95 protein-coding genes, 2 pseudogenes, 1 riboswitch and 1 other annotated feature are annotated in these 97,479 nt (G+C 35.2%); of the genes and pseudogenes, 66 read left to right on the top strand and 31 right to left on the bottom strand.

Going from position 1 to position 97,479, the window contains the following annotated elements:
- Positions 1-688: pseudogene (locus MOK21_RS20730) on the top strand (hypothetical protein); the annotation flags it as partial.
- A 382-nt stretch (positions 689-1,070) separates the two neighbouring features.
- Complete coding sequence (locus tag MOK21_RS20725) at positions 1,071-1,364, top strand: glycosyltransferase (RefSeq protein ID WP_249075848.1); 294 nt, start codon at positions 1,071-1,073, stop codon at positions 1,362-1,364.
- A 343-nt stretch (positions 1,365-1,707) separates the two neighbouring features.
- Here MOK21_RS20725 and MOK21_RS20720 read toward each other — a convergent pair whose 3' ends face one another.
- Positions 1,708-2,019 carry an alpha-helical endospore appendage domain-containing protein gene (locus tag MOK21_RS20720; RefSeq protein WP_249075847.1) on the bottom strand — a complete coding sequence of 104 codons (312 nt, stop codon included), beginning with the start codon at positions 2,017-2,019 and terminating at the stop codon, positions 1,708-1,710.
- Between the two features lie 384 nt (positions 2,020-2,403).
- Positions 2,404-3,519: a glycosyltransferase gene (locus tag MOK21_RS20715; protein ID WP_249075846.1), complete on the bottom strand. Its 1,116-nt coding sequence runs from the start codon at positions 3,517-3,519 to the stop codon at positions 2,404-2,406.
- Positions 3,520-3,977: 458 nt separating this feature from the next.
- Here MOK21_RS20715 and MOK21_RS20710 point away from each other — a divergent pair, with 458 nt between their 5' ends.
- Positions 3,978-4,316 (top strand): alpha-helical endospore appendage domain-containing protein, encoded by a 339-nt coding sequence (locus MOK21_RS20710; protein ID WP_249075852.1) that lies wholly within the window; start codon positions 3,978-3,980, stop codon positions 4,314-4,316.
- Between the two features lie 477 nt (positions 4,317-4,793).
- Here the strand turns inward: MOK21_RS20710 and MOK21_RS20705 are convergent, their stop codons facing one another.
- From MOK21_RS20705 to MOK21_RS20695, 3 genes are read right to left on the bottom strand one after another with little or no spacing between them, the layout of a single operon-like run.
- Positions 4,794-5,399: a hypothetical protein gene (locus tag MOK21_RS20705; protein WP_249075845.1), complete on the bottom strand. Its 606-nt coding sequence runs from the start codon at positions 5,397-5,399 to the stop codon at positions 4,794-4,796.
- Complete coding sequence (locus MOK21_RS20700; protein ID WP_249075844.1) at positions 5,396-7,414, bottom strand: tetratricopeptide repeat-containing glycosyltransferase family 2 protein; 2,019 nt, start codon at positions 7,412-7,414, stop codon at positions 5,396-5,398. The genes MOK21_RS20705 and MOK21_RS20700 overlap by 4 nt, the downstream gene beginning before the upstream one ends.
- The gene (locus MOK21_RS20695; RefSeq protein ID WP_249075843.1) at positions 7,401-8,108 is read right to left on the bottom strand and encodes a glycosyltransferase; all 708 of its coding nucleotides are present in this window, start codon (positions 8,106-8,108) and stop codon (positions 7,401-7,403) included. Before MOK21_RS20695 ends, MOK21_RS20700 begins: the two co-directional genes overlap by 14 nt.
- A 79-nt stretch (positions 8,109-8,187) precedes the next feature.
- Between MOK21_RS20695 and MOK21_RS20690 the strand changes: the two genes are divergently transcribed.
- From MOK21_RS20690 to MOK21_RS20670, 4 genes and pseudogenes are all read left to right on the top strand, one after another.
- Positions 8,188-9,288, top strand: coding sequence for a glycosyltransferase family 2 protein (locus tag MOK21_RS20690; RefSeq protein WP_249075842.1), 1,101 nt, complete (start codon positions 8,188-8,190; stop codon positions 9,286-9,288).
- Between the two features lie 262 nt (positions 9,289-9,550).
- Positions 9,551-9,874 carry an alpha-helical endospore appendage domain-containing protein gene (locus MOK21_RS20685; RefSeq protein ID WP_308221949.1) on the top strand — a complete coding sequence of 108 codons (324 nt, stop codon included), beginning with the start codon at positions 9,551-9,553 and terminating at the stop codon, positions 9,872-9,874.
- 854 nt (positions 9,875-10,728) lie between these two features.
- On the top strand, positions 10,729-11,604 hold the full coding sequence (locus MOK21_RS20675) for an alpha/beta fold hydrolase (RefSeq protein WP_249075840.1): 876 nt from the start codon (positions 10,729-10,731) through the stop codon (positions 11,602-11,604).
- A gap of 212 nt (positions 11,605-11,816) precedes the next feature.
- Positions 11,817-12,165, top strand: a pseudogene (locus tag MOK21_RS20670) (YkgJ family cysteine cluster protein).
- Between the two features lie 103 nt (positions 12,166-12,268).
- Here the strand turns inward: MOK21_RS20670 and MOK21_RS20665 are convergent.
- On the bottom strand, positions 12,269-12,730 hold the full coding sequence (locus MOK21_RS20665; protein ID WP_249075839.1) for a GNAT family N-acetyltransferase: 462 nt from the start codon (positions 12,728-12,730) through the stop codon (positions 12,269-12,271).
- 174 nt (positions 12,731-12,904) lie between these two features.
- Between MOK21_RS20665 and MOK21_RS20660 the strand changes: the two genes are divergently transcribed.
- The gene (locus MOK21_RS20660; protein WP_249075838.1) at positions 12,905-13,078 is read left to right on the top strand and encodes a hypothetical protein; all 174 of its coding nucleotides are present in this window, start codon (positions 12,905-12,907) and stop codon (positions 13,076-13,078) included.
- A 256-nt stretch (positions 13,079-13,334) separates the two neighbouring features.
- Here the strand turns inward: MOK21_RS20660 and MOK21_RS20655 are convergent, their stop codons facing one another.
- Entirely contained in the window at positions 13,335-13,955 is a 621-nt protein-coding gene (locus tag MOK21_RS20655; protein WP_249075837.1) for a LysE family translocator, read from the bottom strand.
- Positions 13,956-14,287: 332 nt separating this feature from the next.
- Between MOK21_RS20655 and fabZ the strand changes: the two genes are divergently transcribed.
- The 13 genes from fabZ (at position 14,288) to MOK21_RS20590 (ending at position 26,632) form a co-directional block, all read left to right on the top strand.
- Positions 14,288-14,713, top strand: a complete 426-nt coding sequence (fabZ, locus tag MOK21_RS20650; protein ID WP_249075836.1) for a 3-hydroxyacyl-ACP dehydratase FabZ — start codon at positions 14,288-14,290, stop codon at positions 14,711-14,713.
- A gap of 293 nt (positions 14,714-15,006) precedes the next feature.
- Positions 15,007-15,177, top strand: a complete 171-nt coding sequence (locus MOK21_RS20645; RefSeq protein WP_249075835.1) for a hypothetical protein — start codon at positions 15,007-15,009, stop codon at positions 15,175-15,177.
- Between the two features lie 93 nt (positions 15,178-15,270).
- Complete coding sequence (locus MOK21_RS20640) at positions 15,271-16,032, top strand: glycosyltransferase (protein ID WP_249075834.1); 762 nt, start codon at positions 15,271-15,273, stop codon at positions 16,030-16,032.
- A gap of 232 nt (positions 16,033-16,264) precedes the next feature.
- Positions 16,265-16,960 (top strand): VanR-ABDEGLN family response regulator transcription factor, encoded by a 696-nt coding sequence (gene vanR / locus MOK21_RS20635; protein ID WP_249075833.1) that lies wholly within the window; start codon positions 16,265-16,267, stop codon positions 16,958-16,960.
- A gap of 25 nt (positions 16,961-16,985) precedes the next feature.
- Positions 16,986-18,077: a sensor histidine kinase gene (locus tag MOK21_RS20630; RefSeq protein WP_249075851.1), complete on the top strand. Its 1,092-nt coding sequence runs from the start codon at positions 16,986-16,988 to the stop codon at positions 18,075-18,077.
- Between the two features lie 88 nt (positions 18,078-18,165).
- Positions 18,166-19,089 (top strand): D-alanyl-D-alanine carboxypeptidase family protein, encoded by a 924-nt coding sequence (locus MOK21_RS20625; protein WP_249075832.1) that lies wholly within the window; start codon positions 18,166-18,168, stop codon positions 19,087-19,089.
- Between the two features lie 194 nt (positions 19,090-19,283).
- On the top strand, positions 19,284-19,757 hold the full coding sequence (locus MOK21_RS20620) for a hydroxymyristoyl-ACP dehydratase (RefSeq protein WP_249075831.1): 474 nt from the start codon (positions 19,284-19,286) through the stop codon (positions 19,755-19,757).
- 130 nt (positions 19,758-19,887) lie between these two features.
- Complete coding sequence (locus MOK21_RS20615) at positions 19,888-20,628, top strand: polysaccharide deacetylase family protein (protein ID WP_249075830.1); 741 nt, start codon at positions 19,888-19,890, stop codon at positions 20,626-20,628.
- A gap of 391 nt (positions 20,629-21,019) precedes the next feature.
- Complete coding sequence (locus MOK21_RS20610; protein WP_249075829.1) at positions 21,020-21,784, top strand: GNAT family N-acetyltransferase; 765 nt, start codon at positions 21,020-21,022, stop codon at positions 21,782-21,784.
- 209 nt (positions 21,785-21,993) lie between these two features.
- Positions 21,994-22,728 (top strand): N-acetylmuramoyl-L-alanine amidase, encoded by a 735-nt coding sequence (locus MOK21_RS20605; protein WP_249075828.1) that lies wholly within the window; start codon positions 21,994-21,996, stop codon positions 22,726-22,728.
- Positions 22,729-23,079: 351 nt separating this feature from the next.
- Positions 23,080-24,585 (top strand): lmo1851 family serine protease, encoded by a 1,506-nt coding sequence (locus tag MOK21_RS20600; RefSeq protein WP_249075827.1) that lies wholly within the window; start codon positions 23,080-23,082, stop codon positions 24,583-24,585.
- 80 nt (positions 24,586-24,665) lie between these two features.
- Positions 24,666-25,568, top strand: coding sequence for a CobW family GTP-binding protein (locus MOK21_RS20595; RefSeq protein WP_249075826.1), 903 nt, complete (start codon positions 24,666-24,668; stop codon positions 25,566-25,568).
- A 365-nt stretch (positions 25,569-25,933) separates the two neighbouring features.
- Positions 25,934-26,632, top strand: a complete 699-nt coding sequence (locus MOK21_RS20590; RefSeq protein ID WP_249075825.1) for a CAP domain-containing protein — start codon at positions 25,934-25,936, stop codon at positions 26,630-26,632.
- Between the two features lie 112 nt (positions 26,633-26,744).
- On the opposite strand, the gene MOK21_RS20585 is transcribed toward MOK21_RS20590, so the two are convergent.
- Complete coding sequence (locus MOK21_RS20585; RefSeq protein WP_249075824.1) at positions 26,745-28,115, bottom strand: MATE family efflux transporter; 1,371 nt, start codon at positions 28,113-28,115, stop codon at positions 26,745-26,747.
- A gap of 305 nt (positions 28,116-28,420) precedes the next feature.
- On the opposite strand from MOK21_RS20585, the gene MOK21_RS20580 reads away from it, so the two are divergent.
- A complete protein-coding gene (locus MOK21_RS20580; RefSeq protein WP_249075823.1) occupies positions 28,421-29,497 on the top strand; it encodes an undecaprenyldiphospho-muramoylpentapeptide beta-N-acetylglucosaminyltransferase in 1,077 nt (358 codons plus the stop codon).
- 96 nt (positions 29,498-29,593) lie between these two features.
- Here the strand turns inward: MOK21_RS20580 and MOK21_RS20575 are convergent, their stop codons facing one another.
- Positions 29,594-30,142 carry a GNAT family N-acetyltransferase gene (locus MOK21_RS20575; protein WP_249075822.1) on the bottom strand — a complete coding sequence of 183 codons (549 nt, stop codon included), beginning with the start codon at positions 30,140-30,142 and terminating at the stop codon, positions 29,594-29,596.
- Positions 30,143-30,695: 553 nt separating this feature from the next.
- Between MOK21_RS20575 and MOK21_RS20570 the strand changes: the two genes are divergently transcribed.
- The 9 genes from MOK21_RS20570 (at position 30,696) to MOK21_RS20530 (ending at position 43,184) form a co-directional block, all read left to right on the top strand.
- Positions 30,696-32,723: a diguanylate cyclase domain-containing protein gene (locus tag MOK21_RS20570; RefSeq protein ID WP_249075821.1), complete on the top strand. Its 2,028-nt coding sequence runs from the start codon at positions 30,696-30,698 to the stop codon at positions 32,721-32,723.
- A 233-nt stretch (positions 32,724-32,956) separates the two neighbouring features.
- Positions 32,957-33,631, top strand: a complete 675-nt coding sequence (locus MOK21_RS20565) for a response regulator transcription factor (RefSeq protein WP_249075820.1) — start codon at positions 32,957-32,959, stop codon at positions 33,629-33,631.
- On the top strand, positions 33,628-35,013 hold the full coding sequence (locus MOK21_RS20560) for a sensor histidine kinase (RefSeq protein ID WP_249075819.1): 1,386 nt from the start codon (positions 33,628-33,630) through the stop codon (positions 35,011-35,013). The genes MOK21_RS20565 and MOK21_RS20560 overlap by 4 nt, the downstream gene beginning before the upstream one ends.
- A gap of 230 nt (positions 35,014-35,243) precedes the next feature.
- The gene (locus MOK21_RS20555) at positions 35,244-38,066 is read left to right on the top strand and encodes a 2-oxoglutarate dehydrogenase E1 component (protein ID WP_249075818.1); all 2,823 of its coding nucleotides are present in this window, start codon (positions 35,244-35,246) and stop codon (positions 38,064-38,066) included.
- A 91-nt stretch (positions 38,067-38,157) separates the two neighbouring features.
- The gene (gene odhB / locus MOK21_RS20550; RefSeq protein WP_249075817.1) at positions 38,158-39,393 is read left to right on the top strand and encodes a 2-oxoglutarate dehydrogenase complex dihydrolipoyllysine-residue succinyltransferase; all 1,236 of its coding nucleotides are present in this window, start codon (positions 38,158-38,160) and stop codon (positions 39,391-39,393) included.
- Between the two features lie 511 nt (positions 39,394-39,904).
- Positions 39,905-40,091: riboswitch (Lysine riboswitch) on the top strand.
- 116 nt (positions 40,092-40,207) lie between these two features.
- Positions 40,208-41,074, top strand: a complete 867-nt coding sequence (locus MOK21_RS20545; RefSeq protein WP_249075816.1) for a transporter substrate-binding domain-containing protein — start codon at positions 40,208-40,210, stop codon at positions 41,072-41,074.
- Between the two features lie 136 nt (positions 41,075-41,210).
- The gene (locus tag MOK21_RS20540) at positions 41,211-41,936 is read left to right on the top strand and encodes an amino acid ABC transporter permease (RefSeq protein WP_249075815.1); all 726 of its coding nucleotides are present in this window, start codon (positions 41,211-41,213) and stop codon (positions 41,934-41,936) included.
- A 12-nt stretch (positions 41,937-41,948) separates the two neighbouring features.
- Complete coding sequence (locus MOK21_RS20535; protein ID WP_249075814.1) at positions 41,949-42,680, top strand: amino acid ABC transporter ATP-binding protein; 732 nt, start codon at positions 41,949-41,951, stop codon at positions 42,678-42,680.
- Positions 42,681-42,986: 306 nt separating this feature from the next.
- Complete coding sequence (locus tag MOK21_RS20530; protein WP_053485867.1) at positions 42,987-43,184, top strand: DUF6501 family protein; 198 nt, start codon at positions 42,987-42,989, stop codon at positions 43,182-43,184.
- Between the two features lie 164 nt (positions 43,185-43,348).
- Here the strand turns inward: MOK21_RS20530 and MOK21_RS20525 are convergent, their stop codons facing one another.
- The 4 genes from MOK21_RS20525 to MOK21_RS20510 all read right to left on the bottom strand — a co-directional run bounded on the left by MOK21_RS20525 (position 43,349) and on the right by MOK21_RS20510 (position 46,620).
- Positions 43,349-44,416: a toxic anion resistance protein gene (locus MOK21_RS20525; RefSeq protein ID WP_249075813.1), complete on the bottom strand. Its 1,068-nt coding sequence runs from the start codon at positions 44,414-44,416 to the stop codon at positions 43,349-43,351.
- Positions 44,413-45,063, bottom strand: a complete 651-nt coding sequence (locus MOK21_RS20520) for a 5-bromo-4-chloroindolyl phosphate hydrolysis family protein (RefSeq protein WP_249075812.1) — start codon at positions 45,061-45,063, stop codon at positions 44,413-44,415. Before MOK21_RS20520 ends, MOK21_RS20525 begins: the two co-directional genes overlap by 4 nt.
- Before the next feature lie 386 nt (positions 45,064-45,449).
- Positions 45,450-46,133: a zf-HC2 domain-containing protein gene (locus tag MOK21_RS20515; RefSeq protein WP_249075811.1), complete on the bottom strand. Its 684-nt coding sequence runs from the start codon at positions 46,131-46,133 to the stop codon at positions 45,450-45,452.
- Complete coding sequence (locus tag MOK21_RS20510) at positions 46,123-46,620, bottom strand: RNA polymerase sigma factor (protein ID WP_249075810.1); 498 nt, start codon at positions 46,618-46,620, stop codon at positions 46,123-46,125. The genes MOK21_RS20515 and MOK21_RS20510 overlap by 11 nt, the downstream gene beginning before the upstream one ends.
- 666 nt (positions 46,621-47,286) lie before the next feature.
- Here MOK21_RS20510 and MOK21_RS20505 point away from each other — a divergent pair.
- Positions 47,287-47,643 (top strand): VOC family protein, encoded by a 357-nt coding sequence (locus MOK21_RS20505; RefSeq protein ID WP_249075809.1) that lies wholly within the window; start codon positions 47,287-47,289, stop codon positions 47,641-47,643.
- Between the two features lie 251 nt (positions 47,644-47,894).
- Positions 47,895-48,128: a hypothetical protein gene (locus MOK21_RS20500; RefSeq protein WP_249075808.1), complete on the top strand. Its 234-nt coding sequence runs from the start codon at positions 47,895-47,897 to the stop codon at positions 48,126-48,128.
- Positions 48,129-48,391: 263 nt separating this feature from the next.
- Here the strand turns inward: MOK21_RS20500 and MOK21_RS20495 are convergent, their stop codons facing one another.
- Entirely contained in the window at positions 48,392-48,511 is a 120-nt protein-coding gene (locus MOK21_RS20495) for a YjcZ family sporulation protein (RefSeq protein WP_249075807.1), read from the bottom strand.
- Positions 48,512-48,779: 268 nt separating this feature from the next.
- On the opposite strand from MOK21_RS20495, the gene MOK21_RS20490 reads away from it, so the two are divergent.
- On the top strand, positions 48,780-49,487 hold the full coding sequence (locus MOK21_RS20490) for a DNA alkylation repair protein (RefSeq protein ID WP_249075806.1): 708 nt from the start codon (positions 48,780-48,782) through the stop codon (positions 49,485-49,487).
- Positions 49,488-50,315: 828 nt separating this feature from the next.
- Here MOK21_RS20490 and MOK21_RS20485 read toward each other — a convergent pair.
- Complete coding sequence (locus MOK21_RS20485) at positions 50,316-51,023, bottom strand: coiled-coil domain-containing protein (RefSeq protein ID WP_249075805.1); 708 nt, start codon at positions 51,021-51,023, stop codon at positions 50,316-50,318.
- A gap of 504 nt (positions 51,024-51,527) precedes the next feature.
- A complete protein-coding gene (locus tag MOK21_RS20480; RefSeq protein ID WP_249075804.1) occupies positions 51,528-51,977 on the bottom strand; it encodes a site-specific integrase in 450 nt (149 codons plus the stop codon).
- A 297-nt stretch (positions 51,978-52,274) separates the two neighbouring features.
- Between MOK21_RS20480 and MOK21_RS20475 the strand changes: the two genes are divergently transcribed.
- The 5 genes from MOK21_RS20475 to MOK21_RS20460 all read left to right on the top strand — a co-directional run bounded on the left by MOK21_RS20475 (position 52,275) and on the right by MOK21_RS20460 (position 53,840).
- Entirely contained in the window at positions 52,275-52,595 is a 321-nt protein-coding gene (locus MOK21_RS20475) for an FmdB family zinc ribbon protein (protein WP_249075803.1), read from the top strand.
- A complete protein-coding gene (locus MOK21_RS23940) occupies positions 52,588-52,821 on the top strand; it encodes a hypothetical protein (protein WP_308221948.1) in 234 nt (77 codons plus the stop codon). The genes MOK21_RS20475 and MOK21_RS23940 overlap by 8 nt, the downstream gene beginning before the upstream one ends.
- Positions 52,822-52,968 carry an HNH endonuclease signature motif containing protein gene (locus MOK21_RS23935; RefSeq protein ID WP_308221950.1) on the top strand — a complete coding sequence of 49 codons (147 nt, stop codon included), beginning with the start codon at positions 52,822-52,824 and terminating at the stop codon, positions 52,966-52,968. It abuts the gene before it with no gap.
- Positions 52,969-53,095: 127 nt separating this feature from the next.
- The gene (locus tag MOK21_RS20465; protein ID WP_249075802.1) at positions 53,096-53,608 is read left to right on the top strand and encodes a phage terminase small subunit P27 family; all 513 of its coding nucleotides are present in this window, start codon (positions 53,096-53,098) and stop codon (positions 53,606-53,608) included.
- Between the two features lie 55 nt (positions 53,609-53,663).
- Positions 53,664-53,840: a hypothetical protein gene (locus MOK21_RS20460; protein ID WP_249075801.1), complete on the top strand. Its 177-nt coding sequence runs from the start codon at positions 53,664-53,666 to the stop codon at positions 53,838-53,840.
- A gap of 69 nt (positions 53,841-53,909) precedes the next feature.
- Here the strand turns inward: MOK21_RS20460 and MOK21_RS20455 are convergent, their stop codons facing one another.
- The gene (locus tag MOK21_RS20455; protein WP_249075800.1) at positions 53,910-54,536 is read right to left on the bottom strand and encodes a hypothetical protein; all 627 of its coding nucleotides are present in this window, start codon (positions 54,534-54,536) and stop codon (positions 53,910-53,912) included.
- A gap of 317 nt (positions 54,537-54,853) precedes the next feature.
- Between MOK21_RS20455 and MOK21_RS20450 the strand changes: the two genes are divergently transcribed.
- Entirely contained in the window at positions 54,854-55,585 is a 732-nt protein-coding gene (locus tag MOK21_RS20450; protein WP_249075799.1) for a hypothetical protein, read from the top strand.
- Between the two features lie 706 nt (positions 55,586-56,291).
- Here the strand turns inward: MOK21_RS20450 and MOK21_RS20445 are convergent.
- Both MOK21_RS20445 and MOK21_RS20440 read right to left on the bottom strand, forming a co-directional pair.
- On the bottom strand, positions 56,292-56,573 hold the full coding sequence (locus MOK21_RS20445) for an acylphosphatase (protein ID WP_249075798.1): 282 nt from the start codon (positions 56,571-56,573) through the stop codon (positions 56,292-56,294).
- Positions 56,574-56,618: 45 nt separating this feature from the next.
- Complete coding sequence (locus tag MOK21_RS20440) at positions 56,619-58,346, bottom strand: globin-coupled sensor protein (RefSeq protein ID WP_249075797.1); 1,728 nt, start codon at positions 58,344-58,346, stop codon at positions 56,619-56,621.
- Between the two features lie 126 nt (positions 58,347-58,472).
- Here MOK21_RS20440 and MOK21_RS20435 point away from each other — a divergent pair, with 126 nt between their 5' ends.
- Complete coding sequence (locus MOK21_RS20435; protein ID WP_249075796.1) at positions 58,473-58,760, top strand: DUF1033 family protein; 288 nt, start codon at positions 58,473-58,475, stop codon at positions 58,758-58,760.
- Between the two features lie 217 nt (positions 58,761-58,977).
- A complete protein-coding gene (locus tag MOK21_RS20430) occupies positions 58,978-59,178 on the top strand; it encodes a cold-shock protein (protein WP_004230088.1) in 201 nt (66 codons plus the stop codon).
- 275 nt (positions 59,179-59,453) lie between these two features.
- Here the strand turns inward: MOK21_RS20430 and MOK21_RS20425 are convergent, their stop codons facing one another.
- Positions 59,454-60,263, bottom strand: coding sequence for a S1C family serine protease (locus MOK21_RS20425; protein ID WP_249075795.1), 810 nt, complete (start codon positions 60,261-60,263; stop codon positions 59,454-59,456).
- A 697-nt stretch (positions 60,264-60,960) separates the two neighbouring features.
- Here MOK21_RS20425 and MOK21_RS20420 point away from each other — a divergent pair.
- The 4 genes from MOK21_RS20420 to MOK21_RS20405 all read left to right on the top strand — a co-directional run bounded on the left by MOK21_RS20420 (position 60,961) and on the right by MOK21_RS20405 (position 64,291).
- Positions 60,961-61,638: a class I SAM-dependent methyltransferase gene (locus MOK21_RS20420; RefSeq protein ID WP_249075794.1), complete on the top strand. Its 678-nt coding sequence runs from the start codon at positions 60,961-60,963 to the stop codon at positions 61,636-61,638.
- Positions 61,639-62,127: 489 nt separating this feature from the next.
- Positions 62,128-63,234, top strand: coding sequence for a TolB-like translocation protein (locus tag MOK21_RS20415; protein ID WP_249075793.1), 1,107 nt, complete (start codon positions 62,128-62,130; stop codon positions 63,232-63,234).
- A gap of 337 nt (positions 63,235-63,571) precedes the next feature.
- Positions 63,572-64,045, top strand: coding sequence for a DinB family protein (locus tag MOK21_RS20410; protein WP_249075792.1), 474 nt, complete (start codon positions 63,572-63,574; stop codon positions 64,043-64,045).
- Between the two features lie 108 nt (positions 64,046-64,153).
- On the top strand, positions 64,154-64,291 hold the full coding sequence (locus tag MOK21_RS20405) for a hypothetical protein (RefSeq protein WP_249075791.1): 138 nt from the start codon (positions 64,154-64,156) through the stop codon (positions 64,289-64,291).
- Between the two features lie 287 nt (positions 64,292-64,578).
- On the opposite strand, the gene MOK21_RS20400 is transcribed toward MOK21_RS20405, so the two are convergent.
- The 4 genes from MOK21_RS20400 to MOK21_RS20385 form a co-directional block, all read right to left on the bottom strand.
- Positions 64,579-66,183 carry an ABC-F family ATP-binding cassette domain-containing protein gene (locus MOK21_RS20400; protein WP_249075790.1) on the bottom strand — a complete coding sequence of 535 codons (1,605 nt, stop codon included), beginning with the start codon at positions 66,181-66,183 and terminating at the stop codon, positions 64,579-64,581.
- Positions 66,184-66,743: 560 nt separating this feature from the next.
- Positions 66,744-67,982 carry an FtsW/RodA/SpoVE family cell cycle protein gene (locus MOK21_RS20395; RefSeq protein WP_249075789.1) on the bottom strand — a complete coding sequence of 413 codons (1,239 nt, stop codon included), beginning with the start codon at positions 67,980-67,982 and terminating at the stop codon, positions 66,744-66,746.
- Positions 67,969-68,364 carry a helix-turn-helix transcriptional regulator gene (locus MOK21_RS20390; protein ID WP_249075788.1) on the bottom strand — a complete coding sequence of 132 codons (396 nt, stop codon included), beginning with the start codon at positions 68,362-68,364 and terminating at the stop codon, positions 67,969-67,971. The genes MOK21_RS20395 and MOK21_RS20390 overlap by 14 nt, the downstream gene beginning before the upstream one ends.
- A complete protein-coding gene (locus tag MOK21_RS20385; RefSeq protein ID WP_249075787.1) occupies positions 68,345-68,896 on the bottom strand; it encodes a sigma-70 family RNA polymerase sigma factor in 552 nt (183 codons plus the stop codon). The genes MOK21_RS20390 and MOK21_RS20385 overlap by 20 nt, the downstream gene beginning before the upstream one ends.
- A 186-nt stretch (positions 68,897-69,082) precedes the next feature.
- Positions 69,083-69,302: a binding site (T-box leader), on the top strand.
- A gap of 41 nt (positions 69,303-69,343) precedes the next feature.
- Between MOK21_RS20385 and argS the strand changes: the two genes are divergently transcribed.
- The 6 genes from argS (at position 69,344) to MOK21_RS20355 (ending at position 76,763) form a co-directional block, all read left to right on the top strand.
- A complete protein-coding gene (gene argS / locus MOK21_RS20380; protein WP_283164828.1) occupies positions 69,344-71,017 on the top strand; it encodes an arginine--tRNA ligase in 1,674 nt (557 codons plus the stop codon).
- Positions 71,018-71,189: 172 nt separating this feature from the next.
- Positions 71,190-72,362: an MFS transporter gene (locus MOK21_RS20375; protein ID WP_249075786.1), complete on the top strand. Its 1,173-nt coding sequence runs from the start codon at positions 71,190-71,192 to the stop codon at positions 72,360-72,362.
- 183 nt (positions 72,363-72,545) lie between these two features.
- A complete protein-coding gene (locus MOK21_RS20370) occupies positions 72,546-73,583 on the top strand; it encodes a serine hydrolase domain-containing protein (protein WP_249075785.1) in 1,038 nt (345 codons plus the stop codon).
- Between the two features lie 158 nt (positions 73,584-73,741).
- The gene (locus tag MOK21_RS20365; RefSeq protein WP_374110270.1) at positions 73,742-74,017 is read left to right on the top strand and encodes a GNAT family N-acetyltransferase; all 276 of its coding nucleotides are present in this window, start codon (positions 73,742-73,744) and stop codon (positions 74,015-74,017) included.
- Between the two features lie 780 nt (positions 74,018-74,797).
- Positions 74,798-75,808, top strand: coding sequence for a hypothetical protein (locus tag MOK21_RS20360; RefSeq protein WP_249075783.1), 1,011 nt, complete (start codon positions 74,798-74,800; stop codon positions 75,806-75,808).
- A gap of 55 nt (positions 75,809-75,863) precedes the next feature.
- Complete coding sequence (locus MOK21_RS20355) at positions 75,864-76,763, top strand: cell division site-positioning protein MapZ family protein (RefSeq protein WP_249075782.1); 900 nt, start codon at positions 75,864-75,866, stop codon at positions 76,761-76,763.
- Positions 76,764-76,897: 134 nt separating this feature from the next.
- Here MOK21_RS20355 and MOK21_RS20350 read toward each other — a convergent pair whose 3' ends face one another.
- Both MOK21_RS20350 and MOK21_RS20345 read right to left on the bottom strand, forming a co-directional pair.
- Positions 76,898-77,338 (bottom strand): hypothetical protein, encoded by a 441-nt coding sequence (locus MOK21_RS20350; protein WP_249075781.1) that lies wholly within the window; start codon positions 77,336-77,338, stop codon positions 76,898-76,900.
- 185 nt (positions 77,339-77,523) lie between these two features.
- Entirely contained in the window at positions 77,524-77,868 is a 345-nt protein-coding gene (locus tag MOK21_RS20345; RefSeq protein WP_249075780.1) for a hypothetical protein, read from the bottom strand.
- A 320-nt stretch (positions 77,869-78,188) separates the two neighbouring features.
- Between MOK21_RS20345 and MOK21_RS20340 the strand changes: the two genes are divergently transcribed.
- Both MOK21_RS20340 and recQ read left to right on the top strand, forming a co-directional pair.
- Positions 78,189-79,292, top strand: coding sequence for a TcaA NTF2-like domain-containing protein (locus MOK21_RS20340; RefSeq protein ID WP_249075779.1), 1,104 nt, complete (start codon positions 78,189-78,191; stop codon positions 79,290-79,292).
- An 8-nt stretch (positions 79,293-79,300) separates the two neighbouring features.
- Positions 79,301-81,070: a DNA helicase RecQ gene (recQ, locus tag MOK21_RS20335; protein WP_249075778.1), complete on the top strand. Its 1,770-nt coding sequence runs from the start codon at positions 79,301-79,303 to the stop codon at positions 81,068-81,070.
- A gap of 60 nt (positions 81,071-81,130) precedes the next feature.
- Here recQ and MOK21_RS20330 read toward each other — a convergent pair whose 3' ends face one another.
- From MOK21_RS20330 to msrA, 3 genes are all read right to left on the bottom strand, one after another.
- The gene (locus MOK21_RS20330) at positions 81,131-81,478 is read right to left on the bottom strand and encodes a VOC family protein (RefSeq protein WP_249075777.1); all 348 of its coding nucleotides are present in this window, start codon (positions 81,476-81,478) and stop codon (positions 81,131-81,133) included.
- Between the two features lie 121 nt (positions 81,479-81,599).
- Positions 81,600-82,700: a saccharopine dehydrogenase family protein gene (locus tag MOK21_RS20325; protein WP_249075776.1), complete on the bottom strand. Its 1,101-nt coding sequence runs from the start codon at positions 82,698-82,700 to the stop codon at positions 81,600-81,602.
- Positions 82,701-83,529: 829 nt separating this feature from the next.
- Positions 83,530-84,051, bottom strand: coding sequence for a peptide-methionine (S)-S-oxide reductase MsrA (msrA, locus tag MOK21_RS20320; protein WP_249075775.1), 522 nt, complete (start codon positions 84,049-84,051; stop codon positions 83,530-83,532).
- Positions 84,052-84,226: 175 nt separating this feature from the next.
- Here msrA and MOK21_RS20315 point away from each other — a divergent pair, with 175 nt between their 5' ends.
- The 9 genes from MOK21_RS20315 to MOK21_RS20280 all read left to right on the top strand — a co-directional run bounded on the left by MOK21_RS20315 (position 84,227) and on the right by MOK21_RS20280 (position 92,517).
- Positions 84,227-85,177, top strand: coding sequence for an LCP family protein (locus MOK21_RS20315; protein WP_249075774.1), 951 nt, complete (start codon positions 84,227-84,229; stop codon positions 85,175-85,177).
- A 64-nt stretch (positions 85,178-85,241) separates the two neighbouring features.
- Positions 85,242-86,441: an AI-2E family transporter gene (locus MOK21_RS20310; RefSeq protein ID WP_249075773.1), complete on the top strand. Its 1,200-nt coding sequence runs from the start codon at positions 85,242-85,244 to the stop codon at positions 86,439-86,441.
- 515 nt (positions 86,442-86,956) lie between these two features.
- The gene (locus MOK21_RS23930; RefSeq protein WP_308221946.1) at positions 86,957-87,505 is read left to right on the top strand and encodes a helix-turn-helix transcriptional regulator; all 549 of its coding nucleotides are present in this window, start codon (positions 86,957-86,959) and stop codon (positions 87,503-87,505) included.
- 48 nt (positions 87,506-87,553) lie between these two features.
- A complete protein-coding gene (locus MOK21_RS23925) occupies positions 87,554-87,910 on the top strand; it encodes a WYL domain-containing protein (RefSeq protein ID WP_483869395.1) in 357 nt (118 codons plus the stop codon).
- A 64-nt stretch (positions 87,911-87,974) separates the two neighbouring features.
- Positions 87,975-88,538, top strand: coding sequence for a GyrI-like domain-containing protein (locus MOK21_RS20300; protein ID WP_249075772.1), 564 nt, complete (start codon positions 87,975-87,977; stop codon positions 88,536-88,538).
- Between the two features lie 76 nt (positions 88,539-88,614).
- Complete coding sequence (locus tag MOK21_RS20295; protein WP_249075771.1) at positions 88,615-89,034, top strand: DUF1801 domain-containing protein; 420 nt, start codon at positions 88,615-88,617, stop codon at positions 89,032-89,034.
- 353 nt (positions 89,035-89,387) lie between these two features.
- Positions 89,388-90,038 (top strand): TetR/AcrR family transcriptional regulator, encoded by a 651-nt coding sequence (locus tag MOK21_RS20290; protein WP_249075770.1) that lies wholly within the window; start codon positions 89,388-89,390, stop codon positions 90,036-90,038.
- Positions 90,039-90,110: 72 nt separating this feature from the next.
- A complete protein-coding gene (locus tag MOK21_RS20285) occupies positions 90,111-91,304 on the top strand; it encodes an MFS transporter (protein ID WP_249075769.1) in 1,194 nt (397 codons plus the stop codon).
- 742 nt (positions 91,305-92,046) lie between these two features.
- Positions 92,047-92,517: an NUDIX hydrolase gene (locus MOK21_RS20280; RefSeq protein WP_249075768.1), complete on the top strand. Its 471-nt coding sequence runs from the start codon at positions 92,047-92,049 to the stop codon at positions 92,515-92,517.
- Between the two features lie 30 nt (positions 92,518-92,547).
- Here the strand turns inward: MOK21_RS20280 and MOK21_RS20275 are convergent, their stop codons facing one another.
- On the bottom strand, positions 92,548-93,723 hold the full coding sequence (locus MOK21_RS20275) for an aminotransferase class I/II-fold pyridoxal phosphate-dependent enzyme (protein WP_249075767.1): 1,176 nt from the start codon (positions 93,721-93,723) through the stop codon (positions 92,548-92,550).
- A gap of 221 nt (positions 93,724-93,944) precedes the next feature.
- Between MOK21_RS20275 and MOK21_RS20270 the strand changes: the two genes are divergently transcribed.
- Complete coding sequence (locus MOK21_RS20270) at positions 93,945-94,760, top strand: nucleoside/nucleotide kinase family protein (RefSeq protein ID WP_249075766.1); 816 nt, start codon at positions 93,945-93,947, stop codon at positions 94,758-94,760.
- A 47-nt stretch (positions 94,761-94,807) separates the two neighbouring features.
- Here the strand turns inward: MOK21_RS20270 and MOK21_RS20265 are convergent, their stop codons facing one another.
- On the bottom strand, positions 94,808-95,602 hold the full coding sequence (locus MOK21_RS20265; RefSeq protein WP_249075765.1) for an enoyl-CoA hydratase/isomerase family protein: 795 nt from the start codon (positions 95,600-95,602) through the stop codon (positions 94,808-94,810).
- Between the two features lie 350 nt (positions 95,603-95,952).
- On the opposite strand from MOK21_RS20265, the gene MOK21_RS20260 reads away from it, so the two are divergent.
- Both MOK21_RS20260 and MOK21_RS20255 read left to right on the top strand, forming a co-directional pair.
- Entirely contained in the window at positions 95,953-96,828 is an 876-nt protein-coding gene (locus MOK21_RS20260; RefSeq protein WP_249075764.1) for a tyrosine-type recombinase/integrase, read from the top strand.
- Positions 96,829-97,072: 244 nt separating this feature from the next.
- Entirely contained in the window at positions 97,073-97,231 is a 159-nt protein-coding gene (locus MOK21_RS20255) for a hypothetical protein (protein WP_249075763.1), read from the top strand.
- The last annotated feature ends 248 nt before the right edge of the window (positions 97,232-97,479 follow it).

Below are 97,479 nucleotides of genomic sequence, written 5' to 3'. Positions count from 1 at the left end.
AGCAACGGGTCCAACAGGTCCAACGGGTCCAACGGGTCCAACAGGAGCAACAGGCCCAACGGGTCCAACAGGTCCAACGGGTCCAACAGGAGCCACAGGTCCAACGGGTCCAACAGGGGCCACAGGAGCAACGGGAGCAACGGGTGCCACAGGTCCAACGGGTCCAACAGGAGCAACGGGTCCAACAGGTCCAACAGGAGCCACAGGTACATTAACGACCGTTCATGGCGTATTTAGTAATAACACTGATTTTGGACCGTTCACCGCATCCGGTGTTACTACTTTCGGCACAATTATACCTGTATTTATTGAAAGTCCGACTCCAATCAATACACCTGGTGCGTTTACCCTCAATGCTAACGGCACCATTACCATAAATGTAGCCGGTATCTATCTGGCATCGGCATTTGTTATAACAGCTATTAATAATACGGGAACATTCGCTATTCAAGTGAACTTTGGCGGTTCTGCCGTACCATTTATTAATTCATTCGCAGGAGCACATATCTCACCCGTAAACGGAACATCCGAATCCAGTATTACCACTATTCTTAATCTCAATGTGGGAGATAATGTTTCAATTGGACTAATCGACGGTAATCCTACATCTGTGACACTATCCACTGCACCTAATAATGCTGGTATAGGTGGAAATGCAGTAGTATTAACGTTAGTAAAGATCGGATAATCAGTTCCTTGAGTCTCTCCATTCTCATAGATGGAGAGACTTCTCTTTATATTTTGGTATCTATGTTATAACCTTGAAAGTCGCAAATCCTCCATTTCGGCAAAAAACGATTATTCACCATTACCCTTATCACACCGTTTACAAAGAGATAGGGTATGTCTTATGATTCCATAACTAATTTTCATGCCCTGTGGTACATATTCCTTATTTTTCTTTATATTAGTTGCTTGTACAAACATATTTTTTCGTCTCAAACCTTTGTTAAGTTTGGTTCGTAATCATTGATTCATTTAAGCATAAGATACTTATATACATATATTGGCGCAATCATGTATACATTAGCATATATATCGTAGTGTAGTTCTTACGAGGGGGGAACATTATGATATGGAGAAGATGCTTTCCCTACATGATTGTGAACAGTGAAGAGCCGTTTATCGGGAAATGCTTTGACAGTGTGAAACACATCTTGGATAAAATTATGATTGTCGATAACAGGGTCGATAATTTGAATATTTATATGCAAGTCCTAAGGCCAAAGGTATTTGAGATTCCTTGGAAAGAGAATTTTGCTAATGAAGGGAACTATAGTTTACGTCAAGCAACAGGGGATTGGATATTATGGATGGATGTAGATGAGGAGTTGGATCAAGGAGCATTCGGTGCTCGTTCGTGACATATTGACGGAAGAAGCGATATTGGGCTTTTACCATAAATGAATTATGTCGGTGATGGATTGTCTAACTTAGAGGATGACTATTTTGTTGTACAGCATCGCTTGTTACGCTTTCACATAGGATTTGTCTATAAAGGAGCCATTCGTGAAGCCTAAATGTACAGGAAATCGTAGGCGGCCAGGCACGTTTAATCCCCGATGGTTATGGAGAAATCAGTTAGACTTACTATTAAATGTGAAATATTAGATAGAAGGTTAGCTCTAATATAGCTGTGTCCGTAATAGCTTAAAAGGCGGCTTTTTATGCCGCCTTCGATGAGCTAATATATATTTTATGAATACATTAGGGAATAATATTTAATTCTCTGAGAATATTCTCTAGTTTAAATTGAAGGAGCATTTCATTCTTAACGACATTTTGCAATGTACTATTGATACTTGAATTTATTAGCAATAAATCAGAAATCGTAGGAGTAAAAGGTGGCGTTACTCCGGGCAATGTTCCCAAAGCAAATTGTAATTTTTCACCTTCTGCATTAATAATATGTGCTAAGCCAAGTTCCTCAAGTGCGATTGAGCTAAGCAATAGATTAATGGCAGTATCTCTCGAAATGGTAATTGATGGAGTTATGTTGGGTATATTTGGAACACTCAAAAGATTACCTCCTAAATAATTTTTTTATTTCGTTTACCTATGCATACTGGCAGTCTTGATTTGCTACAGTCCAGCGTTAATCCTAGTGAGGCTAATCATGAAATAGACTCTTGATATAATATGCAAAATTAATGAAAGTTGCTTGGGCTTGTAAGTACCAGTGAAAGGGGAATTTTCTTAAGGTTGTCAATTGATGATCGTATTTTGTCAGCAAATCAGAGCATCGGGATTATGGCGTTTTTGGCTCTGCTATTAAAATTAGAGTGTAGAAACATAAATACCAAAAGTACAGCTTTATCGTCAGATCGGATAATGGTTGCCCCAATTAAACTCCCTAAAAAAATGTTTCTTTTTCTCCGAAGAATGAATTGGCTTTCTGATGAATCAAGAAGACTTTTGGAGTTTTTCGAGTGCTTCTTTGGCAAGGGTATGAGAATGTGATTGCTGAATACATGCTTTTAGAGCATAAACTGCTTTTTCCATTTGACCTAATTTCATATAACAGTGTCCAATATAGTACCATGCTTGAAAGCTTCCTAATCCTTTTAAAGTAATATGCTGAAGATTTTTTTCGCCTAACATAAGACAATGTTGAAATACTTCAATGGCTTCTTCGTATTTTTCCATTCCCACAAAGATTAACCCCTTATAAAAATGAAGATCAACATAATCAGGATATAAAGCAATGGCATTATCAATAGCGGGCCATGCACCCTCAAAACTATTTGCTAATATTAGAATTTCATATTTTAATCTATATATTGGGGAAGGGGGGATTTGTTGCTGGAGAAGAAAATTATGAATAGCTTCGTTAAGATGATGAAATGCTTTGTTATACATTGATACACGAAAATATTCAGTAGCTAAATGATAATCGAGCCACGGATTGGAACTCATATCCTCTTGCATTTTTTCTAATAACCGGATATTTCGATTATGCTTGTTTTTCTCGGCGTTGATCTCATCCAAGTAACCATAATGATAGACTTTTACTGATAAGGTTTTAAGATGATCAACCTCGCCTACAACCTCATCAACATTTAACTGTTCATGAACGCGATTTTTAAATTGAAACCCCATTCCATTACGAAATAAGCGATGATGATTAATCAAATAAGCGTTGTCAGGATGTATTGGATACGAACCATAGTAATTAACTAATTGAATACCGACAATGGAATCTTCGGTTTCGGTAAGTACATCGCGCAATTTTGCTGCATCCTTTTTCTCGACTTCTTCGTCTGCATCTAGCCAAAAAATCCAATCTCCTTTCGCATATTCAAGACCCAAATTTCTTGCAGCTGCAAAATCATCATTCCATTCAAAGTCTAAAACTGTCGCGCCTATGGATTTACAGATTTCTTTGGTGGCGTCAGTAGATCCAGTATCGACAATAATGATTTCATCAACAACATCCTTCACACTGTTAAGACAGTTGCCGATAAATCTTTCTTCGTTGCAGACAATCATACAAAGGGATAATTGTTTATGATCACTCATTTATCTTTTCCTCTCTTTCCGTGGTTTAGTGCATATAGGGGGGATGATACAAATTTGAAACCCTCTATGTTTCTAACTTTTATAATATATGTAGAAAAAGAGTGATTGCTTTGATTTTCATTTCATTTTTAAATGCATATGCGTCACTATTAAAAGTGTGTACCAAACTACATAAGGACTTGGCTTTAACTCGCCCAATTATTTTGTCCAATAGCACTTTTAATGCTGAAAGGAGGTTTCCTTCCTTAGAAAAGCAACTCAGAGCCGTTACCACATTCTTTGTTAATTTATTTTGGTAATTAACACCAAGTTCGTACAACATTGTTACAATAAAACGTAATAAATATAGTCTATTAAAGAATAATGCTTGGACAATAAGAGTATACTGCTTTATAAAATTATTTTTTCAATAATTGCATTAGAGAAAATGGAGAGAATTGAGGTGATTATTCTTGTCAATGCCCAATATTCCTGATATCACTCCAAATATTAATCTATGTAAAAAGGACGTTACGAATTTATTACTTTCATCCATCGCTATGGAAGAAATAGGATTGGCTGAGATTATTAAAGCACAGGGGAGACAGCTAGATAAAATAACTAAAGAAACCTGTGATGTCAATACTTTGTTGGATGCAAATAATAATGTAAATCAATTATTAAGAACAATAGTAAAAAAAGAATTGATTTTATTAATGAAATTAGAAAGTGTTGTTGATTTCACGGAGAAACATAAAGTAGAATATCATTGTGAGTGTGGATGTGAGTGTGAATGTGGATGCGAAGATGATAAGTGAACAACAAGGCACCTCCGGTATGATGAAAAGCACCCTGTCAAATAGACAGGGAAAATAATAAAAGTGTTGTAAGCGACTTAAGCTCCACTGTATTCTAGGGGGCTTACTTTTTTTTATGCGTTTTTTAAAATATTCCATTTAAATAAAAAGGTGCTTTAATACATTAAGCAAAACCGAAACGATCAAAACTTTAAAAAAAATTAATGAATTAAGCAAACGAAATACTTCATTTTGATTGATCTTTTTTTCAAAATGGAGTATTTTTATTTTTTTAATCCAGCTTTAAAATGGATTCTTCATATTTATCGAAAAATATAGGTTAATGAGGTGTTTTTAAACAAAAAGCAACACCAAGCGGCGTGATAAATCGGCACGAATCTAACGCAAAAAAAGCCTCTGGTCCGATTTTGAATCACAGCAAAAAAGAGCTTCGATTAAAAATCAATCCAAAGACCTCTATTAATTGTCACCAAAAAGTTAGTCATCTATATTTTTCCTTAATTTATTGTGATTTAGCCAAATTTTATTGGTATCATTCTTATATTTCTTTTTCCTCTTCCTCCTATTCTTCCTATTAGATGGTAAATTTTTATCTTTTGAGCGAGCAATGCTCTCATTTGCATTGATCATATTAATTAAATTAATTGATTTAGGATCCAATTCAATTAAAAAAGAACTATAGGTATGTTGCATTCCTAATAAAAGAAAAATGAGATATGGACATTTTAAATCCTTGTGTACTTGATAGTGTTCTATTTTTTGCTTTAGAAGTTGTAGTAATTTATAGCCGATCACCAGCTGTTTAATTAGATTTTTCGTAATAGAAATGTCTATAACATCATTAAATTTGCCCATTATTTCTTTGTAAATATAATATTTTTGTATATCCGTTATTTGTTGAGCATGAATTTTTTGAAACCATAAAGCTAAATTTTTTACAATCAAATCATGTTGTACTTCATCTTCAATGGTAGTTTCGAGTATTTTTTTTGCTGTCCTATAAAGATAATGCCTTGAAATTTCCTTTTCGATACAAAATGAAATATCTATTTTTTTTGAAATGGCGTCATTTAATTGGCTCATTGGCATTCCCCTTTTTCATGTTGGAGTGAATTTTTGGATTTCCATTGCTCTAATTCTTTTAAATTTTCTCTTCTGTAAATATGAAAAGCAGGGTAAGTAGTCTCAACATACAAAGAAAAGCCGAGGACAGCTGCTCTTATGCAAAAATGACGATCCTCACCAGCATAAGAAATATTATCGATTTTGTTGAAGTTCACATCGGCATGAATGGCTTTCTTACCTATAAGTGTGCATGCACCTAGTCCCCCGACTTTATATATCCCTGGAGCTCTCATTTTTAAAATAAACTCTAAGGTTTTAAGTTGCATCTCATTTTCAGAAAGAGGACGATCTACTTCCTTAGTGAATAGCTGATATTCGTCTTGCAACCAAACTTGTGGCATTTCAATCGAGTCAGGGGTCCATTTGGTCCAGAATATATTTGATATAATATCCTTGTTTGCATTAATCAAAGTAGTTAGAGTTTTAGGATGCAAAATTAAATCTGAATCGATTAAAAATACATAGTCAAAGTTGTTTTCTTTAGAATAATTAAGGATATGATTTTTCATATATGACACATGCTGTACATTATTAGACGTCCAATGATGTGTTATATCGTCCTTAATATATTCATATTGATTCGTTGTTTCAATAATCGTAACGTCTCGGTTATTAGAGAAATCTTTAAGTAACTTCTTGGATGCCTTATCATCATTGTCGTCAAAGAAAAAGTAATGCAGCTGAATGTCACTGTTCTTTTCTAGATCATTCAATGATTGGAGGAAGTGAGTCAAAATATCACTATCTTGTTTAATGGGGCTTCCAATCAGTATTTTAAGTTTCCTTTTTTGATGGATTTTAGTAGTTTCTTTTTCCATTACATTCTCCAGTTCATTTTCTGCAGATACATTGTCAACATTAAATAGTTGATTCGCCAATATGTTTTCCACTGGTAATTCATTTTTTTCTTGTTGTGGGTTAAAAAGTCGATCATTAAAAATAACACTCGGATGTTCTGGTGCATAATATTTTGCAATTTCATTATGCAGTTTCGCTCTTTTAATATTTCCGAGCCTATAATATAAAACACATAGTTGTAGATGAGGGTACCATGTCCAATACTGTGGTTCTAAAACGGAATATTCCCCATTTGGTTTACCCATTTGAATAGATGTTAAATACCAGTATAAGGAAGCATCGATATCTCCTTTTTCTTCTAAAATATCTCCCAAAAAGCAACAGAATTTTGGAATAGGTTTAGTAAATTCTAAAGTACGTAATAAGGCTTTTAGCTGTGAATTTTTATCATTAAGTTGGCCATAACATTTGGATAAATTGATGCAGGCATTAATATTATCTTCAACCCATCCTTGATTGGAATCTAAGAATGCTTGATATTGTTTAATAGCTTTTTCATATTTTTTATGGTCTAATAACTCATTCCCAAAATAAAAGATATCTCTAGGTGAAAAATATTCTCCCCGTTCATAGCAATCCATATAAATTTGTAAATTTCGATCCGTGTATACTTTTTCTTTTTTATGTTGGATTGCTACATCGCTGTGTACGATGTTTCCGTAAACGGCTAAGTATTCATGTACCTTACCTATCCATGTAAATTTTTGCTTTCGTTTAACTAATCTGTGTCTACTAATCTGATAGGTGGCATCGCCAGATTCATTAACAGATAATATATAGGGCATACTGACGGCATCTACCTCTTCAGATAGGATTTCTTTTAGTTTAAGTAATTTCAATTGTTCCGTTTCTTCAATTACATCATCTGCATCTAGCCACAGAATATAATCTTTCTTAGCTAAATTAAATGAATAGTTACGAGCTTTAGAAAAGTCATTACACCATTCAAAGTCATCTATGTGAGCATCGAATTTTTTGGCGATCTCCTTCGTATTATCTGTTGATCCAGTATCTACAATAATTATTTCATCTACAATGTCTTTTACGGATTGGAGACATCGTCCTAAAACATCTTCTTCATTTTTTACTATCATACACAAACTAATTGTAATCACTATTCCCACTCCATTTAATTAAATTAGGGTTACTATCTAAAATTGACTGATATTGCTCAAGACATCCGAAAATTCCTTTACTATCTAGTTTCATATATCTCTCATACTTTTCTTTTCTATCTTTCTCTGTTGACCAACCGAAATGCTGAATTTTCACGGTGCTATAAAAGTGATGATATTGAGCAATAGTTAAAGGGAACCTTCCGCAATGCTGTGCGGTTTCTTTCCAGACGTAATTATCCGATGGTTTGAAACGAACCAGAAAAGGTCTATATGTTTTATGAGCATACCAATATTGATCGTCACGATAGTGCGTGTTATTCCACATATCATATAGACGGAAATATACGGCATCATACATTTGTTGATTTGTAATGATTTCTAATTGTGTAAGAAATGAAGATTCGAGTAGTTCATCACTATCTAGATTTAAGATCCAACTAGGATTTGTTTTTATTGTCTCATTCCATTGTTGCTTTCTAAGTGTTATTTCGTTAACAAAGCGTGATTCTTTGTTTTCAACAATCTTCAATGGAATGTCAGAGAGTACTTCTTTACAAACAGTAATCGTATCATCAGTACTGGCATCATCTATAATGACAGCAGCGTCTATAAAAGGTTTATGGTGCAACAATGCTCTTCTTAGATAGCGTTCTCCTTCATTTTTCACTACCATTGATAAAGTAATACTCAATAGAAATGCCCCTTTTTTATCTTTTGTGTATTCATATTCATAATGCTTTAAAAGTATACTTTTAGAGGAGGAGAATAAATTGGATAATTGTTTTATATCTTTGTGTATGATTGTAAAAAACGAGGAAGAATTTTTACCGGAGTGCCTTAGGTGTGTGCAGGAAATTGTAGATGAAATAATTATTGTGGATACGGGCTCTACGGATGCTTCCATTGAAATTGGGAAGAATTTTGGAGGAAAAGTAATCTCACATAAATGGGATAATAATTTTGCAAAGGCAAGAAATATCAGTCTTGAAAATGCAACAGGTGATTGGATATTAATACTCGATGCAGATGAATTTCTTGATAGTATTGATAGAGATGATTTTCATAAATATATCAAAGAATCAAATGCAGATATCTTATCTTTAGAACTAGTTAATTATTACGGTGATAAAAGAGATGAAAGTAGAACTTATACCATGGCTCAGTCCAGGCTTTTTAAAAATCACCTAGGTTTAAAATTTGAAAATAGTATTCATGAAACAATAAATTTAAATGATGTGAATACGGATGTTTATAAAACGAAACATTTCCCTATAAAGATTCACCATTTAGGATACCTAACATCTGTAACAGAGAAAAAGAAAAAAAATGAACGGAATATGAACTTGCTTCATGCAGAAATTAAAAACGAGAAACATAGCCCATGGATGGAATATCATCTTGCTAGTGAATATTACCGACAAAAAAACTTCGATAGGGCTTTTATATATTGTAATGAGTCTATTAAAAGATTTTTGATTGCTGGTTTAATGCCGCCGTCGCTTATATATAATCTTAAATATTCTATATTAATAACTACCGAATCCTTTAAAGAAGTATTAAAAGGGATTGATAAAGCAATTCTTCTATATCCAGACTATGTGGATTTATACTTTTATAAAGCCGTCGCTCTTTATCATGAAGGTATGGTTAATGAGTGTATTTTAACCCTAGAACATTGTCTTTCATTAGGAGAGAATAACCTAGCATATTTAACGATGTCTGGTACAGGGTCATACCAAGCTTTATTTTATCAAGCGTTATGTTTTAAAAGAAAAGGGAATCATGAAATGTATGAAAAACTACTTCTAAAAGCACTTGAAATATATCCTAATTATAAGGAAGCAACTGATGAATTAATGGGTTTGAATTAAAAGAAAATCGTTTTAGAAGTTCCATAGGAGAATTTGATTTAGATAAATAGGGGGTATGCTAATTAGAATGTTTCGATCGATTTTAGAAAGTATCGAAACGAAATGATGATGTTTTTCTTGCAATTTAATCGGTATCTAATTCCAATATGCCGAGGTAATTATCAAGTTTTCGACCTGATTTGACAATTTATATAACATAAATCGAAATACACGTCATACAATGAACAGTAATTATAAAATTGATAAGTGAAAGGGGTTTTTTATGAGCTTTCCGAATATACCGAATATCACAGCTTCAATTACAATTACCAGGGATAATGTTTTAAATTTATTATTAGCGTCTATTGCTTTTGAAGAGCTAGGATTAAGCCATATTATTAATGCAGAAGGTGAAAAGATTCAATATGCATTAGGCTTGATTCCAGGTTTAAAACATCCATCTTCTATTACGGATTTATTAAATGTTAATGATAGTGTACGTAGAACACTAGACTCTGTTACTAAAAAGGAACTGGTTTTACAATCAAAATTGCAAAATATCATAGATCTTTTAATGGATGAAAAAAAAAAAACCATTTGTAATTAAAGCTAAAGATAACAGCGAACCTCAAAATAATATCGATTTAGAAAAATAAATGTAAAAATTTTTCTTTTATATTCTTGTGTGAATAGTACACTGTGAAAGTTTTGCAAAGATGCAGCGGAACTTGGGATTGGGGAGCGCGATATTTTTTTGATCGTGACATTACGAGTGAAGTTCTCGTCGGCTCAAATGTGCTAACCGTTAATACAACAGTCGTACGAGTTGTCTAACTCGATTTGGATAAACAGAAAGGACCGGTTATTTTTCATAAGGCGAAACATAGTCGGTTGCCAAAAGGTCGCTTACCTATTTTGTTTAGGGGCGACTATCTCGTTTGCTGAAGAGATTGATGTATGGGAAAGAGTTGATAGGACCTTGGATTGCAGATTTTGATTTCAGAACATAGTATATTGGGAAAGCATGATGTCAAAAAAATTACGATAGAAGATTTATTAAGTGCTACATATGACAATTCGTTTGTCACTAGTAACGAGAACTATTTATTGAAAAATGAGAGCGCAAGAACATTTAGAATGGAAATAAAAAGATGAATGACAAGATTATTTCGATCTTTCCACCTATGAAATAGATGGAGATTCTAGGTGGTGCAAAATGAAGATACGATTCGAGAAGCAGCGCAAATGCTAAACACTAGATTCCAAAGCAGTTATCATTGGTTTTTAAAACAATATGGAAGCGGTCAATCATAGGACATTATCAAAGTTGATTTAAGAAGCTTTATTAATGAAAAAGGAATTGCTGCACATATATTCGTGCAGGAAGTGAAGAGCACACATTTTAAAGAAAGTGGTATGAAAATTAGCTAAATCCTGTAAAATTAATGCAGGAGGGATCTAATGAAGCATTCAATTTATAATAGTGATAAAGGTAGATTGGAAATTTTAAGTCATTATGAACAGTATTTAAATTCTTTTGATTTTGAAGTTGAAAGAGCTTTTGTGGATACAGACATTGGAAAAACACATGTGCTAATAGCGGGTCCAAAAGAAGGAAAGCCATTGTTTATCTTCCAAGGTGGGAATTGCATTAATCCGATGACATTATCTTGGTTTAAGCCGTTAATACAAAAATATAGAGTATATGCACCTGATACGATTGGTCATCCGGGATATAGTGAGCAAAAGAGAATTTCAGCTAAGGATAATAGCTTTGCACAGTGGATAGCTGAATTGATGGATTATTTTAACGTTGCAAAATGTGCTTTCGTAGGGCCATCGTATGGAGCGGGTATCATTTTAAGGCTAGCTACTTATATGCCAGATAGAATTGATTGTGCTGCACTTGTTTCGCCAGCTGGATTAAAACTGGGCTCTAAAATGGAGATGATTCAACATATCTTAATCCCATTACTGCTTTTTAAAAAAACCTTGTCATCTAAGTATCTTGAGAAAATTGCCGATAAAATGTCTGCTCGTTGCATGAAGGAAGTGGATCGGCAGATTATTGGAGATATTTTTCGTTACGTAAAATTAGAACAAGAAATGCCAAAACTAACTGATAGAAAAGAATTAACAAATTACATTTCTCCTACATTAATTATCGCTGGAGAAAAGGATATTTTCTTTCCAGAAAAGATAATCAAAAAAAGAGCTGAACAAGTCATACCAAATTTGACTATTTTTCACGCATTTAATATGGGACATTTCCCTTCAGATGATTATTTAGAAAAAATAAATAACGTTATCATTGGTTTTTTAAATAAATATTATTGAATATGTTGCTAGCTACTTGTAATTGTGTAAATTTCCCTATTGACAAAATAATTTGTATATTTTATAATTTACAATTATTAATTATAAGTGTAAATTAGGATTCTCCTGGCCGGGAGAGTCCTATTTTTTTGACTAAGTTGAGTTACTGAACTAGAGAATCCAAATCAAAGAACGAATTATAACACTTGCTTTTTCTAGGAGATGATTGTCTTATGGAAGAATTACCTTGTAAAGGCTGTAGAGGGTTGTGTTGTGGGCCTGTTCCAATTACAGAACAAGAGTTAAAGAAAATTCAAAAGAAAATCAAAGAGATGCCTAAAAAGTTGAGCCTAGATTTAAAAAAATCAACAACGTTTTTATGGAACCTGTATTTTTTATGACGAAATAAAGGATCGATGTGGAATCCATTCGGCTCGTCCGTCTATTTGCAGAGCTTTTGGTTATTATAATAATCTTGTATGTTTCCGTAACCCGAAAGTAGCCTTTGGAAAAAACTATATAGCTAGCGAGCTTCCAATTGGTATATTAAGTATTGATTTTACGTGGAAAGATTTTAATTAACGGAGTTTAGAGGTTATAAGTAAACATAATCAGGCGAAATATTAACATTCTAATATAAAAGAGCCTGCTTTTTTCAATGCAGGCTCTAATTTCATACATAATTTTAAAGTTCTAATCGCATAGTACGGCTCGTTTCATTAAATCCATGTTTGTCATACAAGTTAATAGCGCCAATATTTTCTGCTAAAACGCTTAACTCCAAGTAATCTAATTTACGCTCTTCTGCCCATTTTTTTGCCTCTTGTAGCAATAGGGAACCGATGCCTTTACTTTGGTATTGGTTACCAACTATTATATCCATAATATATGCATAATTATGCTGTACGATACAAGAATATGGAGGGGTAGCTAATTCTTGAATTAATAAAAATCCGGCAATGTTGTTATCTAATTCAGCAACAAAAATGTCTGATTTTTCTCCCAAAATTATGTTTTTAAGAAACTCTACATCTTGTTTTGCAGGTGCTATGTATTGAGGTTGAAGTTTTGACATTTCTAAAAACAGTTCTTCATATAATATTTCTATTTGTGGCATTTCTTCTAATGTTGCAAATTTAATATTCATGTTCTACCTCCGATTCAAATTTTATACCATTTTATTCTACTATATTCTGTTATTATTGCAAATAATCTGTAAATTTTATAAAAACTCGTATAGTTAACACAGTATAAACCGCATAGAATTTCCAATACTAAAGCTGTTTTAAAAAATTCGATTTGAGAAAGGAGGCTTTCATCGGTGAGATTTTTAGCATGGGGCATTATAGGAGGCGCGGCTATTTTTGGTGTAATGAAACGCTTTGGGCTAATGGATAATGCACAACAAATGGCACAGTCTTCTCAACAAGGTACGACACCAGTACAATTGGTAGCAAACAGTAATCCACTTACCGCGAATACACCAAAACAGTAAAAAGCAATAATCAACAATGCAGCTTATAGACCTTAGACTAGCTAAAGGTCTATAAGCTTGTACATAATAACTGCACTGTTAGGATTTTATGCAAATACATTACTTGAAAGACTTATTTAATTTTTTACAAAAGTAATCAGAAATATGTATCTGACGATAAAAAGCATGTTTTAGTTGCACCCTTACAATATGCTTGTCCATAGTGCTAATTTAAAAGGGAGATCACGTTTATCGTGTTCTCCCTTAAAAAAATAAATTATCTACTTTGAGTTTGAAGTGCTAATTTAACGCCTAGACCTATATAAACGAAACCAACAGCTTTTTCAATCCAACGCGAACCATTGTTTGATGTCTTCGTAAAGATTTTTTCGCCAATAAAGCTTGTAATAATAGCTAACAATATAGTATACAAAGCACTCATCACAACAAAAGTAATGCCTAAAATTAATAATTGTATAGTGATGGATTGGCCATTATGCTGAACAAACTGTGGTAAAAATGCTAAGAAAAATAATGCAGTTTTTGGATTTAATATTTCTGCTAAAAAACCTTGTCGGAACGAAGTATTTGCTGGACTCTGTTCAACAGTTGGCTTTTCTATTTTTTGTGGTTTTGTTAGTAGCATTTGAATACCTAAATAAACAAGGTATGCAACACCGATATATTTCACTACCTCAAATGCAGTGGCAGATTTCATCAAAATTGCTGATAAACCTAAAACTGCTGCTAACGTATGAACTAAGTCACCAAGCCCAATGCCTAGTGCAGTGAAAATACCGTTCTTTTTTCCACCTTTTAGCGTTTGTGTAATCGTAATAATCACAGCAGGACCAGGAATTAAAAATAAGAGAAGAACTATTGCAATAAAAGATAACATGTTTATCCATCCTATTCTAATAAACTAAACATTCAGTTAAGAGAATAATAAAATTAACTTAATGAATGCAAAAAATATTATATGCTATCTTTTATATACCTGTCGATAATGAAATACCGAAAAGAATGAAAATATCTATTTGTAAAAATCAGAAAATGATATGGTTATATTTGTATAATGTTATATTGTTGAAATATTATATTAAATGCAGGATGTGCTATATGTCTCATCTAAAGGGAAGTGTCCTTTATTTTATTATTTAACTTAAATATAGTATCAACTACTAAGAATTAATGATAGAATTAGGTGATAATATTTTTGGAGGTTTTTAGATGCTCGAAATTCAACAAATACAAGAAGTTTTAAGACATAGGTATCCTTTTCTGTTAGTAGATAGAGTATTAGAATTAGAAGAAGGAAAGAGAGCAGTTGCCATTAAAAATGTAACAATCAACGAAGAATTTTTTAATGGACATTTTCCTAATTATCCAGTGATGCCAGGTGTGTTAATTGTTGAAGCTTTAGCTCAAGTAAGTGCCATTATTATGCTTACAAAAGAGGGGAATCAAGGGAGACTTGGATTACTAGCTGGTATTGATAATTGCCGCTTTAAAAAACAGGTTAAACCTGGTGATCAACTGCGTCTTGAAGTAGAAATTACCCGCTTAAAAGGTGCCGTTGGTAAGGGACGTGGTATTGCAACGGTTGACGGAGAAATAGTTTGTGAGACAGAGCTAATCTTTGCATTTGGAAGCTAAACCGATACCATTTAAGAGCACTGCAATCATATATTGCAGTGTTTTTGTTATGTGGATATTTCATATATTTGTTGAATATACATGATAAATGGATTGCTTTTTGAGTGGAGGTGTTGACATGAACCATTCCTTAGTTCTTTATATAGCAACTTGTCTCATGCAGCTTATAATCCTCACGAACATCACATTATTAAACGGTCAATGGGATGGCATAGCATTATGGCTATGTACAGGTATATTTATTTTTTCATCCGCGATTTTCGCCTTAAGTAGATTAGATAAGAAGATTTCTAATGACTCATGAAGGGTATCCGAAATTAGAATCAAGAGTTGGTCATCATAAACCAACTCTTTTTTTGACCATTTATCTTCAAACAGCAGATGTTTTCGAAAACATAGCAACAGAAACAGCGAGCCCCACTCCTAATGATGGTGGCATCAGTGTGATAATGGATGCAAAATAGACATAAAAAACCAAAAATAAAAAATTAAAGTAAATCTCTACAATGTATACTTAATTTAAAATAACGAGACTAATTATAAAGGGGAGATTTTATATGTCGGAAAATACACTATTTATAAAAGATGTTCCTGATAGAGATGTGAAATTTTCTATTATAATACCTGCTCATAATGAAGAAAATTATATTGGTGGGTGTTTAGAGTCAATAGCAAAGTCTGCACAACCTTATAAAAATCAAGTAGAAGTTATTGTCGTGCTAAATCGTTGTACGGATAAAACGAAAGAGATAGCACTGTCCTATAATTGCGTGACATTGGAAAATAACGATAAAAATTTATCCAAAATTAGAAATGCTGGAGCTGCGCTAGCAAAAGGTGAAATTCTAATTACAATTGATGCTGATACTCGAATGACAGAACACATGCTAACTGAGGTTGAAAAGCACTTAGCATCCAATCAATATATAGGAGGAGGTGTGAACGGACATTTTGAAAGAATGTCCTTGGGTATAGTAGTGTCTTCCATGTTATTAATTTTCCCCTTACTATTAAAGTATGGTTTTATCTCTGTAGGGATCTTTTGGTGCTATAAAAAAGACTTTCAAGCAATCAAAGGGTTTAACGAGAATATGCTAATGGCTGAAGATGCTGATTTTGCAAAGCGTTTAAAACAATGGGGCAAGAAGAACATGAAAAAATACGGAACAATTAAAAATGGAATGATTACTTCATGCAGACGATTTGACCATTACGGTGATTGGTTGTTACTGAAACGTCCTGATATGATTTTAGCTTATTTAAAAGGCACTAATGAGAAGGCTGCTAATGAAGCCTATTATGATGATCAAGCAAGGTAATGAAACCACCTTAATGACGTATATGTCAGCATACTAATTCTTTAAACCACTTCGTTATCAAACGAGTGGTTTTTTGTAATTCTTTAGATTTTCTTAAATAATAAGACTTTGCATGACAGTAAGTTTAACGGAATGATATGATGTTGGATGATTAGTAGAACCCTCTGGGAATATTGTTAAATCTAGGTTTTGAAGAAAAATGAATATTTGAATAAGGGTGGTGGTTATGAGTATGGATATAAATATTCTTGTAGTTGATGACGAAAAGGAAATTGCAGATTTAATTGAGCTTTATTTAAAAAATGAAAATTTTAATGTTTATAAATTCTATGATGCTCAGGAAGCGTTAGCGTGTATACACTCGATCAAATTGGATCTTGCTATTCTTGATGTAATGATGCCTGAAATCGATGGTTTTGAAATTTGCCGAAGAATTCGGGAACAATATCATTATCCGGTGATTATGTTAACAGCGAAAGAAGAGGAAATAGATAAAATAACGGGGCTTACTTTAGGAGCTGATGACTACATAACAAAACCATTTCGTCCATTGGAGGTTATTGCAAGGGTTAAGGCTCAAATTCGCAGATTTACCAAGTACAATCATCAGGGGATATTACAAAATGAAGCGATTATTGATTTTTCAGGCTTAATTTTAGAGCAAAAAACTCGAAAATGTATGTTAAATGAAAAACAACTGTCTCTTACTCCTACTGAGTTCTCCATATTGTGGTTTTTATGTGTAAATCGAGGGCGTGTCGTTTCATCAGAAGAACTATTTCAGGAAATATGGGGCGAGAAGTATTATAGCAGTAACAATACGGTAATGGTTCATATTAGGCATTTACGAGAAAAGATGAATGATTCCGCAGAGAACCCTAAATTCATTAAAACTGTCTGGGGAGTTGGATATACCATTGAAAAATGACTTTGGAAAGCTAAAAAGAACTATAATGCTTCAGATTTTGCTGATTTTAGTAATAGCATTGTTGGTTGGCTATTTTATAAGCTATGTGTTTATTGATGGTGTCTTACAAGCCCCTTTCGCAGATTGGTTTATTAGATTTTGTGAAAACGTGCTACAGCTTGACTATTATTCGGCACAGAGAGCCTATGGGATTTTATTTCAACAAAATAAGTCTTTTTGGTTAGCAATAGGCTTAATTATTTTGCTGTTAGTAATTTTTTATTTTGCACTTTCTCGATTTACGAAGTATTTTAACCAAATTGCCATAGGTGTTAATATGCTTTCAGAGGAATCGAATCAGGAAATAAGTCTTCCTTCTGAGTTAGATTTTATGGAGAAAAAATTAAATGATGCTAAAAATAAATTAGAAAAAAGGGCAAAGGATGCACAGGAGGCTGAGCAACGTAAAAATGATCTTGTAGTTTACTTAGCACATGATATTAAAACACCACTAACATCTATGATTGGTTACTTAAGTTTGTTGGATGAGGCAAAGGACATGCCTATAGAGCAAAAAGAAAAGTATGTGAAGATTTCATTAGAAAAATCATATAAGCTAGAACAATTGATTAATGAATTTTTTGAAATCACTAGATTTAACTTACAGACCATTATTCTAGATAAAGAATCCATTCATTTAAATTACATGTTAATGCAATTGGCAGATGAATTTTATCCCTTATTGGCCCCTAAAGGACAGCAAGCAATTGTGAATATCGAGGGAGAAATAAAGGTTTTCGCGGATGCTAATAAAATAGCGAGGGTATTTAATAATATTTTAAAAAATGCCATAGCATATAGCGATGATAACAGTATAATTCATATTAGCGCACACCTTCAAAATGACCAGACAATTATTTCATTTACCAATAAGGGGAAAATAATTCCACCAGAAAAATTAAAGATGATTTTTGAAAAATTTTATCGTTTAGATTCCGCTAGGTCGACTCATTCAGGTGGTGCTGGGCTTGGTCTTGCAATTGCCAATGAAATAGTCCATGCTCATGGAGGAACAATATCAGCTTCAAGTAATGATGAAAAAACAGTTTTCACTGTTATGCTTCCAACAATTTCTTAAGAAACCTTAAGAATTCTATAATAGATTATTAAAAAAGAGCTCCTTCTTTTATGTTTCAATAGAGGCATAGAAAGAAGGAGTTGTTTTTATGTTTAAAATAAAAGGATTTTATAGCTTAATTTTACTGATGATTATTTTTCTGGTGTACATGTTTGTAAAAGAATATCCATTTCAACATTCTAAGCTAGAAATAGATAATACTCAGCTGGAAATGCCAAAGAAAAGTGAAATAAATGTTGATGTAAATTTACATAGCTCCAATGCTATATTAGTGAACTTAGACACAAATAAGATTTTACTGGACAAAGATAGTGACGAAATCATTTATCCTGCTTCTTTGACGAAGATCATGACGGTTTTAGTTGCCATTGAAAATATCCCGAATTTACAGGAAAAGATTTTACTTCCTAAAAGTATATTTAAGAATTTATATGAAGAAAATGCTTCTATGGCAGGCTTTCTTCCTAATGAGGAGGTAACAGCAGAGGATTTACTTTATGGTTCAATGCTACCTTCAGGTGCGGATGCTTCTATTGGCTTAGCCGATTACATAACTGGGTCGGAGAGTAAATTTGTAAAGTTAATGAACGAAAAAGCTAAACAGTTAGGGATGAAAAACACACATTTTACGAATGCAACAGGACTCCATCATCCTAATCATTATACGAGTGTGAAAGATATTTCGATACTTTTACAATATGCTTTAACCAATAACACCTTTCGAGATATCTATACAGCGGAAAGATACTCAATAAAGTCAACAAATCTTCATCCAGAGGGAATGACGGTGACGAGTCGAATGTTTAAAAATTTGAATGCTATTGAAAATACGAGAGGTGAAATAATTGGCGGCAAAACTGGCTACACAGAGCAAGCAGGATTATGTTTAGCAAGTTTAGCAACAATTAAAGGCGAGGAGTATATTCTAGTAACAGTAGGTGCTCAAGGTGATTCACGAACAGAGCAGTTTAATATTACGGATGCATTAGCTGTGTATCAACAACTTTACTAAGGAACTTTATGTATGTTTCCTGCAGTTATTAAACTTACAATAAAATTTCACCCAAAATAACATACTACCTTTCCATCCCTTCATATAATTTAAATATCTGAAAAATTTGGGTGACTATGTTTTGACTATAAAAGAGTTTTCTATTCTTAATAAGGTCATTAAATCAGGTAAACCAGTATGAGAGGATGAGGGGTTTGAAGCATCCCGGCACAAATGTTTTTGAAAATAAAGAGGAACTATTCATACCTGAAAAAGCATTAGATAAAGATTTTTGTGATCGATTAGTGAGAAAAATTCATAAAAATATACTGAATGAAAATATAACAAACGATGTTTATATGTCATATTTCGTGATTTTTGATCAACAATATAAATTGAAAGAAATTCGATATTTACTAGATGTTTTGAAATTGCAAGCAAATGAAATTATTCGATCTAAGCCGATTTATATTACATTGTGTGGTGTAATTTTATCATTGATCACAATAATTGCCTCAGCAATCAATATTAAATTGATGACTGGAATCTCACTTGTCCAAATCGTTGCTATAGCAGTTTTGAGTTTTAATTTAGCTGTATTGTTTATTTCTTATAAAATAGAAAAAGAATATAAAAAAATATACGAAGTCATTAAATTAATTGACTATTATTTAAGTTTTTATAAGTAGGTAAAAGGACAACCTTTAATGACAATTTGATTTAAAGAACTCACCGTAACAAAAAAATCAAAAAAGAGCATTTTTTTTAGCATTCCTCAAATAATAAGGTACTAAATATTTTATTTGAGGAAGTGAAAATTTGAAAAAACTCCTGTTTTTATTACCTATTTGCCTTTTAGCTGTCTCCTTTTTTAATGTGAAAGTCGGTGCAGAGAAATATGAAAATAAAGGAAGGAAGTATTATGAAGAAGCGGGGCAAATTGTCTGGGAGATCAATACGGATGAAAAAATTGTTGCCCTTACTTTCGATGATGGACCACATCGGAAGTACACATCTCAGATTTTAGATTTATTAGCCAAATATAATGCGAAAGCTACTTTTTTTATTGTTGGTCAAAATGCGCAAAAGAATCCAGAGGTAATATCAAGAATGTATAAGGAAGGTCATGAACTAGCCAACCATACATTTTCGCATCCTTTAAGGACGAATGTTCCGAATTTACTAAAGGAAATAAATCAAACGAATGACGTCATTCAGAACATCACAGGATTTAAGCCTACTTTATTTCGCCCAGTAGAAGGGCAGTATTCAGATGCAATGATTGAAGCGATTGCTAAAGAAGGCTATAAAGTTGTTATGTGGTCATGGCATTTAGATACTTTAGATTGGAGAAGTCCAGGAACTACTAGAATTGTTAACACTGTGCTAAACGGTGTCAAAGAAGGAAATATCGTTCTTTTTCATGATGGAGGCGGAAACCGTCATCAAACTGTGCAAGCGATGGAAAAAATAATTCCTGAACTTGAAAGGCAAGGATATCGATTTGTCACAGTTTCTGAATTACTCGAAGCGCAGAGGAAAAAAGTCAAAAACAAATAAATTTCCATATTATTTAAAATAAAAAAATTTGTACTTTTACATTGTTTTTTTGTGCTATATTTCAAAATTTCAAAAAAATAATTGTTAAAAATTTATAAATTATTTTTCATATTGAAATCAGGCTAAAGATGTAAATAGCCTGATTTTTTTGTTTTCTAGGAATGATTTTTAATAGTACAAATACTATGAAGATTTGTTGATTGTAGTGGAGACTGACGCCCCCAGGAAGCTTTGCTCTGTAGCGAAAGCTAAGCTGCAGGGGGCAATGTTCTATCTGTGCGAAAGCGAAGCGTCAGCTACGAAGCGCTCAGTCGGAACGGAAATCAACCATACGTTATATTTATAATTCAAAAAGGGGTATAATCACCCTAATGAATAGGGGGGGATAGTATTGTCGTGTAATGTTGAATTAGTAGAATATAATAATGAACTTATAGAGGGAATGGGGAGTTTTTGTCTTAGGAGTAAGAAGAAATCAAGCGGATATTTAAATAAGAACAAATGGCTGAACAATAGATTTGAAGAGGGCTTGAAATATGTGCAAGTAATCGACAATAAAAAACAAGTAGGGTTTATTGAATATACAGAAGCTGAATTTTCATCTAGAGTGGTTCATGCGGATGGTTATTTAGTGATTCATTGTTTATGGGTAAGTGAAGTTGGGAAAGGGTACGGCACACGATTATTGAGTAAATGTATAGAGGATGCAAAAAAAACAAGCAAAAAAGGTATTGTTGTCATTACAAATTCAAAAACGTCTTGGGCGCCAAGTAAAGAGATTTTTTTGAATAATGGTTTTCAACTTATTGATACAGCACCATATGATTTTGAATTACTTGTTTACTCTTTAAGCAGCGAAGCCGAACAACCATATTTTCCGAATGATTGGGAAGAAAGATTAAAAAAATTTAACGGCTTAACGGTTTTACGTTCATTCCAATGTCCATATGTTGAAATTGCAACTGAAAATATTATAGCTGCTGCAAATAAATTGACTATACCAGTTGAACTTATTGAACTTAAAGATAGAGAAGAGTTGATGGAACTATCACCAACCCCTTACGGTATTTTTTCTGTTATTTATAAGGGGCAACTTCTTACTTTTCATCGACTAACAATACACTCTGTATTTAAAAAAATAAAAGCAATTATGTAAAAATACACCGTATAAAGTAAACAAACTTATATGGATTTTGTTAGAAAACTGTGGGGATTAATGCTTATAAAGACATAGAAAGAAGTTACCAAAGGGTCATATTATAGAGAGAAATAAATATTTATCTTTGATTCTTGTATGAAAAAATCGTTTGATTACAAGGTCAATGATAGGTTTTTTTATATGACAAAAGGAAGGAGGGTAAACCTTTGGTAACAATTCGCCAAAAACTAGTGCCAACTTCGCAAGCATTAAAAATGACAAATGGTAAAAATAATGCAAAAAAATATCTTGTCGTTCATGAAACGGATAATACTAGCGTTGGAGCTGATGCTGACGCTCATGCTCGTCTACAGATAAACGGCAACAGTAGGGAAGCTAGCTGGCATTGGCAAGTAGATGATCAGGAAGCTGTACAATCATTTGAACATTTTTGGGAGTGTTGGGCGACAGGGACTTATGTCGGAAATAGCCAAGGTATTCAAGTGGAAATTTGCGTAAATAGTGATGGGAATTATTTAAAAGCTGTCGAAAATGCGGCTAGTCTTATCGCAAAAATTATAAAAGATGAAAAAATTACAGTTCAAAATATTGTGCAACACAATCATTTTAGTGGGAAAAATTGCCCCCGTAATATACGGGCTGGAAAAGTATCTTGGACTCAATTCATGGACATGGTTAAAAAAGCTGGAGATGTTCAAATTCCTCCAGTAGAAACGCGCAAGTATCGTATTTTAACCGGAACGTATAGTACGCTTAAAGCAGCGGAAAGTGCAGCGCAGGTGATGAAAAAATCATTTGGCTGGCTTGTTTATATTGAGAAGGATGATCCATATTATCGAATAAAAACAGGCACTTTTACAGGGATTAATGCAGCAAAAAATGCAGAGATTAAAATAAAAAATGCTAAATTGGCGCAAGTTACGTATATTAAAGATGCATAAGAAGTTAATTTCTAATATACTTGAGGATTTTAGTTGACTGCATGGATGAAACGGGTAAAATAGAAAAGCAGTACCATTATATACCTTCAACTTAGCAGATCATAAAGGTGCCTTTAGAAAAGTGCTTCAAAGGTACCTTTACTTTTACAAAATCTAAGGCAATCACATCTACATAGAATAATGTACTTAACAATAAAATGTTTAAGAAATGCTGGATTTTAGGAAGATTGTTGTAGGACAAGATTTGTCGTGAAATTTTGACAGTCTTTTTCTTTTCGTCTTCCCTATAACCTGTTAAGATGGTAATAGTGTGACAACAAGTTAGTGTATATGAGAGTGGTGACAATCAAGATGGATGAACAGAAAAAAGATAGTATCGAACAGCAGCCAGAACAAACACCACCTGCTGGGGTCAAACCAGCAGGACGTTTTATACAAATGAAACCGTTTAAATTTATCATGCTGATGTTCTTTACAATCCTTATTACGGCAGGCTTAACGATATTTGCGTTAACATTCGGAGATAAGAAAGCAGTTGAAGTGAAAGTACCGAAAGGACGTCCGGAATTTTCAAAATTGTACGAAGCCTATGATTTGCTTAAAAAAAACTATTACAAAGATATCGACGATGCGAAAGTGGTCGATGGTGCTATTAATGGTATGTTTGACGCTTTAGGTGATCCGTATTCTGATTTCTTAGTGAAGGAAGAAGCAGATCAATTAAATTCTACTTTATCTTCTAGTTTCCAAGGAATTGGTGCGGAAATACAAGAGCGTAACGGTGCTATTACAGTTGTGTCACCTATTAAAAATTCACCCGCTGAAAAGGCTGGGCTATTACCGAAAGATATTATCTTAACTGTTGATGGGAAAAGTATCCATGGGTTAAGTGCATCTGAAGCGGTTGCACGTATTCGTGGTGAAAAGGGAACACCTGTAAAATTAACCGTGAAACGAGAAGGAAATGCTGAACCTCTTAATATGACGATTGTCCGTGATGAAATTCCGGTTGAAACGGTTTACGGGGAAATGCTTAAAGACGGTATCGCCCATATCCAAATTACGTCATTTAGTGAAAATACAGCAAAAGAATTTGAAAAAATTCTTTCTGACTACGAAGGTAAAGACTTAAAAGGTATCGTATTAGATGTACGACAAAATCCGGGTGGCTTCTTAACTGACGCAATCGAAATTTCGAATTTATTTGTTCCGGAAGGTAAACCGATTGTACAAGTGCAACAAAAAAACGGAGAGCCGGAAATTACAAAAGCTACTGCTGGTAAAAAATATAATGTTCCAGTGACAGTGCTAGTCGATAGTGGTAGTGCTTCTGCTTCTGAAATATTAGCAGGTGCACTAAAAGAATCTGCCGGTGCTAAAATTGTGGGTGAAACTTCGTTTGGTAAAGGTACAGTGCAAAATATCACGCCATTAAAAGATGGCTCTAACCTTAAATTTACAACAGCTAAATGGCTAACACCAAATGGTAACTGGATTCATGAAAAAGGTATAGCTCCAGATGTTAAAGTGTCATACCCATCTTATGCATCATTACCTTATTTAGATCCATCAATTGAAATGAAAACGGGCGTGCAGTCAAACTCTGTAAAAGCGGCACAAGAGATGCTAGAAGTTCTAGGATATGAGCCTGGGAAGGTAGACGGTATTTTTGATCAAAATACAGAACGTGCAGTGAAAAAACTGCAAGCTGCAAATAAACTAGAAGAAACTGGTGTTTTAACTGGCGATACAACGTATGCTTTAATGGAAGCATTACGTGCTAAAATAAAAGCAGAGGATCCTCAATTGTTAAAAGCAAAAGAACTGCTTACGAGTACACCAGCAAAAACAGAGTAAACTCAAACTAACAAAGTAGCTGTTGCATCAGGCGTCTCTAATGGCCTTTTGCGACAGCTTTTTATATGGAGGTAATAAATATGAAGGACGTATACTTATTTAGTGGCTTTTTAGGTAGCGGGAAAACATCCATGCTAACAGATGTTATTCGACAATTAAAAGAAAAAAATTTAAAGCCTGCAGTCATTATGAATGAGCTTGGCAAGCTACCATTTGACTCACAGGCTGTGGAAAAGGATATTCCACTCAAGGAAATGCTAGAGGGTTGCATTTGCTGTTCTGGCGCCGAAAAAACAGAGGCACAAATTCAATCTCTTCTATTAGATAGTGACTTTGATGTCCTAATTATTGAAACAACAGGTGCTGCACATCCTGTTGAAGCATTAGATGCCGTGTATTCACCGTTATTTGCGGAAAAGCTAAATGTCAAAGGAATTATCACGGTTGCCGACTCAAAGCTGTGGTTAAATCGAGAGACGTTAACACCGCAAGTACGCTCTTTATTTATGGAACAAATCCGTCACGCGCATTTATTGCTAGCTAACAAAACGGATTTATTAACAGAGGCAGAGCAGGCAAGGGTTGTTTATGAGCTACAAGGCTTTAATCCTCATGCCTTTATTTTGCAAACGACGAATGGGCGAGTACCGTTACATTTATTAGAAGGGTTGAAGGCAACAGCTCAGGTGGATCAACAAGATGTTATAAAGGCTCCAATCGCATCAATGAATCTCGGTTCACGATTAGTTGAATTTAAGGACGTTGATTTTACACAGGAGCAATTTGAGGATTGGGTATGTACATTGCCTGAAACTGTATATCGAATGAAAGGCTATGTGCCCATTGAAGGTATCAAAAATCCCATGCTGTTTCAATATGCGTATGGCATGGTCCAATGGCTTCCAGAGTACGTAAAAATGCCCGCAAAACTCGTTATCATTGGTGAAAATGTAAGTAACTTAAACATAATAGGTCTTCATTAAAAAATAGGCTTCTCTATATGGACATATAAATCTGCAGATTTCTACTTGTAAGACACGAATGTTTCTGTCGTCTTATAAAAGTTGTAATCAATGCAGATTTTTTTTGATAAGTGAAATAGAGGGAACTTGTTTTTGTATGAAACTTTCTATGAGAATGTTGAAAATAGTTGCTAGTTTTTTAGAGGTGTCAACCCTATTTGTAACGTAAGTATTTCATAGGCTGGTGAAACTTGCTAAAAATTATTGTTAACAATCCTCTATTTGATGCGAATTTATTTCTCTGATGGTGTTGTTAGCAAATGCTGGCAAGAAATTTATTAAATTTGTACTTTACGATTGGTTGCAGAGAAGGAGGAATTGCAAAAATGAAAAAAACACTAACTGCAATTTGTGCAACATTTTTATTAGCAGCTCCAATTCAAATGGCTTCCGCTGCAGCAAATACTACAGAGGGGAACACAACTACAGACTGTAATAAAGTTTATAATTATAAATGGTCAAATCAATGGTCAAACCAATGGCCAAATCATAAGTGGTTTGTAAATCAACCACAAACACAAGCACCATCAAAAGAAACACAAGCACCAGAAAATAATCAAGCAACAAATAACAATACACAAACAACTCAAAAAGATAATACAACAACTGCACCAACTCAATCTACACCATCAACAACTACTTCAGATGTGAATGCTTTTGAGCAAGAGGTAGTAAAATTAACGAATGCTGAACGTACAAAAGCTGGTTTAGCACCTTTTAAAACGGATGCTCAATTGATGGCAGCTGCTCGTGAAAAATCACAAGATATGCAATCTAAAAACTATTTTTCACACACAAGCCCAACTTTCGGTTCACCATTTGATCGAATGAAAGCTTTAGGTATTACGTATAAGAGTGCAGGTGAAAATATTGCACAGGGTCAACGTACACCTCAAGAAGTAGTACAAGGTTGGATGAATTCACCTGGTCACCGTGCGAATATTTTAAATGAGAAATTTACGCATATTGGTGTCGGCTATGTGAAATCAGGCAACTACTGGACACAACAATTTATCCAAAAATAATAATAGCTTCATTGAAGATAGGATGTCTACTAAGTTGTAAAAAACTTAGTGGGCATCTTTTTTTATGTAAAAAAGTTTACTTCTATAATAAAAAAGCAAACTAGAACGAAGTCTAGTTTGCTATTGTTGTTTTGGTTGTCCTAGAATATCTTTTTTGAACAAGTAATAAACGTATTAATAAAGTAATCGCTCCGGTTGTCAGACCTGCTACAAGCCCAATCCAGTAACCAAAAGGTCCCAAGTTTGTATGAGTGGCAATTACATACCCGACAGGCAAGCCGATCACCCAATACGAAATGATGGCCATAATAAAGGTTATTGTAACATCCTTATAACCTCGCAAAGCTCCTTGTACAGGTGCTTGGATAGCATCAGAAAGCTGGAAAATGGCGGCGTAAATTAAAAAATGAACGGCGTATTCTAGCACTTTACCATCGTTCGTATACATATTTGCAACAGGCTCACGAAGGATAAACAGGATACAAGCTGAAATAAAGCTAAATAAAATCGCGGTGCCAACACATAAATTGCTATAGAGTTTTGCATCGTGCATTCTGCCAGCGCCTATTTCAAAACCTACTAATATCGTAACGCCCATCGAAATACTAAGAGGTACCATATATAGGAGGGAAGTAAAATTTAAAGCAATTTGATGAGCTGCGATAATTGCTGTACTAAAGTTACTCATCATCATCGTCACAGCAGAAAAAATACTTGTTTCTGCAAATAAGGATATGCCAATCGGAACACCAATGATTAAAATTTCCTTCCAACGAAGCCACTCTAATTTTGGCCAGTCATGGAATAGGCGGAAGCGTTCAAAGGGCACGCGTTTAGCAATAATCCAAACTGTGATAAAGAAAACTAGCCAGTATGTAATCGCTGTTGCAACGCCTGCACCGATTCCGCCAAGCTCGGGTGCACCAAACTTGCCAAAAATAAAAATATAATTCAGCACAATATTAATGGGCGTTGTTAGTAAAGTAATAATCATCGTTACGCGAGTTTGTCCTAGTGCATCGATAAAACAGCGCATGACAAAAAATAAAAAGAGTGGTAAAAGACCGGCGCACATTGCGTGAATATATGATTTAGCAATAGTATGTACAGATGCTTCTAAATTCATTTTTCCAAGAATCCAATCCATTCCGACTAGTAATACTATAAAAATAAGTACCGCTAGTAAAATGGCTACATAGATTCCTTGCTGAACAGCCTTCTTTGCTTCTATCTCTTTTTTAGCTCCAACAAGTTGTGAGACAATCGGTGTGATCGCAAGAAGAATTCCAGATAACCCTATATAAATAGGCATCCAAATAGATGAGCCTATTGACACTCCGGCTAAGTCTGCGGTACCGTAGCGACTCGACATTAAAATATCAAAGAAAGAAATAAGATAAATTGCGACTTGCGTGACTAAAATGGGAACGATAATTTTCAATATCAATGCATATTTTTCTTTTAAACTAGTGGTTTGTTTCATAGTGTATATCTTCCTTCATTAACATAATTAATTAGTATATCATACAAAATGGAGGGAAATTGAAAAATAATTGCGTCCGAAGGTATTATACCAACAAATGTTTACTGTGCGAAAGCGAAGCGACAGCAACTGCACATTGTTAGTCACGCAGGATGTGAAGTTCTTAGCATGAGTTCCTTAATTTCAGCAGATGTTTAGAGGCCTACTGAAGAAAGTTAAAAGCTTCATCTATATCTTTTCGTTCGCATATAGTAAAATAAAAGACTGTAAACAAAAAGTAGTATGGTAGGAATAGGAGAATTAATGTGAAACAACAAACAATCATTTTAACCGGTGGAGGGACAGCTGGTCATGTATCGCTCAATCAAGCGATAATCCCGTCTTTACAAGAACTAGGTTATGATGTCCACTATATTGGCTCAGAACAGGGCATTGAAAAAGAATTAATAGGCGAGGCGTTTCCTGATATTCCGTTTTACGGTATTTCAAGTGGGAAATTGCGTCGTTATTTCTCAATGAAAAATTTTACAGATCCTTTTAAAGTGCTTGCTGGAATTATGCAGGCTTTTCGTATTATCAAAAAAGTGAAGCCACAAGTGATTTTTTCAAAGGGTGGCTTTGTTTCAGTACCAGTAGTTATGGCTGCAAAACTTGCAGGTGTTCCAGTAGTCATTCATGAGTCAGATGTTACACCGGGCTTGGCCAATAAAATTGCGCTACCTTTTGCCTCACACATCTTTACGATTTTTGAAGAAACATTGCAGCACTTACCGAAAGAAAAGGCCACATGCACAGGCTCCATTATTCGCCAAGAGCTATTTATGGGAAATCGTGCCGAAGGGTTATCGGTATGTGGCTTTACAACATTAAAGCCTGTTCTTCTTGTTATGGGAGGGAGTCTAGGTTCAGTTGTCTTGAATGATGCACTTCGTCAAAATTTACCTGAGCTTGTAAAACAATTTCAGATCATTCATTTGTGTGGTAAAGGGAATTATGACGAATCACTTGAATCGATGCACGGTTATAAGCAGTTTGAATATGTGACAACAGAATTACCGGATTTATTGCATGCGGCAGACTTTGTCGTGTCACGTGCAGGCTCTAATTCCATTTTTGAATTCCTAGCACTTCATAAACCGATGTTATTAGTGCCATTATCTGCACAAAAAAGTCGTGGTGATCAAATTTTAAATGCCAACTTATTTAAACGCCAAGGGTACGCGGAAGTCTTACAAGAGGAAGAGTTAACGAAGGAATCCTTTAAAAAATCGGTTCATGTGCTAACAGAGCGCAAAGTAGAAATGGTTGCAACGATGGAAAAAACACAAAGACCGAAAACACCAGATGAAATGGCGAAATTGATTTTACAATATAAAAAATAGACTCTTTTTAGCTAAAAAATCTAGGGAAGTCCAAAAATAAAAGCTATGTGCCTGTCATGACGACAGAACACATAGCTTATTTTTATGAAATAACAGTTACATCGCTTGTTCTTCGCCTTCTGCCATTTGATTGGCTGTTGTAAGATAGAACAAGTCTTTTGGAATTTTATATAAATTAAATTGTGCTTCGCCTTTATTAACTTGTGCTAATAATGTTGGGTGACTTTCATTCGCACTTATCACATAGGGTAGTTTTAAGGCTGCACGTTGTGATTTTATATTTTCAATACGAATACGGAGAAATACCGTATGGAAGTTATAATCAAAGAATAGTTCATTCAGAAAAAGCATTTTAGCTTTTTGGTTATAGCCCTGACCTTGGTAAGGGAGTCCAATCCACGTTCCTAAAAAGCCTGCACCATCCTCCACATCATGAATGCTAATGGTGCCGATTGGTTGACCCCAGTCATCAGTAATTGTTCTAGAAATAGCGAGTCCCTTCGATTCTTCTTCAATCAGTTGTTTTGTCATAAACCAATATTCATCAGCTGATGTGGCTTTTTGACGGACAAAAGGGAAAACAGAAGGGTGTGATAATAGCTCATAAAGCTCTGTACATTCATGTAGGTCTCGATGTTTAAGCATACGAAACGCCTCCTTTACTAGGGTAGTTAAAACAATTCCTTTAAAGCATAAAGAAGAAAACTAAAATTCGTACTGGAATTAAAACCCAAAGAACTAGACGTTAAAACTATGATATCCATAATCTCCCGCTGTCTTACTGATTTTTCGACCATACCGAAAAATGGCTAGTTTTTTTAATATAATATAACAATCATCCTGCTTTATGCAATCATTTTCCTCGCTCAAACAAAAAATAAGTTTATTAGTCAGCAAATTCCGAAAAATCAATAATTTTATCAATTGTTAAATTATGTTTATTTGTAATATTTAGGAGAAATAAGACTAAAATATCAATTTTGAATGTAAAAACATTTGAATTTTGTTTCTTTAGCATTATGTTATTTCTTTCATAAAGGTAAATTATCAAAAAATAGCCTTAAAAGGATAAAATTTTTCCAATTTTAGGAGGGCGGTTTTAAAAAATTATGTTATAATAGTAGTATTGATTTTTTTGTATAAACAAAAACTATATAAAAATTCTATATTAATATTAACGACTTAAGGGGGTGACAGCATGAAAGATCTTTTAAGCGAAGATTTATTTAATGAATTGTTTATTGGCAAAGATTTTGTCTTTTTAATGAAAAAAGTGGGAGACGATTATCAATATATTCGCTTAAATAAAGCAGCTCGAGATTTGTTATCACATGAGGCGATTGGGAAGATGCTTTCGACCCTTCCTTTAAGTCGTGAAAATATTTCTGTAATTCAAGAAAATTACAATCAAGCAATTACTAAGCATAGTCAAGTTGATTATGTGGATTATGCCTATTATCAATCAGAAGTTCGAAAATACGAAACGTCTGTTCGTCCCTTTGAATATAATGAAGAAAACTATGTCTTAGCCATCACTAAAGAAATTCTCTATGACCGAAGTATCGAGGATAAGTTTTTGTTTCTACGCTCCATGTTTGATCATGCTTTTTTTTCTACGGTCATCTTATCAGCTGATGGGGCTATTTATGAAGTAAATTCCAGCTTCACGGAAGACTTTGCATTAGATACCGAAACGGTTAAACAGCAATTATTCGTTGATCTACCGATTGTTCCTAAAGAGGAAGTAGAGAACATACAAAAGTATTTACAAAAAGCCGCTATGGGCGAAAACATTGGTGAAAAACTTATCAAGCTTCATACACTGGATAAAAAAGAGCGTGTGTATTTAATATCACTATCTCCAGTTATGCAAGGGGATAACTCTTTAGCTATTTTTCTACTTATGAAGGATTGCACACAATTCACTGAACAAAAAGCAGAGTTACGTTCAAAATCTCATGGTTTAGAGGTTTTTAAGGCTGCTCTTAATTCTGCAGCGTCCATTGCTGTGTTGGACAGTAATGCTAATATTCTAGAAGTAAATGATCTATTTTTAAATGCGACTGGTTTTAAGGCAGAAGAGCTAATAGGTCAATCGTATAAATTAATCGAGCCTCGTTACAATACGGAGGTTTTAATACAAATAATTCGTAAAACACTGCAAGCGGGGAAAGTTTGGCGAGGAGAGCTGTGCTACCGTACAAAATTCCATGCTGATTTATGGGTAGAAGCAGCGATCGTTCCATTAAAAGATGAGTTTGGAAAGACAGAACAATATTTATCCATTAACTATGATATTACGGACAAGAAAAGAATGTTAACGGAATTGAAAAATATTGAGCGTACATTTCGTCTTATTACAGAAAATACAAATGATTTGATTGTCATTACAAATGAAGATGGCATCATTATTTATGCCTCGCCGTCCTATCAGATTTTCTTAGGCTACGAAAACGTAGAATTACAAGGTCAGTTTTACAGCACCATTGTTGATGAACAAAGTAAGAATTCATGGCAAACGTTTCTAAATAATTATTCAGGTCAAACGGAAACCCAGTTTGAGTTGCTTTTAAGGGCAAAAGATGGAACGCCTGTTTGGACTGAAGGAAATGTAACGGTTGTTCATGATCCAAAGCGTGAAAAAGTTTCACAAATCATGATGGTATCTCGTGAAATAACACATCGTAAAGAACGTGAGAACGATTTATTATATTTAGCTTATCACGATACGTTAACACAACTACCAAATCGTCGTTTTTTACAAAAGGAATTTCCAAAACTATTGGCAGAAGCGCAAGAACGGAATGAGTGCTTAGCTATGCTCTATATCGATGGGGATGACTTTAAGCATGTTAATGATCAGTACGGCCATGACACGGGGGATGATTTTATCCGAAAGTTTGGCCAAGTTTTAATTACTGCTGTACGTAATCACGATTTAGTTATACGAATGGGTGGCGATGAATTTATTGTCGTCTTAACAGGTTTAACCCGTGATGAAAAAAAGAGAGACACACAGATGATGGATATTATTAATCGCATTCGAAATGAACTAAAAAAAGGTTGGACGATTGAAAGACATCACTTTGCACCAACAGCTTCCATTGGAATAGCTTATTATCCGGATCACGCTCAAACATTAAATGAATTGCTAGAATTAGCAGATCAAGCATTATATAAAGCGAAGGAATTCGGTAAAAATAATTACTATATTACTGACAACTAATTATTTATGTTTCGGCATCATTGCGTCCGTAATTCGATAGGTCAGTTAGCCGTTATCGCACAGTTGTAGCTGACGTTTCGCTTTCGCTACCAAAAACATTGCTTCTAGCAGTTAAAAAAGTCTGTACAAACAAGTATGTGCTTGTAGTACAGACTTTTTGTTTGATGTTATGCTATAACTGTATTTAAGAGGAAACTTCCTCTCATCGTTAATTTAGAATAGAAGGTGAAGAAATGCCTAAAAGAATACTTTTGGTGGAAGATGAGAAGCATATCGCTCGCTTTGTGGAGCTAGAATTAAAACATGAAGGTTACGAAGTATTCGTCGCTTTTGATGGACGCGAAGGACTTGAGCTAGCATCATCTGATAATTTTGACGTGCTGTTATTAGATGTTATGCTTCCAGGAATAAATGGAATTGAAATTTGTCGTCGAATACGCACGCAGTCAAAGGTACCTATTATATTGTTAACGGCACGAGATGCTGTAATGGATCGTGTAGCTGGCTTAGATGCTGGTGCAGATGACTACATAGTAAAACCATTCGCTATCGAGGAACTGCTAGCTAGAATTCGAACTATATTGCGTCGGATCACGCCTGATGAAAAAAAGGGTGAATCATTCCATTTTCGTGATATTGAAATCGATGTAGCGGCCTATGAAGTAATGGTACAAGGAAACAAGCTTGATTTAACGAAAACAGAATATGATTTACTGAAACTATTGATCGAACATAAAAATAAAGTATGTACACGAGAGCTAATTTTAACCTCTGTTTGGGGGTATGATACGGATATAGAGACAAATGTAGTAGATGTATATATTCGGCATTTACGAAATAAACTACCGGGTGATATGAATGCCTATATCGAAACTGTTCGTGGTGTTGGGTACGTGATGCGAGAATGAAAAAACTAAGAGATTATTTAGTCAATCAGTCCTTACAAAGAAAATGGATGCTAACATCTAGTGCTGTTATATTTTTTAGCTATACTATTATTTGTATTGTCGTATATATTTCGCTGCATACATGGCTAATAAATGATGAGCAGAGTAAGATTACACTTACGAGGAATGATTTGGTGTCCTTTTTAGAGTCGGAAGGACCTAGTCTTTCTATACAGCAAATTCAACATAACACGGGTCTTTTAAAGTCCATTGTAGATCGAGATCAAACCGTCCGAATGTTTAATGCAGATGGTATTGAAATTTTAAGCATTAATGAAACTTCGAAAGCAGCGCCGCTAACCGAAGTGCGTGAAATTATAGAAATGAAAATTGATAATAAGGATGCCTTTGTTATTAACGAACCGATAATGCTTGGCTTCTTCAAAGGGTATATTCAAGTTATTCATCCATTATCTAAGTTTCAGTCGCTAATGCATTATTTATTGACGGCCATGCTCATAGCGGGGATTGGGGGATTAGTGTTATCAGCCTCAATTGGCTATTATCTTGCTAATTATTTGACGAAACCGTTGCATGAGTTACGTTCATCTATGAAAACCGTTATGGATAAAGGATTTAATGAACCCATTCAATTATCTTACACGTCTCAAGATGAGATTGGTGATTTATTGAAAATGTACAATGCGATGATGAATGAACTGCAAATCTCATTTACACAGCAACAACAATTTGTAGCGGATGCTTCTCATGAGTTACGGACGCCTATTCAGGCAATTGAAGGACATCTATCCCTTTTAAAAAGATGGGGGAAGGATGATCCGGAAATTCTAGAGGAATCTATTGAAACCTCATTAACGGAAATTGCACGGATGCGTAAAATGATTGAAGAATTACTTGAATTAGCACGTCGTGAAGAAAAGGACATCAAATGTGAGGCTGATGCAGTAGCTGTTATAGAAGCGGTTATAGAGGAAACAAGAATTCTTCATCCAGAAGCTCGAATGACGCTGTCGAAAGATGAAGAAATAGGGCGATTATTTATAACAGAAAATGCACTTAGCCAAATTGTTCGTAATATAATAGAGAATGCAATTCGTTATTGTGAAAAAATTCCTGAGATTCAAATTTCACTATCTGAATTAGGGAAGGAAGTTTTGATTAAAATAGAAGATAATGGAATTGGTATAGCTGAAGAAAACATTCCATTTATCTTTGATCGCTTTTATCGGGTTGATGAGGCGAGAAATCGTCAAATAGGCGGTACAGGCTTAGGGCTAAGTATTACAAAAATGTTACTTGAAAAATACAATAGTTCAGTGGAAGTCAAGAGTGATAAAAATGTTGGAACCGTTTTCTTGATGAAATTCCCGCTGAAAAATTGAGAAAATTACATGCTTTATTTAATTATTTCATCCTTTGAGAATAAAATTGCTTAATTTGCTAAAAAGAGTTGTATTTTTTGTGAAGAGTAGTAAGATTGAGATGGAAAAAACGTTCTTTAAATATTGGATAAGATGTCAAACATCCTTTAAAAGAACGAAGAAATATTATATAATTAATTGTATTTTAATTAATGGAACTGCCGAAAGGCAAAATTTGGAGGTCATTTTTCATGTCGAACAACGTTACAACTGTAAGTTCTCCATGGTCAGCTTTCTCTGGTCCTAACCTAGGATATGTGATGGAGCAATACGACTTATTCTTACAGTCTCCTGAAGAAGTAGAACCGGAGTTAGTATTATTATTCCAACAATTTGGTGCACCAGTAGTAGTAGAAGGTGAAGTAGCTGTAGCTAGTAATGCAGCAGCTCCTGCTGGCGATTACAAGAAAGTGTTAGCAGCTGTGAAATTAGCAGATGCAATCCGTTCAAACGGTCATTTAGCGGCAGATATTTATCCTTTGAAAAACCGTGAACTACAAACAGCTCAAATTGAAGAAAGCGCGTTCAACCTAAGCGCTGCAGATTTAGCTGAAATTCCTGCAGCTGTCTTCTTCAAAGATGTGCCAGCAAACGTGAAAAATGGTAAAGATGCAATCAATTACTTAAAATCTGTTTATACAGGTAAAGTAGCGTTTGAATATAATCACGTAGGAACTACAGAAGAACGTGATTGGATTCAAGCACAAATTGAAACAGGTTCATTTAAACAATCATTAACTTCTAATGAGAAAAAAGCTTTATTAGACCGTTTAACTCGTGTTGAAAACTTCGAGAAGTTTATTCATAAAACTTTTGTAGGTCAAAAACGTTTCTCTGGTGAAGGTTTAGATACTCAAATCGTTCTATTTGATGAAATTTTGAAAACAGTTGAAGCAAATAACGTGGAAAAAGTACGTATTGGTATGGCTCACCGTGGTCGTTTAAACGTGTTAACACACATTTTAAATAAACCATACGATATGATGTTCTCTGACTTTGCACATGTATCTAATGATTTATTTATCCCAGAAGACGGCCGCCTTGAAATTACAAAAGGCTGGACTGGTGATGTTAAGTACCATATGGGTGCTTCATATATGCGTGAATCTGGTATGAATGTAAAGCTAGCTTACAACCCATCCCACTTAGAAGTAGGGAATCCTGTTGTTTTAGGTACTGCACGTGCAGCACAAGATGACACTTCTAAACCAGGGCAAGCTATTCATGACCGCACAAAAGGATTAGGTATTCTTGTGCATGGTGACGCTGCATTCCCAGGTCAAGGGATCGTAACAGAAGTATTAAACTTTGCAAAAACTGAAGGGTTCACTACTGGTGGTACAATTCACATCATTGCTAATAACATGATTGGATTTACAACTGAATTACAAGACTCTCGCTCTTCTGTTTACTCTTCTGACCCTGCAAAAGGTTATGAAGTACCAGTTGTGCATGTAAATGCAGATAGCCCTGAGTCTGTAGCTTTAGTAGGACGCTTTGCAGCTAACTACCGTCAAAAATTCGGTAAAGATATCATCGTTGACCTTATCGGTTACCGTCGTCATGGTCATAATGAAACGGATGATCCAACTGTAACAAACCCAGAAACATATAAATTAGTTTCTAAACATGAACCAGTTCGCGCTTTATACGGTGCTCAATTAGCAGCTGAAGGCGTAGTTTCTGCTGAAGAAGTAGCAGCTTTAGATAAAGCTATTTATGCAGAGATGCAAGCAGCTTATGATCATGTGAAAGAAATGGCAGACAAAGATGAGCATAAGCATCCAGAAATGCCTGAAGAATTAAAAGTAGAATTCCCACAAATTGATACAGCAGTTGGTGCGGAACGTCTAGAAAAAATTAATGAAGAGCTTTTAGTGTTTGAAGAAAACTTCGAACCACAGAAAAAACTTGGTAAAATTTTAGAAAAACGCCGTGATGCATTTGCTTCTGCAAAAATCGACTGGGGTCATGCAGAAACTTTAGCATATGCAACGATTATTCAAGATGGCACTCCAGTACGTTTTACAGGTCAAGATGCACAACGTGGTACGTTCTCTCAACGTCACTTAGTGTTACATGACAAAAACAATGGTAAGTTATTCACACCACTTCACCATATTTCAGGTGCAAATGCATCATTTACAGTACACAACTCTCCACTTACAGAAGCTGGGGTAGTAGGCTTTGAATATGGTTACAATTTAGAAAATGATCATGTGCTATCAGTTTGGGAAGCTCAATTTGGTGACTTTGCTAACATGGCACAAGTTATGTTCGATAACTTTATTTCAGGTGCACGTGCTAAATGGGGTCAAAAATCTGGTTTAGTTATTCTTTTACCACATGGCTATGAAGGTCAAGGACCAGAACACTCTTCAAGCCGTATGGAACGTTACTTACAAATGTCAGCTGAAAATAACTGGTTCGTTGCGAACTGCTCAAACGCAGGTAACTACTACCACTTATTACGTCGTCAAGCAGCATTATTAGGAACTGAAGGTGTTCGTCCACTTGTAGTGGTTTCACCTAAGTACTTACTTCGTCACCCATTAGCTGCAGCGAACGCTGAACAATTGGCAAATGGCTCATTCCAAGAAGTAATTGAGCAACCAGGTCTAGGTTCGAAACCAGAAGCTGTAGAACGTATTGTATTAGGTACAGGTAAAGTAATGATCGACATTGCAGACCGCATTAAAGACGGTGAAGGCTTCGATCACTTACACATTATTCGTGTAGAACAACTTTACCCATTCCCAAAAGAGCAAGTAGCTGATATCATTGCTAAGTATCCTAATGTAAAAGAAATCGTTTGGGTACAAGAAGAACCTAAAAACCAAGGTTCTTGGAATTATGCATTAGAAACATTACACGAACTTTCAGAAGGTAAAAAACTACGTTATGTAGGTCGACCTGCAATGAGTTCGACTTCTGAAGGTGATGCAGATTCTCATAAAGCAGCTCAAGCAGCACTTGTAGAAGAAGCAGTTGCTGAGCCTGTAAAGGTTAAATAATCACATATTAATTAATGAGAGCCGGGCTACTTGCTAAGGCGGTAGCCCTTCTAATGTGCACAATGCACGTTTATTAAAGGAGGAAATGAAAGTGGCTGAAATTAAAGTCCCTGAATTAGCAGAATCGATTACAGAAGGTAGTATCGCACAGTGGGTAAAAAAAGTGGGCGATCGCGTTGAAAAAGGTGAATTCATCGTTGAACTTGAAACAGATAAAGTAAACGCTGAAATCATTTCTGAAGAAGCGGGAGTTTTAACTCAAATTTTAGCTGAAGAAGGCGATACTGTACTAGTAGGTCAAGTAATCGCAGTTGTAGAAGCTGGCGAAGGCGCAGCACCTGCTCCGGCAGCTCCAGTTGAGGCAGCACCAGCTCCAGCAGCACCACAAGCGGCACCTGCACCTGTTGCAGCAGCACCAGTTGTAGAAGAAACTACTGGTGAGCGTGTAATCGCATCTCCAGCAGCTCGTAAACTTGCTCGTGAAAAAGGTATTGACCTTGCTGCTGTATCTCCAGTAGATCCACAAGGCCGCGTTCGTGTACAAGACGTAGCAGCTCATGGTACAGCTCCAGTTGCAGCATCACAAGCAGCTCCAGCAGCACCGAAAGCAGTTGCAGCAGTTGATGAATCACGTGTGACAGTTGAAAAAATGAGCCGTCGCCGTCAAACAATTGCAAAACGCTTACTTGAAGTAAAACAATCTACAGCAATGTTAACAACATTTAACGAAGTAGATATGACAAACGTAATGGCTTTACGTTCTCGTAAAAAAGACCAATTCTTCGAGTCAACTGGCTCAAAACTTGGTTTCATGTCATTCTTCACAAAAGCTGTAGTTGCAGCACTTAAAAAATACCCATATGTTAACGCACAAATCGTGGGTGATGAAATTCACTTAAACAACTTCTTTGATATCGGTGTAGCTGTATCAACAGAAGAAGGTTTAGTAGTACCAGTTGTACGTGATGCTGACCGTAAAAACTTTGCAGAAATTGAAGATTCAATTGCAGACCTAGCGAAAAAAGCACGCGATAAAAAATTAGGTTTAGCAGATCTTTCAGGTGGCTCATTCACAATTACAAATGGTGGGGTATTCGGTTCATTAATGTCTACACCTATCATGAATGGTACACAAGCTGCTATCCTTGGTATGCACACTATCAAAAAACGTCCAGTTGAAGTGAATGGTGAAGTAGAAATTCGCCCAATGATGTACTTAGCACTTTCTTATGACCACCGTATTATCGATGGTAAAGATTCTGTAGGCTTCCTTAAAACTGTTAAAGAATTACTTGAAAACCCAGAAGATTTATTATTAAATTCTTAATTCCTGGGCTTATAAAAACCTTGCGAACATTGTTTCGCAGGGTTTTTTATCTTTTTATGGATCAATTTATAAAGAAGTGATGGATAAAAGAACCGAAGCGACGGAAACAGCACTTAAAACGAAGGAAAGAAGAGTCAAAGTGACGGATAAAACAATCGAAGCGACGGAAAGATTGACCGGAACGACGAAACGGACACAAAGCGACGGAAACAGCAGCAAGAACGACGGAAAAAAGAGTCAAAGCGACGGATAAAACGGCCGAAGTGACGGAAAGATTGGCCGGAACGACTTGAACAGGCACGAAGCGACGACATACGCTTTTATCGAAATCTCATGGCTAAGCGGAGTTATCATTTTCAACATTGTAAGAGTGTATATTTGGCTATAAAATAGATAAAAAACCCTAATATTGTAATTAGTCTGAAAAGTAATAAAATTATCTTGACGAATAAGTTACTTTTATAGTAGTATCTTAATATCAATTAAATAAACAAACCTCACATTTATCCTATTGTGAGGTAGAGGCGCGGTATTTATTAGTTCATTGTTGAGTACAAGCAAGCGAAGACGCAATGAAGAAGGAACTATCGCCGAAGTATAAAAGGAGCTCGTACTTTTATGCTGGGTCTGCAGTGAATAAGTGCAGGACTGTCCTAGAGAATTATTTTCCAGGTTTACTAGGTTGTGCTATCTCGGAATGATGGAATTATAGTGAGGATTTGGGCAACTGTTAAAAAAAGTAAGACCTAAGTTCAGTACTTAGGTCTTTTTTTGTACAGTTGTCTTATTTTTTTATAGAAAAGGGGAATATTTGATGAAAAGAAAATTGTTAGTATTTATGTTGGCCGTAATGACCGCAATTTTGCTCGCAGCTTGTGGTACGAGTGACAAGAAGGATACGACATCATCTAGTAAAGGTACTGCAAGTACTGATACAAAAGAGGGTGGCGGTCAATTCCGTATTGGGATGGAAGCAGGTTATGCTCCGTTTAACTGGACGCAGCAAGATGATGCAAATGGCGCAGTAAAAATTGCCGATAATGCAGAATATGCAGGTGGCTATGATGTACAAATGGCAAAAAAAATAGCGGAAGGTTTAGGAAAAGAATTAGTGATCGTAAAATTAGAATGGGATGGTTTAGTACCAGCTCTACAATCAAATAAAATCGATGCAATCATTGCTGGTATGTCACCTACCGATAAGCGTAAGCAAACAATCGACTTTACAGAAAACTACTATACATCTGATTTTGTCATGGTTATTAAAAAAGGAAGCAAATATGAAAAAGCAACATCCATCCAAGATTTCTCTGGAGCTAAAATCACATCACAATTAAATACTTCTAACTACACAGTTATTGATCAAATCAAAGGTGTAAAAAAACAAACTGCAATGGATAACTTCCCAGCTATGCGTGTAGCTTTAGAAGCTGGAAAAATTGACGGCTATGTAGCAGAACGTCCAGAAGGTATTTCGGCTGCTGCTGCAAATGATAAATTTACGTATGTAAAGTTTGAAAAAGGCTTCAAGACAGATATTTCAAATACATCAATCGCAGTTGGTGTACGCAAAGGTGATGCAGATCTTGAAAAAATCAATGACATCTTAAAAGGTATTTCAGAAGATGAGCGCCAAAAAATTATGGAAGAAGCCATTAGCCAACAACCAGCAGCTCAATAACATAAACTTACATGCACGGGCTATTTGCTAGTCCGTGCAATCACAAAATCTCTCAAAATATTTAATAATGTCTTAGCTAAAAGTTTCATAAGATACTGTAACAAACAAGCAACACGACGTGGTTAGGAGGAACATCATGAGTCTTGAATGGATTATTTCTATTGTTGAGAACAACTGGCAAATGTTTTTACGAGGTACTTATTATACATTACTTATTTCAATTAGTAGTACAATTATTGGTGCACTTATCGGATTTTTCATTGGAATTATGCATACCATCAAAGTTCGTAAAAAGGGTGTAAAATTTTATTGCTTAAAACTCATTAATTTTATACTTACTTGCTATGTCGAATTCTTCCGTGGTACACCAATGATTGTACAAGCAATGGTTGTATTTTTCGGATTAGATATAGCATTTGGTATTGATATGCATTTTATTACAGCGGGTATTTTAGTGGTTTCACTCAATACGGGTGCTTATATGGCAGAAATCGTGCGTGGCGGTATTGTTTCCATTGATCAAGGGCAGTACGAGGCTGCATCGGCCATTGGTATGAATCATGTTCAAATCATGCTACATGTTGTTTTACCACAAGTTGCCCGAAATATATTGCCGGCAACTGGTAACCAATTAATTATGAACATTAAAGATACAGCCGTTTTAAACGTTATTGGAGTTACAGAATTATTTTTCCAAACAAAGTCAATTGCAGGGAATAACTTTCGTTATTTTGAATCCTTCTTTATAGCTTGTGTTCTTTATTTCATCATGACATTCACAGCATCAAGAATTTTACTGTATATTGAAAAACGACTGGATGGACCAGATGCCTATCAAAAAGAACAGAGAGAAGCAATATAGGGGGACGAGTAAATGACAGTTATTAAAATAGAGCACTTAAGTAAATCATTTGGTCGTAACGAAGTGTTAAAGGATGTAAATTTTCAAGTAGAAAAAGGCGAGGTTGTGTGCTTGATCGGTTCTTCAGGATCTGGTAAATCAACATTATTACGCTGCATTAATTTACTGGAAACCCCAAGTGGCGGCCAAATTATATATAAAGGTGAAAACATTTTAGATGAAAAGCATAATATCCAGGAATATCGTACACATTTAGGTATGGTATTTCAACAATTTAACTTATTCAACAATCATAATGTGCTTAAAAATTGCACAGTTGGTCAAATGAAAGTTTTAAAGCGTTCGAAGGTTGAAGCAGAGGAAGTTGCTTTAAAATATTTGCAAATTGTAGGTATGGATCAATACGTTAGTGCAAAGCCACGACAACTTTCTGGTGGTCAAAAACAGCGGGTAGCGATTGCGCGAGCATTGTCCATGAGCCCGGAAGTCATGCTGTTTGATGAACCGACGTCAGCCCTTGATCCAGAAATGGTAGGTGAAGTGTTGAAAGTAATGCGTCAGCTAGCTGATGCCGGGAATACAATGTTAATTGTTACACATGAAATGGAATTTGCTAAAGAAGTAGCAGATCGTGTCGTCTTTATGGATAAAGGTGTTATTGTAGAGGAAGGGTCACCTGCACAGGTTTTAATCACCCCTCAACATGAACGGACAAAAGAGTTTTTAAAACGAACATTAAAATAACTTGCAACTAGCAATCAAAAAAAGTGAGTCCAAATTAATGGGCTCACTTATTTTCTAGAATTCCATTCTGCGTATAAAATAAAGCAAATTGCAAAGGCAACGGCCAGTATAAAAAACCATTGCGGTACACCACCAAAGCTCATATATTAACACCTCTAGTAATTTTTTATGAAGGATATGGGTATAAAACGGATAGTTCTGGAGAAAATATGGTCTTCTATGGTTTTTTTCTCCACAAGCGTACAAAAATATTATAAAATAAGTTGTAGACATTACATAGTGCTAGTAAAGAGAGGTAGAGAGATTATGTTACATTTAAAATGGAAAGATGCACCGACAGTACGCACAGTTACTTGCAAGCATACAAATGCATCAAAATATTTAGTTTCAAACGTATTAACAGTAGGGAAACAATATGATGTAAAAAATGAAACAGAAGAATTCATTTTTATTATCGATAACACTGGTAATATTGGTGGCTACTATAAAGATTATTTCGAATGACTAGATCGATTTCACCATGGCGTCATGAATGCTATCATGTACATAAACAATACGTCCTGGTGTTAAATAGTGCTAGCACCATTCATTCCTTTAGTCGGTATGAATAAAAATAAAGGGTGGTTCAGATGATTTCTGAGCCACCCTTAATTGTTGGAAAAACAGAATCATGATTGCTTTGTATTCTTTAATTCAGCTACTTCTTGCAGATGCTGTTTTTCTTGTTCGGTAGCTGTATGAAGAGCAAAGACGTCTTTAATTGCTGTTTTAAGCTCATGCTGTGTTTCTCTAAATTTTGATACTTGTTGTTCAAAGGAAGGGCTTGTGAAACGATCGTTTGTACGAGATAATCGTTCTTCAAGTTGCGCGTAGTGATGATCCATGTGCATAGATAACATCATAGCTAATTGATTTTTCCAAAGTGGAATAAGGGTGACGATAGAAAATTCAATTTTTTCAGCTAGTGTTTGGTTGGACTGCTGAATCATGCGTATTTGTGGCGCGGTTTGTAAGGCAACCTGTTGCGATACTTGTAAGTCATAAATACGTTGATCTAGACGTTCAATTTGAGCGGCAAAGTCATTAAGCTGTTGGATAGCTAGTGGCTGTTTGTTTGCCTGTACATGCATCACTTTTTCAGGAAGCTCCACCTCAATAGCTTGTTGCTTCTTCATTTGACCTGCTGCAATGGCAGTCGCTAACTCTTCAAAAAATCCTCTATTATGTCCATAAAGTCCTTCTAGCATTTCTATATCTTTTATCATTTGCAGCTGGGCACGTTCAAGCTGAACACCAATTCGCTCTACTTGGATACTAATACGTTCAAACTCCGTTAATGTTTGCTTCACAGTAGGTTCAATTTTTCCAAACATTTTTTTAAAAAAGGACTGTTTTTTTGGCTCTAATGCGTTAGGATCTACACGATCTAACGTTTGCATTAAAGAGTCTAGCATTTGACCGATTTTTGAGACGTCTTTCTGTTTTACTTGTGCAAGCATTCGATCGGCAAATTGAGATACTGATCGTTGTGAATCTTGCCCTAAAGACAGGATTGACTCGAAGTTTGTCAGGTCGAGCTGACTGGCAAATAGAAGTGCACGACTTTGTGCAAGAGGCGATAGCGTTTCATACGTCGCCATCGCCTCATTATTTGTAGTTGTTTCTAAATAAGATTGCACAAGGGGGGAAACACCTTGTAGTGTATTTAATTGAAATGCGTGTTCATTTGCTGTCACTTATCATCGCCTCGCCATTCCAATCGTTCTTTTCGTCTACTATTGGAGCGATTCGCAAATTCGATTTCCATTTGAAGATGGTCGATATCGTTGGAAAGCGCATCCTTTAAATCAACCTGAATCGTATCATTTAAATCAGTAAGTGTTTCTCGTGTCTGTGATAATGTAATTTGAATTTCCTTATCCTTCACAGGCTGCCTCGATAACATCGTATATTTATCTGTTAATTCTACAGCAGAAGGGAGGTGTGCATAAAAAAACTGTTCTACATTATAAAATTTTTGCGGATCTGTTTTAACAATTTTTACGATATTTTTTGAAATTCGTGTCATTTCGAGCAATTGCTTAAATGCAGAAACAGAACGTACACGTAAGTAGTTTTGACTTAATGTTTGTATGTGTTTATTGGCTGCTTTTAGTTGTGTTTCAATATGTTTGTATTCTTCTTTTGTTATACCTACTAATTGCATGAATTTCTTTTTCTGTCTATATTTCAACACTGCAGTACTCGCAGCGTATGTTCCAGCAAACAATAATCCACCAAGGAAGAATCCTGGATTTGCTGCTATGGCTGTAATAGAAACAGTAGAGAGAGAAATTAAGAAGCTAGCGGTATGTCTAGAGAAAAACTTTCCGACACTAAGCATGTTTCTTCCTCCTAGCATTTAAATATGTCTATATTCTTATACGAAATAATCGACATAAAGTTTCAATGAAAAATGAAACCTTACATAAATTTTACTGCTATTTGTAAAGTTTCTCAATGATATTACATTAGAACAAGAAATTCCTTTGCTTTTATTTAGGAAGAAAAGAAGTCAGATCTTGCTATTACATCTATAATGGCCAATTGCCGATCTTCACAATGTGATTAGCGCATTCTTCACAAGTGGTAGGTCAAACATTAGTATTGTTTTTTCATCTGTTGTTGATTCCTCGCCATCAGTTTTCTTGCTAAAAATAATAAGCGTATTCGAGAGTTTATTCTCAAAATACGCTTACATAATTAATCGTTAATGATCCTAATGCTTCCTTAATCGACGTTCTTGAATTTATAGAGATCTTTTAATTTTATTTCTTCGGTATTATTTTTAAATTGAATTGTTATCTTGTCCGCATCCGTTAATTGTTTTTTTTCGCCGTTGTTGAGTAATAAAGTATTTTCATCTAAGAAAGTGTAAGTGATGTTAACACCGTCTTTATAGGACATTGCTACTTCAGAAAATAAATTCAGTTTTTTATCGGCTAAAATATTCCAATTTTCATAAATGATAATATCATCTGTATAATTATTATTCCTTGAATTTTTCACAGCTAAAAGGTATCGGTTGTTACTTTTCGTTTGGTATGTCAAGGTAACTGTTGTTCCATTTTGTTGAATGTTTTTTTCCACATTATTTTCATCTGCTATCCACATATGGACAAAAAGAAAATAATAACTCATAGATAAAATAATAAAGAAAGCAAGTAAGGATCCTGCGACCATAAAAATTTTTCTTCTATTTTTAGAACGCACCTTTTTAAAATAATCAATATTTTCCTTTTCCTTATTATGTACATGTGTATTATCTACAAAAAGACCTTCTTGCATTTCCGTTACATATTTTTTGCATTCTTCACATTCCATCATATGTTTTTCCATCTGTCTAGTAGTTTCTTCGCTAGTCAACTTTTCTATATAGCTGGGTACTAAATCTTTAAAAATATTATGGTTCATATCTGATAACATCCTTTCTTAATTCTTGTTTTGCACGATAAAAAGTAACTCTTGCCCAATTTTCAGTTTCTCCAACAATGGAGCCGATTTCCTTAAAAGAAAGATCACCTAATAACCGTAAGTAGAGTATTTCACGCTTTTTTTCACTAAGTTGATGAGCTTGCTTAAAAAAATTTACCTTATCTTCATTTCTAAAAAACTCTTCTTCTAAGTTGGAGGTTAATGTTTTCATATCATTTAATGACTCTGTTAGTTGATGTCTTTTTTTATCATGATTCAATTCTTGTAACCAAACATTTTTTGCGATAGAACATAGCCATGTAGAAAATTTCACAGTTCCATCATCATGAAATTTGTGTATAGACTTAATCGCTTGATAGAATGTCTCCTGAGTTAACTCTTCAGCAATTTGATGTTTATTAGTTAAAGTCAATAAATATCTAAAAACAAAATCCCCGTATTCTTGGTATATATTATTTTTATTCACAGTTTACCTCCCTTCAAATGAAATTAGATTACTTTAAATAGCTTGAAAAACCCCAAATAAAGTTCGGTCGGTTGATCAATATAAGAAAACGGCATGTTTTTAAGTCAAGCTACTTAAAAAGTTAATCATTCATATATCCAAAATTTCATTGATTCGTTACAGTTTTTATAAAAATTCTTTACCTTTTTGTCTCTATCAAGTCTACTTAATTTTTTCCTACGAATAATCATTCGGTTCATTGAAATAAAATACCCATCTATCAGCATAATAGATAGATGGGTATTAACAACTAAAGATTCTACTTATTGAATTTAAGTTTCAGTAATAAAAACGGCCTTAAGCATTTTGGTAATTTGCTAACATAATCATTGGGCGGCAAACCCCAACTCTTCTGATTTTAAATTCATCCTGTCTATCATCATTTTAGTATTATTTAAAATGTATTCCATCTAGAATATATATAAATCAAATAGTAATACCTTTTGTTATATTTTTCAAATGGTGACACATCATCCCGTTAACATAATGATTGGTATAGGAGTGCGTACGATCTTTAATTTTGATAAGTACCTTTGACTTTTATTTACCTTCGTAGTTGAAAGATAATTTTGAACATTCTATAATTGTGAATAACAGGTATTTAAACGAATTATAGGGGGATGAATTATGACTCAAGTTTGTGTTATCAGCATTTATGTACCTAACATCGAAAAAGCAATTGATTTTTACACTACTGTTCTAGGTTTTGAAGTTAACAAACAATACGGACCTAAAATCGTAACACTCGTTCATGGTGATTTACCATTAGTTCTAGAGGAATCAAAAGAATCTAATTCTATTTCTAAAGATTTCTTAGGCGTGGTTTTAGCTTTAAAAACAGATGACATTCATCAAACAGTTAATAAGTTAAGAGAACATAATGTTGAGTTCATTGTAGATGAGCCGATGGATTGCCCTCCAGGAAAAGTAATTAGCTTCAGAGATCCTTTCGGGAATGTTTTAGAGTATTTACAATTTATGTAGATAGATATATGTTACAGAAAGTCACATCTAACAAGGTGTGACTTTTTTTAACTTCGATTAATTGAAAATAAGATTGTTAAATAAGTTAAACAACATTATAATGGTGTTAATTAAATCCAATTCTTTAAAAACTTACATGTGCAAAGGTGATTTTCAATATCTCATGTAACTAAAAATTTAGCCATAAAGATGACTTTGTAAGTAGAAAGGATGAGTTAGTCATAAAACATACAAACAATAAAATTGAGATATTGGATACTAAAATTGTTTTAGAGAAATACAAGGAAAATATAGAAGATATTCAAAAATCACTAAAACAGCTTGAATTGGAAATTAGTCATTTACAAAGGGAAGGATTAGTTGAATTAGATAAGTTGGCTAACGAATTAAGTACGTTGCAGATGCTTTCAATGAGTATAAAATTTAAAGCAAATAGTCTTAGCTGTAAAAGCAGTAAAACGATTGGGATATTAACGACTGAATAAATATGGTAGGTTGTCTCATCCATTTCTGCAATGTTAATTTGGGCAATAATAGAAAAAGTAAAGTAACGTGCAAAGTCATATCCAATTGGGTATGGCCTTTTCTTTTTCTTGTAAAGTCCAGTGGATGTTTTGAGTGGATTATAGTACTTTGTGTAATGAATAATAAAAGGGTCACCTGAGAAAAGTGACCCTTAGAAAAGAAATAGAGGTATAGGATTATTTGTATTGTTATGGATTAATAGATATGATTTATGATAGAAATATTAATATGAATTATAGAAGAAAGCAGCACCAACAATAATTAGAAGAATGAATAGTACAACAAGTAGCGCGAACGCTGAACCACCGCCGTAGCCACCACGGTTACCACAATATTGAGACATATTAATTCTCCTCCTTTCTTTCCTGTATAATATGTATAGTTTTCAAAAGTGAGTGCGATATATATCCTATATCGGCATAGAAAAATTAATTTTTTTATACGATGAAAATAATATGTGCAAATATGCAGCTTAATTTCGTATAGTACGACTTTACAGGGAGTGGCGTCGTTAATTAGACCAAATTGACAGGGCTTTTCAGTAGGCAGCAGAAGTGAATAGCAAGTTAATTAAAATTATAAAGGTAATGATAGAAAGGAAGTACAGGACTATGGATTTCGAAACAATTATGAGGGAGCTTGAATCTCTAGGTAAAGAACGAACTAAAAAAATGTATATATCCAATGGTGCGCACGAGCCTCTTTTTGGTGTTGCAACAGGAGTGATGAAACCTATTGCAAAGAAGATAAAAATAAATCAACTTTTAGCTGAAGAGCTTTACGCTACAGGTAATTATGATGCAATGTATTTTGCAGGCATTATTGCAGATCCAAATGCTATGACTGAATCCGATTTTGATCGATGGATGGATGCAGCGTATTTTTATATGCTGTCTGATTATGTAGTGGCGGTAACATTATCAGAGTCAGCTATTGCACAAGACGTTGCTGATAAATGGATTGCAAGCGGCGACGAGCTAAAAATGTCAGCGGGTTGGAGTTGCTACTGCTGGCTTTTAGGGAATCGAAAAGACCATGAATTTTCCGAAAGTAAGATTTCTAATATGCTGGAAATTGTGAAAAGTTCTATTCATGATGCCCCAGAAAGAACGAAGTCTGCTATGAATAATTTTCTATACACAGTGAGGATTTCATATGTACCATTACATGAAAAGGCTGTTGAGACCGCAAAGGAAATAGGAATAGTAGAAGTCAAACGGGACAAGAAAAAACCTAGTCTTCTAAATGCTTTTGAAAGTATTCAAAAAGAAGTAGATAAAGGGAGAATCGGTTTCAAACGTAAGTATGTAAGGTGTTAAAACGGATCGATGTATGGATCCAGACGAATACTATCCAAAGTCACATCTAACAAGGTGTGGCTTTTTATTGTACATAGGGAAATGAATTTTGAGCAGTAGAGGACAAAAGCATAGAGAATGTCCAGTCGTTTTATTGGCTAGAAGGGTAAATGTGAATAAAATAGAAAAATTAATAAGAATATGGAATGATTATCGGTTCTATTGAATATAAGAAAAAGTTGAACAAAATTTTATCAATGTAAATGTCAAATAACAATGTACATTTTTGCTCGTTTAAGCATGTACACTTTCGATGATGGTTAACTACTTTTCTATATAAGTGTGTGAATAATTGCGACTTGACAAGGAGCCTTTACACATATGATTCGATAAAAACTAGAATTCATTTGTAGGAAGGGTTGGCTAACCGGACAAGGCAATCATGCCCGCCGTAAAGGCTAGACTACTTTTTTAATAAAAAATAGACACGCATTGTTATTAATCAATGCGGAGGTGTTTTACATTCGCTAACGATTGCATACAGTGTTTAGGAGCATACATTTGAAAGGAAGTGGAGGCAAATGAAAGTAACGGTTAAAGAATGGCGTATAATGTCTGATCGCAACAAACAATTACTTTTAAATGCGGTAGCAACTAAATAAAACATAGATGAAAAGAGAAATGAGACCAAGCAGTAACAACTACAACAAGTAGAAAAAGGAAGCAGTACTAGGAAAAAATAACAATATTTTAGTTCAAATTATGAGTTGTCCCACAGGCAACATCTCATTTAATAGATAAAATTAAATTGTCCAATAAAATGAAAAAAGGCAAGCAAAAAAACAAAGCTTATGCTTTGTTTTTTTGTCGATTGCATATGAGAAGAGGAATAATACATAACAATCCAAGGAAAATGAACAGAATGAAGTTGTTGATTGGATTATCTTTTAAAATAGTATCTTCTTGGTGTTTTTTTTCAAATTCTCTTACCTCGTCTGTTGCACTTACTTTATTATTTGGAACAAATTCTTTTTTAGTTACATCATAGTAATAAAACTTGTGTTTCTTAAAGGTGAAAAAGTCATCCATAACCGTTTTATATGAACTTGAAATCATCGCTAAGTTTACTTTTTCCGTATCAATCACTTTTTTTACATATTGTTCGCTTTCTTCTTTAAACAATTCTTTTTCTTTATTTAATAAGTTAGCTGCTTCACTTTTTACTTTTTCTACATCTTGCAGCGTTGTTGCTTTTTTCAATCCTTCTTCAATAAAGGCTTTTTGCTCGATTTTCATTTTTTCTTCAAATTCTTTTGATTTTTGCTCTAATAATGATTTATCATCTCTTTCAGTTTTAATCATCACCGTTTTTGTTTCTTGTGCTACTATTTTGGCGGAATCGCTTTTGTAATTAGGAACTTCATTTTTGATTTTTTGATTGACTGAATTCAGATACTCTTCTGTATCGATTTTTGTTGCCATGCTGGTAGATGAAAAAACGATACTCAATATACATAATGACAGTCCGATCACACTTAATTTTTGTATAAATTTCATTTGAATCACCCCCGTTTTTTTATTTAAACAGACAATTCTTTTTTCCATTTTCTTCATTTAGTCAAATTTTTTCTATTTTATGATTAAACAAGGAAATATAGAATAATCATAAACAGTATTTAAAAGTGGCAGAGAACTATTGGAAAATCAAATTATGGATAAAGTCCTCCCATTCATTTTTTGATTGAAACTTCCAAAATGGGTTATACAATTAAAAATTGGGTAATAGGGAGGTAAAGGGATACTAATTTTTCAATAGAGGGAATATAGAGGAAAAGACGATAGGAGTTTATTTATGGAAGGGAAAATAAAAAGGACTGGGCTTATTCCCAATCCTCATTAACCAAAAAGGAGGAGCCAGACTAAACAATGTCTGACAACACTGTTTCATCTAGGCTCAATGAGTGTCAAAATCCCTTTAAATCAATGAACTTTCACTTTTACAGCTTGCATGAAACTTCACTAAGTCGTATTCAACCGTATTCAAAATCGTATTCAAACTAACTAGATATTAATGTAGTTGGCGAATTTTTGAATTGCTTCACCTTTTGCTTTTTTGGTAACATGAGTGAAAATATTTAAAGTTGTATTGATATTGCTATGTCCTAAACGTTCTTTTTGGACCGACAGCATCCATTTTTGTGGAATGGCGAGCTGCAAATATTCGTTGTACTTATTACTAAATACAAGTTGGTCTGGTTTTAATGTGTTATAGCCTAATTTAAAGTAATCATGTTTTTGTCTTTTTTTCCATTCATTTAAAATATCTATTGTTTTTTGATCCATCTCGATTGTACGGATGGATTTTTTTGTTTTTGGCGGTTTTACTAAAAGGCGGCCTTTTAAACCTCGTGACAAAGTTTTATTAATACGAATTTCGTTTGTTTTGAAATTTATATCATTCCATGCAGCTGAAACATTATTAAAACAGTTTAATGAAGTAGCTGATAACATAACTCGAAATCAATGTGCTGTATCACTTGAAAGTCTCGTGAAGAAAGTAGTTGCAATGTATATTATAGAGAACGATGATAAACTACCAACTCGATTAGAAGGCAGCGAATAACTAAATAGGTTTTCGATTGTACTTTACAAATCCAAAAATCAAATTCAAAAACTGAATTACGATTAGCAATCAACTTATCAGTATTCAATATCGATTTAACCAACGCAAAAGTTAAACCGCAAGAACATAAGCAGAGGTTGAATATTTACCTAAGATAGAAGCGAAAGTGGAAAGGGATGAGTAACATGGAACCAATCTACGCAAGGTGTGACAAGTCATGTGGTCACAATTTCTATGTCCAACACTTCAAGGAAGATAAACTGCATAACACTATCGAAAAGACATACTTCAACTGTCCTAATTGCGGACAAGAGTATGTCTGTTTTTATACCGATGAAGAAGTGAGGAAGCTACTGAAGAGGCAACGTGAACTACAGCGTAAGCTAAAGTGGATGACTGATGACGCTGAAGTAAAGGCGCTACTGATAGAGCTGGAAGGGATACGTGCAGCTACGAAGGAACGTATGGATGCAATTAAACAAGAGGCTGAAAAGCAACATGAATAGTAAACCTCTACGTCCATGCAACAAGCCTGGATGTCCTAACTTAACGCGCAGTGGTTATTGCGAACAGCATAAGGAAACGAAATCAGAAAACAATCGTTACTACGACAAATATCAACGCAACAAGAAACATGATCGCTTCTATCATTCAGCTTCTTGGATTAAATGCCGAGACTACATTAAGATTCGTGACAACGGATTATGTCAGCATTGCAAAACGGAAAAGTGAATTACAATTGGAGTTTTAGTTGACCATATCATTCGATTATCTGTGGATTGGAACAAAAGATTAGACGAAGACAACTTACAATTGCTTTGCCAATCTTGTCACAACAAAAAAACAAACGAAGATGTACAAAAGTACGGAAGAAAATAGGATAGCCCCCCTCCTTTTCACTTTAGTGAGCGAAAGCGTCCTACACCGACTGCCCGTTTTCTGCGCAAAAACCCGTTTTTGAATATTTGTTTGGAGGACCTAGATTAATTGAAAGTGAGGTGATAGTATGGCAGGTCGAAATAAGCAGCCATTGCAAGTGATTATAGGAAATGGACGCTCTAAGCATTTGACAAAAGATGAGATGAAAAAGCGTCAAAAACATGAAGAAAAGATGCGTGGACCGACTGAAAACATTGAAATTCCATCGTATTTAACAGCTGCACAAAAGAAGGAATTTACAGAGATTGCTGAAAAGCTAGTAGCACTTGAAATTTTCAGCGAGCTTGATGTGGATTTAGCGAGGTATTTGGACTCGAAACATCAGTATCTACAACTGGTAAAAGATATACGAAAAATCAAACCAACAGAGACAGTTGAGCAGGAAAACGGCAAAAAAATCACAATTGTCAATGACGATTATCCAAAGTTACAACGTACAAAAAATACATTGTTTAACGAATGTCGTTCTGCAGCTGCTGATCTTGGTCTTACTATTACATCACGTTTGAAATTAGTCATTCCTTCCCCCTCAACTGTGGAAGGCAAAAGCGAGGCACAGAAGCGGTTCAAATGCATCTGACTTCATAAAGGCTAAGAACGTTCTATTCATAATTGCTATGGACATTAAAGAAGGTGTGCTTACAGTTACAAGTACATTAAGAGCTGTATTTGTAGGTGCACATAACAAGGCTGTAGAGAGATTAAATAATAAGTCGACTAAATCATCATCTGTGGAGGGCGAACCGCATAAAGAACGTCCTGTACCTTTCTATAATTGGTTAGAGGAAAGAATATTCATAAACAATAAATAAGCGCATGACTCAATTTAACCTTTTTTAAATCATACACTTATTTATTGTATTAATAGTAGATGGAATTCTTTATACAATATTAATACCCGCGCTCGCAGTACCTTCAACTGAAAAATTTAATGCAGGAGGATTTATTATTGATGAAATGTAAAATACCATTAATAAACGATCCCCAACCGATACTGGTACAGGCTCAACATTTGCTGAACCAAAAGTTATTCCTGCTGGAACTCCAGCGACAGGTGGAGCTAAATCAACACGTACATTTGTAGCAGTGAAGATGTTACTTCCTACAGGCGCACGATAGATTTGAGCTGTTATAGTAGTAAGCCCTCCTCGGTTAAGATCTAAAAAGTAATTAAATGCTGCGGAAATAGCAGTAATATTACCATTGCGTGGAACTGAGAAGGCTTCGCTTAAAAGTCCAGATAAGTCTATAGTATTGTTTAAGATAGGCACACCATTAATAGCAGTACCGAATCCTATAAGGCTAGACGTTAATCCAAAGTCAGGTCCTATAGTAACTACAGAAGTTGAAATTCCCGAGGTAAAAGGGATTATTGAACCGCTGTCGTTTTCTTTGCCACTTTCAATTTCCGAGTTTATACAGTTTATATTTTTTGCCACAAAAGGTCCAACATTTTTGCATTCTACTCGCGGTGATAAACAATTACAACTTCCATTATTTATACACATAATTTACCCTCCCTTCATCTTATGTTATGTAAAAAAAAGTGAGAGAGAAGGGCTATTAACTATATGAATATTTTTTATTTGTAAAGATCCAGTGCCTTTTTATAACTGGTTAAATGAGCGTGATAGCCATCCACAATCAATGAGTAATAGTCCATATAATTTAGATAATTTGGTAGAATGGTAGATGGATGAGATAATGATATGGAAAAACACTCTACTTGTTGTATTTTTAACATTTGTTGGTAGAATATAAGATTTCAGGTATATAATACAAAGATAATATGTTCTTTAAAATAAAACTGAGTAGGAGGAGAATGATGAAAAAATTATTTATTGTGTTACTAGCAGCATTTGTATTTGCGATAGTACATCCAACAAAATCAGAAGCAAAAGTGATGTATGATGGAGCAGAAGTTGTAAAAGGGCAAACAGGGAAAATGACCTTTAAAAAAGATATCAAGGTGTACAAGAAAAATCCAAATGGCACATTTGATTCGTTAATGGTTAAGCGAAATAAATTCTTTAGAACGTATGATATCGAAAAATATGATGGCAAAATATTTTACCAGATGGGGGAATACCGCGTTCAAGCAACGGATTTGGTAGTTTTCAAAGAAGTACCAATAAAAATTCGTTCATCTTTCTATAACGATCCAATTTACATTCATATAAATCGTGATAATGGTATGGGTTCGTATGGATATTATTTTCTTAGACATCAACTTACTTTCCTAGATAATGGTCGCGTTGACCATTGTTTTAGTGATGGTGATGAGGGAACATATTGTGACAGGTATCTTAGTACAGATTTTAAAATAACTGAGAAGATAGAAAGAGAATACGGAACGCGTTACGAGATAACAAAAAATGCAGAAGGTAAAGGCGTTCCATTAAAAGAATCTAAAACTGAAAAAATTATGGAAAAGGGAAGCATTGTTTATGTAAAGGGTCTTGAAATGAATGGGTATCTATATGTAGGCTTAGAAGGAAATGACGCTCCAAATATTTGGCTTCCAGTGAATGTATTAAAGCCAGTTGTAGATAAGTGATAGATTAAGAATTTATAAAGCCCTCTTTTTTATTTGATAAGGGGGCTATTTTTTATGGTTGATTGACATGCGGATAGGATGTTTGTCGATGGTCTTGGGCTTAGATGAAGAAAATATATAAAGACCACTCCGTGATGGGTGGTCTTAATGTTTTTTGCCACCGTCATCCTCCGATTAGCTGAACTATCTAAGTCGAATCCAGAAAAAGCACTGGAACTTTTGCAAGCTTGGGGTGAGGGTACAAAAACCATAAAAAAACTGTTGGATGAGGTCACTCAAATATGTGGGTGATACTATCTGCACTTCATAGCTAGATAGAGACAAAGAATAGAGAGATAGGAGGGAATGTACTGAAAACCATACCATCTATTGAAACGCAACAACGTATGCATGCTTTCTTTATGAAAACATCAGCACCACGTATTTATAAAAAACGTTTGGAAGAAGAGCAAAGACGAAAAGAAGTTGAATCCCAACAATATGCGAATAAAGATAAGTAATAAAATAAGCACTTGCTACGGCAGTTGCTTTTTTGGAAGGCAAAATAAAAAGGACTGTGGAATTTATCCCAATCCTAATTAAACTTGCCCCCAGCAACGTCTTTTTTTATAAACCGTATTCAAAACCGTATTCATTCAATAATGTAAAGAGCCGAAAAGCTTGATAAACCTTGGTATTACTGCACTATAAAAATAATGAAGCCAGACTAAACAATGTCTGACTCCATGCGTGCATAACCTTTTAAATTGTCAAAAAGCTCTAATGTAAATGAATTGGAATCTGCTTGAGGGCTTACACCCTTTTGAACAAATATTAAAAATTCATCTATCGCTTTTTGAGATCCTTCAATTTCAACCTCAATTTGATCTTGATCATTTAGTTTACAGTATCCTTTTAATCCTAGCTCAATCGCTTTTTGTTTTATGAAAAAACGGTAGCCAGTTCCATAAATATCTCCGAAAAATTGAATTCGCGCTCGTTTGTTCAAGCTAACACCTCCTACTAGTGAAGGGGGAAAGAGCCCCCTTTGTGCTTAGTGCATCACACGTTCTTTTTCTAAAGACGCAATTAAATTATTGATATAATAGAGAACCTGCTGAGAAGCTTGATCTACTTCTTTTAAATGAACCTCAGCCTGTTGAATATTGCCCAACTTGTACGCCTCTGCTGCTAACTTCGCCGATTCATGAACACGTAAATGATAGGCATCTAAATCACGATACTCCTGCAAGTGTCCGAAACGTTCTACTGCGCGAGCAGATGTATACCATTTACCGAGACGACAATCAGTATGCGAAGAAACGTCACTTGGTTCAACGTTTTCAAGACCTAAGAACATATTATAAATTCGCCATTTCCATAAAATATGATCGGCCTTTGATAATTGTAAAAGTGCTATAGATGATAGTTGAACATTATTATTCGAAATAATGTCATTTCGGAAACGATTAATTTCTTTTCCTAAAGCGTGAATATCTCTTGATGTATTATGGCTATAGTCGCGAATATCATCTTGAAGATTAGAAATTTCAATCATTCTTGCAGAGACTTCATCAATAGCTGCTGCCTGCTCCTCAGATATCGCAGCAGTATTTGTCACATCTAGGTTTATATCTTCAATGGCATTAACAATCGCATTTAATAATGGTAACGATTCTTTAGCTTCCACTGTCGCTTCTTTAATAATTCCTGTCGTTTCTGTAATCGAGTTTGACACATCATTTGAATAGCTCTTTAAATGATGAACATTTGTAGTGACTTCACTAAGCGCTGATACCGTTCCCTCAGCAAGCTTTCGTACCTCCTGTGCAACTACGGCGAAGCCTTTTCCATGTTCACCTGCACGTGCTGCCTCTATAGATGCGTTCAAAGCAAGTAAATTTGTTTGATCGGCAATTTGGTTTATTAACGTTACAACATTTTCGATATCATTTACCCGTTTTTGTAATTCTGAAAAGGACTCAACAATCGATGTAAATGTCTCTTCAGTTTTAAAGATTTCAGAAAGGGCATGCTCAATTGCATTTTTCCCTTGAACAGCATGATCAACAGATTCAGTTGTTTTTTCAGAAATACGGGAAGACATTCGAGCAACTTCGTTAATAGAAGCGGCAATTTCTTCAGTTGCTGCGGTAGAGGACTGGATTTCTTCGTTTTGTTGATCTAAGCTATATACTAAATCTTTCATATACATGATTTTTGCGTTGACATCCATTAAAGAGGAAATTTCAGCGACTACATTTTCAATCGTGCGTTCTGTTAATACTTCGATGAGTAATTCCTGATCAACATTGACAGCAGATTGGAAAGATTTCATGTATTCAAAAGCTTTATTAGGTTTTAAACCAAAGTTATGTAGAATGTATGTAGTAATATAAAATGCAAATTGATTGAAGACGACGATTAGTTTACCAGGCTCATATTGATTCTTTCTGAATAAATTGAAAAATTTAACGGTTTCTTCCACATATTCATCATCTCGATTAGCTAAGAAAAATTGCGTTAAGTATCGATTAATATTTTCTTCACTAATTGTTAGTTGAGAGGAGAGAGAGAGTTCACTTAAATAATTATTAAAAATCGCGTTCATTGAAGGCGTGATATCTTTTAATTTAGTGTAGAGAGTTTTTAAATTCTCTTCATCTTGAGAATTGAAATGGTTAAATGCTAATGTTTTATTAAATCGCCCAGTAGCATTTAAATTTGTACCACGCTTTAATAATTCCTCGAGTTCGGCCTTAGGTCGAATACTTGAAAACATAAAAAAATACCTCCCAAAAATAATGAATAATAAGGTAATAATAGCATATTACAGGGTGTTTTAATAGACATTTCAAATGTCTTTGCTAAAATGAAAATATCTAATACAGCAGGGAATGTGGCAAATATGTATACAATTATTTACATGAAAGCTGATTATGAGCCTTGGTGGAAGTTTGAAGGCTGGGAGGCTTTTATACAAACAAATGAAACATATGAAACGGAGGAGCAATTTAATGCAGCATTGCAAACAAAGTTACAGCACTTCCGATTAACATATGACAATGAGGTAACGAAAGAAGGAGGATTTTGGGCCTTCTGGTCAGAAGATGAAAGTGTTTTTTGTGATGCTTGTGATGATGATGTCCAAATATATCACGGTATTATCGTTATAAAACCTGAAAAACAGAAATAAAATTTAAAAATTTGAAAAAAAACATTTTTCTTTATTTGACAAAATTATGAATGACGGTTATACTTAGTTTAACAATTTAATTGCTTCACCGGAAACATGAATTCACATATTACAAAAAGTGATCGCGTTAGTTCGGTACTCTTTGTAATATGTGAATTTTTTCATTCGTTGAAGAAATTACATATTGTTCACTTTTATTTTTTGGAGGTTTTCTTAAATGAAACAAGGTACAGTAAAATGGTTTAACTCAGAAAAAGGTTTTGGATTCATCGAAGTTGAAGGTGAAAACGACGTATTCGTACACTTCTCAGCTATCCAAGGCGAAGGTTTCAAAACTCTTGACGAAGGTCAAAAAGTGGAATTCGAAGTTGTAGATGGCAACCGCGGACCACAAGCTGCTAACGTAACTAAACTTTAATTCTCAGTAATTAAAATTACTTCCGTTAAACTAAGACATCCTATTGATATAGGATGTCTTTTTTTACGTGCTTTGAATTTCAAGAGTTGCAATAGGAACAACAATAGTATGAAAGAGTATAGATACTACTATTATTACAATACAAAAGTTAAAAAAGAATTGGACATGGAGACAATAAGCCTTTCAATACATAATAAAATAAATTTATTATGTAAACTGAACCTAAATGAATTGCTTGTCTCGATTACATTCGGGACAAGCACCTTGACGTATAATTATTTACTTACTAAATGCTGTAACAACTTAACGGGAATAAACAAACCGACACGACCATACGGATCTACATTCGCCGTTGCAAAGACGATTCCTATAACCTCACCATCCAAATTTAAAACAGGACTCCCACTATTTCCGCGATAAACAGGGGCCTTCATCATCATAACTGGTTCCTGCCAATCTTCAAGGTGTGTTGATTCAAGTAGAGTCCCTTCATTTGCAATGCCCGTAAAGGCTAGTGGATTACCGATAAAATAGACATGCTCATTTTTGGTATAGCTAGGATTTTCAGCAAGTGAAAGGGAAGGAAGCTTTTTACCAGTTACTTGCAATAATGCTAAATCTATATCTGGGTAACTTTGCACTAAGTTAGCGCCCATTAATCCTTCCTCAGGAAAAACGACGAATATAGATTGGGCATCTTCTACAACGTGTGCATTAGTTACGATCAGCCCATCTGAAGAAATCGAAAAGCCTGTGCCTTTACTAGAACCTGTAGAGATCTCTACAACTGCTTTTTTATAGGTTTTTATATCCTCTTGCGCTGATAGCCGAGCAGACACCTTCAAAAATTCAAGAGCTGGGATGGAGTAAATTTGAAAGATAAGGGCAAATGTATTCAAAAATAACACAAATGCCATACTCCAGACAATCCATTTGACAATTGGTTTTCGTTTTTTAGGTTTTTTACCTTGCAGTTGTTCTTCTTGTTCCTGCGCTAACGCTTTTTGCTGTTCAGCGAGAACAAGCTCGATCAATTCTTCTTCCGTCAGTTCTTCATCTGTTGTTGATCTATGTAAAACATTCATCAAAACTTCCTCCTTACTCAAAATGAAAGCGCCCAATCTGGACGACTGAATAACTAAATTTCATTCAATTTTCTGTGGCAAGTTTGGCACTTTCAGTTGTTTGATGTTCAACAGGACTAATTTGACTACTGGTGTTTTGCCCTCTGTCCCAGTATGGTTTACCCCAACAAGTAGTTCCAAAGAAAGACATAGTGAAGCTCCTTCAGCTATTTTTTTCATTATACTTGAAGTTCCTAGGTTATACGACTGTTTGGGAAATCGAGTTTCTAGACAATTAATGTTGCATCGATAGATAAACTTAAGTGGAATGTTATAGAAATATATACCAACTATTGATTTTTGGAAACGGAACATTCATCAATTTATTAAAGCTACATTGACTAATATGGATATTCCGCTTAAAATGGATAATTATTACTTATTGTATTTTTTTACCTATAAATACATTTGAATAATATGTAGTGTTTTGAGAGTACAGATAGTTTCTAAATATATCGAATACCTCCTAACCCTTTTGTATCAATGTTTCATGAAATTTTTACTAAACTAATATAGAGAACAGTTACATACAATCGATAAAGGCTTTATAAGAATACAAAGGTATTAAAGTTAATATGAAAATATAAAAAATCATATAAATCACAATGTTGCGTTTTACAAATGCAGGGGAGGAAAGGTAGAAAGGCGGTCAAGATAAATGAAAATTACCATGCGGTATGGGGTTGACGCTCCATTTTGGGTTGCTCTTTTAACTATTATCGGGCTAGTATTTACGTTATTGGGTATGTTTGGTTCAACAAATGGATTTGTATTGGGCTATGGTTTGATTTGTCTTGTGACGGGCCTATGGATGTTTATATACTCAACAACTATTAAAATCGCACACAGAGAGGTGATTTTGAACCTTGCACAAGTTAAAGCAGGTGATGAACTTCTTGATGTGGGAACAGGTCGTGGACTTTTGGCTATTTCGGCATCTCAAAGGGGTTGTAAGGTGACAGCCACTGATATTTGCTCAAAATGGGACTTGGGGGGGAATGGAAAAGCTAAACTGCAAGCTAATATAGTTGCTGAAAATGTAGCGGCAATCGACATCGTGGATGCTGACGCTCGGGAACTTCCATTTTCGGACGGGAGTTTCGACGTTGTGGTTTCAAACTTCGTAGTCCATAACATTAAAAGTATAGAAGGAAGACGGAAGGCGATTCTTGAAATGTGGCGAGTTTTAAGCCCAAATGGACGATTAGTCATTTCTGACTTCAGTAAAACTTCAGAATACATTCAAATATTAAATACAGTTTCCAATTGCGTAGAAATAAAGCAATTTTTTTATACATTTCCGTTTTCAAAAGCTATTGTTGTGAAAAAGATTTAAGAAATCAGTAAACAGCAAAGATGTAAATCTAGAATGTACTTCTATCAGGGGGGCAGAAAAGGGGAAATGATGATTTTAAGTTTTCTTTTAACTGGTTGGATAGTCAGTTGGTTTAAGTTTGACGAATTGTTTATTCTAGCGCTAAAGGAACTATTTAACAAAAGGGTGACAATCGCAAGTTATTATTTTACATTTTTTCGTATTGGAGCAATTGGAGACTTAATCTTATTTTTCAACGGAAATTACATATCCAATTTATTCAGCTAACGACCAGATGGCGGAATAAAGTAAGCAGCTTATAACAATAAAAGCATAGAACTTTGTGCTTTTTTTCTTCCTTCAATCTAATGATAATGAAGACCTTCTGGTTAATTTGAACCGACCTGAACCATAAAGTATTTGTAAACGTTGGTATATCAATCCTATTAACGTTTTGAGTGTTATTGGAATTTAATAATCGAAAATAACTTAGCAAAGGAAAATCATATAATGTATATATTTAATTGTAAATGCAAAAAATCATCGTTTTTTACAGCAATAATTTTATTATCTTTATTGGTTCTATTGTTTGGATGTCAAGAGAAAGAAGACGACAGTACACTTATGAAAAAAAAGGAAGAGAACAGTACGATTAGTAACGAAAACGAAAAACTCATTGTTTCTATATTTAATAACGAAGGCAAAAGTAGCGTAGTGGAACTAGATGCTGAAAAAATTGTAGAGGAAGAGTTAGTGACTAATGAAACGGTTTGGTTGCATGCAACACTTTCAGGCAATAAACGATACCTTGCCTATACAAGTGCAAAAGGTGATGGACCTTGGGAGATTTATTTATTAGACAGAAATGATAAAAAAACTCATCAAGTCACAAATGATACTTTAGGACAACTTATGCCTAGATTTGGTGATAAGGAAGGTAAAACAATCTATAGTGAAATATTAGGGGAAAAATACCCTGTTTCAAAGATTGCAAAAGTAGATGTGGAAAAGAAAGATTCTATTGTATTTGATACTGAACAAGCTGATCGTGCTGTAGAAATGTATGACATTTCTACTAACAAAATCATTGGTGCATTTGTTTCTGAGGAAGAAAACAAGGCAAGATTTAAAGCAAGTAATGAGACTGGAGAAACTCTAGAGCAAATTATGTATTCAATATATGAAATGAATTTAGATGGATCCGACATGAAGTTGATCACAAGTATAAAAGCTATCAATATTGATTCTATTGCTTATGGACCTGATGAGAAGTCTATAATTCTTGGAGGTGAGAATGTAAATGAAGATGAAGGAAGTGGTATATATAAACTATCTCTTACAAGCAAGACATTAACAACCATATTAACGGATCAAATGATTAAAGAAAGTCCGAGTCCTGTACTAGCAGAGATTGGCCAAAGAAGGTTAGCGGTACTTTCCAAAAATGAACGGTTCATTTATTTTGCAGGTATACCTAAAAATGAAGAAGTTAATTTTAACGGTATAACTACTAAAATACAGTGTATCTATAAGTATGACTTAGATAATAAAGAAATAACAAAAGTATATGAGTATAAAAAACCTGCTTTTGTTACGGATATGACGGTTACATATTAGAATATGCTAATTGATTATTTAATGTCTCTTTGAATCGAACCCTGAATAGAGGACACACTTTATAAAAAAGTGTCTCTGTTCGGGGTTCTGTGTTTATGGACAATAGCTTGGTAAAATACTAGGTATAAGTCGAAAAATCCAGTGAAACATGAGACATGCGAACAACACTATGCTGCATTAGCTCAATGGCTAAATCTGTAACTAGTATACAATTTTATGATTCGCATACTAATTTTTATGAAATAATTATATTATGTAAACTTATAGGTGGAAACTTGTAAGAAAGTTTCATATTTAATATGATAGAAGTGAACTTACGAAAATGGGAGGCGTTTAGATGTATCGACAAGTAGATGATTTTTTAAGTGAGTGGGCAGCATCAGCACATGGCACTATTCAAGTATTAAAAGCCGTAACGGATGAAAAGCTTGAGCAAAGTATCGTAGAAGATCACAGCACACTAGGCTGGCTAGGCTGGCATTTAGTTGGTGCGGCTGGTTATTTCAGTTATTTAGCAGGTTTACAGGTTCCTATGATTCGTCAAGAAGACTCAATTCCTTCTACAGCAGCTGAGATTGTAGCTGCTTACGAAAAGGTAGCAAATGATGTGAAAGAGGAAGCGGCAAAGCTATCAAATGAAGATTTGCTAGAGGAAGTAAAAGGCTTCAATGGACCAGTTAAAAGAGGTGCATTATTGCGTGTCCTAATCGATCATCAAACACATCACCGTGGACAAATGACAGTGCTCTTACGTCAAGCAGGCTTACCAGTTCCGGGTGTATTAGGTCCAACGAAAGAAATGCAAAAATAACCGTAAACGGCAGATACTCGGTGTATCTGTCTTTTTTTACTGAATATAATGACAGAATATGGGACATCACCCTATTTATTTGGTGTATTAATGATAACGGGGCTACTGATGTCACTGCTACTGGCAGTATTTTCCCCTGATACACGGACGATCACTGAATATGAGGAAATTGTCGAGAAAGTACAAGAAAGTGAACAGATGTCAGATGCTCAAGTAGAAATAGCAATGACCTCGACTAAATCGTAGTAATGGCAAGAGAAGTGGGAATCATAACTGGGGCTGCAAATGGTATTGGTTAAGCAATTGCGATAGCTTTATCTCACAAGGGGAGACTGAAACATGTATAACAAAAGGCGTCAATTACGAAAGTTGCAATCAGCCAATTCAACGTATGGGGCTACCAAGTGAAATAGCTGCTGACTTTGCTTTTTTAGCAGTGAAGAAGTAAGTTATAATACAGGACAAGTACATTGAAGATATCCTTCATCAAAGAAACAGGGTTCTCCTTTTGAATAGGAGAACCCTGTTTGTTATTAGTTTAAACCTTGGCTATCTTTCCACTCTAGGAATTCATCATAAGTTAATAGTTTATCTAAAATTGTGCCGTCTTCACGGATTTCAATGACACGGTTCGCAATTGTTTGGATGAACTGATGGTCATGAGATGTGAAGAGCATAGCACCTTTGAAGCGCATAAGTCCTTCATTTAGTGCTTGAATAGATTCAAGGTCAAGGTGGTTCGTTGGTTCATCTAGTAAAATAACGTTTGCAGTTGCAAGCATCATTTTAGAAAGCATACAACGAACTTTTTCGCCTCCTGATAAAACTGAAGGAGATTTTTTCACTTCTTCACCAGAGAATAGCATACGTCCTAAGAAGCCGCGTAAGAAGCTTTCTGTTTCATCATCAGGAGAATATTGGCGTAACCATTCTACTAATGATTTCTCAGTACCTTCGAAGTATTTATCGTGATCATTTTCAAAGTAGCTTTGAGATGTTGTTACGCCCCATTTGAATGTACCAGCATCTGCTTTTCTTTCATCCATTAGAATATCAAGAAGAGCCGTTTTTGCCATTGGATTACCAAGTAAAATGATTTTATCCTCTTTGTTCATTGAAAAGCGAATATCTTTAAATAGTATTTCGCCTTCATTGCTTGCTGTAAGGCCTTCCACTGTTAACACATCGTTACCGATTTCACGTCCAGTTTGGAAGTTGATGAATGGGTATTTTCGGCTAGAAGGTTTAATGTCGTCAAGCTCGATTTTATCCAACATTTTCTTACGAGAAGTCGCTTGGCTTGATTTCGAAGCGTTCGCAGAGAAACGAGCAACGAATGCTTGTAGCTCTTTAATCTTTTCTTCTTTCTTCTTGTTTTGGTCTGCCATCATTTTTTGTGCTAATTGGCTAGACTCATACCAGAAGTCATAGTTACCAACATATAATTGGATTTTAGAGAAGTCTAAATCCGCAATATGCGTACACACTTTATTTAAGAAGTGACGGTCATGGGATACGACAATAACTGTATTTTCAAAGTTAATTAAAAATTCCTCTAACCATTGAATTGCTTTTAAGTCAAGGTGGTTGGTAGGCTCATCGAGTAATAGAACATCTGGTTTACCAAATAGAGCTTGTGCTAATAATACTTTGACTTTGTCAGAACCTTCAAGGTCGGCCATTAGCATATAGTGAAGCTCGTCGCCAATCCCTAACCCGTTTAATAATGTTGCTGCTTCTGAGTCAGCTTCCCAACCATTTAGGTCAGCGAATTCACCCTCTAATTCAGCAGCACGCATGCCATCCTCATCAGAAAAGTCTTCTTTTGCGTAGATAGCGTCTTTTTCAGCTTTTACTTCCCAAAGACGTTTGTTCCCCATAACAACTGTATCTAATACATTGAATTCATCGTATTCAAAGTGGTTCTGTTTAAGGACAGATAAACGTTCGTCCTTACCCATTGATACGTGACCTTCCTGTGCTTCAATTTCACCAGAAAGAATTTTTAAAAATGTTGATTTACCAGCACCATTAGCTCCGATTAAACCGTAGCAATTCCCCGGTGTGAATTTTATATTTACGTCTTCAAATAGTTTACGATCGCCATAGCGAAGACCTACATTACTTACTTGAATCATGCAAGTTCCTCCTTTTTTCACAATGGCACTAGTATATCATGAAATATGTACCATAGTCTATAAACATTATTAAATCAACGTTTAGCGTTATTTAAATTTTTATAAAACATGAGTTCTTCGTCGCTTAATACAGATTTTCCTTACGAGAAAGCTAATACACTTTTAGATATCGGATGAAAAAGAGGTCAGACAATAGGGAAAAAAGTCTTTAAATACACTAAAACACATTGATTTGCTTTGGTAACAGTTGGACTGCGAACGCTTAGTTACTCAGAAATTCCACATACAAAAAATAAATTGTTGGTAAAATGAGAGAAAAATTCTTAACAATATTTATTTCTACATAAAAAAAGCAACCTTAATTGGCTGCTTTTATATCGTTTTGTTCTAATCCTAAAGCATCTTTAAGTCTTGTAGAATATGAGAAAAGTTTAATTCAGCATCCCTTATCCAGCATGGAGAGTAGTATCAACTAAAGTAGCGGTTCCTAGGAAGTAGCGGATTAACGGATGTATCCAATTAGTCCTAAACAGTTTTCAAAGCCATTTAATATCAAACTATTAAATATATGATTTCCTGCGATAAATACTAAGTGTTAAGCCAATTGGAACGCTTCCTATAAGCATTGGGAAAACACCATGGCTAATGAATGGGAGTGGCATTGATATAAAGGGTACAAGTCCGAAAAGCATAAGTATTTGATAGGCAATTTGCGTTGTAACATAAGCAAGACCACCAGTAATTAATAACCGACCGTATTCGTTATGAATGTAACCAAGTGTATGTGCTAAACGATAAATGATGAAGCCAAGAATGCATATAATGATAACACCTGCAAGTATCCCATACGTTTGTAAAATTGTGAGTAATGCAAAATCAGTATGCGCTGCATTAGCAAAAGGTTGAGAGCTAGTGCCAAACCAAGTGAGGTGCTTCATCACAGTTGAACTAAGTGCAACAATAGAATTCTCATCTAAGTCTGTTCTAAAGATGGTCTGCATTCTTTCAAGTTGATACGATTTTAAAGGTGCAAACATTAAGTAGCAGATGAATGCTACAAACAGGAGACTAAATGCTATAGTAATTGCTAGCTTTTGCTTGCGAGAAAAGCTGCTCGCATAAAATAATGTGGCAACAATCGCTGAATATGAACAAAATAATGAAATATCTGGTAATCGCAAGTAGCAATATGAACCGATTAAATAAAGAGTGAGCAGCAACCATAATGGTTTTTTTTGTTTAGCGAAAAGCCCTGCAAACGCAATTAAAAAGAGGGGCATCGTCATCCAACCTTTAAGTTCTAGGGGGCCAACTCTAAAAAAAACAACCCCATTAATTGTTTCATTACCATTTAAAATAATAAGAAATAAGAGACATCCCAGTATATACATCTGCGTGGAATAGCGCTCTAGCTTGCGAAAATCGAGTCGCATTAAGAAGATTGTCAAAACAATTCCACCAATAACAATCACGATATTACGGATGATAGAATCTCGTAACGAGAGCTCAGCTGGTAGAAGTGGTAAGAAACTACACATTACTGCAAGCATAAATGGAATAACGAGTAGCCAATCGATTTTCGGCTGATGAATCTGATTAAGTGAGACGCCGAGGTTTGTAGCATTGCCCATTTCACGTACAGCCCGTAATTCCGCATCTGTAGCTTTATAGCCCTTTTCTTGCCAAGCATGCTTTGACTTCGCTAAATGATAAGTTAGCTCTTTTTCAACAGCATCATGTGCCTCCTTATTACGAATATGTCCCTTTACGTGTTGAGTAAATTCTTTAATCGTTCGCATAGCGTACCTCCTTCAGTAATTGCTCAAAAACAGGGCGTTTGTCCGTTTCTTTGTGAAGCTTTGTTAACAGCTTAACGCCCTTACGTGAAAGAACATAGCGCTTTTCATTCCCATACCACTCACTTACGACGAGTTGTTGCTGTTCAAGGCGATGTAAGGAAGAATAGATCATTCCTTCATTTAAATGAATGACCTCTTTGTTTTTTGCATAAAGAAGTTGCGTAATTTCAAAACCTGAGCGCTTCGTTTGTAGCATCGTTAGTAGCGACTGATCTGAAAGTTCCTCTTGAATCCCTTTACGTACAGCTTCCTTATGCATTTCTGTAAACTGCATCTTTTTAAATTGATTTTTCATAGCTTGTTTAAAACGTGTTTCCGTCAAATGGATTCCCTCCTAACGCTTTTTGCAACAAAGAACGGGCCTTACGAAGTCTTGTTTTCACCGTATTGTTATTCAATGATAAAATGTTGGCAATCTCTTGGATCGAATAGTCTTCAAAATAATAAAAATAAATAAGTTCACGATACTTAACGGGGAGAGTCATCACTATGTCAAACAATGCCTCGTCCTCACTATTCTGCACAACTTGCTCAAGCAAATCTCCCGTTTCTAATGCTTCCGCTAACACCTTCGTTTCCGTTACATCGACGTTTTTCTTATACCAGCTTTTTATATAGTCCTTTGAATGATTAATAGCAATACGCCACAACCATGTTTTCAAGCTGGAATGACCTTGATATGTTGAGAGAGCCTTATAACACTTGATAAAAATCTCTTGCGTCAAATCCTCAGCAAGAGGGGCATCATGTACATATGTATAAACAAGCTGCAGTACCTCTTGACCATAATTTGTCATTAGCTCCTCAACCACCTGATCTCGTGATAAGCTACTTGCTGTTATTGTTTCCTCCATATCGTCCCTCCTAACGTGTTCATTCATTAGACGATTGCCAAATAGTACAGGTTTTCCTTGTATGATCAAAAATATCAATCATTTAAAAATAATGGTAACACACCGTTCACAACCGTTTTTTTATTACATTGCAAAAGCACTATTGACTTTAATCGAGGTGTTGTGTAGAATATTTCGAAATTACAGTTAAATTCAATGAAAAAGAGAGTAATTTATGGATCTACTGGAAAGCGAATTAGGGATGGTGTGAGCCTAATGCAGGGGCCATAAATGAAACGCACTTTGGAGAAGGTTCTCGAATTAGTAGTAGAGAATAACGGGGAGTCACCTCGTTAACAACAGAAAGTGGTCATATTATATGGCAACTAGAGTGGTACCACGGGATAACTATGCTCTCGTCTCTATTTTTTAGAGACGGGGGCTTTTATTATGGAAAGGAGAATGAACATGCATACACAAATTGCGAAAAGCATCGCTATGGCATTAAATAATGAGTTAACTGTCAATGACATTCAAAATTTACTAGAGAAACCGAAAAATTTGGGCTTAGGGGATGTAGCATTGCCGTGCTTTACACTGGCAAAAAAATTAAGAAAATCTCCAAATAGTATCGCATCGGACATAAAAAACAATTTAAGTTGTGATGTAATACAAGAGATTCAAGTAGTAGGCGGGTATGTCAATATATTTTACCATCAACCAACGATTACACAGCAGGTGCTTAGTCAAATAGTAAAAGAAGAAAATTTATACGGGACTCAGCAGGAATCGAAGGGGAATGTTGTGTTGGATTTTTCTTCACCTAATATAGCGAAGCCTTTTTCCATGGGTCATTTACGTTCTACAGTGATCGGCAATGCATTGGCAAACATAGCAGAGAAAAATGGCTACCAAGCAATCCGAATTAATCATTTAGGAGATTGGGGAACACAGTTTGGGAAATTAATCGTGGCCTATCGAAAATGGGGAGATCAAAAAACAATTGAAGCTGCTCCAATCGAGGAACTTTTAAAAATCTATGTGAAGTTCCATGAAGAAGCGGAGCAGGATGAAACACTCAATGAACAGGCACGTGCTGCATTTAAAGCATTAGAAGATGGCGATAAAGAAGCGTTAGCGTTATGGCAATGGTTTAGAGATGCATCACTAGAAGAATTCAAGACTATTTATCAACTGCTTGGAATTAACTTTGACTCTTTCGTTGGAGAAGCGTTCTACAACGACAAAATGGCTGCTGTTGTGAAAGAGTTGGAAGATAAAGACTTACTTGTGAAATCCGACGGTGCTTATGTCGTTGAAATAGATAATATGCCACCTTGCTTAATAACTAAAACAGACGGGGCTACACTCTATGCTACCCGTGATTTAGCAGCTGCTTTTTATCGTCAACAACAATATGACCCGAAAAAAATATTTTACGTTGTAGGGAATGAACAGTCACTTCATTTTAACCAGTTATTTAAAGTCATTGAAAAGATGGGGTATGATTGGGCAAAAGACTTACGACATGTACCTTTTGGCATGATTCTAAAAGAAGGTAAAAAAATGTCGACGCGTAAAGGTAAAATCGTTTTATTAGCAGATGTACTTACAGAAGCGATTGCTACTGCAAAGCGAAATATCGAGGAAAAAAATCCAAATCTAATGGATAAAGAGAACATTGCACGTCAGATTGGTGTAGGAGCGGTTATTTTTAACGATTTGAAAAATGATCGTCTTCATGATATTGAGTTTTCGATTGAGCAAATGATGCATTTCGAAGGCGAAACAGGGCCATATATTCAATATACGTATGCACGTATTTCATCACTTTTGGAAAAAGCCGATGAACAAAGTTACGAAGTATCGTTTGAAGCATTAGGGGAGCAAGCATGGCCAGTTATTTTATTACTGGAACAATTTCCGAAAGTAATTGCTAACGCTTTAGAGCAAGCAGATCCATCACAAATTGCTAAATATGCTTTACAATTAGCCCGCCAATTTAATAAATATTATGCGCACAATAAAGTATTGGTCGATGACAGCCAAAGAACATCTAGATTAGCATTTTGTCATTGTGTAGCCGTTGTTCTAAAAGAATCGTTAGCACTGTTAGGAATTGCAGCGCCAAAAAAAATGTAAGTATCGTAAGCTGCAGCTATTTCTTGATACTAGCTATATCTTTTCATCAATAATTGCCATTAAATTGACCGATACTAGAAAAAATGGTAAAAGGATATAGTGAGAATTCAAAGATCTAACAAATTTAGTTGAATTTTTAACTGTATCAATAGAGAGAAGGTTTTTTGAAAGTATGCAGAAAAAACAATGGCGTCTTTCCATGGTACTTGTGGTTGTTTGTATTTTCTTGGTTGCGCTCAATATGCGACCAGCAGTCACAGCAATCGGACCACTATTTAATGTACTTTTGGAATCACTCCATATATCAAATACAAAAATGAGCTTTTTAACATCTATTCCGGTGTTTTGTATGGGGCTCTTTGCCCCATTTGCAGTGCCATTACAAAGAAAACTCGGAACAAAAACAGCCATTACGCTCTTAATCATGATCCTGGCATTAGCAAATGGGCTACGCTTTTTACAAGAAAGTTATGTTCTACTTGTAGTCACAAGCTTTGCTGCAGGATTTGCAATTGCACTGATTGGTCCCATATTAAATGCCTATATAAAGAAAAAATTCCCAAAGCGTTTTACGACTGTTGTAGGCATTTATTCATTTGGAATCGGAACAGGGGCAACATTGAGTGCGGCACTAACAATCCCATTTTATAATCATTTTCATGAGAGCTGGACAATGGCGATTGGCAGTTGGGGAATACTTGCTATTATTGCCATTTGTATATGGTTACTTGTCATACAAAATCAAAACCTGCCAGAAACAGGTGCATTGGCTGAAAATGCTGCACGAAATCCGTGGAAAAATGTCCGTGCGTGGATCATTTTAATTTACTTTGGCATCCAAACATCTTTGTTCTTCTCCATAATGTCTTGGCTAGCACCGATCTTGCAGGATAAGGGCTTTTCTCTTGTCGCGGCAAGTTCGATGCTAACATTTATGTCTATTATACAAATGATTGGTAATATTTTGGTGCCCATACTAATGGAAAAATGGTCAAATCGAATCGGTTGGCTATTTTCTTTAGGGTTTTTAGGGGTGATTGGCTTTGTGATGCTTTGGTTAGGCTCAGGGTCATTGTTATGGATTGCTGTATTCATCATAGGTTTCGTATTAAGTGGCTTATTTCCAATTGGCTTATTGTTACCATTGGATGAGGCAAGAAATGATGAGGAGGCAAATAGCTGGTCATCTATGGTTCTTTCAGGTGGCTTTATGATAAGTTCCGTGATCCCTATACTTATTGGCTATTGCTATGATAAGACTGGTAACCATACATTTACCTATATGATTTTTATACTATTAATGTTGGGCATTTTAGCTACAACAATGATGTTAAAGAAGAAATAATGGTAAGACATGCGCGAAATGACGTGCATGTTTTTTTATCTTTTTTTAAGGCTGTTTTCGTAAAGATTGTTGCTCTTCAACTAACGAAGTAGGTTAATTGAAGATAAATATATTACAAACAGATAAAAGGGAGCGTACGTTCGTGTTATAATTTATTTGATAATACTGATAAAGGGGATAATTGTGAAATTGGAGAACATTCGCATTGTAGAACGAATGAAACATTATAATGTACAAGGTCTAAGTATAACATTGCTTGAGGGTGGTGAAATTAGTGGAACAGAAAATTACGGCTTATTAGAAGCGAAAAGCAATAGAAAAGTAAATGAAGATTCTATTTTTAGTGCGTGTTCAATTAGCAAGTTCTTAACAGGAATACTTGCTATGAAGCTAGTAGAGGAAGGACTTCTTGATTTAGATGATGATGTGAATGAAAGTCTTGTATCGTGGAAAGTACCAGAAAATGATTTTACTAAAAATAAAAAAGTGACATTGAGGAACTTACTAAGTCATCAATCTGGAATTAAAGACCCTGAGGGTAGTTATCCTGAACTAAATTCGGAAATAGGGTTTCCTTCGATGGTTGAATTATTAGAGGGGCAAACTCCATATTGTAACACTCCTATTGACGTCAAGTGTGAACCAGAAAGTGAATTCCATTATTCCGATGCAGGTTTTTGTATCATTCAACAACTAATAGAAGATGTTACTGAAAAACCGTTTCATAAAGTTATGAATGAGCAAATATTTGAACCATTAGGAATTGCAAATAGCCAATTCATTACAACAATGTTGGAAGTAGATAGACAAAACTTTTCTTGCGGTCACAATAAAAACGGTGAGTTAGTAGATGGGAAATATCCTATATATCCTTATCCAGCGGCGGCCGGATTATGGACAACTTCTTTGAATTTAGCTGAATTAGTTCTTGAGTTAATGAATGCTGTAAAGGGAGAAAGCAAGGTTGGCATTTCGGAAAGGTTAGCAAAAGAAATGATAACCTCCCAAAGAGATAAAAGTTGGACTGGATTAGGTGTGTTTCTTGAAGGCTCAGAAAAAGAACTAGAAATCACATCACTCGGTTGGGGAGTGGGTTTTCAATGTATGATGGTGGTGTTTCCGTATTTAGAGAAAGGTGCGGTCATAATGACCAATGCAGAATTGGGTGTTCATCAAATGGAAGGTATTATAGGAGAAATATATAAATCTCTTTTATTTTAAAAAGTGTTAAGGGAGGAGAAACATGCAGATAGCCTTAGCAAATCCAACTCATATATCTGAAGTTGTAACGTTCTTCAACAAAAATATAGAACGCAATAACAGTGCGATCTATTCTGAAGAGTTTTTATGGAGTTAAAGCAGCTATAAGAAGAAAGCAAATGATAGTGGCAACAGTAGAAGGCCAAGTAGTGGGGGCATTTCGGTTTTACCGAAAAAAAACACAAAACAAAATTTCTTTGTATCAATTTGCGATAAGCGAGGTTTATCGTGGTCAAGGGTTGTTAAAAAAGATGTTTAAAACGATAAATGATTTACCTATTGTCGCACTATGTCCGACTGATTCCGATTTTAATGAATATTATTATAAATCGGGTTGGATTTTACAAGAACTAAGTGACGAGTTTAAAATCTGGGTTTTTAGTAACCCTAATTAAGTTTTGTAAACTTCTTCACTTAAAGTAACGGGGTGCTTTAGTTAAATATTCGATTTACAAAATATCAAACATAAAAACAGAGTTGATTCTACACATTTTGTAGATTAACTCTGTTTTTATGTTTTAACAGCAACAATCTTTTAGAAAACAGCCTTTGCTAAAGACCCTGTTAGTCTAATAAAAACATATTTAATCAATCAAATGGATCTTTGCGATTTTCTTTTCATATTGGAATCTGTAATTAATATCAACACTAAGATTATAAGGCATATTCCAAGTAAAATTGCACCTAGCATACTTACTCCCATTCCTTCAAATCCCCTAATTACCTTCAAACCAACAAAATGCGTTATGATACTTAGATTTACAAGAATCAATGGAGGAACATATATATTTCTCTTGTTCTTGATTGCCCAAAACAATCCCCAAATACTTAGTAATGAAATAGAAATAGGCAAATAGATAAACAGAACGGAAGCAAACAAATCTAACCCCCCTGACATTTATGTTTTATCTTATAATATGTACCTTAACACAAATTCCCTTAATTTAACTATCTTGCTCCGTTAGCCTAAGAACGTTCCTAAATTGAGACAAATTTTTCGGTCCGTATTAAGTCACTTAAGTATATTACCAAAACTAGGTATAACTTCATACAAGTTTTTTGAAAATAGCCTTATGTTTTTATAGCAACAACAACATTTTCAAGGAATCACAAATATTACTCTGCAAAAAAATCAATTTTTATAGTAGAATTTTCATATAGAGGAGAGGTAGTTAATGGAAAAGTATATTTTTAACTGGAAAACAGCGTTGTTAATAGGGGTTTTACTCCTTATAGGAGGATGCAGTTCCAAGAGCAACGCAGTATATGAAGAATCCATTCAAAAAGGGTTGGACGCCATCGCTGAAGATAACTTTAGTAAAGCTGAAGGACTTTTTGAAATGGCAACAAAGGCGAAAGAAAAGGATCCAAAGGCAAAAGCTTTATTAAATCAAGTGCAATTGATATTAAAATCAGATGATTTAATGAAAGAGAATAAAATAGACGAAGCCTTAAAATCGCTTGAGCAGTCGATAGAAGTCGAAGAAGGCTCTAAGGTAATTGTATCTAAAGCACGAGACAAAAAAGAAGTATTGCTCTCACATCAGAAAGGCCAAACTCACTACAATACGTTATTAACAGATGCCAAGAATTTAACCCAATCTGGCGACTATCAAAAAGCCAATGGAAAGCTAGATGAATTATTGAAAGCTGATTTATCTCAATTCGCATCGATCAAGGATGAAGCTACAAAATTAAAAGAGTCTAACAATACGATTATTAGAAATGCCGAAGTTGCACAAGCACAAAAGAATGCACAGGCACAACAGAATGCTCAAGCACAAAAGAATGCACAGGCACAGAATGCTCAAGCACAAAAGGTGGCACAGGCACAAAAGGAAGCTCAAGCGAAGGTTGCTGCAGCCGAAAAAGAGGCTAAGAAAGACATTCAACCGAATACACTTTCAGCGGACGATGTAGTTGTCCATTATTCCATTCTGGCGAATGGAGAATTGGAACTTCTTTCTCAATCCATAATACTGAAAGTCGGACAAAGATTAGTCCTTACAAGGGATGATCATAACAAGATATCCGAACGGACGATGTTTAGTAGTGACGGCGTAATTGATACATTTCATAATACAAATGGATTTATAGCAATAGCACCAGGCACTACAGATATATCGATATTACCTGGCGATGATTGGGATAGATCTAAGGTGATAACTGTAACTGTAATTAATTAAAATGCCATCATTCACTTTTTGCTATTAAAAATTACGATATAAGGAGATTTACAGGATGAAGATTTATAACTTCAAAGCGGTAACGATGGTTCTCATAGCTTCACTATTGATCCTTGGAGGGTGCAGTTCAAAAACAGACGAATTATATCAAGAGTCCATCCAAAAAGGGCTGGATGCAATCGCAGATGATCAATTCAGCAAAGCCGAAGGACTGTTCGAGGTAGCATTAGAAACGAAGGAAGACGATGTTTCAGCGAAGGCTTATTTAAACCAGGTACAATTGATTTTAAAAGCAGATAAATCAGTGGAACAAAATAATATAGCTGAAGCTGTTAAATTACTTGATGAATCAATAAAAATCGAAGAAGGATCGAAAGTAATTTCCTCCAAATCGCAAGATAAAAAAGATACACTAATCGCATTTCAGGAAAATGAAAAGAAGTACAATGCTCTGTTAACAGAAGCGAAGAATTTATCTCAATCAGGCAACTATCAAAATTCTAACGGGAAACTTGATGAACTTTCGAAAGCGGATTTAACCCATTTCGCTTCTATCAAAGATGAATCTTCTAATTTAAGAACTTCTAACGATGAAGCCATAAAGAATGCCGAAATTGCACAAGCAAAAAAAGAAGCTGAGATCGCACAAGCAAAAAAAGAGTCTGAAATTACACGAGCAAAACAAGAAGCTGAAATAGCACGAGTAAAACAAGAAGCTGAAAAAAAGGTCGCTGCAGCCAAAGCATCAGCTCCGTTTGAATGGGCTCCAGGCGTAAAAGACACCTTCGAAAAAGCAATGGTTGAAGCGGAATACGTGGATTCGCGCGACAACATTATCTACAAAAAAGAGGGCGTTACTGATAACGAAGGTTTTTACAGCGTATACACTATGCGCGATGGCGAAGAAGCATATGTCGTGGTTGTTAACGTAAAAACAGGTTGGTACCACGGATGAGTAATTTCATATTCTAAAACATCCTAACAGCCAAAAACAAAAAGAGAGTCGGTTCCATAACTAGGACCTGCTCTCTTTTTTATGTAAATCGTCAGAGCAAGGACCTTGTATAAGAAAACGTTCAATAACACTTCTCATTCAGTTTTTTGAAGTGTTATACTCTCCTCATTGCCATCTACGACAACCACAAAAGCAAGTTCAGAATCATCGAACGCTGAATAGGAACATCCATTACCGCAACTTTTCTTAAACGCATTCCCTTCTAAAACGCCATTATCTGATAAATATGTACTTCCACCAGAAGATGAGGATTTATAGTGTACCTGGTTTCCAATTTCCTTCTTCAATAGATTCTCCATATTGTTCCCTTTGTATTTTGCAACATAAGAGCCTTCAGCTAGTTTCCCATTTTCATTTACATTTACTGTTACAGCCCAACTGTTATTTTCTCCTATGAATGTTGCTGAAGTTTCCTTATTGCCAGCCCAAAATGCATCAACTGAATAATAAGAAATTAAGACCAATGCCAATATAAGTACAATTGTAGAAAGTAATTTTGTTTTTCTCGATTTCATAAATACCTCTCCCAAAACTAGTTTCCTTGTTATTTCTATAGGGGAGATGACAATCCCTTCTTTTACCAAAAATACTCGTTAGATTAATAAACAATCTTTTAGAAAGGCTGTTTTCTCAAAGATTGCTGCCTCTGGCTTGGATATCTTCTTCAACTAGAGCACCCGTTAGCACAATGATAGTTGAACTATATAATATTTACGGAAATTATTATTGATAATACAATAAGTATTAACATAATCCTGATTTTACTTTCCTTCGACGTAGTTAACGCTGAAAAGATTCCTCCTAAAATCATTAAAGGAATACCAATTATTCTAATTATGCTTACGGCAAATAACATACCTAAATGTGTAAAGAAAAACCCTATTACTATAAATCCAATTGTAAAAATAAAATGGCGCGACCTAAAATCATTAATTGCGGATTTTTTATCGTCGGTATTCATTTTTAAATAACCTCTAACAACCATAAACGCTGGTATTCCCCAAACAATCATAAAGATCACTACGGACATTGTACCTATAATCAATAGTTCCACCCCTATACAGCAATACAATATTACCATAAAAAATCATACACTTCCTCGACTATTCTGCACCGTTAGTTGAATAGTAACAATCTTTTCGAAAACAGCCTTTTTTAAATAACATTTTAACCGCAAATCACAAGTCATTTTTTATAGCAAAGCCAACATAGAGCCTTTTATTATAGGTATAACGAAGTGTTTAAAAATGAGAGCAGTATTTAAATAACATACATAAATTAATAATAATATTATGTAAACTTGAAACGAATGGTAACGTTGTTTATGATAGTAAGGGAAGATCTAAAGAAAGTTTTGGTGAATGTATGCGGAAAAAGATGCTCATTATTGGAGCAACAGCTTTATTATTAACGGGCTGTAAAAATGAAACATCGGCAGAGGTGTTTGATACGAAAAAGACCGATGTGAAATCGGAAAAGGCTGTGACGAAGCAGCAAGAAAAAGTGGTACCGGAAGTTAAAGTAGTTGGTGAGAATGGAATCGGTGCAGGGATTATTGTAAAAAAAGAGGACGCTAAGCTTTATATTTTGACAAATGGTGCGCTTGTAGCATCAAAGCCGGCTGCACTTGTACAATTTAATAATGATAAATTAATGGAAGCCGAAGTGCATTATATTTCAACAGCTTATAATATCGCCATTTTAGAAGTAGCATATGACGCATCGGTAAAGTTGCCGACCGTCTATAATGGTGAATTAAATCAGTTAGCTGTTTATGTTAATAGCTTACCGCACATCATTAAAAAATATAGTGACAAGGTAGCAGCTTATTACATAGATGCAGAACAAAATACACTTATTGGGAGCCCCGTCCTAGAAGCAGAGAATGGTAAACTTGCGGGCATCTATTTTAAACGCAAGCAAAACGGGACTTCACAGCCGTTTATATTGCCATATAAAGATATTGCGCAGTTATTGGATGAATGGGTCGCAGGTAATATGAAGACAAGTGATCGATTATCTCAATCAAAAAACCTATACCCGTATATAGAACAGCGTGATCAAGAAGCAGTACAGCAAGCGGTTGATCAATTCGGAAAGAATATTTTTGCCTATAATGTCGATGAGATCAAACTGTTTTTAGATACTTTTTTTAAGCATTTAAAAGCGGCAGTTGATATTCAAGATGCTAGCGTTATGAAGCCTTATGTAGGAGGAGACGATTTACAAAGCACATTGGATAATATGGTGGCGTATTATGCATCCAAACAAGCGAAAATACGTTTTAACAATACGTCAATTAAAAACATTAGCATGGATGGGCAAAATATTGTTGTTCGTGCCAAAATAGAATATGTATTAACAAATTCTGCTGGTCAAGAGGCACTTGCTAACTCTATGATGGTATATGAAATAAATAAAAATGAACAGGGCGAATATCAGCTTATTCGTCTAATAACTGAGGAGTGAAAAGTTGGATGGAGCAAGCAAGACAAATGCTACAACATCATTTTGGCTATGATTCATTTCGCAATGGACAAGAACCAATTATTGAACAAACATTACGAGGTCAATCAAGTCTTTGTGTGATGCCAACTGGCGGAGGTAAATCAATTTGCTATCAAATTCCGGCGCTCATGCTAGATGGCCTAACAGTCGTCATCTCTCCTTTAATTTCTCTTATGCAAGATCAGGTAGAAGCATTACGTGCTGCAAATATCCCGGCTGCGTATATAAATAGTACCTTAACCGTGCAAGAAGTGAATGAAACGATGCAGTTAGCGAGTGCAGGTTATTTAAAGCTGCTTTATATAGCGCCAGAGCGATTAGAGAGTGCAACATTTTTACAGGTATTATCGAATTTATCAGTACCGTTGCTTGCTGTAGACGAAGCGCACTGTATATCCCAATGGGGGCATGATTTTAGACCAAGCTACCGTGCAATTCAAAAATTATTTACATTGTGGCCGCAAAAGCCAACTGTCTTAGCACTTACAGCAACAGCTACACCAGCTGTGTGCGATGATATTAGACAATTATTGGGGATTGATGAGCATTCAACAGTAATTACAGGGTTTTCACGTGATAATTTAGCATTCTCTGTGTTAATCGGTGAAAACAAAGAGCGCTACATTAAAAATTATTTAATGAAAAATAAAAATGAAGCGGGCATTATTTATGCGGCGACCCGAAAGGCTGTAGACGCAATCTATGAGCTATTAAGTCGTTCGGGCGAAGCGGTGGCCAAATACCATGCGGGATTGTCAGAGGACATGCGTATGACAGAGCAGGAACGCTTTTTAAAAGACGAGGCGCGCATTATGGTAGCTACCAATGCATTTGGCATGGGTATTGATAAAAGTAATGTACGCTTTGTTATCCATTATCAAATGCCGCGCAATATGGAGAGCTATTATCAGGAAGCGGGGCGTGCAGGACGGGATGGCTTGCCAAGTGCCTGTATTTTGCTTTATGCATCAGGTGATGTTCAAACACAGCGCTTTTTAATTGAACAGACGCAGGATGAAACAAGAATTGCCCAGGAATTGGCAAAGCTACAAACGATGGTTGATTATTGTCATACAGAAGGCTGCCTACAAAATGCGATCTTAACGTATTTTGCTGACGAAGCAGGGGAGCCTTGTAGTCGTTGTAGTAATTGTAATGATGGCCGAGAAGTTAAAGATGTGACCGTAGATGCACAAAAGGTATTAGCTTGTGTTGTAAGGATGGGGCAAAAATTCGGTAAGACGATGGTGGCCCAAGTGTTGATTGGTTCCAAAAATCAAAAGGTCACTGAATTTGGTTTTACAAGGCTGTCGACTTACGGCATTTTAAAAGGTCAATATTCTTCAAAGGATGTTTCAACCTTTATTGAATTTTTAATTGCAGAGGGCGTACTTGCCGTTAAACATGGCACGTTTCCGACCATTTATGTCTCAGAGGAAGGCAAAGAAGTATTAATGGGGAATCGACAGGTCATGAGAAAAGAAGCTGTTACTGTACGTAAGCTTGTAGACAATGATCCGTTATTCGAGCATTTACGATTATTACGTAAAGAGATTGCAGATGAAGAAAAGGTACCACCATTTGTTGTGTTCTCTGATAAAACATTACGTGATTTATGTGATAAAAAACCGACTGAGCTTGAAGAATTAAGACATGTTAGTGGAATTGGTGAAGTAAAATTCGAAAAATATGGGTATCGTTTCTTCGATGCTCTTCAGTCTTTTTTGAAAGCAACATGATATAGGAGAAAAGGGAAGTGCTACATTCACAAGAATTAGGCACTTCCTTTTTACAACCCACTATTTTTCCCAAAGCTCGATCAATCGACCTTCAGGATCCTTAATCCAAATAAACTTTCCGAATTCGCTGACTTCTTTTTCTCTTTCAAGAGGTACGCCAATATGTTCAAGATGGTTAATAGTCTCGTTTAGATCATATACTTGGAAATTTAACATCACTTGTTGTTGTGTTGGAAAATAACTGTCATTTCCGCTAAAGAATGAAAAGATCGTCTCATTTCCTAATTGCGGTTTAATTACAGTCCCATTCCAATCTTCTATGTCCATCTTCAACACTTCACCGTACCACTTTTTGATAACATCAAGATTGTTAGTTCTCCAAAATATTCCTCCAAAACCTTTTATCATCGTATTTAACCCCTGTCTGCTTTAAATTTTTTACTTCCTTCTTGAACGATAGCGCTCGAATAGTTCTAGTACAATTTTTCACATCGACTATTTGGGTGGGCTACTTCATGTAAAACGATCGTTAGTTGAAGGATTTGATTTCATACTTATAAGATATACTATTATCTAGAATTGATAATATATCGTCTAAGTCAAAAAGCTGTTCTATGTAGTGTACACCTGCTGAATAGTTATTTTCGATTAACTTATTCCCTAATATCGAGGCAACATTACCTGTTATCTCGGTATTATTTGAGCCAAATAAAACAGATTCAATAGTTCCTTCTTTTCCCTCGATTTCCCCATGTACTTCCGCTTTTATTAAATAATCATTTGAGCCAATGTTTAATTTATCAAAAATATGCAAAGCTCCCACAAATATATTTTTTAAAATATTTATAAAGAATTTATATTTTAATAGCTTAAAAGCTCCCAACTTTTTCAGTATCGCTATCTCTTTTGTTGTAAAGGCCGAGTCATAAAAGAAGCGAGAAGATACATTTTCTAAATGAAGCGTTTTAGTGAGAATATGTTGGTCGGCCAGATTAAATCTATAAGCAATCCTTTTCCCATATTTATTAGGTAACTCTACATATTTTCCATCGGTAAAACTACTTACATACTTATTTTGACCATTTTCAAATATTGAATAATTATTATTTATATTATTTAGCAACCATTGAACTCCGTCATTTCCGTGCTTTTCACCAATCCCAAGCATTAGATAAGTGTCCGTACTGTTAACTTTAGTAACCTGATTGACTAATTTTTTGACCATCAAATTTGATAAACCTGGAGCTAAACCTACACCCAATACTAAAGTTGATCCCTCTTCAAGTGCTTTACTATGTAAACTTTCAATTTTTGATAAGATAGAATAGGAAGGAGAAATATCTATATAATGAACTTTATTTTGTATACACATTTCAACGAAATTAGTGTCTTTTTGGTCAAGGCACATTATTACTAACTGGGTGTGTGTAAATACTTCATGGGATGCCTCCAAATTATAAATGTCTAGTTTCAACGGCAGAACTTTGTCATTCATAGACAAAGAAAATCTTTTTGCCTTTTCAAAATTTCTACCAGCCGCGATAACTTTTCCAGGATAAATTTGGGATAAATTTTTACAGATCACGCTACCAACTTGACCATAACCGCCGACTACTAAAATATTTTTCACTAGAAAACCCACTTTCTCATAGTTAAATAAAAAATACCGTATCACGATACTATCAATAATTGTTCTTCAACTCTTCGAACGTTAAGTAAATTTTTCTTTCTTTATCTTAACATAAATATCCATTTATCCTTTGTGATGGGCACCGAAAACGGAACCATTAAAAAAAACCATTTGGGCTTATCAAGATCCAAACATACTGTCATTTTTTAGTTGCTATTTAGGGGGAACTATGTTTTTGGCTTTTTTTGTGTTTAAAGATTTTTCTGAAGGTATTCCCAGTAGAACCAAAACAAAAGAACCCGGAATTAATATTCCGGGTTTGATTCTCACTTACTTAAAGTGCTCCATGACACACTGCCTCGCTTCCGCATTTACGCTTTAGCTTCATTCAGTTTTGATGGTCCTTCTGAGTTACCGGTCAGCCCCACTCATCGGGTTAACCCTCCTTGTCATTGGATTTGAAGTGAAATCTTTAATAGTATAGGTCATTTATTATTTTTTATACACGACTATTGCAAAGTAGTGAATTTGTAGGACAATGCAAAAAAAGAACCCGGAATATGAATATTCCGGGCATGATTCTCACTTACTCAAAGTGCTCCATGACACACTGCCTCGCTTCCGCATTATGCTTTAGCTTCATTCAGTTTTGATGGTCCTTCTGAGTTACCGGTCAGCCCCACTCATCGGGTTAACCCTCCTTGTCATTGGATTTGAAGTGAAATCTTAAATAGTATAGACCGTTCATTGTTTTTTATACACGTTCATTAAAAAAAGAAAAAAACCATTTTGAAAAGCATTCGTCAATCAAAATAGAATTTTCTATAAGTTATTTCTCCCAATGTTCAGTAATGAACTGATCTCTGCCAGAAAGCGCTCGGTCTTTCTGATAATGCTCCGACTCTTTTTTATAAAAGTCTTGATGATAATCTTCTGCAGGGTAGAAGGGCTTGGCATCGCGAATTGTGGTTACAATAGGTTTATCAAAGCGACCACTGTTTGCTAGCTTTTCCTTGGAAGCTTCTGCAATGCGCTTTTGTTCATCAGAATAGGTGAAGATTGCTGTCGTATAAGATTCACCACGGTCATGAAATTGACCATAAGCATCCGTTGGGTCGATTTGCATCCAGTAAATATCAAGCAGCTGCTCATAACTAAAAATGCTAGGGTCGAATTCTATTTCGACTACTTCTAAATGGCCAGAAGTCCCTTTTTTTACATCCTCATAAGTAGGATTGTCTAAATGGCCACCCATGTAGCCTGAAGTAACCTTATGTATACCGTCCCACTCAACAAATGGCTTTACCATACACCAAAAACAACCGCCAGCAAACGTAGCTTTCTCGATCATGTTCATCATCCTTTCTTTCGTGAAAATATTATAGCATTATTTTGTTCATTACTGGCAAATTAGGTGTAAAATAACCTATAAGTAGTTGTTGATAGGATTCGTAACATCATATAAAATGAACCTTTCGTTATGTGAAATCGTTACATTACTATAAAAAATAGAGGAGTAAACAGGTATGGAAGAGCAAGATTATTCAAGACGCTCGCAACGTCCAAAAAAACGTCGCTTGCGTAAAGGGAGAGCATTCTTCACATTGCTATTACTTTGTGTCATTGTCATTGCAGGTTATTCTGTTATGCAATATCGCAGTGGACTAGAATTGGCAAGTGATACAAAAGTAGTCCAAGAAAATTTCAAAGGTGATCCTGTAAAAGGTGATGTTGAAAACTATTTATTATTAGGAATCGATACTCGTGGTGAAGAAAAATCACGTACAGATACAATGATGGTATTATCTTGGAATAAGAAAACAAATGATATTAAGCTCGTGTCATTAATGCGAGATATTTATGCAGATATTCCAGGTTATAAATCCTATAAGCTTAATACGGCTTACTATTTAGATGGTGTTCAATTATTAAAAGATACGATTGGCAATATGTTTGGCCTACCAATTCATCATTATGCCATTATCGATTTTAAAAATTTTGAATCTCTTGTAGATATTTTAGCGCCAAATGGAGTTGAAATTAATGTAGATAAGGATATGTCCGAAAAAATTGGTGTTTCATTAAAACAAGGTGTTCATAACTTAAATGGTAAAGAATTACTTGGTTTTGCCCGATTCCGACACGATGAAAAAGGAGATTTTGGTCGAGTAGAACGTCAGCAAAAGGTGATTGAAGCGTTAAAAAATGAAGTTTTATCACCCCAAAATATTTTGAACTTACCAAAATTCGTCGGTGCAGCACAAGGCTATGTAACAACGGACTATTCATCAGCAGGTGAGATTCAACAAGTGCTGAAAATGGTGTCGAAAGGTAAAGTTAAAATAGAAAAAGCAACGATTCCAATCGAAGGTAGTTATAGGTTCCAAAGCATTAGTGGTGTTGGTGATTCAATTATTGTTGATGTAGAGAAAAACAAAGAATTTTTACGTAATTTTTTAGGCATTTCCCTAGAGTGATTTTTCGCAAAATCCAACATTATCCTGTACTATAGGGATATAGGATTTGTATTGAGGTGAGTAGATGGAAAAAGAGAGGCCAAGAGAGCGTTCGAATTTCTTTTCAACGAAATTCATTCGCTTTTTAGGTGGTAAAAACTTATTTTTTACACTGATTATTTTATTATTACTAGCGTGCGTTATTTTTATGTTCCAAAAAGTTTCCTTTATATTTACCCCGCTAAAAGTTTTATTTGAGGTAGTTATTCTACCAGGGGTACTTGCCAGTATTGGTTATTATTTATTACGTCCAATAGTAGGGCTTTTTGAAAGATGGCGGATCTCAAGAGTTTGGGGTATCTTCCTTCTATATATCATTCTGATTGGCATAATAACGTTATTAGTAGTATTAGTCTATCCGTTTTTGCGAGACCAATTTACTAATTTAGCACAGGAATTTCCGGGATATTTTATGGCGTTAACGCAAAATATTGCTGATTATCTCAATAATTCACGCTTTAATGAATACCTAGATAAAATAAATTTAAACTACGATGCAATGGTGAAGAATTTTACTACGGATATCGTGGAGACAGTTAAAAACACAGCTGCGAATTTAGCTCAAGGCGTGGCATCTGGTATTACTGGCTTCGTTTCAACGTTAACAGGAATTGTTTTATCATTAGTTACAGTACCGTTTATTTTATTTTACTTACTTAAAGATGGTGAAAAACTACCGAGCTTTATTTTAAAAATGTGCCCACCACGTATGCGTAAAGAAGTGCACGAAATTTTCCATGACATGGACAAGCAAATTAGTTCTTATATTCAAGGACAAATTTTAGTGTCAATGTGCATAGGTGCCATGGTGACAATTGGCTTTTTAATTATCGGTATGAAATATGCTTTATTGCTTGGATTCCTTGCCATGATTACGAGTGTTGTTCCTTACTTAGGGCCAGTTATCGCCATTACACCAGCGGTTATTATCGCACTTGTCACATCGCCATTCATGCTTATTAAGCTAGCCATTGTATGGACGGTCGTTCAGTTAATTGAAGGGAAATTCATTTCTCCACAAATTATGGGTAAATCACTAAGTATCCATCCAATTACAATAATTTTCGTTTTATTGACGGCAGGTTCTTTATTTGGCGTTCCAGGTGTCATTTTAGGGATTCCGGGCTATGCCATTATTAAAGTGCTTGTGACACATTTATTTAAGTTATTTAAACAGCGTTATAATCGTTACGAGGATGAGAGTCATCAAAAATATGATGTGTAATGAAGAGACAGCTACTGCGAATGTGCAGTAGCTGTTTTTTATTAAAATTGCACAATACCGATAAGAATGAGGTCTCAATATGTTAACTTTGGGTCGCAAGGAGGGAACAGAAACTGAATTTCGTGCCGATTAATTTACAAGAGAGAAATTAGCTAAATTCCAAGATCACTGGTCTCCAAAGGTACTTGCGGAAATGAATGATCATCAATTTTAGCTAGTCAAATTACAAGGGGATTTTGTTTCGCATTAACATGATGATACAGAAGTTTGGAAAAGTAATTTTGAAGGAAAGGGAAATGTTTGTTGAGCCTAAAGGTGTTAAGATACTGGAAACAGCAGAAATGATGTTTGGATTTAACTTTTCATTATGATAAATTAATATACGCAACATAAACCCTTCCAACCGTTAAAGTTAGAAGGGTTTATGTTGTTTATATGATTTTTTTTGTGGCGTAACATCATCTGATCAAATAGTTTCAAAGAATTACTTAACATTGAAATGGAGGCTACATATTTTGAAACTGGAAAGGTTATTATCTATTATTATTATTCTGCTGAACCGTCGAAAGGTACAGGCTAAGGACCTAGCAGAGCAATTTGAGGTATCCATTCGGACGATATACCGAGATATTGACTCCCTTAATGCAGCTGGCATCCCAATCGTCACCTATCAAGGAACAAACGGTGGCATTGGTTTGTCAGAAGGTTACCGTTTGGATCGAAATTTGCTAACAAATGACGAGCTTGCTACCATTGTTACCGCTCTTCGCAGTATCTCCACTTCATACGGCAAAGAGCAAAACCAACGACTTGTGGAAAAAATAAATAGTGTCGTACTACCTGCACATGAAGAAGAATTTCAACATAAGACAAATCGCGTACTAATCGATTACTCTCCTTGGGAAGGTATTGAACGTCTCCGTCCGAAATTACAACTATTAGACGAAGCAATAGATAGTTGTGTATTAGTGTACTTCACCTATTCGAATGCAGAAGGTGAAGTTTCCAAGCGAATAGTAGAGCCGCATATGCTCAGGCTTAAAGGAAGACAATGGTATTTATAAGCTTTTTGTCTAGAGAAAAAAGAGTTTCGCCTTTTTAAACTAAAAAGAATGAAAGGACTCGAGGTAGATCGTGAAAGAAACTTCATTCGTCGAGATCCTGCTACTGAGAAGCAGGTCGAAAGCAAACGCAAATTAATGCCATCCGATGTACCAGAAGTTGTCCTTCGATTCCGAGATGAAGCTCGGTATTTAGCAGAAGAATGGTTTGGAATTGAAGAACTTTTGCCAGCTGAGGATGGTAGTTGGCTAGTGAAAAAGGCGTATCCAGAAAATGAATGGCTCTATAGCTTCATTCTTAGCCTGGGACATCATGTAGAGGTGCTTGAGCCTCAACATTTGCGGGAAATCATAGCTAATCGCGCGAAAAAAATAGCGATCATTTACAAAAATGACAAAGCAACCTGACAATCAGTTGTCAGGTTTATTGTTTTATACTGGTTTTATTCTATAATAAGGAGAATGATTTAGGATGAAACAGAACGAAGAAAAAAGTATGACTGAATGGACTCAAGTATCGTCTGAAGACAACATTACTACGGAACGAATCGAACCTAGCAGATTTGAGGTATTATCCCCCTTCACGTTAGCTGGAATTAGTGCAGTTACAACAAATGAAGCCGAACAAACGCAAGATGGCAAAATTGGTCAGTTATTTGAAAAGTTCCATTCTCTAAATATTGGTAAAAAGTTAGGTGTTGATATACAAGAAGATGGTCATTATAGCTGTTACTTCAACTATGAACAGGGGTATGCAGGACTTTATGAAGTAATGGTCAGCGTTCATATTAAGGAAGAATTACAACTTCAAAACCTAGAAATGATAAACACATTTACTGTACCTGCTGCAAAATACGCTGTATTCGTCACAGAACGTGGACCAATTATAGAGATGGTTCAGCGTACTTGGGCTGATATTTGGCAATGGTCTCAACAGCCAGGCAATAACCGAGCATTCACAGGTGATTTTGAATATTATAGCAAGGATATTAATCCAGAGGACGGACAAGCAGAAATTTATATTTCAATAAAATAGGTATCATGTTGAATCGCTAAATCTGTCCGAGTTAGCATCTAGAGATATTTATTATTTTAAAAAAGGAATGAATACTATGAGTGCAATTGAAAATAGTAAGGTTGAGGAAGTATTCAAACAGTATCCAAAACACATTCAGTCGAAACTTTTGATTCTTCGCCAGTTAATTTTGGATACGGCATTAGAGACAGAAAGTGTAGATCATATGGAAGAAACGTTAAAATGGGGAGAGCCTAGTTATATCACAAAAAAAGGGAGTACAATTAGAATAGGATGGAAACAATCACGTCCAGATCAATACGCCATGTATTTTAACTGTAATACGAAGCTAATAGATACGTTTAAAGAGGTATATAGAGATGTATTCAACTATGAAGGTAATCGAGCGATTGTATTTGATGAAAATGACGAAATACCAGTAAATGAAATAAAACAGTGTATTGCATTGGCACTTACATATCATACTCGAAAGCATCTTCCAATGCTTGGTTTATAATGAATAGATGTTTAACATTTTATATGAAATTAATTTACTTAACCCCTTCCGACCATAAAAGTTAGAAGGGGTTGCATGTTGTTTAGATAATTATTTTTGTGGTGCTACTTGCACTTGTGCTAAACGATATCAACAGTTGCCTGTAAAAAATTCTTTCGATTGTACGAAAGAGCTGCATCTCATCCTAATTCACGTATGCCGTTCAATATGGCGTTCTGAGAATGGCTGCAAAAAGGTAAGCAGGAAAGAATAAAAAATACAACGACAATTACATAAAATACTAAAATGAAGGGTAGAAGCTTACCACATATTTGTCGATAAGGTAACCGGAGAAGATTTTATCCTCCGTAGTATTGAGTAGAAAAAATAATACTGGACTATTCGTTCCGGAAATAGTATATTATTCATATTCAAAGGAGGAATTTACCATCGGACGTTCAAAAGAGTTTGACAAGGAGCACGTACTCCATAAGGCAATGTTAGTATTTTGGGAAAAAGGCTACGATGCAACAAGTATTCCGGATTTGTTAGAAGCTATGGAGTTAAGCAGATCAAGTTTGTACGAAACTTTTACGGACAAACAGACACTTTATGTTGAGGCAATACACCAATACAAAAAATTCAATCAAAATAAACGCAATTTTTTGGTAAATGCGCCATCTGCAAAAGTTGGAATACGACAGTATTTTGATAAGCATATAACTCAAGCATTTGATGATGAATTGCCCAAGGGATGCTTGATTACAAACGCAAGCATTGGCTTGGATTCACCGGATGAACAACTACGTAAATTGATACGAGATAGTTTTGAGGAATTAGAACAGTCTTTCTATGAACTATTAAGTAAAGGACAGCAAATGGGAGAAATTGACCCAAAGAAAGATATAAAGGCTCTATCACATCTATTGCTTAACCTTAATCATAGTATCAAAGTAGTATCCAAGGTGAAAAACAATAAAAAAATTATTTATGACATGATGAATACTGTCATAGAGATGATATAGACAAATTTTTTTACGTTTTCCGGAACGATCATTCCGGAAAATGCGACCTAAAAAAAGTGAGGGAGAATTTCTATGAGTTCAATCGCAAAACCGAAAATGGAGAAACCAGTTTCATCGTGGATTATGCTTGTTCTGGCTATAGCTTGTGGCGTGATTGTTGCTAATCTCTATTATGCGCAGCCTTTAGTAGGACCCATCAGTTCTACACTAGAATTATCTTCCGGAGCAGCGGGCCTTATCGTGACGCTGACTCAAATTGGGTACGGAATCGGATTGTTATTGATCGTTCCTTTGGGAGATATCCTTGAAAACCGGAAACTTGTTGTTACTTTATTGCTCTTCACTGCAGTCGTGTTGGCGATTGCTGCAGTAGTCAAAAGCGCTACGCTACTCCTTGCAGCTTCACTGTTTATCGGGTTAGGCTCAGTAGCAGCTCAGGTACTTGTACCGTATGCAGCTCATCTTTCACCCGATGCCACACGCGGCCGAAATGTTGGTAATGTTATGAGTGGTTTGTTACTTGGTATTATGCTCGCCCGTCCTATTTCAAGTATTGCGGCGGAGTATATGGGCTGGCGCGCTATATTTGTCTTTTCGGCTGCAATAATTTTTGTTCTGGCTCTTGTATTAGGTAAGTTATTGCCTCCAAGGCAGCCAATGACAACAACACAATATCCAATACTGCTGAAATCTATGCTTCATTTACTTAAAACGACACCAGTCTTACAACGTAGAGCAATTTATCACTTTTGTGTGTTTGGAACTTTTAGTTTGTTCTGGACAACTGTTCCTATGTTATTGACCGGTCCAATTTTTAATTTTTCCCAAAAGGAAGTGGCACTGTACGCATTGGTTGGGGTGTCTGGGGCGGTAGCTGCACCTGTGGCAGGCCGTTTTGCTGATAAAGGTTGGGTTCGACCAGCAACCGGATTCGCTTTAGCTTTAGTTATTATTTCTGTAATTTTTCCCCTTATGATCCAAAGTGGCTCGACGTTATCATTAGTAATCTTGGTTATTTCCGCCATTCTTTTAGATATGGGGGTTTCTGCTAATCTGGTGCTTGGTCAACGTGCTATTTTCTCATTAGGAGCAGAATTTCGAAGCAGACTTAATGGTTTATACATGGCCATATTTTTTGCTGGCGGTGCTATAGGTTCTGCGACAGGAGGATGGGCATATGCCGTGTTTGGCTGGAAAGCGGCATTAGTGATTGGAATAGCTTTACCGACCATGGCGATGATTTATTATGCGACGGAGAAAAAGTAATGGAACTACTGGTGTTGATAGTTGAAAAATGATGCTACACAATAATAATGGGTCGTAGATGAAAAAAAGACCAGTTTATGATAATGGGTTCTGTTTTTGAGTACAAAACATAAAAACACAATAAAAAGGATTTCAAAACGAAATAATTTGGATATCCTTTTTTATTGATTTGTAGCGGCTTTTTAACAATTTTCATACGAATTAAAATAGGTACATAATTTTCGCTTTCTAAGACATTTACCATCCAAAATTATATAATATAGTAAATGAAATTTTTGGTATTAAGCACCTCTCAACATTAAAAGATAAAGTGGTAGTTGTTATGAAGGAATGTTTACGAGCCTTGAGGGATTTCAAATCGTATTACTAGCATTGATTTTACGCGTAAGTTTTCTAGTCTTTAGTACCAGGATCCATGAAGGAACCATTAAAGAGAAATAAACAAAAATGAATATGTTTTAAGGTGGTGTATCAATGAGAAATGTAAAAGACGCTGCGGCCATAGCTTTGACTATCATGATTATCAAGTTAGTATTCAGACTGATTCCACCTTATACGAGGCTCGATAGACTCGAAAACGGCATCTGGGTTGAACTTGGAATTATTTTAATTGCTTACATAGTTTTATTTGTGATCGTTTACCTAATACTTATAGTAAAAAGAAGGAATAAGTAAAAAGATGTAGAACGTTAACTTTTGATTATTTTGACTATAAATGAACCTATTTATAAAGGAGATTTTTATGGGATATATAAAAGATATACGTAAAGAAGTTGGAACTAGACCATTAATTATGTGCGGTGCTTGTGTTTTAGTCATTAATAATCATCAACAGGTTTTATTACAGCTTCGAATAGATAATGAGTGTTGGGGGTTAATTGGGGGCTCAATGGAACTAGGTGAAACATTAGAGCAAGTTGCACATCGAGAATTATTGGAGGAAACAGGACTTACAGCTAAAAATCTAACATTAATCAATACGTATTCGGGACAAAAATTTTATTATCAATATCCGCACGGTGATGAAGTATATAACGTTGTTACAGCGTTTGAATGTAAAGAATATAATGGCTTACTTATTCATGATCAAGAAGAGGCAACAATGCTACAGTTTTTCTCATTAAATGATTTACCTAAAAATATTAGTCCGCCTGATATACCCATACTTGAAGATTACATAGTCAACTATAGCAAAAACCCTTCTAACCATTAAAGGTAGAAGGGTTTCATATTGTTCACATAATTATTTTTGTGGTGTCACTTGTACTTGTGCTAAACGTTCAACAGCTTCTTGTAACAATTCTTTCGGTTGTACTAAAGCTAAACGTAAGTATCCTTGTCCAGCTGAACCAAATACAGTACCAGGGACTGTCACGATACCAGCTTGTTCAATTATTTTAAAGGCAAGCTCTACGCAGTCAATATCGTATGGATATTTTGCCCAGACAAACATACCACCGTCAGAAGGGGCTGCATCCCATCCTAAATCACGTAAGCCGTTCATTAATGTTTTATGGCGTTCTGAGAATGTTGCACGTAGGCCTGCTGTAATTTCCTCTGCGTTATCAAGCGCTACGACCGCAGCGTCTTGAATTGGCTCGAAAATACCGAAATCTAAATTTGATTTTAATTGTTTCAAGATTGCAATCATCTCGGCGTTACCAGCGATATAAGCGATACGTGTACCTGCTAGGCTAAAGCTTTTCGATAAAGAGTTAATTTCCATTCCAACTTCTTTTGCGCCAGGCGTAGATAGGAAGCTAATCGGGCCATCACCTGTAAAGTAGAACTCAGAGTATGCCGCATCATGTAGCACGATGATGTTATATTTTTTCGCAAACGCAATGACTTTTTCAAAATAGGCTAATGAAGGCATTGCAGGAACAGGATTACCTGGTAAGTTTAAAATTAGTAGTTTTGCTTTTTGTGCAATATCTTCAGGAACAGCATCTAAGTCTGGTAAATAATCGTTGTCGGCTGTTTGAGGCATATAGTAAGGAGTTGCCCCTGCTAAATGAATTCCTGCATCATAGGCAACGTACGCTGGGTTTGTGGATAAGACGATATCGCCTGGATCGCAAAAGGCGATTGGTAAATGTACTAACCCTTCTTGGGAGCCGATTGTTTGAATGATTTCAGAAGCGGGATCTAAATCAACATTGCTACGACGTTTATAATAGCGACTAACGGCTTCATAAAAACGTTGTGTGCCGGTTAATGTATATCCGTAAGATTCAGCTAAACCCGCTCTATGCGATAAATGCTCGCGAATTTTAGCGTCTGGGGGAAGGTCTGGGCTACCTAGGCTCAAATCAATCATTTTCATGCCTTTCGCTTCTTGTTGTTTAGCATGATTTTTTAAATCTCCGAAAATTGCTGGTTTAAATAATGACATTTTTTTAGATGGTACGATTTTCAAAACTAGTACACTCCTTATAGTTGTATAACAGAATAGTAGTTCACATTTTATCATACTAAAGAACATAAAGGGAAAGTTATTCTGAAAAAAGAATATATTTCTATATTAAAGAAGATGTGTGCGTAGGCTAGCGGAAATGATTTACCTATTGCTAGAAATAATAATATTAACAGAAAAAATGTTATGATTCTGCTATCATAAAAGGAAAGGAGCTGGAAGTCATGAATGTTTATTCTTTAAGTGGTCCAAGTGGAACAGGGAAAAGTACAAGTGCCCTTGTTTTCGCTCATAAAATCGGGGTAGACGCTCTTATTGATGATGGTCTTCTTATTGTCAATGGTGTGAAAGTAGCGGGTATCTCCGCAAAATTTGAGAAAAATACGATTACTGCTGTTCGTCGAGCTATTTTTACAGACGATGCACACCGTGAGGAAGTAAAAAAAGCACTTGATACATATAAGGTACAGTCGATTTTACTAATCGGCACATCCGATAAGATGACAAAAACGATCGCTCGTCAGTTAGAGCTTGGCGCAATCGATCAATATTACTATGTCGAGGATGTACGTTCTCAAAAAGAGATTGCAAAAGCGCGCTTTATTCGACAGACACAAGGTAAGCATGTAATGCCAATACCGTACCGTCAAGTCGAGCAAAATTTTTTTAAACGTCTTGTTCAAAAGGGGATGGAGATTTTCTCTCCAAAGCGTGAAAAAATAGGGGAGACGACGATAGTTCGCCCTGATTTTCAACAGGAGTATATAGATATTAGTCGGCATGTTTATGTGCAGCTTTTAACGTTTTGCTGTGCAAAGCAAGATATTGTACAGAAAGTAGAGCACGTACAATTCATATTAGGGGATATGGCGCAAGCAACGATTACATTACAGCTAAAGCTACCTATTAATTATTCTTTACCAGATCGCTTATACACATTACAAAAAACGATACAAATGGAATTTCTACAGCATTTTGGTTATGAATTAGATGCAATCCATCTCCACATTAAGTCAGTTGTGTTAAAGCGAAAATCCTAAAAAACAGGTACTCCATTCGCGAGAGGGGCGAGCAGAGTACCTGTTTTCTATTTTGATTGGCGGGTAAATTGTGGTTGACGCTTTTCTACAAAGGCACGGCAACCTTCTGCAAAATCCTTTCCGACAAACGGTGTTGAACCTTGCCATAATGTTGGAACACTGTCCACGCATTCTTGAACAGATTGCTTCACAGCTAATAAAGATTCAGGTGACATTCCTGCAACAAGCTTACCCATGCGAATCATGTATTTATTTAAGTCTTTTTCTGTTACTAAATAGTTAAGCATGCCTAACTTGAAGGCTTCTTCAGCTTTAAACATACGCCCCGTAAATACTAAATCCTTCGTAGTAGAAGGGCCAACAAGTTGAACTAAACGCTGTGCAAATTTGTTATTTAAAGTGATACCTAATTTACCAACAGGGATACCGAGCTTTGCTTTTTCAGAGCCAATGCGGATATCACAAGCTAATGCAAGCTCTAAACCAGCACCCATTGCAGGGCCATTAATGACGCCAATCGTTGGTATTGGTAAACGTTCAATGGTGGAAATCGTTTTTTCCATATGTACAAATGCTTCTTCGGCTTTTTCAAGAGAGATAGCGTTGAATTCTTTAATATCAGAACCTGCCGTAAAGTTTTCGCCAGAGCCACGTAAAATCAACACTTTATTTTTCGGATTATCCAATACTTGTAGAGCAATTTTAGCTAATTGATCCCACATATTTGCTGTTAATGCGTTTTTAGCCTGTGGGCGATGGATTGTAATAATTGCTAGCCCAGCTGTTTCCTGATAAATAATTTTTGCGTCTTCTGCTTCAAGTCGAGTTGTTTTTACTTGCATACTTGAAAAGCCCCCTACATTTTATAGTTGATACACTTATTATATAACACAAACAACAATAAACACTAAATTATACGAATTTTCATGTAAATCAGCTTTGTTATACAAGAATTCAGTCATTTTAAAGAAATTGTACTACAACAGGAAAAAGGGATATTACTATTGTAAGAAAACAAAAGGTATGAGACACTGCTACAGAAACATTTGTTTCGATCACTGAAAGCCGTGAAGTGTATGAATACTACAGATTAACCGACATTATAATTTATAAAATTATTTATAAACGTACGCGCCCAAAATATAGTAAACTAAAGATACAACACGCACAGTTATATAAGGGGGGTAGCCAGATGGTCGCATTAAAAGAAGCATGGAATAGCTATGTATTATTTTTAAATTCTTTAAAGAAAAGCGCTGCTACTAAAAAGCAATACAATATAGATGGGCAGCAATTACTAACATTTGCTCATGAAAATAACTTCTTAAATGTAGATCATCAATTGAAAGAATTATTATTTGTGTATAGTAATTATTTGAAAGAGACCTATGCCAATGTCAACACGTTTAATCATAAAATTGCAACATTACGAGGCTTTGTAGACTTTGTCTTTTTAAGAGAGTGGGTTGAGCCTTTTGACTATGAGACCATTTTACAGCCAAAAAAGAGGCAAAAAGAGGCTTTGACATTACTGACAACTAAACAATTGATGCAAATTGCAAATGTTTGGCCAACCTATTTTCAATACGCTAAAACCTTGGAGCATGCATGGCTAGCTAGACGTAATGGCTGTATCGTCCAAATGCTTATGGAAACTGGATGTAAACCAGCAGAGCTTGTACGTATGAAATGGTCTCATATTAACTTCGACTCAGCGATGATATATATTTCTAACCAAAATGGGCGTAGAGAAATAAAACTTTCTCCGCTGTTAAAGGGTATGCTAATGAATTATAAAGAAGCGACAGAGGAATTACACAAAGAAAAAATGGGAGAGTGGATTTGGGTTAGCGAAGCTAGTCAATCAAAATCAATCTCAACGAAAACAATTGAGCGAATTTTCCAAACGTTGTCAAAGGAGATAGGCACAAATGTTAGAGCTACGGATTTGCGCTACACCGTTATGCAAAAGGCATTCCAAAGTGAAAAAACAATTGAAAATATTCAAGAAAAAATGGGCTATGTCCGAAAGTGGGTGCTAACAGAAAGACAGGGGCGTTTTGAATAAAATTGTTGTTTATAAAAAAGATTAGAATAGTTTTTCTCCTTTATTGAATTGTTATCGAGAGTATCAATAATTTCTTAGATTCTTAATCAGAACAGTCAATTTATTTTCTAATAATGAACAAATAAAAGCGTTTCTACAATAGTAACGCTTTTTTCTAATGGAACATGTTACATACAAAAGAGACATTGTGTTTTTTATGACTTTTGCAGAAATACAATTATACCTTCTGATCAGGTGGGATTAATTGTTAAAAAGAGTAGGTAGGAACAAAAAACCTATATTTACTAAAGAAAGACTAAATCAATATAGATTGAACAAGGTAACAGAAAAAATACATGCAAAATATAAAATAAAATTTGAAGGGGGTTGCCAAACCAAAGTGGAAAGCACACAAGCAAATTGATTTATCAAATACCTTTTTTGAAATCAAATTATCGTCTTTGTCTTGTTATAAATGGGCGGGATTAATAGTCTGAATTATAGAAATTTAAAAGATTTCTATAATTAAAAGACTTAGAAAATTCCTATATCTCACTTGATAATCTAAAATTTTTTATGCTTACAATATGTTATTTTGACGTCTCTATTAACAAATTTAATAGGAGTTCATTCTATTATTAATATAAAAAAAACCTGAATGTATTATTATTC

The sequence above is a fragment of the Lysinibacillus sp. BPa_S21 genome (assembly GCF_023337795.1).
Classification (GTDB): Bacteria; Bacillota; Bacilli; order Bacillales_A; family Planococcaceae; genus Lysinibacillus.
Note: the sequence above shows the minus strand (reverse complement) of the source record. Positions and strands in the feature narration are given on the sequence as shown.

Coding starts and splice junctions, on each gene's coding strand:
- MOK21_RS20350 (WP_249075781.1), bottom strand. CDS start 77,338: ATGAAATCGAGAAAAACAAAATTACTTTCTACAATTGTACTTATATTG.
- MOK21_RS20285 (WP_249075769.1), top strand. CDS start 90,111: ATGAGTTCAATCGCAAAACCGAAAATGGAGAAACCAGTTTCATCGTGG.
- MOK21_RS20270 (WP_249075766.1), top strand. CDS start 93,945: ATGAATGTTTATTCTTTAAGTGGTCCAAGTGGAACAGGGAAAAGTACA.
- fabZ (WP_249075836.1), top strand. CDS start 14,288: ATGCTCGAAATTCAACAAATACAAGAAGTTTTAAGACATAGGTATCCT.
- MOK21_RS20565 (WP_249075820.1), top strand. CDS start 32,957: ATGCCTAAAAGAATACTTTTGGTGGAAGATGAGAAGCATATCGCTCGC.
- MOK21_RS20515 (WP_249075811.1), bottom strand. CDS start 46,133: ATGAACCATAATATTTTTAAAGATTTAGTACCCAGCTATATAGAAAAG.
- MOK21_RS20520 (WP_249075812.1), bottom strand. CDS start 45,063: ATGCTTAGTGTCGGAAAGTTTTTCTCTAGACATACCGCTAGCTTCTTA.
- MOK21_RS20705 (WP_249075845.1), bottom strand. CDS start 5,399: ATGAGCCAATTAAATGACGCCATTTCAAAAAAAATAGATATTTCATTT.
- MOK21_RS20410 (WP_249075792.1), top strand. CDS start 63,572: ATGTATCGACAAGTAGATGATTTTTTAAGTGAGTGGGCAGCATCAGCA.
- MOK21_RS20675 (WP_249075840.1), top strand. CDS start 10,729: ATGAAGCATTCAATTTATAATAGTGATAAAGGTAGATTGGAAATTTTA.
- MOK21_RS20480 (WP_249075804.1), bottom strand. CDS start 51,977: ATGTTATCAGCTACTTCATTAAACTGTTTTAATAATGTTTCAGCTGCA.
- MOK21_RS20625 (WP_249075832.1), top strand. CDS start 18,166: ATGTTTAAAATAAAAGGATTTTATAGCTTAATTTTACTGATGATTATT.
- MOK21_RS20685 (WP_308221949.1), top strand. CDS start 9,551: ATGAGCTTTCCGAATATACCGAATATCACAGCTTCAATTACAATTACC.
- MOK21_RS20475 (WP_249075803.1), top strand. CDS start 52,275: ATGGAACCAATCTACGCAAGGTGTGACAAGTCATGTGGTCACAATTTC.
- MOK21_RS20600 (WP_249075827.1), top strand. CDS start 23,080: ATGGATGAACAGAAAAAAGATAGTATCGAACAGCAGCCAGAACAAACA.
- MOK21_RS20715 (WP_249075846.1), bottom strand. CDS start 3,519: ATGAGTGATCATAAACAATTATCCCTTTGTATGATTGTCTGCAACGAA.
- MOK21_RS20265 (WP_249075765.1), bottom strand. CDS start 95,602: ATGCAAGTAAAAACAACTCGACTTGAAGCAGAAGACGCAAAAATTATT.
- MOK21_RS20425 (WP_249075795.1), bottom strand. CDS start 60,263: ATGAATGTTTTACATAGATCAACAACAGATGAAGAACTGACGGAAGAA.
- MOK21_RS20585 (WP_249075824.1), bottom strand. CDS start 28,115: ATGAAACAAACCACTAGTTTAAAAGAAAAATATGCATTGATATTGAAA.
- MOK21_RS20310 (WP_249075773.1), top strand. CDS start 85,242: ATGGAAAAAGAGAGGCCAAGAGAGCGTTCGAATTTCTTTTCAACGAAA.
- MOK21_RS20575 (WP_249075822.1), bottom strand. CDS start 30,142: ATGCTTAAACATCGAGACCTACATGAATGTACAGAGCTTTATGAGCTA.
- MOK21_RS20595 (WP_249075826.1), top strand. CDS start 24,666: ATGAAGGACGTATACTTATTTAGTGGCTTTTTAGGTAGCGGGAAAACA.
- MOK21_RS20405 (WP_249075791.1), top strand. CDS start 64,154: ATGTCACTGCTACTGGCAGTATTTTCCCCTGATACACGGACGATCACT.
- MOK21_RS20640 (WP_249075834.1), top strand. CDS start 15,271: ATGTCGGAAAATACACTATTTATAAAAGATGTTCCTGATAGAGATGTG.
- vanR (WP_249075833.1), top strand. CDS start 16,265: ATGGATATAAATATTCTTGTAGTTGATGACGAAAAGGAAATTGCAGAT.
- recQ (WP_249075778.1), top strand. CDS start 79,301: ATGGAGCAAGCAAGACAAATGCTACAACATCATTTTGGCTATGATTCA.
- MOK21_RS20440 (WP_249075797.1), bottom strand. CDS start 58,346: ATGTTTTCAAGTATTCGACCTAAGGCCGAACTCGAGGAATTATTAAAG.
- MOK21_RS20355 (WP_249075782.1), top strand. CDS start 75,864: ATGAAGATTTATAACTTCAAAGCGGTAACGATGGTTCTCATAGCTTCA.
- MOK21_RS20415 (WP_249075793.1), top strand. CDS start 62,128: ATGTATATATTTAATTGTAAATGCAAAAAATCATCGTTTTTTACAGCA.
- MOK21_RS20365 (WP_374110270.1), top strand. CDS start 73,742: ATGATAGTGGCAACAGTAGAAGGCCAAGTAGTGGGGGCATTTCGGTTT.
- MOK21_RS20400 (WP_249075790.1), bottom strand. CDS start 66,183: ATGATTCAAGTAAGTAATGTAGGTCTTCGCTATGGCGATCGTAAACTA.
- MOK21_RS20315 (WP_249075774.1), top strand. CDS start 84,227: ATGGAAGAGCAAGATTATTCAAGACGCTCGCAACGTCCAAAAAAACGT.
- MOK21_RS23925 (WP_483869395.1), top strand. CDS start 87,554: ATGAAAGGACTCGAGGTAGATCGTGAAAGAAACTTCATTCGTCGAGAT.
- MOK21_RS20360 (WP_249075783.1), top strand. CDS start 74,798: ATGGAAAAGTATATTTTTAACTGGAAAACAGCGTTGTTAATAGGGGTT.
- MOK21_RS20260 (WP_249075764.1), top strand. CDS start 95,953: ATGGTCGCATTAAAAGAAGCATGGAATAGCTATGTATTATTTTTAAAT.
- MOK21_RS20540 (WP_249075815.1), top strand. CDS start 41,211: ATGAGTCTTGAATGGATTATTTCTATTGTTGAGAACAACTGGCAAATG.
- MOK21_RS20455 (WP_249075800.1), bottom strand. CDS start 54,536: ATGTGTATAAATAATGGAAGTTGTAATTGTTTATCACCGCGAGTAGAA.
- MOK21_RS20710 (WP_249075852.1), top strand. CDS start 3,978: ATGCCCAATATTCCTGATATCACTCCAAATATTAATCTATGTAAAAAG.
- MOK21_RS20545 (WP_249075816.1), top strand. CDS start 40,208: ATGAAAAGAAAATTGTTAGTATTTATGTTGGCCGTAATGACCGCAATT.
- MOK21_RS20450 (WP_249075799.1), top strand. CDS start 54,854: ATGAAAAAATTATTTATTGTGTTACTAGCAGCATTTGTATTTGCGATA.
- MOK21_RS20630 (WP_249075851.1), top strand. CDS start 16,986: ATGCTTCAGATTTTGCTGATTTTAGTAATAGCATTGTTGGTTGGCTAT.
- MOK21_RS20570 (WP_249075821.1), top strand. CDS start 30,696: ATGAAAGATCTTTTAAGCGAAGATTTATTTAATGAATTGTTTATTGGC.
- MOK21_RS20665 (WP_249075839.1), bottom strand. CDS start 12,730: ATGAATATTAAATTTGCAACATTAGAAGAAATGCCACAAATAGAAATA.
- MOK21_RS20655 (WP_249075837.1), bottom strand. CDS start 13,955: ATGTTATCTTTTATTGCAATAGTTCTTCTCTTATTTTTAATTCCTGGT.
- MOK21_RS20535 (WP_249075814.1), top strand. CDS start 41,949: ATGACAGTTATTAAAATAGAGCACTTAAGTAAATCATTTGGTCGTAAC.
- MOK21_RS20340 (WP_249075779.1), top strand. CDS start 78,189: ATGCGGAAAAAGATGCTCATTATTGGAGCAACAGCTTTATTATTAACG.
- MOK21_RS20435 (WP_249075796.1), top strand. CDS start 58,473: ATGTATACAATTATTTACATGAAAGCTGATTATGAGCCTTGGTGGAAG.
- MOK21_RS20465 (WP_249075802.1), top strand. CDS start 53,096: ATGGCAGGTCGAAATAAGCAGCCATTGCAAGTGATTATAGGAAATGGA.
- MOK21_RS23940 (WP_308221948.1), top strand. CDS start 52,588: ATGAATAGTAAACCTCTACGTCCATGCAACAAGCCTGGATGTCCTAAC.
- MOK21_RS20295 (WP_249075771.1), top strand. CDS start 88,615: ATGAGTGCAATTGAAAATAGTAAGGTTGAGGAAGTATTCAAACAGTAT.
- MOK21_RS20560 (WP_249075819.1), top strand. CDS start 33,628: ATGAAAAAACTAAGAGATTATTTAGTCAATCAGTCCTTACAAAGAAAA.
- MOK21_RS20725 (WP_249075848.1), top strand. CDS start 1,071: ATGATATGGAGAAGATGCTTTCCCTACATGATTGTGAACAGTGAAGAG.
- MOK21_RS20645 (WP_249075835.1), top strand. CDS start 15,007: ATGACTCATGAAGGGTATCCGAAATTAGAATCAAGAGTTGGTCATCAT.
- MOK21_RS20375 (WP_249075786.1), top strand. CDS start 71,190: ATGCAGAAAAAACAATGGCGTCTTTCCATGGTACTTGTGGTTGTTTGT.
- MOK21_RS20495 (WP_249075807.1), bottom strand. CDS start 48,511: ATGTCTCAATATTGTGGTAACCGTGGTGGCTACGGCGGTGGTTCAGCG.
- MOK21_RS20395 (WP_249075789.1), bottom strand. CDS start 67,982: ATGCGAACGATTAAAGAATTTACTCAACACGTAAAGGGACATATTCGT.
- MOK21_RS20385 (WP_249075787.1), bottom strand. CDS start 68,896: ATGGAGGAAACAATAACAGCAAGTAGCTTATCACGAGATCAGGTGGTT.
- MOK21_RS20280 (WP_249075768.1), top strand. CDS start 92,047: ATGGGATATATAAAAGATATACGTAAAGAAGTTGGAACTAGACCATTA.
- MOK21_RS20490 (WP_249075806.1), top strand. CDS start 48,780: ATGGATTTCGAAACAATTATGAGGGAGCTTGAATCTCTAGGTAAAGAA.
- MOK21_RS20530 (WP_053485867.1), top strand. CDS start 42,987: ATGTTACATTTAAAATGGAAAGATGCACCGACAGTACGCACAGTTACT.
- MOK21_RS20430 (WP_004230088.1), top strand. CDS start 58,978: ATGAAACAAGGTACAGTAAAATGGTTTAACTCAGAAAAAGGTTTTGGA.
- MOK21_RS20485 (WP_249075805.1), bottom strand. CDS start 51,023: ATGAAATTTATACAAAAATTAAGTGTGATCGGACTGTCATTATGTATA.
- msrA (WP_249075775.1), bottom strand. CDS start 84,051: ATGATCGAGAAAGCTACGTTTGCTGGCGGTTGTTTTTGGTGTATGGTA.
- MOK21_RS20420 (WP_249075794.1), top strand. CDS start 60,961: ATGAAAATTACCATGCGGTATGGGGTTGACGCTCCATTTTGGGTTGCT.
- MOK21_RS20555 (WP_249075818.1), top strand. CDS start 35,244: ATGTCGAACAACGTTACAACTGTAAGTTCTCCATGGTCAGCTTTCTCT.
- MOK21_RS20300 (WP_249075772.1), top strand. CDS start 87,975: ATGAAACAGAACGAAGAAAAAAGTATGACTGAATGGACTCAAGTATCG.
- MOK21_RS20505 (WP_249075809.1), top strand. CDS start 47,287: ATGACTCAAGTTTGTGTTATCAGCATTTATGTACCTAACATCGAAAAA.
- argS (WP_283164828.1), top strand. CDS start 69,344: ATGCATACACAAATTGCGAAAAGCATCGCTATGGCATTAAATAATGAG.
- MOK21_RS20330 (WP_249075777.1), bottom strand. CDS start 81,478: ATGATAAAAGGTTTTGGAGGAATATTTTGGAGAACTAACAATCTTGAT.
- MOK21_RS20590 (WP_249075825.1), top strand. CDS start 25,934: ATGAAAAAAACACTAACTGCAATTTGTGCAACATTTTTATTAGCAGCT.